73 protein-coding genes are annotated in these 81,414 nt (G+C 64.9%); 47 read left to right on the top strand and 26 right to left on the bottom strand.

Annotation, left to right across the window (positions count from 1 at the left end; all coding sequences use genetic code 11):
• Nucleotides 1-95: 95 nt before the first annotated feature.
• The 4 genes from NMG10_RS17760 to NMG10_RS17775 all read right to left on the bottom strand — a co-directional run bounded on the left by NMG10_RS17760 (nt 96) and on the right by NMG10_RS17775 (nt 2,721).
• Nucleotides 96-854, bottom strand: a complete 759-nt coding sequence (locus tag NMG10_RS17760; protein ID WP_254464829.1) for a collagen-like protein — start codon at nt 852-854, stop codon at nt 96-98.
• Nucleotides 847-1,122 carry a DUF1145 domain-containing protein gene (locus NMG10_RS17765; protein ID WP_050704046.1) on the bottom strand — a complete coding sequence of 92 codons (276 nt, stop codon included), beginning with the start codon at nt 1,120-1,122 and terminating at the stop codon, nt 847-849. Before NMG10_RS17765 ends, NMG10_RS17760 begins: the two co-directional genes overlap by 8 nt.
• 97 nt (nt 1,123-1,219) lie before the next feature.
• Entirely contained in the window at nt 1,220-1,939 is a 720-nt protein-coding gene (locus NMG10_RS17770; RefSeq protein WP_203647742.1) for an OmpA family protein, read from the bottom strand.
• An 89-nt stretch (nt 1,940-2,028) separates the two neighbouring features.
• On the bottom strand, nt 2,029-2,721 hold the full coding sequence (locus tag NMG10_RS17775; RefSeq protein WP_110738786.1) for an OmpA family protein: 693 nt from the start codon (nt 2,719-2,721) through the stop codon (nt 2,029-2,031).
• 160 nt (nt 2,722-2,881) lie between these two features.
• On the opposite strand from NMG10_RS17775, the gene NMG10_RS17780 reads away from it, so the two are divergent.
• The 5 genes from NMG10_RS17780 (at nt 2,882) to NMG10_RS17800 (ending at nt 7,176) form a co-directional block, all read left to right on the top strand.
• Nucleotides 2,882-3,376, top strand: coding sequence for a DUF6231 family protein (locus NMG10_RS17780; RefSeq protein ID WP_254464830.1), 495 nt, complete (start codon nt 2,882-2,884; stop codon nt 3,374-3,376).
• A 4-nt stretch (nt 3,377-3,380) separates the two neighbouring features.
• Nucleotides 3,381-3,857, top strand: a complete 477-nt coding sequence (locus NMG10_RS17785; protein WP_254464831.1) for a YchJ family protein — start codon at nt 3,381-3,383, stop codon at nt 3,855-3,857.
• A 2-nt stretch (nt 3,858-3,859) separates the two neighbouring features.
• Nucleotides 3,860-4,336: an LEA type 2 family protein gene (locus tag NMG10_RS17790; RefSeq protein ID WP_254464832.1), complete on the top strand. Its 477-nt coding sequence runs from the start codon at nt 3,860-3,862 to the stop codon at nt 4,334-4,336.
• A 7-nt stretch (nt 4,337-4,343) separates the two neighbouring features.
• On the top strand, nt 4,344-4,547 hold the full coding sequence (locus NMG10_RS17795; protein WP_012313055.1) for an SEC-C metal-binding domain-containing protein: 204 nt from the start codon (nt 4,344-4,346) through the stop codon (nt 4,545-4,547).
• A 193-nt stretch (nt 4,548-4,740) separates the two neighbouring features.
• Nucleotides 4,741-7,176, top strand: coding sequence for a penicillin acylase family protein (locus NMG10_RS17800; protein WP_254464833.1), 2,436 nt, complete (start codon nt 4,741-4,743; stop codon nt 7,174-7,176).
• 80 nt (nt 7,177-7,256) lie between these two features.
• On the opposite strand, the gene NMG10_RS17805 is transcribed toward NMG10_RS17800, so the two are convergent.
• A complete protein-coding gene (locus NMG10_RS17805; RefSeq protein WP_254464834.1) occupies nt 7,257-7,682 on the bottom strand; it encodes a type II toxin-antitoxin system HicB family antitoxin in 426 nt (141 codons plus the stop codon).
• Nucleotides 7,683-7,908: 226 nt separating this feature from the next.
• Here NMG10_RS17805 and NMG10_RS17810 point away from each other — a divergent pair, with 226 nt between their 5' ends.
• Nucleotides 7,909-9,024: a succinylglutamate desuccinylase/aspartoacylase family protein gene (locus NMG10_RS17810; protein WP_232855809.1), complete on the top strand. Its 1,116-nt coding sequence runs from the start codon at nt 7,909-7,911 to the stop codon at nt 9,022-9,024.
• A 6-nt stretch (nt 9,025-9,030) separates the two neighbouring features.
• On the opposite strand, the gene NMG10_RS17815 is transcribed toward NMG10_RS17810, so the two are convergent.
• Nucleotides 9,031-9,273, bottom strand: a complete 243-nt coding sequence (locus NMG10_RS17815) for a hypothetical protein (protein ID WP_203647748.1) — start codon at nt 9,271-9,273, stop codon at nt 9,031-9,033.
• Between the two features lie 97 nt (nt 9,274-9,370).
• The gene (gene dcd, locus NMG10_RS17820) at nt 9,371-9,937 is read right to left on the bottom strand and encodes a dCTP deaminase (protein ID WP_050704036.1); all 567 of its coding nucleotides are present in this window, start codon (nt 9,935-9,937) and stop codon (nt 9,371-9,373) included.
• Nucleotides 9,938-10,265: 328 nt separating this feature from the next.
• Here dcd and NMG10_RS17825 point away from each other — a divergent pair, with 328 nt between their 5' ends.
• Complete coding sequence (locus tag NMG10_RS17825) at nt 10,266-10,475, top strand: cold-shock protein (protein ID WP_003254922.1); 210 nt, start codon at nt 10,266-10,268, stop codon at nt 10,473-10,475.
• 193 nt (nt 10,476-10,668) lie between these two features.
• Here NMG10_RS17825 and apbC read toward each other — a convergent pair whose 3' ends face one another.
• Complete coding sequence (apbC, locus tag NMG10_RS17830; protein WP_232855808.1) at nt 10,669-11,763, bottom strand: iron-sulfur cluster carrier protein ApbC; 1,095 nt, start codon at nt 11,761-11,763, stop codon at nt 10,669-10,671.
• A 158-nt stretch (nt 11,764-11,921) separates the two neighbouring features.
• Between apbC and metG the strand changes: the two genes are divergently transcribed.
• The 7 genes from metG (at nt 11,922) to NMG10_RS17865 (ending at nt 17,705) form a co-directional block, all read left to right on the top strand.
• Nucleotides 11,922-13,964, top strand: coding sequence for a methionine--tRNA ligase (gene metG / locus NMG10_RS17835; RefSeq protein ID WP_254464835.1), 2,043 nt, complete (start codon nt 11,922-11,924; stop codon nt 13,962-13,964).
• Between the two features lie 89 nt (nt 13,965-14,053).
• On the top strand, nt 14,054-14,602 hold the full coding sequence (locus tag NMG10_RS17840) for an Rnf-Nqr domain containing protein (protein WP_254464836.1): 549 nt from the start codon (nt 14,054-14,056) through the stop codon (nt 14,600-14,602).
• 75 nt (nt 14,603-14,677) lie between these two features.
• Nucleotides 14,678-15,652, top strand: coding sequence for an RnfABCDGE type electron transport complex subunit D (locus NMG10_RS17845; protein WP_254464837.1), 975 nt, complete (start codon nt 14,678-14,680; stop codon nt 15,650-15,652).
• On the top strand, nt 15,649-16,260 hold the full coding sequence (locus tag NMG10_RS17850) for an RnfABCDGE type electron transport complex subunit G (protein ID WP_254464838.1): 612 nt from the start codon (nt 15,649-15,651) through the stop codon (nt 16,258-16,260). Before NMG10_RS17845 ends, NMG10_RS17850 begins: the two co-directional genes overlap by 4 nt.
• On the top strand, nt 16,257-16,781 hold the full coding sequence (locus NMG10_RS17855) for an Rnf-Nqr domain containing protein (RefSeq protein WP_254464839.1): 525 nt from the start codon (nt 16,257-16,259) through the stop codon (nt 16,779-16,781). The genes NMG10_RS17850 and NMG10_RS17855 overlap by 4 nt, the downstream gene beginning before the upstream one ends.
• A gap of 4 nt (nt 16,782-16,785) precedes the next feature.
• A complete protein-coding gene (gene nth, locus NMG10_RS17860; protein ID WP_232855802.1) occupies nt 16,786-17,424 on the top strand; it encodes an endonuclease III in 639 nt (212 codons plus the stop codon).
• A 104-nt stretch (nt 17,425-17,528) separates the two neighbouring features.
• Nucleotides 17,529-17,705, top strand: coding sequence for a PA3496 family putative envelope integrity protein (locus NMG10_RS17865; protein WP_203647754.1), 177 nt, complete (start codon nt 17,529-17,531; stop codon nt 17,703-17,705).
• Between the two features lie 46 nt (nt 17,706-17,751).
• On the opposite strand, the gene NMG10_RS17870 is transcribed toward NMG10_RS17865, so the two are convergent.
• Nucleotides 17,752-18,378, bottom strand: coding sequence for a response regulator transcription factor (locus NMG10_RS17870; protein ID WP_028690074.1), 627 nt, complete (start codon nt 18,376-18,378; stop codon nt 17,752-17,754).
• A 367-nt stretch (nt 18,379-18,745) separates the two neighbouring features.
• Here NMG10_RS17870 and NMG10_RS17875 point away from each other — a divergent pair, with 367 nt between their 5' ends.
• Entirely contained in the window at nt 18,746-19,201 is a 456-nt protein-coding gene (locus tag NMG10_RS17875) for a hypothetical protein (protein ID WP_232855801.1), read from the top strand.
• Nucleotides 19,202-19,243: 42 nt separating this feature from the next.
• On the opposite strand, the gene NMG10_RS17880 is transcribed toward NMG10_RS17875, so the two are convergent.
• The gene (locus NMG10_RS17880; protein ID WP_110738802.1) at nt 19,244-20,461 is read right to left on the bottom strand and encodes an argininosuccinate synthase; all 1,218 of its coding nucleotides are present in this window, start codon (nt 20,459-20,461) and stop codon (nt 19,244-19,246) included.
• 128 nt (nt 20,462-20,589) lie between these two features.
• Complete coding sequence (locus NMG10_RS17885; RefSeq protein ID WP_232855800.1) at nt 20,590-21,567, bottom strand: OmpA family protein; 978 nt, start codon at nt 21,565-21,567, stop codon at nt 20,590-20,592.
• Between the two features lie 130 nt (nt 21,568-21,697).
• Between NMG10_RS17885 and pyrC the strand changes: the two genes are divergently transcribed.
• Both pyrC and rnt read left to right on the top strand, forming a co-directional pair.
• The gene (pyrC, locus tag NMG10_RS17890; RefSeq protein WP_203647756.1) at nt 21,698-22,744 is read left to right on the top strand and encodes a dihydroorotase; all 1,047 of its coding nucleotides are present in this window, start codon (nt 21,698-21,700) and stop codon (nt 22,742-22,744) included.
• Nucleotides 22,741-23,415, top strand: coding sequence for a ribonuclease T (gene rnt / locus NMG10_RS17895; RefSeq protein WP_028690079.1), 675 nt, complete (start codon nt 22,741-22,743; stop codon nt 23,413-23,415). Before pyrC ends, rnt begins: the two co-directional genes overlap by 4 nt.
• 201 nt (nt 23,416-23,616) lie before the next feature.
• On the opposite strand, the gene NMG10_RS17900 is transcribed toward rnt, so the two are convergent.
• Nucleotides 23,617-24,219 (bottom strand): peroxiredoxin, encoded by a 603-nt coding sequence (locus NMG10_RS17900; protein ID WP_023629028.1) that lies wholly within the window; start codon nt 24,217-24,219, stop codon nt 23,617-23,619.
• A gap of 214 nt (nt 24,220-24,433) precedes the next feature.
• On the opposite strand from NMG10_RS17900, the gene NMG10_RS17905 reads away from it, so the two are divergent.
• Nucleotides 24,434-24,655, top strand: coding sequence for a bacterioferritin-associated ferredoxin (locus NMG10_RS17905; RefSeq protein ID WP_203647757.1), 222 nt, complete (start codon nt 24,434-24,436; stop codon nt 24,653-24,655).
• A gap of 201 nt (nt 24,656-24,856) precedes the next feature.
• Nucleotides 24,857-25,330: a bacterioferritin gene (gene bfr, locus NMG10_RS17910; RefSeq protein WP_203647758.1), complete on the top strand. Its 474-nt coding sequence runs from the start codon at nt 24,857-24,859 to the stop codon at nt 25,328-25,330.
• Between the two features lie 284 nt (nt 25,331-25,614).
• Here bfr and grxD read toward each other — a convergent pair whose 3' ends face one another.
• Both grxD and NMG10_RS17920 read right to left on the bottom strand, forming a co-directional pair.
• Nucleotides 25,615-25,950: a Grx4 family monothiol glutaredoxin gene (gene grxD, locus NMG10_RS17915; protein ID WP_103449407.1), complete on the bottom strand. Its 336-nt coding sequence runs from the start codon at nt 25,948-25,950 to the stop codon at nt 25,615-25,617.
• A gap of 91 nt (nt 25,951-26,041) precedes the next feature.
• Nucleotides 26,042-28,150, bottom strand: a complete 2,109-nt coding sequence (locus NMG10_RS17920) for a molybdopterin oxidoreductase family protein (protein WP_254464840.1) — start codon at nt 28,148-28,150, stop codon at nt 26,042-26,044.
• 364 nt (nt 28,151-28,514) lie between these two features.
• Here NMG10_RS17920 and argF point away from each other — a divergent pair, with 364 nt between their 5' ends.
• Both argF and NMG10_RS17930 read left to right on the top strand, forming a co-directional pair.
• The gene (gene argF / locus NMG10_RS17925) at nt 28,515-29,435 is read left to right on the top strand and encodes an ornithine carbamoyltransferase (RefSeq protein ID WP_254464841.1); all 921 of its coding nucleotides are present in this window, start codon (nt 28,515-28,517) and stop codon (nt 29,433-29,435) included.
• A complete protein-coding gene (locus NMG10_RS17930) occupies nt 29,432-30,541 on the top strand; it encodes an ABC transporter ATP-binding protein (protein ID WP_254464842.1) in 1,110 nt (369 codons plus the stop codon). Before argF ends, NMG10_RS17930 begins: the two co-directional genes overlap by 4 nt.
• A 132-nt stretch (nt 30,542-30,673) precedes the next feature.
• On the opposite strand, the gene NMG10_RS17935 is transcribed toward NMG10_RS17930, so the two are convergent.
• Together NMG10_RS17935 and ybaK are read right to left on the bottom strand one after the other, a co-directional pair.
• The gene (locus tag NMG10_RS17935) at nt 30,674-31,453 is read right to left on the bottom strand and encodes a PhzF family phenazine biosynthesis protein (RefSeq protein ID WP_203647760.1); all 780 of its coding nucleotides are present in this window, start codon (nt 31,451-31,453) and stop codon (nt 30,674-30,676) included.
• 99 nt (nt 31,454-31,552) lie between these two features.
• Nucleotides 31,553-32,023: a Cys-tRNA(Pro) deacylase gene (gene ybaK / locus NMG10_RS17940; protein ID WP_050704020.1), complete on the bottom strand. Its 471-nt coding sequence runs from the start codon at nt 32,021-32,023 to the stop codon at nt 31,553-31,555.
• 306 nt (nt 32,024-32,329) lie between these two features.
• Between ybaK and NMG10_RS17945 the strand changes: the two genes are divergently transcribed.
• From NMG10_RS17945 to glpD, 4 genes are all read left to right on the top strand, one after another.
• On the top strand, nt 32,330-33,181 hold the full coding sequence (locus NMG10_RS17945; RefSeq protein WP_050704019.1) for an MIP/aquaporin family protein: 852 nt from the start codon (nt 32,330-32,332) through the stop codon (nt 33,179-33,181).
• 79 nt (nt 33,182-33,260) lie between these two features.
• Nucleotides 33,261-34,760 carry a glycerol kinase GlpK gene (gene glpK, locus NMG10_RS17950; RefSeq protein ID WP_232855796.1) on the top strand — a complete coding sequence of 500 codons (1,500 nt, stop codon included), beginning with the start codon at nt 33,261-33,263 and terminating at the stop codon, nt 34,758-34,760.
• Between the two features lie 157 nt (nt 34,761-34,917).
• Nucleotides 34,918-35,673, top strand: coding sequence for a DeoR/GlpR family transcriptional regulator (gene glpR, locus NMG10_RS17955; RefSeq protein WP_203647763.1), 756 nt, complete (start codon nt 34,918-34,920; stop codon nt 35,671-35,673).
• Nucleotides 35,674-36,324: 651 nt separating this feature from the next.
• Entirely contained in the window at nt 36,325-37,854 is a 1,530-nt protein-coding gene (glpD, locus tag NMG10_RS17960) for a glycerol-3-phosphate dehydrogenase (protein ID WP_203647764.1), read from the top strand.
• Here glpD and NMG10_RS17965 read toward each other — a convergent pair whose 3' ends face one another.
• On the bottom strand, nt 37,855-41,985 hold the full coding sequence (locus NMG10_RS17965) for an NEL-type E3 ubiquitin ligase domain-containing protein (protein WP_254464843.1): 4,131 nt from the start codon (nt 41,983-41,985) through the stop codon (nt 37,855-37,857).
• 320 nt (nt 41,986-42,305) lie between these two features.
• Between NMG10_RS17965 and NMG10_RS17970 the strand changes: the two genes are divergently transcribed.
• The 7 genes from NMG10_RS17970 (at nt 42,306) to NMG10_RS18000 (ending at nt 49,181) form a co-directional block, all read left to right on the top strand.
• Nucleotides 42,306-43,223, top strand: a complete 918-nt coding sequence (locus NMG10_RS17970) for a glutamate/aspartate ABC transporter substrate-binding protein (RefSeq protein WP_203647766.1) — start codon at nt 42,306-42,308, stop codon at nt 43,221-43,223.
• A 147-nt stretch (nt 43,224-43,370) separates the two neighbouring features.
• The gene (locus NMG10_RS17975; RefSeq protein ID WP_203647767.1) at nt 43,371-44,117 is read left to right on the top strand and encodes an amino acid ABC transporter permease; all 747 of its coding nucleotides are present in this window, start codon (nt 43,371-43,373) and stop codon (nt 44,115-44,117) included.
• Nucleotides 44,118-44,789, top strand: a complete 672-nt coding sequence (locus tag NMG10_RS17980) for an amino acid ABC transporter permease (RefSeq protein ID WP_203647768.1) — start codon at nt 44,118-44,120, stop codon at nt 44,787-44,789.
• Entirely contained in the window at nt 44,786-45,520 is a 735-nt protein-coding gene (locus tag NMG10_RS17985) for an amino acid ABC transporter ATP-binding protein (RefSeq protein ID WP_203647769.1), read from the top strand. The genes NMG10_RS17980 and NMG10_RS17985 overlap by 4 nt, the downstream gene beginning before the upstream one ends.
• 68 nt (nt 45,521-45,588) lie before the next feature.
• Nucleotides 45,589-47,493, top strand: coding sequence for an ATP-binding protein (locus tag NMG10_RS17990; RefSeq protein ID WP_203647770.1), 1,905 nt, complete (start codon nt 45,589-45,591; stop codon nt 47,491-47,493).
• Nucleotides 47,490-48,818 (top strand): sigma-54 dependent transcriptional regulator, encoded by a 1,329-nt coding sequence (locus NMG10_RS17995; RefSeq protein ID WP_203647771.1) that lies wholly within the window; start codon nt 47,490-47,492, stop codon nt 48,816-48,818. Before NMG10_RS17990 ends, NMG10_RS17995 begins: the two co-directional genes overlap by 4 nt.
• A gap of 27 nt (nt 48,819-48,845) precedes the next feature.
• Nucleotides 48,846-49,181 (top strand): GlpM family protein, encoded by a 336-nt coding sequence (locus NMG10_RS18000; protein ID WP_050704011.1) that lies wholly within the window; start codon nt 48,846-48,848, stop codon nt 49,179-49,181.
• Nucleotides 49,182-49,258: 77 nt separating this feature from the next.
• Here the strand turns inward: NMG10_RS18000 and NMG10_RS18005 are convergent, their stop codons facing one another.
• On the bottom strand, nt 49,259-50,254 hold the full coding sequence (locus NMG10_RS18005) for an alpha/beta fold hydrolase (RefSeq protein WP_203647773.1): 996 nt from the start codon (nt 50,252-50,254) through the stop codon (nt 49,259-49,261).
• 197 nt (nt 50,255-50,451) lie between these two features.
• On the opposite strand from NMG10_RS18005, the gene metR reads away from it, so the two are divergent.
• Nucleotides 50,452-51,369: a transcriptional regulator MetR gene (gene metR / locus NMG10_RS18010; RefSeq protein WP_019097212.1), complete on the top strand. Its 918-nt coding sequence runs from the start codon at nt 50,452-50,454 to the stop codon at nt 51,367-51,369.
• Here the strand turns inward: metR and NMG10_RS18015 are convergent.
• Entirely contained in the window at nt 51,353-51,766 is a 414-nt protein-coding gene (locus NMG10_RS18015) for an NUDIX domain-containing protein (RefSeq protein ID WP_254464844.1), read from the bottom strand. The two genes, metR and NMG10_RS18015, sit on opposite strands and share 17 nt — an antisense overlap.
• A gap of 175 nt (nt 51,767-51,941) precedes the next feature.
• Here NMG10_RS18015 and NMG10_RS18020 point away from each other — a divergent pair, with 175 nt between their 5' ends.
• Nucleotides 51,942-56,228 carry a DEAD/DEAH box helicase gene (locus tag NMG10_RS18020; protein WP_254464845.1) on the top strand — a complete coding sequence of 1,429 codons (4,287 nt, stop codon included), beginning with the start codon at nt 51,942-51,944 and terminating at the stop codon, nt 56,226-56,228.
• 75 nt (nt 56,229-56,303) lie between these two features.
• Here the strand turns inward: NMG10_RS18020 and NMG10_RS18025 are convergent, their stop codons facing one another.
• Nucleotides 56,304-56,555 (bottom strand): type B 50S ribosomal protein L31, encoded by a 252-nt coding sequence (locus NMG10_RS18025; RefSeq protein ID WP_203647775.1) that lies wholly within the window; start codon nt 56,553-56,555, stop codon nt 56,304-56,306.
• 179 nt (nt 56,556-56,734) lie between these two features.
• On the opposite strand from NMG10_RS18025, the gene NMG10_RS18030 reads away from it, so the two are divergent.
• Nucleotides 56,735-58,354 (top strand): FMN-binding glutamate synthase family protein, encoded by a 1,620-nt coding sequence (locus tag NMG10_RS18030; RefSeq protein ID WP_203647776.1) that lies wholly within the window; start codon nt 56,735-56,737, stop codon nt 58,352-58,354.
• A 121-nt stretch (nt 58,355-58,475) separates the two neighbouring features.
• On the opposite strand, the gene NMG10_RS18035 is transcribed toward NMG10_RS18030, so the two are convergent.
• Complete coding sequence (locus NMG10_RS18035; protein WP_232855788.1) at nt 58,476-59,885, bottom strand: amino acid permease; 1,410 nt, start codon at nt 59,883-59,885, stop codon at nt 58,476-58,478.
• Nucleotides 59,886-60,310: 425 nt separating this feature from the next.
• Between NMG10_RS18035 and NMG10_RS18040 the strand changes: the two genes are divergently transcribed.
• The 3 genes from NMG10_RS18040 to NMG10_RS18050 all read left to right on the top strand — a co-directional run bounded on the left by NMG10_RS18040 (nt 60,311) and on the right by NMG10_RS18050 (nt 64,826).
• On the top strand, nt 60,311-63,430 hold the full coding sequence (locus tag NMG10_RS18040) for a transglycosylase domain-containing protein (RefSeq protein WP_254464846.1): 3,120 nt from the start codon (nt 60,311-60,313) through the stop codon (nt 63,428-63,430).
• A gap of 104 nt (nt 63,431-63,534) precedes the next feature.
• Nucleotides 63,535-64,068: a PadR family transcriptional regulator gene (locus NMG10_RS18045; protein ID WP_203647779.1), complete on the top strand. Its 534-nt coding sequence runs from the start codon at nt 63,535-63,537 to the stop codon at nt 64,066-64,068.
• Nucleotides 64,065-64,826 (top strand): siderophore-interacting protein, encoded by a 762-nt coding sequence (locus tag NMG10_RS18050; protein ID WP_254464847.1) that lies wholly within the window; start codon nt 64,065-64,067, stop codon nt 64,824-64,826. The genes NMG10_RS18045 and NMG10_RS18050 overlap by 4 nt, the downstream gene beginning before the upstream one ends.
• Before the next feature lie 161 nt (nt 64,827-64,987).
• On the opposite strand, the gene NMG10_RS18055 is transcribed toward NMG10_RS18050, so the two are convergent.
• Together NMG10_RS18055 and NMG10_RS18060 are read right to left on the bottom strand one after the other, a co-directional pair.
• A complete protein-coding gene (locus NMG10_RS18055; RefSeq protein WP_203647781.1) occupies nt 64,988-65,614 on the bottom strand; it encodes a Pr6Pr family membrane protein in 627 nt (208 codons plus the stop codon).
• A complete protein-coding gene (locus tag NMG10_RS18060) occupies nt 65,614-65,835 on the bottom strand; it encodes a VF530 family DNA-binding protein (RefSeq protein ID WP_028690109.1) in 222 nt (73 codons plus the stop codon). The genes NMG10_RS18055 and NMG10_RS18060 overlap by 1 nt, the downstream gene beginning before the upstream one ends.
• A gap of 293 nt (nt 65,836-66,128) precedes the next feature.
• On the opposite strand from NMG10_RS18060, the gene NMG10_RS18065 reads away from it, so the two are divergent.
• From NMG10_RS18065 to cmoB, 7 genes are all read left to right on the top strand, one after another.
• Nucleotides 66,129-68,174, top strand: a complete 2,046-nt coding sequence (locus tag NMG10_RS18065) for a TonB-dependent receptor (RefSeq protein ID WP_254464848.1) — start codon at nt 66,129-66,131, stop codon at nt 68,172-68,174.
• Between the two features lie 283 nt (nt 68,175-68,457).
• Nucleotides 68,458-69,804, top strand: a complete 1,347-nt coding sequence (locus NMG10_RS18070; protein ID WP_203647783.1) for a carbohydrate porin — start codon at nt 68,458-68,460, stop codon at nt 69,802-69,804.
• Nucleotides 69,805-69,835: 31 nt separating this feature from the next.
• Nucleotides 69,836-72,247: a glucose/quinate/shikimate family membrane-bound PQQ-dependent dehydrogenase gene (locus tag NMG10_RS18075; RefSeq protein ID WP_203647784.1), complete on the top strand. Its 2,412-nt coding sequence runs from the start codon at nt 69,836-69,838 to the stop codon at nt 72,245-72,247.
• A gap of 201 nt (nt 72,248-72,448) precedes the next feature.
• Nucleotides 72,449-74,869, top strand: coding sequence for an endopeptidase La (gene lon, locus NMG10_RS18080; protein WP_254464849.1), 2,421 nt, complete (start codon nt 72,449-72,451; stop codon nt 74,867-74,869).
• Between the two features lie 126 nt (nt 74,870-74,995).
• Nucleotides 74,996-75,388, top strand: coding sequence for a protease inhibitor I42 family protein (locus tag NMG10_RS18085; protein ID WP_203647786.1), 393 nt, complete (start codon nt 74,996-74,998; stop codon nt 75,386-75,388).
• Between the two features lie 90 nt (nt 75,389-75,478).
• On the top strand, nt 75,479-76,222 hold the full coding sequence (cmoA, locus tag NMG10_RS18090; RefSeq protein ID WP_050703993.1) for a carboxy-S-adenosyl-L-methionine synthase CmoA: 744 nt from the start codon (nt 75,479-75,481) through the stop codon (nt 76,220-76,222).
• Nucleotides 76,219-77,175, top strand: a complete 957-nt coding sequence (gene cmoB / locus NMG10_RS18095) for a tRNA 5-methoxyuridine(34)/uridine 5-oxyacetic acid(34) synthase CmoB (protein ID WP_203647787.1) — start codon at nt 76,219-76,221, stop codon at nt 77,173-77,175. Before cmoA ends, cmoB begins: the two co-directional genes overlap by 4 nt.
• Before the next feature lie 70 nt (nt 77,176-77,245).
• On the opposite strand, the gene NMG10_RS18100 is transcribed toward cmoB, so the two are convergent.
• Nucleotides 77,246-77,443 carry a hypothetical protein gene (locus NMG10_RS18100; RefSeq protein WP_203647788.1) on the bottom strand — a complete coding sequence of 66 codons (198 nt, stop codon included), beginning with the start codon at nt 77,441-77,443 and terminating at the stop codon, nt 77,246-77,248.
• Between the two features lie 269 nt (nt 77,444-77,712).
• On the opposite strand from NMG10_RS18100, the gene NMG10_RS18105 reads away from it, so the two are divergent.
• Together NMG10_RS18105 and NMG10_RS18110 are read left to right on the top strand one after the other, a co-directional pair.
• On the top strand, nt 77,713-78,387 hold the full coding sequence (locus NMG10_RS18105) for a heavy metal response regulator transcription factor (protein ID WP_050703990.1): 675 nt from the start codon (nt 77,713-77,715) through the stop codon (nt 78,385-78,387).
• Entirely contained in the window at nt 78,384-79,769 is a 1,386-nt protein-coding gene (locus tag NMG10_RS18110; RefSeq protein WP_232855783.1) for a heavy metal sensor histidine kinase, read from the top strand. Before NMG10_RS18105 ends, NMG10_RS18110 begins: the two co-directional genes overlap by 4 nt.
• A 126-nt stretch (nt 79,770-79,895) precedes the next feature.
• On the opposite strand, the gene pdxJ is transcribed toward NMG10_RS18110, so the two are convergent.
• Both pdxJ and recO read right to left on the bottom strand, forming a co-directional pair.
• A complete protein-coding gene (pdxJ, locus tag NMG10_RS18115) occupies nt 79,896-80,636 on the bottom strand; it encodes a pyridoxine 5'-phosphate synthase (protein ID WP_203647789.1) in 741 nt (246 codons plus the stop codon).
• 44 nt (nt 80,637-80,680) lie between these two features.
• Nucleotides 80,681-81,364 (bottom strand): DNA repair protein RecO, encoded by a 684-nt coding sequence (recO, locus tag NMG10_RS18120; protein ID WP_203647790.1) that lies wholly within the window; start codon nt 81,362-81,364, stop codon nt 80,681-80,683.
• Nucleotides 81,365-81,414: the final 50 nt, after the last annotated feature.

Here is an 81,414-nt window from a genome sequence, read left to right on the forward strand (position 1 = left end):
CTAAGCGTCGATATCACAAATGAATGCGCATACAACTCTCAACACCAACCAAAACAACCAAACAACCAAACAACCAAACAACCAAACAACCAAACTCAAAGCCGCTGAAGAATCAACTCCCCCGCCCCCCCAGCCAACCCAGGCTGCCCGGCCTGCCCAGGCCGCCCATTCCCCCCAGCATCAGTCCGATAAACCAGACACCCCTTACTGACCCCACCCAAACCAGCCTTCCCAGCAGCCCCCGCCTTCCCCGGCGCCCCACCATCAAGCCGCACCACAATCCGCTCCTGCGCAAACCCTTCAGGCACCGCCAGACGAACCCGCCCACCGGCAGCACCATCGTGCCCATTGCCACCATCATCACCATTGGCCCCCCGGCTGGCCTGCCCCCAGGTACACCCCCCGGGCTTGCCATTGGCCCCATCGAGCCCGACATACCCAGGCGCCCCAGCCCCACCCCGGGCATCGATCGACAGCCGATCCGCCTCCAGCGCCTGCAACCGCAGATCCAGGTTACGCCCCGGCCGCGCGGCACGTTCATAGGTCCCGGGCGCCCCGGGCGCGCTGAACTCGCTGCCTTCGCCCAGGTAGGCACTCAAAGCCTCGATACTCAGGTCCCGCTCGGCCGGCGCAATGGCGATCCGCGCATCACGCCCCAGCTCGAGCCGGTCGATCTTCAGTTCGGTAAGCGTGGCCGGCAGCAGCAACGTCGCCGAGTCGGCCACCCGCAACTGCTCCAGGTGCACGCTGGCCGCCTTGTTGGGCAGACGCAGCATCGAATGGGCGGCGACCTCCAGGCTTTCGGCCTGGACCAGGGGGCTGGCCAGTGCGGCCAGCAACATCAATTTACGCATGGCTCGACGCCTCCTGCGGACGGGGGATGGACATGACATGGAAGATACCGGTCAGCAGGATCTGCAGGCGGTCGAACCAGCGATGGCTGCGCCCGCGCAGGCTGCCATTGAAGAACAGCACCTCCAGCGCATGCAGCGACAGCAGGACGATACCCGCGGCATTGATCAGCAGATTGAGCGGCAACGGCTGCGGCATGAACAGGTTGAACAGCACCACGCCCCAGAACGCCACCGTCAGAGCCTTGCCCAGGCCCAGGATGAACTTCATGTCCGGCCCCCATGGATTGTTGTTATGTCGGCGCGGCCCGTTCGAGCGGACCGCGCCAACAACAGTAACCCTACTGCCGAGGTATGCGCCAGAGGGGTCAGTTCAGGTGCAGTTCCACCCGACGGTTGCGCGAGCGGCCCTCGTCGGTGTCGTTGTCGGCCACCGGCTCGCTCTCTCCGCGGCCCTGACTGGTCACCTTGTTCGGCGCCAGCCCCTGGCTGATCAGGTACTCGGCAACACCGCTGGCGCGGCGCTCGGACAAGCGCTGGTTGTAGGCGTCCGAACCCACACTGTCGGTGAAACCGAGAACCTTGACACTGGCCACGCCGGGCTCGTTGAGCTTGGGCAGCAAACCTTGCAGGCGCTGCTGGGCGCCCTGGGTCAGCTCGGCGGAGTCGAAGGCGAACAGCACCTGGCCCTGGTCATCGAGGGTGATCACCTCCGGGGTTGCCGCCGGCTCAGGTGGTGGCGCCGATGCCGGATACTGCGGCAACGGGCAGCCCATGTGATTGACCTGGGTGCCTGCCGGAGTATCCGGGCAGCGGTCGCGGCGGTCGAATACGCCATCGCCATCCTCGTCGCCATCCTGGGCATAGCAGATCAGGCCACCGGCAATCGCACCGGCAACACCGGCACCAGCCGCCCAGGTGGAACTCTCGATGGCGCCCAGGCCGCCGCCGACCAGTCCGCCAAGCAGGCTGCAGATGGGCCAGGTCCTTTGATTGAGGGGCGCGCTGCCATCGCTGTGGGTGGCGCAGCCTGTAAGCAGGCTTGTGGCCACCAGCAACGGCAGTGCCGCTTTCGACAAAACACGCATGGTGATTGCTCCTGTGTCACCGGCCGCTACCGGTCACACAGGAGTAAAGACGCGCCCGCGCCACTTCTCAAGGCGCGGGCGCACGGCACTCAACGCTGGATCTTGATCTCGGTGCGGCGGTTCATGGCACGGCCGTCGGCGGTGGCGTTATCGGCCACAGGCTGAGTCTCGCCAGCGCCCACCACCGAGACAAAGCTCGCACGCGGTACACCGCTTTCGACCAGGTAGTTGGTCACGGACTGGGCACGACGCTCGGACAGCTTCTGGTTGTAGCTGTCGGAACCGACACTGTCAGTGTGGCCGGAAACGCTCAGGCGGGCGCCCGGGGCTTCCTGCTTGAGGCGTGTCGCGATGGTGTTCAAGCGCTCCTTGTCAGTGGCAGTCAGGCGCGCCGAGTCGAACTCGAAACGCACGTCACGGATGACGATGACTTCTTCCTTCTGCACCACCACTTCCTCGACCACCGGCGCCGGCTCAGGCGGGCAACCGTTGGCATCGACCTGCACGCCTCGCGGGGTGCCAGGGCACTTGTCGCGGCTGTCCGGCACGCCATCGCCGTCCTCGTCGCCATCGCCGTGGGCCCAGCAATAGCCAGCCGCCAGGCCGCCACCGAGCAACGCGCCCCAGCCGGCCCAGCTGGAGCTTTCGATCGCGCCCAGGGCCGCGCCGCCCACGCCCCCGACGGCAGCACACTTCGGCCAGTCGGTTTTTTGCAAACCTGCACAACCAGTCAACACACTGGTGAGCAGAACCAGGGGTATCGCTGTGCGTACTATGCTCATCTTGTTGCTTCTCCTAGGGGGAATCGGTGCATTACCGATGCTCTGGGAGTAAAGACCGGCGATTACCGCTCTGCCAGCAATAAGCCACGACGTGGCGACGCGCCTCTTTGCCCGATCGCCCAGGACCGCTAGTCTTGAGCGACCTGAACGAGGAATGGCAATGACCGAGGTTTTCTCACAACGCACGCCGCAGCAGGCCCTGGCCGCCCTGCTCGATCGCTTCACCCCGCGCAACCTGCTGCTGGTGGGCAGCCGCTTCCCGGCCCTGGAGGCCTTCAGCGCCGCCCATCCCGAGACCCGGATCGAGGTCGCCGCACCCGGCCCGCTTCCCGCCGAACAAGCAGCCCGACGCTTCGATCTGGCGGTACTGGTCGACTGCCTGGAGCACCTGCCCAAACGCACCGGCCTGGAGCTGCTGGGCGGCATCCGCAACCTCAATGCCAGCCGCGTCGCGGTGCTGGCGGACCTGGCTGCCTGCGGCTGGCAGGACACCGACTTCTATTCGCTGGCGCTCTCGGCCAGCGAGAAATTCCAGCGCGACGAACAGGTGCTGAGCCTGTTCACCTATGATCTGCATGACTACAAGCAGGTCCCGGACTGGCTCAATGCGAAGTTCTGGGCCAACCCTGAAAACTTCGGCAAGTACTGGTGGTGACCGGATGAGTGTCTCGATCTGCCCCTGCGGCAGCGGCAACCTGCTCGACGCCTGCTGCGGGCATTATCACAGCGGCACCCCGGCGCCGGACGCCCAGGCCCTGATGCGTTCGCGCTACAGCGCCTACGTGCTGGGCCTGGTGGACTACCTGGTCGACACCACCCTGCCGGCCCAGCAGGCCGACCTTGATCGCACGGCCATGTCGGCGTGGAGCGCGCAGAGCACCTGGCTAGGGCTGGAGGTGGAAAGCGCCGAGGTACTGGGCGGGCAACCCGAACACGCCTTCGTCACCTTCACCGCGCGCTGGCACGACCTGGAAGGCGACCACCGGCACCGCGAGCGCTCGGCGTTCGTCCAGCATGCCGGACGCTGGTACTTCATCGACCCGACCGTGGCGCTCAAGGCCGGTCGCAACGACCCCTGCCCCTGCGCCAGCGGGCAGAAGTTCAAGAAATGCTGCGCCAGTTACCTCGGTAGTTGAACATGCGCCCCCTGGCCCGCCTGTTCACACTCGGCCTGCTGCTGGGCTGGCTGGCGGGCTGCGCCGGATGGGGCGGCGACACCTGGCGCGAGCCACAGCTGCACCTGCTTGAGGTGGAGCCTGTGAAGATGCGCCTGCATCAGCAGGAGTTTGTCCTGCACCTGCAGGTCGACAACCCCAACGACGGCCGCCTGTTCATCCGCCACCTGGCCTACTCGGTGCGCCTGGGCGACCTGCTCCTGGCCGAGGACGAGGCAAGCCTGTGGCGTAGCGTCGGCGGCCAGGCCCGGCGCACCTTCAAGATCACCGTGCGTACCAACCTCTGGCAGCACCTCAAGCCCCTGGCGAAGCTGCTCAAGAGCGGCCAGCCACTGCAATACCAGCTGCGCGGCGAGCTGGCCACCGGGCTGATCGTCCATCGGGACCTGCACTTGTCGCAAAGGGGTGAGATAATCCCCGGCGATCTACAACCGGAGTAACCCCGCAATGACCCAGCAACCCCATGTCCATGGCCCCGACTGCAACCACGGTCACGACCATCACCACGACCACGACCATGGCCATGTGCACGGCCCGCACTGCAACCACGGCCACCAGGAGCCGGTGCGCAACGCCCTGAAGGACGTCGGCCGCAACGACCCTTGCCCGTGCGGCAGCGAGAAGAAATTCAAGAAGTGCCACGGCGCCTGATCGACGTCAAATCAGGCCATCGCGGGTCAAGCCCGCTCCCATGCAAATCGTCATGGGAGTGGGCTTGACCCGCGATCTGCACCTACCAGCACTACCACTGGTAAATAAAGCTTCCCGGCACCTTGCACGGCGACTGCGCGCTCACTACCTTAGCGCCTTTCAGAACCCCGCCACGCCCTGCAGGAGCCTAGTCATGGCCGCCCCCGTCCTTCCGCCCTTCCCTCTCCGCCTCGGCAATGCTGCCGCGTTGCTTGGCCTGCTCGCGCTCGGCGGCTGCCAGATGGGTGGTCACCAGGACAGCGTACTGCCGACGACCGGCGTGCAACCGCTCAAGGGCCTGGCGCAGAACGTCTCGGTTCGGCGCAACGCGATGGGCGCGCCGCTGATCGAAAGCAGCAGCTTCCACGATGCGCTGTTCAGCCTGGGCTACCTGCATGCCGGGGATCGCATCGAGCAGATGGTCGCCATGCGCCTGCTGGCCCAGGGGCGCCTGGCCGAGCTGGCCGGGGCCGACGCCCTGGAGATGGATCGTCTGATGCGTGCGGCCAACCTCAAGCAGAGCGCCGGCCAGCTCTATGCCGACGCCTCGCCGCGCCTGAAGCGCTTCTTCGAGGTGTACGCCCGCGGGGTCAACGCCTACCTGTTCCGCTACCGCGACAAGCTGCCGGGCGAACTCGCCCGCAGCGGCTACCGTCCGGAATACTGGAAACCCGAGGACTCGGCGCTGATCTTCAGTCTCTACGCCTTCAGCCAGTCGGTGAACCTGCAGGAGGAACTGTCGGCCCTGACCCTGGCGCAGAAGGTCGGTGCCGACAAGCTCGCCTGGCTGCTGCCCGGCGCCCCCGACGAGCCACTGGCCGAAGGCGAGGTCGACAAACTCAAGGGCGTGAACCTGGCCAGCCAGCTGCCGGGGCTCGGCGCACTCACCGCCGCCGGCCAGCAACTGGCCGATCTCGGCCTGCTGGGCGCCCCCGGCTCGGCCAACCTGGCCCTGGCGCCCCAGCGCAGCCGCAGCGGCAATAGTCTGCTGGCCAGCGACAGCCGCGCCGCCTGGGCGCTGAGCCCGGTGCAGATCCACACCACCAAGTACCGGGTCGCCGGCCTGTCGCTGCCGGGCCTGCCGATCGTGCTGGCCGGCTACAACGGCAAGCTGGCCTGGAGCAGCAGCGCGGTGATGGCCGACAACCAGGACCTGTTCCTCGAGCAAGTACGCCGCCAGGGCAACCAGCTGAGCTACCTCGCCGACGGCAAGTGGCAGCAGGCCCGCGCACGCAACGAAACCTTCTTCGTCCGCGGCCAGCGCCCGCAGCGCGAGGTGATGTACGACACCCGTCACGGCACCCTGCTGCCGGGCCATGGCAGCCTGGCCCTGGCCCTGCACCTGCCGCAGCTCAAGGAGGATCGCAGCCTCGACGCGCTGTTCGACCTGACCCGCGCGCAGAACATAGAACGCGCCTTCGACAGCACCCGCGAGGTCACTGCGGCGGCGCTGAACTTCGTGTTCGCCGAGCCGCAGCACATCGGCTGGCAGGTCAGTGGCCGCTACCCCAACCGCCGCGAAGGCCAGGGCCTGCTGCCCTCGCCGGGCTGGGACGGGCGCTATGACTGGGACGGCTACGCCGACGCGATGCTGCACCCCTACGACCAGGATCCGCCCGCCGGCTTCATCGGTCACGCCAACCAGCGCAGCCTGCCCAAGGGCTATGGCATGCAGCTGTCGAGCAGTTGGTACTACCCCGAGCGCGCCGAGCGCATGGCCCAGCTGGCCGGCAACGGTCGTCATGACAGCCGCAGCCTGATGGCGCTGCAGAACGATCAGGTGACGCTGCTGGCCGACAAGCTCAAGCAGATGTTCGACGCCCCCGGCATGGCCCAGCCGCTCAAGCAGGCCATCGATGCCCTGCCCGCCGCGCAGCGCGACAAGGCCCGCGATGCCCTGGCCCGGCTCAAGGCCTTCGATGGCCGATTGAGCCAGGTGTCCGCCGATGCCGCGCTGTATGAACTGTTCCTGCAGGCGGTCACCCGGCAGACCTTCCTCGACGAGCTGGGCCCGGAATCCAGCCCGGCCTGGCAGGCCTTCGTCGGCAATGCCCAGCTGTCCTACTCCGCCCAGGTCGATCACCTGCTGGGGCGCGACGACAGTCCGTTCTGGGATGATCGCGGCACGCCGCAGAAAGAAGACAAGCCGACCATCCTCGCCCGCAGCCTGGCCGCCGCAGTAGATACCGGCACCGCCCAGCTCGGCGCCGATCGCCGCGCCTGGCAATGGGGCAAGCTGCACCAGTACCGCTGGCCGGCACCGGCCTACCACGGCCTGGGCGACAAGCTCGACCGCGCACCCCTGGCGGCGGGCGGCGACTTCAGCACCCTGGCCCTGACGCCCTTTGCCTGGGGGAGCAACTTCGACACCCAGCTACCGGCCTCGGCGCGGATGATCGTCGACTTCGGCCAGGCAGAACCGCTGCAGGTACTGACCAGCAACGGCCAGTCCGGCAACCCGGCCAGCCGCCACTACAGCGACGGGCTCGATGCCTGGTTCAAGGGTCGCTTCACTAGCCTGCCGCTGCAACCACAGAACTTTGCCCGTGCCTATGGCAGCCAGCGGTTGACGCTGGTGCCTGGCAAATAAGTCCTATTGCGGCCCATCCGCGGTAGCCCTGGATGGACCGCAATAGAAGCTTCGCCAGGAGGTAAGCTCCCGGAGCCCTCTCAGGCAGCCACCACTGCAAGTTCGATGCGCTGCCCCAACACATGCAAGGCATGCTCGACCTGTTCGATCTTGGAGCGATGCAGCAGGTCGACCAGGCGATCCACCTGCGGTCGGTTAACGCCAAGCCGTCGGACCATTTCAGTCTTGGTCACATTCTGGGCGATCATGGTGTTCCACAAGGCCGCCTTGGCTGCGGTCAGCGCCGGCAACCTGACAACGGCCTCGGCCGATTGCAATGACGTAGGCAACGGAATGGCGACCCGCCGCTCCACGTACAGTGAAAGCGCCGATTCCAGGCCATCCACGGCATCGAACAGCGCCTCATCGAGCGTATCCCCCGCACTGGCCATCTCGGGAATATCCGGGCAACTGATCCAGACACTGCCTGCATCACGGTGCACGTTCACCGGATAATCGAAATTCATTTAGTCACCTCGTTGCGTGGCCAATCGCGGACAACATATTTGTTGCGCATTACGATGAAGCCCCAGTAAACAACACCTGAAGGTTCAGCATTTCTTCATTTCAGGTAGTCCGTGTCTGTACCGTGCTCCTCGGTCCCGCGATCTGAATAGTGCGCCACTCCCGAAGTTATGCTTCTATCCTTGATCCCAGCCTTCGCCCTACAACGCTGACGACATCAGGACCACCATGCACCACTCGACCCACGACCTGCTCTCCCCTGTCCCGGGTATCGCCCGCCAGCTGCACAGCTTCCACTTCGGCCCGCGTGGCGCCGGCAAGGTGTACATCCAGGCCTCGCTGCACGCCGACGAGCTGCCGGGCATGCTGGTGGCCTGGCACTTGAAGCAGCGACTCGGGAAAATGGAGCAGCAGGGCCGGTTGCACAAGGAGATCATCCTGGTGCCGGTGGCCAACCCGGTGGGCCTGGAGCAGGTGCTGCTGGACGCGCCGCTGGGCCGTTTCGAACTGCAGAGCGGCGAGAACTTCAACCGCAGGTTCGTCGACCTGTCCGACAGCATTGGCGACCAGATCGAGGGGCACCTCACCCAGGATCCGGCGCACAACCTGGCGCTGATACGCGAATACCTGCGCCGGGGCCTGGATGCCCACCCCGCGCACACGCCGCTGCAGTCGCAGCGCCTGACCCTGCAACGCCTGGCCTGCGACGCCGACATGGTGCTCGACCTGCATTGCGACTTCGAGGCCGTCGAGCACCTGTACACCACGCCGGAGGCCTGGCCCCAGGTCGAGCCGCTGGCCCGTTACCTGGGCGTGCAGGCCAGCCTGCTGGCCACCGATTCGGGCGGACAGTCGTTCGATGAGTGTTTCAGCCTGGTGTGGTGGCAGCTGCAGCAGCGCTTCGGCAAACGCTTCCCGATCCCCCAGGGCAGTTTCTCGGTGACCATCGAGCTGCGCGGCCAGGCCGATGTCAGCCACCCGCTGGCGACCCGGGACTGCCAGGCGATCCTCGACTTCCTTACCCATGCCGGGGTCATCGAGGGCCAGCCGGCGCCGTTGCCCGCATTGGTTCACCCGGCAACGCCGCTGGCGGCGGTTGAGCCGGTCATGACGCCGCTCGGCGGGCTGCTGGTGTTCCACGCCACGCCCGGCCAGTACCTGCAAGCCGGTGAGCTGATCGCTGAGGTCATCGACCCGCTCAACGACCGGGTCACGCCCCTGCGCAATACCCAGGCCGGGCTGCTCTATGCGCGCAGCATCCGGCGCATGGCCACGGCGGGCATGGTGGTTGCCCATGTGGCCGGCGAGCAGGTCTGTCGCAGCGGCTACCTGTTGGGCAACTGAGAAAAATCAGGCCACTGGGGCTGGAGGCGGCTCATCGGGCAGGGTCGGCTCGCCCGGCTCCATCGGCGGGTGCTCGCCAGGTTCCGGCGGTTGCGGCGTATCGGGATCGGGCTGGTGCGGCACGCCACCGGCCTGCATCGGCAGCGGTGTGTGGATCGGCGGGTGGGCCATCAGCGACCAGGCCAGCAATCCGATCTGGTTCGGCTGCAGGACGGCCAGCTTGGCACTGATTGAGGGGTCGAGTTTCATCGGCGGCTCCTGACGAGGCCCGGCGCACGGCATGCGCGCCGAAACTGTATTCTCGTTGGAGTGCCGGGCGCGGAAACAATTCCCGCGCTTTGTCGGCTCAGGTGCGTGGCAGGGTAACGCCGCGCTGGCCCTGGTACTTGCCGCCACGATCCTTGTACGAGACTTCACATGCCTCGTCGGACTGCAGGAACAGCATCTGTGCCACGCCTTCGTTGGCGTAGATCTTCGCCGGCAGCGTCGTGGTGTTGGAGAACTCCAGGGTCACATGGCCTTCCCACTCGGGCTCGAGCGGCGTGACATTGACGATGATGCCGCAACGGGCATAGGTGCTCTTGCCCAGGCAGATGGTCAGCACGTCACGTGGGATGCGGAAGTACTCGACGGTGCGGGCCAGGGCGAAGGAGTTCGGCGGGATGATGCACACGTCACTCTTGATGTCAACGAAGCTGCCGGCATCGAAGTTCTTCGGATCGACGGTGGCCGAGTTGATGTTGGTGAAGACCTTGAATTCGTCGGCACAGCGCACGTCGTAGCCGTAGCTGGAGACACCGAAGGAAATGACCCGGCTGTCCTGCTCGCCGCGCACCTGGCGCTCGACGAACGGTTCGATCATGCCGTGTTCCTGCGCCATGCGGCGAATCCACTTGTCCGATTTGATGCTCATGGCGGGGTGTCCTGAAGAGTGCGGGGTAAAAAACGAGAGGTGCATCTTACCGGTCCCGGCGCCCGGGTTAAAGTTTCCTCGCCCTATCCCGCGCCGGACGGGGCCTGCACCGGCCGTCGATCCGAATTTCATCAAAGCGCTTCTTGGCCATTGGCAGGTTGTGGAAAGTGGGTTAAGGTGGCGCCACTGTGCTGCACGTGACACCGAGAATCTCTAGTTTGATGCACGATCCTGATCGGCCCATCGCTGAATTTTCTGCTCTCTTTGCGCTCAGTCCCGGTCAGGGTGTTTCCTGACCGTTATCAACTTTGTCCAAGGAGACAGAAAAATGTCCAACCGTCAATCCGGTGTTGTCAAGTGGTTCAACGATGAGAAGGGCTACGGCTTCATCACCCCTCAGTCGGGCGACGACCTGTTCGTGCACTTCAAAGCCATCCAAGCTGACGGCTTCAAAACCCTGAAAGAAGGCCAGGCTGTTACTTTCGTCGCTACCCGCGGCCAGAAAGGCATGCAGGCTGAAGAAGTTCAGATCGCCTAAGTCGATCTCGCTTCCTCGCTTTCAAAAAAAACCCGCCATTGGCGGGTTTTTTTGTGCCTGAAGATTGATGGTTTCGTAAACATATCTATTCGTGGGAGCGGGCTGGCCCCGCGATGGCGCCAGCGCAGGCAACCATCATCGCGGGGCAAGCCCGCTCCCACGCCCATCAGGTCCTGCTGCTACCCAGCCCGACTCAATCTTCGCTGATGGTAATGCTCGGCATCGCCGGCGCCGCCGCTTCCTGCAGCACGATCCGCGCCCCCACCTGCCGCGCCAGCTCCTGGTAGACCATGGCGATCTGGCTTTCCGGCTCGGCGATGGCGGTCGGCTTGCCGCTGTCGGCCTGTTCGCGAATCAGCATCGACAACGGCAGCGAGGCCAGCAGCTCGACACCGTACTGCGCCGCCAGCTTCTCGCCACCGCCTTCGCCGAACAGGTGCTCGGCATGGCCGCAGTTGGAGCAGATATGCACCGCCATGTTCTCGACCACGCCCAGCACCGGGATGTTGACCTTGCGGAACATCTCCACGCCTTTCTTCGCGTCCAGCAACGCCAGGTCCTGGGGCGTGGTGACGATCACCGAGCCTGCCACCGGCACCTTCTGCGCCAGGGTCAGCTGGATGTCGCCGGTGCCCGGCGGCATATCGATCACCAGGTAGTCGAGGTCGTCCCAGGCGGTCTGGGTCACCAGTTGCAGCAATGCGCCCGAGACCATCGGGCCACGCCAGACCATCGGCGTGTTGTCGTCGGTGAGAAACGCCATGGACATGACCTCGACGCCATGGGACTTGATCGGCACGAACCACTTCTGCTCGCGCACCTGCGGGCGGGTGCCTTCGGCGATGCCGAACATCACCCCCTGGCTCGGGCCATAGATGTCGGCATCGAGAATGCCCACCCTGGCACCTTCGCGGGCCAGGGCCAAGGCCAGGTTGGCGGCGGTGGTCGACTTGCCGACCCCGCCCTTGCCCGAGGCCACGGCGACGATGTTCTTCACGTTGGCCATCGCCGGCACCTGGGCCTGGGCCTTGTGAGTGGCGATCACGCAGTCGATGCTGACGCTGGCCGAAGTGACGCCATCAAGGTTGCCGATGGCGGTCTGCAGCACCTGCGCCCAGCCGCCCTTGAACAGGCCGGCGGCATACCCCAGCTGCAACTGCACGCTGACCTGCCCGCCCTGGATGTCGATGGCGCGCACGCAACCGGCGCTGACCGGATCCTGGTTCAGGTAGGGGTCGGTGTACTGGCGAAGCACGCCTTCGACGGCGGCACGGGTAACGGCACTCATGGAGGCTCCCATTGGCAAACTGGATACGGAACAGGCGCCTATGCTAACCCGTCAATCGTCAGCAGATGCGTCCTTGGGGTGAAATAAATTCGCCAGCCCTTTATAGTGGCCGATCACCCTCATTTTTACCCCGTAGCCAGATAAGTAGCCGAGCCACCATGTCCGAGCCACGTCAGATTCTCGTCACCAGCGCCCTGCCCTATGCCAATGGATCGATCCACCTTGGCCATATGCTGGAGTACATCCAGACGGACATGTGGGTGCGCTTCCAGAAGCTGCGCGGCAACCAGTGCATCTATGTCTGCGCCGACGACGCCCACGGTTCGGCCATCATGCTGCGCGCGGAAAAGGAAGGCATCACGCCGGAGCAGCTGATTGCCAACGTCCAGGCCGAGCACAGCGCCGACTTCGCCGACTTCCTGGTCGATTTCGACAACTACCACTCCACGCACAGCGAGGAGAACCGCGCACTGTCGAGCCTGATCTACACTCGCCTGCGCGACGCCGGGTACATCGCCACCCGTTCGGTCACCCAGTATTTCGATCCCGAGAAGGGCATGTTCCTCGCCGACCGTTTCATCAAGGGCACCTGCCCCAAGTGCGCGGCTGAGGACCAGTACGGCGACAACTGCGAGAAATGCGGCGCCACCTACGCCCCGACCGAACTGAAGAACCCCAAGTCGGCGATCTCCGGCGCCACCCCGGTGCTGCGCGACTCGCAGCATTTCTTCTTCAAGCTGCCTGACTTCCAGGCCATGCTGCAGCAGTGGACCCGCAGCGGCACCCTGCAGGACGCGGTGGCCAACAAGCTCGCCGAATGGCTGGACTCGGGCCTGCAGGAGTGGGATATCTCCCGTGACGCGCCGTACTTCGGCTTCGAGATCCCGGGCGAACCGGGCAAGTATTTCTACGTCTGGCTGGACGCGCCGATCGGCTACATGGCCAGCTTCAAGAACCTCTGCGACCGCCGTCCGGAGCTGGACTTCGACGCGTTCTGGAACGAAGGCTCCAAGGCCGAGCTGTACCACTTCATCGGCAAGGACATCGTCAACTTCCACGCCCTGTTCTGGCCGGCCATGCTCGAAGGCGCGGGCCTGCGCAAGCCGACCGCGGTCAACGTGCACGGCTACCTGACCGTCAACGGCGCGAAGATGTCGAAATCGCGCGGCACCTTCATCAAGGCGCGCACCTACCTCGACCACCTGCAGCCGGAATACCTGCGCTACTACTACGCCGCCAAGCTGGGTCGCGGCGTCGACGACCTCGACCTGAACCTCGAGGACTTCGTGCAGAAGGTCAACTCCGACCTGGTCGGCAAGGTGGTCAACATCGCCAGCCGCTGCGCCGGCTTCATCCACAAGGGCAACGACGGTGTGATGGTTGCCGGCGATGCCGCGCCCGAGCTGACCGAGGCCTTCCTCGCCGCCGCGCCGTCGATCGCCGAGGCCTATGAGGCTCGCGACTTCGGCCGCGCCATGCGCGAGATCATGGCCCTGGCCGACCGCGCCAACGCCTGGATCGCCGACAAGGCGCCGTGGTCGCTGGCCAAACAGGAAGGCAAGCAGGATGAAGTGCAGGCCATCTGCGCCCAGGGCGTCAACCTGTTCCGCCAGCTGGTGATCTTCCTCAAGCCGGTACTGCCACTGCTGGCAGCCGACGCCGAGGCGTTCCTCAACGTCGCCCCGCTGACCTGGAACGACCACCTGTCGCGCCTGGAAAACCACCAGCTCAACCCGTTCAAGGCCCTGATGAGCCGCATCGAGCCGGCCAAGGTCGAAGCCATGGTCGCCGCCAGCAAGGAAGACCTGCTGGCCGCCGAAGCCAAGGCTGCTCCGGCGGGCAATGGCGAACTGGCCAAGGACCCGCTGTCGGCCGAGATCGAGTTCGATACCTTCGCCGCAGTCGACCTGCGCGTGGCGCTGATCGTCAAGGCCGAAGCCGTGCCCGGCGCCGACAAGCTGCTGCAGCTGACCCTGGACATCGGTGACGAGCGCCGCAATGTGTTCTCGGGCATCAAGTCGGCCTACCCGGATCCTTCCCAGCTGGAAGGCCGCCTGACCATGATGGTGGCCAATCTCAAGCCGCGGAAGATGCGTTTCGGCGTTTCCGAAGGCATGGTCATGGCCGCCGGCCCCGGCGGTGAAGAGATCTACCTGCTCAGCCCCGACAGCGGCGCCAAGCCAGGCCAGCGTATCAAGTAAGCCCTCCTGCCCCGGCCAATTGGCCGGGGCAGTTGCATCTGCCGCCCGCTACCCGATAATGATGGCACCCTCCGGCTTTCGACATCGCCATGAGTGACTACGTCCTGATCCTGGTCAGCGCCGCGCTGGTCAATCACCTGGCCCTGCAGGCCGAGCCGGTCGAGCGTGCGCGCCTGCATGCATTGGGTCTGTGTTCGGCCCTGTTGATCCTCGTCGCACTACCTGTCGGCGTCTGGCTACACCGGCAATTTCTCCTGCCCATGGGGTTGCAGGACCTGCAATTGTTCATCTTCCTGCCCTTGCTGGCGGCATTGGCCTGGACACTGCCAAACCTGCTCCGACATTTTCGGCCAGGCTGGCCCCTGCACGATCTGCAACCTCTGCTGAGCGCAAACGCCGTGGTGCTAGGCTTGCTGTTACAGCTTGCCAACGGCGCCGTCGACGGCTGGGGTATTCTGGCGTGGGCCACTGTCGGCGCGCTGGGATTCTGGCTGGCCCTGGCGCTGTATGCAGACCTTGACGCCCGCTGCCGCCATGCCGAGATGCCCGCAGCCCTGCGCGGCCTGCCCGTCCAGCTGATCGGGGCTGGGGTGATGGCCATGGCGTTTTCTGGACTCAACGGACTCTTCACCCAATGAGCCCGGCTCCACGCATCGCCCTGCCCCTGGCAACGGAAGCCATCGCTGTGCAACACCTCGAGGAGCTGTAAAGCCATGCCGACCACTGATCCGCGCCTGCGCAGCACCATGCAGCTGGTTCTGCTGGCCTGCGCCCCTGGCCTGCTGGTGCTGTTCTGGCTGCATGGCTGGGGCGTGCTGACCAACCTGCTGTTGAGCGGTTGCGCGGCGCTGGCTACCGAGGCTGTGCTATTGCGCTGGCGGAGAATGCCGGTCGCCTGCGCCCTTGGCGACGGCAGTGCACTGGTCACCGCCGCGCTGCTGGCCGCAGCCCTGCCCAGCCTGGCGCCCTGGTGGCTGCCCGTGACGGCGGCCTGCGTCGCCATCGGCCTGGGGAAACAAGCTTTTGGCGGGGTCGGGCGCAACCTGTTCAACCCTGCCATGGTCGGCTATGCGTTCGTCCTGTTGAGCTTCCCGCTACAGATGAACCACTGGCCCGGTCAGGCACCTGGGCTCGTGGAAAGCCTTGGCCTGAGCTTGGGCGCCAGCGAACGGATCGACGCCTGGGCCAGCCCCACGGTGCTCGATGTGCTGCGCCACAACCGCAGCCTGACCATAGACGAACTGTTCGCCAACCACCTGGCGTTCGGCCATCTGGGCGGGCGTGGTAGCGAGTGGGTCAACCTCGCCTTCCTGCTCGGCGGGTTATTCCTGCTGCAGCGCAAGGTCTTCGGCTGGCAGGCCCCCGTCGGTCTGCTCGGCGCCTTGTTCCTGTCCGCCCTGCTGGGCTGGAATGGCGCAGGCTCCGATTCCAACGGCTCGCCACTGCTGCACCTGCTGTCCGGCTCGACCATGCTTGCCGCGTTTTTCATCGCCACCGAACCCGTGTCCGGCTGCAAGCAACCACTGGCCCGCCTGCTGTTCGGTATCGGCACCGGCCTGCTGATCTACCTGATCCGTACCTGGGGCAGCTTCGCCGATGGCACGGCGTTCGCCGTCCTGCTGATGAACCTCGCCGTCCCCACCCTTGATCGCTGGGCGGAACGCCGCCAGCAACGGGCCTGTCCATGACCGCCCGCTGGCACAGTGCCGCAGCGCTGCTCCTGGTGGCAGGGCTGGCGATTGCCGCGACGCTGGCCTGGCACCGCTTCACCGCCGGGCCGATTGCCGAGGCTTCGCGCCAATGGCAGGAACAGCAGTGGCTCAAGGTGCTGCCGCCGGGCAGCTACGACAACCGGCCATTGCAAACACCCGTGGCCCTCGAGGATCCCAGCCTGAGCCATAGCCATCTGCTGGCCGGCTACCGCGCCAGCCTGGCGGGCGTCACCAGCGCTATCCTGCTGCACAGCAGCGTCCAAGGCTATGGCGGTGCCATCGAACTGGTGATCGCCATCGCCCCCCAGGGCCGCCTGGTGGGCGTGCGCGTGCTCGAACAGCAGGAAAGCCCCGGCCTTGGCGATCAACTGGTCGACCCGGCGCGCCATTGGCTGGACCAGTTCATCGGTCGGACACTGCGCGATACGCCCGAGCAGGCCTGGGCAATCAAGCGTGACCAGGGTGCGTTCGACCAGCTGGCCGGGGCGACGGTAACCTCGCGGGCAGTCATCGAGGCGATCCAGGATGCACTGCGCTATTTTGACCAGCATCGTCCCGCATTGCTCGGTGAGACGCCTCCATGAACCGTTTCTGGCTCCTGCCAATCAGCCTGGCGCCATTGCTCGGCGCGACCAGCACCATCGTCCAGGCGCTTGCGATCAACCTTTGCACAATACTGCTGGTGGGCCTGCACCAGGCGTTGATGACTCCTCTGCGCCGTCACCTGGAACAAGCCCCCCGCCTGTGGATGAGCATTGTACTTGCCGCCGCCTTGGCGACCTGCCTGCACCTCGGCCTGCAAGCCTGGGCAATGCCCCTGACCAAACAGCTTGGCCTCTACCCACTGCTGCTGGCCTTGCCCTGCCTCGCCAGCGAGCAACTGCCAGCACAGCCTGGCCGATATCGCCACCTGGGGCTCGGACTGCTCGGCTTACTGGCGGCCGGGCTGGCCCTGGGCATCTGCCGCCAACTCCTGGCCGAAGGTCTCGGCCTGCACCTCGCCGCGCTGGCGCCTGGCGCGCTGATACTGCTCGGCTTGCTGCTGGGCCTGTACAATCACCTGCGCCCATCGAATACCGCCTCACGCCGTCAAGGAACCCGTTGACCCCATGAATGCCGCCAAACGCCTGGAGATCTTTCGCAGGCTGCATGAAGACAATCCCGAACCCAAGACCGAACTGGCCTACTCCACCCCTTTCGAACTGCTGATCGCCGTGATTCTCTCGGCCCAGTCGACGGATGTCGGCGTCAACAAGGCCACCGCCCGCCTGTTCCCGGTCGCCAATACCCCGCAAGCCATCCACGCCCTGGGCGTCGACGGCCTGAGCGAGTACATCAAGACCATCGGCCTGTACAACAGCAAGGCCAAGAACGTCATCGAAACCTGCCGCCTGCTGGTCGAGCAGCACGCCGGCGAAGTCCCGCAGACCCGCGAGGCCCTCGAAGCCCTGCCCGGCGTCGGCCGCAAGACCGCCAACGTGGTGCTCAACACTGCCTTTCGCCAGCTCACCATGGCCGTCGACACGCATATCTTCCGGGTCAGCAACCGCACAGGTATCGCACCGGGCAAGACCGTGCTGGAGGTGGAGAAGAAGCTGCTCAAGTTCGTCCCCAGGGACTATCTGCTCGATTCCCACCACTGGTTGATCCTGCATGGCCGTTACGTCTGCCAAGCCCGAAAACCGCGCTGTGGCAGTTGCCGGATCGAAGACCTGTGCGAATACAAGCACAAGACCTCCGACGATTGAGGCAATAGCTGAAACCTGCGCGAGGCAATTGAAAAAATCTTTTTTACCCGCTCTGCGATTCCCGATATAAGGACGGCCAATGGCCCTTTGGCTTGGAGTGACGCATGAGCACCGATAAAGAAGAGCTGGTAATCGACGACGATTTCCAGAGTGCGGACGACGATGTGGAGCCGCAGGCCGAACCGGCCAAGACCAACCTGAGCAAACGCCGCACCATCGACAACATGCTCGAGGAACGACGCCTGCAGAAGCAACTGGCCGACTTCGACTACGACTTGTAGAACAGGCACGCAAAAGCCTCCCGAACGGAGGCTTTTTCAATGAGGCTCAGGCGAGCCCATGACGCTGGGCAAGCTCGATCAGGTCCACCAGCGAGCGGGCATTCAGCTTGAGCAGCAGGCGCGTCTTGTAGGTACTGACCGTCTTGTTGCTGAGGAACATGCTGTCGGCGATCTCCTTGTTGCTCTTGCCCCGGGCAAGCTGCTGCAACACCATCATCTCCCGCCCGGAAAGCCGCTCGACCATCTCCATCTCCGTGGCGCCGCTCACGCCCGAGCGTCCCTTGTGCAGCGCCTGGTTGGGGAAGTAGCTGTAGCCGGACAGCACGGCCTTGATCGCGCTGAGCAGTTCGGTCAGCTCCTGCTGCTTGCACACATAACCCGCCGCCCCCGCCTGCATGCAGCGCATCGAGAAGTGCCCCGGCGCCTGAGAGGTCAGCACCAGCACCTTGGTCCCGGGACTTGCCAGGGTCATCCGGGCAATCACTTCAAGCCCATCCAGTTTGGGGATCCCGATATCCAGAATGACAATGTCCGGCAGATACTCCCGCGTCAGTTGCAAGGCATCCACACCATTGTCGCTCTCCGCCACTACCTCGTAGCCATGCCGTTCCATCAGCATGCGTACGGCCAGGCGAATGACCGGGTGATCATCCACGATCAGCACTTTATTCATGCGATTCCCATTGATACGTTATTTTTAGTTCGATAGACCACCACACCCGAGCATAACGATTATTTATGCAGCGGTTTCCCTGGCAAATTCACCGAAAGAAGTGGACTACTGTTAATAGAGATTCTTCCTACAAGCAGCTAATTAACAAAATGTAATAGATGCATGTTCGTCGCCCCCAAAAAGTAACAGTCGGCAGAATTGGATCCAAGTGCCGCCAGGTGACACTTCATGCAGGAAATTTCGACTGTACAGACTGGATAAAAAGCGCTGCCGTAGCCTGTGGCATCACCCGGCAGGGAAATGATCCACGCTTATCGCATTCGGAAAAACGAGCTACTGATGGGCAAAGCATGGCCAGGCACTCATCATGAATCGCGACCCTATCAGTCCGTTGACCCTTATCGCTGTATTTGCCGGTGTGATCGAGGCGTCCGCCCTGGCCTCGCTGCCGTTTCTCAGCGACGACAGCCAGATTGTCTACACTTGGTTTCTGGTGGGGTTTCCGTTCTTCCTTACCGTGCTGTTCTTCCTTACGCTCAACTTCAACAACGGCTCGCTGTTTGCCCCGGACAGACGCGCCACGGGGGCGGACAGGCCGCCTCGCCCACCTGCCGCACGGGACAAAGGGGCGATGATCATCGCCATCTCCGGCGCCGACAGTCGAAAGCTCATCGAAAACCATGTGCAGCGGATGATCGAGCGTCCCCACGGCCAACAGCGGCGCTGGATCCTGTACAACCTCGATACGCGAACCTGCATCCACCTGTCGGTATCGCCGATGCAGGAAGGCGAGGCCCCGCCTCCCCCTGAATCCCGGGCATGAAAAAACCCGGCCGAGGCCGGGTTTTTCGGGCACGCCAAAGGCTTACAGCAGCGAACGGCCCTTGTTGGCCGCGATGCGCATGCGCAGTGCGTTGAGCTTGATGAAGCCTGCGGCATCGGCCTGGTTGTAGGCGCCGCCGTCTTCCTCGAAGGTCGCGATATTGGCATCGAACAGCGAGTCGTCCGACTTGCGGCCAACGACCGTGACATTACCCTTGTACAGCTTCAGGCGCACGACGCCGTTCACGTTGACCTGGGAGGCGTCGATCATCTGCTGCAGCATCAGACGCTCCGGGCTCCACCAGTAGCCGGTGTAGATCAGGCTGGCGTACTTGGGCATCAGCTCATCCTTCAGGTGAGCGACTTCGCGGTCCAGGGTGATCGACTCGATGGCACGGTGAGCCTTGAGCATGATGGTGCCGCCCGGGGTCTCGTAGCAGCCGCGCGACTTCATGCCGACGTAGCGGTTCTCGACGATGTCCAGGCGACCGATGCCGTTGGCGCCGCCGATGCGGTTGAGGTCGGCCAGCACGGTGGCCGGGGTCTTCTCGACGCCGTCGATGGCGACGATGTCACCGTTGCGGTAGGTCAGCTCGAGGTAGGTGGCCTGGTCGGGGGCGTTCTCAGGCGAGACGCTCCATTTCCACATGTCTTCCTCGTGCTCGGTCCAGGTATCTTCCAGGACACCGCCTTCGTAGGAGATGTGCAGCAGGTTGGCGTCCATCGAGTACGGCGATTTCTTCTTGCCGTGGCGCTCGATCGGGATGCCGTGCTTCTCGGCGTAGTCCATCAGCTTCTCGCGGGACAGCAGGTCCCACTCGCGCCATGGAGCGATGACCTTGACGCCTGGCTTGAGCGCATAGGCGCCCAGTTCGAAGCGCACCTGGTCGTTGCCCTTGCCGGTGGCACCGTGGGAAATGGCGTCGGCGCCGGTTTCGTTGGCGATCTCGATCAGGCGCTTGGCGATCAGCGGGCGGGCGATGGAAGTACCCAGCAGGTACTCGCCTTCGTAGACGGTGTTGGCGCGGAACATCGGGAAGACGAAATCACGCACGAACTCTTCGCGCAGGTCGTCGATGTAGATTTCTTTCACGCCCATCGCCTGGGCCTTGGCGCGGGCCGGCTCGACCTCCTCGCCCTGGCCGAGGTCAGCGGTGAAGGTCACCACTTCACAGTTGTAGGTGTCCTGCAGCCACTTGAGAATCACCGAAGTATCAAGGCCGCCGGAATACGCCAATACGACCTTTTTTACGTCCGCCATGCCATCACTCCACGGGGTTGTACGGAAAGCGGATGATTCTACCGGCGTTGCTGAAAAATTTACAATGGGGCGACAGCTTGTGACGACAAAGCGACAGGAATTGTCGAGAGCGCGACCCGCTGTCGCACTCAGGATTTCGCTGGAGCGGACGGCGTGGCAGCGGCTGCAGGCGTCGTTGGCGCAGGCGTGGCGACGGGTGCCGGGGCCGACGGGGGCACCTGCGCTGCCGGTTTCTCCACCGGCTTCTCGACCGGCGTTACACGCTCGAGCTGGATGTTCACCCGACGGTTGCGCGCCCGGTTGGCGGCACTGTTGTTCTTGGCCAACGGATAGCGTTCGCCGTGGAAGCGTACGCTGATCTGCTCTTCCGGCACGCCATGGGCCTTGAGGTAGTCGGCCACCGCCAGGGCCCGTCGGCGGGAGGTGTCGCGGTTGGTCAGGCGATTGCCGCTGTTGTCGGAGTGGCCGTTGAGTTCGATGTGGTTGACCGTCGGATCGGCCTTCAGGTAGTCGAGCAGCACATCCAGACGGGCGCGCGCCGAGCTGTCCAGCTCGATCCCGCCGCCGGGGAAGCCGACCTGGGTCTGGCGGATCTGGTCGTAGTTCATCGGCAGCAGCTTGGCGGCGCACAGCTGGTAGTCGCTGTAGGCCTTGGCGAAGCTGACCGGCATCACATGCACTTCCATCGGCCGACCACCTTCGCCGCGGTAGTTGCGCACCACGGTGCTGCGACCATCGAGCAGGCCGTTGATCAGGCGGCTGGCCTGACCCTGGCTGGAGGTAAACAGCACGCCGGTACGGGCCATGTGCACCGCACCGAGGTTGATATCGCCGCGCCCGGGCTGCCAAGGGGCGGCGGCGGCCAGCAGGGTGGCGGAGCCGGCGCCCAGGACATTGCTGTCCGAACGCAGCTGGAAGGTCGGCTGCTCGCCGGCACGGCGCACGAACTCACCGCTGCCGAAACCGTCGATCGGCTGGATCAGGCGACATTCGAACTGGTCACCCTCGACTTTCCAGGCGACGTTCTCCACGCGGGTCTGGAAGGTCATTGCTCCGGCCGGCAGGCTGGCAACGAGGGTGAACAGGGCTAGGTAACGCTGGCGCACGGGCGGCTCCACAAATTCCGACGACTTACCTGAACGCTATCGGTCGCCCGTCGGAAAACTTGATAGCCGTGCTCGAACAGGGGTTTTCCGGTAGCATTGGCTTCTGAGTTCGACCCGCCTGGAATCTCCAATGTCCGATCGCCTGACCCTCCTGCGCCCCGACGACTGGCACATCCATCTGCGCGATGGTGCCGTCCTGCCCCACACCGTCGGTGACGTGGCGCGCACCTTCGCCCGTGCCATCATCATGCCTAACCTGGTTCCGCCGGTGCGCAACGCCGTCGAGGCCGCCGCCTACCGTGAGCGCATCCTTGCCGCACGCCCCGCCGGCAGCCGCTTCGAGCCACTGATGGTGCTCTATCTCACCGACCGCACCAGCGCCGACGATGTGCGTGCCGCCAAGGCCAGCGGGATCGTGTACGCCGCCAAGCTCTACCCGGCCGGCGCCACCACCAACTCCGATTCGGGCGTGACCAGCATCGACAATATCTTCCCGGCGATCGAGGCCCTGGCCGAAACCGGCATGCCCTTGCTGGTGCACGGTGAAGTCACGCGCAGCGAGATCGACGTGTTCGACCGCGAGAAACGCTTCATCGACGAGCACATGCGCCGCCTGGTCGAACGCTTCCCGACCCTGAAGGTGGTGTTCGAACACATCACCACCAGCGACGCCGCGCAGTTCGTCAGCGAAGCGCCGGCCAACGTCGGTGCGACCATCACCGCCCAGCACCTGCTGTACAACCGCAACCACATGCTGGTTGGCGGTATCCGCCCGCACTTCTACTGCCTGCCGATCCTCAAGCGCAACACCCATCAGGTGGCGCTGCTGGATGCCGCCACCAGCGGCAACCCGAAGTTCTTCCTCGGCACCGACTCGGCGCCCCACGCCAAGCATGCCAAGGAAGCCGCCTGCGGCTGCGCCGGCTGCTACACCGCTTATGCCGCCATCGAGATGTACGCCGAGGCATTCGAACAGCGCAACGCCCTGGACAAGCTCGAAGGCTTCGCCAGCAAGCACGGCCCGGACTTCTACGGCCTGGCGCGCAACACCGACACCATCACCCTGGTGCGTGAGGAGTGGACCGCGCCGGACAGCCTGCCGTTCGGCGACAACACCGTGATCCCCTTGCGCGCCGGTGAGAAGTTGCGCTGGCGCCTGCTGGAGGACAACGCGTGAGCGAAGATCTGTACGAAGACGACCAGGACAGCCAGGTCAGCAGCGGCTCGCGCCACCCGATGGCCGAGCGTTTCCGTGGCTACCTGCCCGTGGTGGTGGATGTCGAGACCGGCGGTTTCAACAGCGCCACCGACGCGCTGCTGGAGATCGCCGCCGTCACCATCGGCATGGACGAGAAGGGCTTCCTGTTCCCCGAGCACACCTACTTCCACCGGGTCGAACCGTTCGAAGGGGCCAATATCGAAGCGGCCGCGCTGGAGTTCACCGGTATCAAGCTGGACCACCCGCTGCGCATGGCGGTGAGCGAGGAAAGCGCGCTGACCGATATCTTCCGCGGCGTGCGCAAGGCGTTGAAGGCCAATGGCTGCAAGCGGGCGATCCTGGTCGGACACAACAGCAGCTTCGACCTGGGCTTCCTCAATGCCGCGGTGGCGCGCAACGACATCAAGCGCAACCCGTTCCATCCGTTCTCCAGCTTCGATACCGCCACCCTCGCCGGCCTCGCCTACGGCCAGACCGTGCTGGCCCGGGCCTGCCAGAGCGCGGACATCGACTTCGACGGGCGTGAGGCGCATTCGGCGCGCTACGACACCGAGAAGACCGCCGAGTTGTTCTGCGGCATCGTCAATCGCTGGAAAGAGATGGGCGGCTGGCGCGATTTCAACGATTAAGCCGACCGTTCCCTGTAGGAGCGGCCTTGCGCCGCGAAAGGGCTGCGCAGCAGCCCCAGGATCTCAGTGCCGAGGCGGATATCGCGGGACCGCTGCGCGGCCCTTTCGCGGCACAAGGCCGCTCCTACAGGGCGCCGAACGCACTAACCGCGGGCATAAAAAAACCGGCCACCAGGGCCGGTTTTTTTATGCGCATGGCAATTACAGCTTGCCAGCGTTCTCGCTCAGGTAAGCAGCAACGCCTTCCGGCGAAGCGTTCATGCCCTTGTCGCCTTTCTTCCAGTTGGCCGGGCAGACTTCGCCGTGCTCTTCGTGGAACTGCAGGGCGTCGACCAGGCGCAGCAGCTCGTCCATGTTACGGCCCAGTGGCAGGTCGTTGACGATCTGCGAACGAACGACACCGTTGGTGTCGATCAGGAAGGCGCCACGGAAGGCCACGCCGCCTTCGGACTCGACGTCGTAGGCCTTGCAGATTTCGTGGGTCATGTCGGCTGCCAGGGTGTACTTGACCTGACCGATACCGCCGTTGTTGACCGGGGTGTTGCGCCAGGCGTTGTGGGTGAAGTGCGAGTCGATCGACACGCCGATCACTTCCACGTTGCGCGCCTGGAAGTCAGGGATGCGGTTGTCCAGGGCGATCAGCTCGGACGGGCAGACGAAGGTGAAGTCCAGCGGGTAGAAGAATACCAGGCCGTACTTGCCCTTGATGGCCGAGGCCAGGTTGAAGCTGTCGACGATCTCGCCGTTGCCCAGCACGGCTGGAACGGTGAAGTCCGGGGCTTGTTTGCCAACGAGTACGCTCATTCGATCTCTCCTGATGAGGGGTGAAAAACCTTGCCCGGGCGGAACACCTTCCCCCGGATCCAGCAAAGGCCGACCATCATACACAGCTTTGCGTGACAGGCCGAATCTCGACCGCCGGTCGCTCTGGCGCGCACCTTACACAAAGTGTTTTGACAAGCATTCTCATTACCATTACTCTCCAACGCATCGACTCAACCCGCGACGGTCAGCCTTTATGTATGTGTGTCTCTGTGTCGGTGTCACCGATGGACAGATCCGCGATGCGATCTACGAAGGATGCTGCAGCTACAAGGAAGTGCGAGCTGCCACCAATGTGGCCAGCCAGTGCGGCAAGTGCGCCTGCCTCGCCAAGCAGGTGGTGCGCGAAACCCTCACCGAGCTGCAACTGAGCCAACAGGCCGCCCTGCCCTACCCCGCTGAATTCAACGCGGCGTAATTACCCCGAATTCGAAGAACCGGACCCAGAGTCCGGTTTTTTTATGCCTGCAATTCAATAAGTTAGCGCCCGAACGCAGTTCACAAACATTCTTATTCCGATTAATTTTCACTTATTATTCAATAACTTAGGTTTGACATAGATAGTTGAGGGGCTCAGACTTGTTTTCATTGGCTCAACATCTACAGGGCAGACCCCATCATGAAAGGCGACGTAAGCGTCATCCAGCATCTCAACAAGATCCTCGGAAACGAGCTGGTCGCAATCAACCAGTACTTCCTGCACGCGCGCATGTATGAAGATTGGGGCCTGAACAGGATCGGCAAGCTCGAGTACAAAGAGTCCATCCAGGCGATGAAGGACGCTGACAAGCTGATCAAGCGCATCCTCTTCCTCGAAGGCATCCCCAACGTCCAGGACCTGGGCAAGCTGATGATCGGCGAGCACACCAAGGAGATGCTCGACTGCGACCTGAAGCTTGAGAAAAAGGCCCATGCCGACCTCAAGGCCGCCATTGCCCACTGCGAAACCGCTGGCGACTTCGGCTCGCGCGACGTGCTCGAAGACATCCTCGAAGACCAGGAAGAGCACATCGATTGGCTGGAAACCCAGCTGGGCCTGATCGACAAGGTCACTCTCGAGAACTACCTGCAGTCGCAGATGGGCGAAGAATAAGTTTTACGTCGGTCAGACAAAGCATCTCCAGCAGGTGATCGCGTAACCCTGTAGGAGCGGCCTTGCCGAGGCGTCGGACCGGCCGGAAAGGGGCGCGTAGCGGCCCCAGATCTACGCATCAAGCTGATATTGCCGGGGCCGCTATGCGGCCCTTTCGCGACACAAGGCCGCTCCTACACAAGCCGCATGCAGTCGACGAATTGTGGCCTTGCAATTACTGACGATTACCCAACAAAAAGCCCCGCTATCGCGGGGCTTTTTGCGTGCAGGCGAGTAGACCTGAATCAGGCCTCGGAAGCCTTGGCCTTGGCGGCCGCGTCCTTGATCAGGGTCTGCAGTTCACCCTTCTCGAACATTTCCAGCATGATGTCGCTGCCGCCGACCAGCTCACCAGCCACCCACAGTTGCGGGAAAGTCGGCCAGTTGGCGTACTTGGGCAGGTTGGCGCGAATTTCCGGGTTCTGCAGGATGTCGACGTAGGCGAACTTCTCGCCGCAACCCATCACGGCCTGCGAAGCCTTGGCCGAGAAGCCACACTGTGGGGCATTCGGCGAACCTTTCATGTAAAGCAGAATGGTGTTGTTGGCAATCTGCTCTTTGATTGTATCGATGATATCCATGAAGCACCTCGGCTGAACTTTCCGACAGGGTCGTCGGCACGGTGACGCATTGTATCGGAAAGCCGAGCAGCGTGCTCGGCCTTGCCGTGCTTCATGCGGCCTCGACCTGTACCGGCACGCCATTGAGGGCGGCATTGCCGGAAACGCCATCGCGCAGGTGTTCGTCAGTCAGGTCATTGGCACTCGCCCCCGGCTGCACAGCGGCCACCTGCAAGCGCGCGCCCTGGCGCCCATGGCCGTAGCCATGGGGCAGGCTGACCACGCCCGGCATCATCTCCTCGCTGGCCTGTACCGCCACCTCGATCACCCCTGTGCGCGAGCGCACCCGCACCATCTGGCCGTCCTGCAACTGGCGCCGGCTCAAGTCGTCCGGGTGCATCAGCAACTGGTGGCGCGGCTTGCCTTTGACCAGGCGGTGGTAGTTGTGCATCCACGAGTTGTTGCTGCGCACATGGCGACGGCCGATGAGCAACAGCTGGTCATCCGTGGGCGCGGACACACTGGCAAGGCGCCGCAGGTCTTCGAGCAGCACCGCCGGTGCCGCCTCGACCTGCCCGCTCGCCGTGCGCAGGCGCGTTGCCAAGTTGGCATATAGCGGCCCGAGGTCGAGACCATGGGGATACGCGTCTAGCGCCTCCAGCGAGAGCTTCCAGGGCGTCCCGTCGCCATAAGGCCCCTTGCGCAGGGCGAAGTCGATCATCTGTGCCGGCGACAAGGTGGCCTTGAGCTCGACCTGCGCGCGCTCGGCAAAGGCCTTGGCCAGGCCCACGAAGATCTCCCAGTCGTGCAGCGCGCCATCGGGCTTGGGTAGGATCGCCCGGTTGAAGCGGGTGACGTTGCGCACCGCCAGCAGGTTGAAGGTGGAATCGTAGTGATCGTTCTCCAGCGCCGAGGTCGACGGCAGGATCAGGTCGGCATGGCGCGTGGTCTCGTTGATGTACAGATCGATGCTGAGCATGAAGTCGAGGCCGGCCAGGGCGTCGTCCAGGCGTCGCCCGTTAGGCGTGGACAGCACCGGGTTGCCTGCCACGGTCACCAGCGCCCGCACCTGCCCTTCGCCTGGTTCGAGGATCTCTTCGGCCAGGGCCGAGACCGGCAGCTCGCCGCCATACTCGGGCAAGCCCGAGACCCGGCTGCGCCATTGATCGAAATGCCCGCCGGAGGTGCTGGCGACCAGGTCGACCGCAGGCGCCGTGCACAGGGCGCCGCCTTCACGATCAAGATTGCCGGTGACCAGGTTGATCAACTGCACCAGCCAGTGGCACAGCGAACCGAAGGCCTGGGTCGATACGCCCATCCGGCCATAGCACACCGCCTTGTCGGCGGCGGCGAAATCCCGCGCCAGCTGGCGGATCGCCTCGGCCGGAATACCGCACAACGCGCTCATGGCAGACGCATCGAACGGCAGGATGGCTTCGCGCACCTGCTCCAGGCCCGCAACCGGCAGATGCGAGCCCCGGGCCAGGTTCTCGCTGAACAGCGTATGCAGCAAGCCACACAGCAGCGCCGCGTCGCCACCGGGGCGAATGAACAGGTGCTGGTCGGCCAGCGCAGCCGTCTCGCTGCGTCGCGGATCCACCACCACCAGTTGCCCGCCCCTGGCCTTGAGTGCCTTGAGGCGCTTTTCCACATCCGGGACGGTCATGATGCTGCCATTGGAGGCCAATGGATTGCCGCCGAGGATGAGCATGAACTGCGTATGGTCGATGTCCGGAATTGGCAGCAGCAGGCCATGGCCGTACATCAGGTGGCTGGTCAGGTGCTGCGGCAACTGGTCCACCGAGGTCGCCGAGAAGCGATTGCGGGTCTTGAGCAAGCCAAGGAAATAGTTGCTATGGGTCATCAGCCCATAGTTGTGCACGCTGGGGTTGCCCTGGTACACGGCGACCGCGTTGCGCCCGTGGGCCTGCTGGATCGCCCACAGCCGCTCGGCGGCCAGGGCGAAGGCTTCGTCCCAACTGATTGGCAGCCACTGGTCACCGATGCGCCGGTGGGGCTGGCGCAGGCGGTCGGGGTCCTCCTGGATGTCCTGCAGGGCGACCGCCTTGGGGCAGACATGGCCGCGGCTGAACGGATCCTGCGGGTCGCCCTTGATCGAGCTGATCCGCGCCGGGCCATCGGCTTCGTGGGTGACTTCGATGTTCAGGCCGCAGATGGCCTCGCACAGGTGACAGGCTCGGTGATGCAGGGTCTTGGTCATGGCCGCCTCTGCCTTGTTATTGTCGAGGTTCGACTATGCGCCTGCCGACCGGGGCTCGCCAGCGAGGTTCGCGGCGTGAATCGGACGACATCAGGCGGGCGATTCGCGACAACGGGTTTGCCAAATACGCTCCGAGCCGTGTACAACCGCTGTAGCAAATAAAAAACAGCTAGCCGGCAAGGGCTTACGACACCCTTTGACACAGTGGCGCTGTTTCCCCTCTTGGTTTTAGGCGACATTTAATTATAGTATTGCGCCTTTCCCTATTCCGTCCGCCCCGTGCGGCTTACGCCGCAGGTCACCCCCGTTGTCAACAAAACCCATACGGTCGACCTGCAGAACGTTGCAGATAAGGTAGTCAATCATGAGCGCAAGGCACTTTCTCTCCCTGATGGATTTCACCGCTGACGAATTGCTCGGTGTGATCCGTCGAGGCATCGAGCTGAAGGACCTGCGCAAACGAGGCGTGCTGTTCGAGCCGCTGAAGAACCGCGTGCTGGGCATGATCTTCGAGAAGTCCTCGACCCGCACCCGGGTGTCCTTCGAAGCCGGCATGATCCAGCTCGGCGGCCAGGCCATCTTCCTGTCGCCGCGCGACACCCAGCTGGGCCGCGGCGAGCCGATCGCCGACAGCGCCATCGTGCTCTCGAGCATGGTCGACGCGGTGATGATCCGCACCCACGCCCACAGCACCCTGACCGAGTTCGCCGCCAACTCGAAGGTGCCGGTCATCAACGGCCTGTCCGACGAGTCGCACCCCTGCCAACTGCTGGCCGACATGCAGACCTTCTTCGAGCACCGTGGCGCGATCCAGGGCAAGACCGTGGCCTGGGTCGGCGACGGCTTCAACATGTGCAACTCCTATATCGAAGCTGCCGTGCAGTTCGATTTCCAACTGCGCATCACTTGCCCTGAAGGCTACGAGCCTGATCAGCGCTTCCTGGCGCTGGGCGGTGACCGTGTACAGATCATCCGTGATCCGAAGGAAGCCGTGCGCGGCGCTCATCTGGTGACCACGGATGTCTGGACTTCCATGGGCCAGGAAGAGGAAACTGCACGGCGCCTGGCGCATTTCGCGCCTTACCAGGTCACCCGCGAACTGCTCGACCTGGCGGCACCCGATGCCCTGTTCATGCATTGCCTGCCCGCCCACCGTGGCGAGGAAATCAGCCAGGACCTGCTCGACGACGCCCGTTCGGTCGCCTGGGACGAAGCTGAAAACCGCTTGCATGCGCAGAAGGCCCTTCTGGAATTCCTTGTAGAACCGGCTTACCACCACGCATGAGTCAACAGCTACTGCTCAACCTGCGCAACCTCGCCTGCGGCTATGGCGAACAGCGCATCGTCCAGAACCTCAACCTGCACCTGAACGCAGGCGACATCGGTTGCCTGCTGGGGTCCTCCGGTTGCGGCAAGACCACCACGCTGCGCGCCATCGCCGGCTTCGAGCCGGTGCACGACGGCGAGATCCAGCTGGCCGGCGAAGTCATTTCCCGCGCCGGGTTCACCCTGGCCCCGGAAAAGCGCCGGATCGGCATGGTGTTCCAGGACTACGCCCTGTTCCCCCACCTCACCGTGGCACAGAACATCGCCTTCGGCATCGGCAAGCACCCGCGCCAGGCGGCGGTGGTCGACGAGATGCTCGAGCTGGTCAAGCTCGGCGGCCTGGGCGGGCGCTACCCGCACGAGCTGTCCGGCGGCCAGCAGCAGCGCGTGGCCCTGGCCCGGGCGCTGGCGCCCGAGCCGCAACTGCTGCTGCTTGACGAGCCGTTCTCCAACCTCGACGTGGAACTGCGTCGGCGCCTGAGCCATGAGGTCCGCGACATTCTCAAGGGCCGTGGCACCAGCGCCATCCTGGTCACCCACGACCAGGAAGAAGCCTTTGCCGTCAGCGACCATGTCGGCGTGTTCAAGGAGGGTCGCCTGGAACAGTGGGACACCCCCTACAACCTCTACCACGAGCCGCAGACCCCGTTTGTCGCAAGCTTCATCGGCCAGGGCTACTTCATTCGCGGCCAGATGAGCAGCCACGAGTCAGTAACCACCGAACTCGGCGAGCTGCGCGGCAACCGTGCCTACACCATGGCTCCTGGCAGTTCGGTGGATGTGCTGCTGCGTCCGGATGACATCATCCATGCCCCCGACAGCCCGTTGCGGGCGCAGGTCATCGGCAAGAGCTTCCTCGGCGCCTCGACCCTGTATCGCCTGCAACTGCCCACCGGCAGCCAGCTCGAGGCGATCTTCCCCAGCCACAACGACCATCAGGTCGGCCAGGACGTTGGTATCGCGGTAGCGGCGGACCACCTGGTGCTGTTCGCGGTACCCGGCAGCGTCGCAGCGCAGCTGGCCAGTCATGAGCAGGGCGTGCGACGCGTGAGCTCCGCGCATTGATGCAGGCGGCCTGACATCACTCTGTAGGAGCGGGCTTGTCCCGCGATTGCGCCAGATCTGGCTACAACTGTGCCGGATCGAACGCATTCGCGGGACAAGCCCGCTCCTACAGGGACACATGCCCATGCAGATTCACAACATCAGCGTACCGCTGGCCACCCGCCGAGCCATCCCGCCGATCTTCACCCGCTCCCCTTCCAGACGACAGAACAGCTCACCTCCCCTGGTCGAGCACTGGAAGGCCTGCAGCTCGGACTTGCCCAACCGCGCCGCCCAGTAAGGGATCAGCGAGCAATGGGTGGAACCGGTGACCGGGTCCTCCGGGATGCCGATGCCCGGAGCGAAATAGCGCGACACGAAATCATGCCGCTCGCCTGGAGCCGTCACGATCACCCCCAAGCCCGGCAGGCGAGCCAGCGCCGCCATGTCCGGCGCGCAATCGCGTACCGCCTGCTCCGAGTCGAGCACCACGAACAGCTCGCGGGTCTGGTAGACCTCGCGCACCTCGCATCCCAGCGCTTCGGCCACCGCCACAGGCTCGGTCAGCGGCTGCGGGTCGATGCGCGGGAAGTCCAACCACAGGCGGCCATGCTCACGGCTGACGCTGAGCAGGCCCGAACGGCTCTGGAAATCCAGGCGCGGCGCTTGCTCACCGTAGACGTCGAACAGGACATGGGCGCTGGCCAGGGTGGCGTGACCGCACAGGGGGACTTCGGTGCTCGGGGTGAACCAGCGGATCCGATAGCCATCACCTTCGGCCACCACGAAGGCGGTTTCGGCGAGGTTGTGTTCGGCGGCCACCTGCTGCATCAGGCCATCGTCGAGCCACTGTTCCAGGTGGTAGACCATGGCCGGGTTGCCAGCGAACGGGCGGTCGCTGAAGGCGTCCACCTGATGAAAATGCAACTGCATGCCACGACTCCTGTATCTGACGGGAAAGGTTCCGAGCATGCGGCATGCCGCCAGGGCCCGACAGTGACAGAGTCGTGGAATTTCAATCAGTACAGATGATCAGCCGCGACCGATCTCGGCGAACTGTCCCTGGGTATGGGTGGCCAGCACCACGGCGGCCAGCTCCACTTCCAACCCACGGCGGCCAGCACTCACATGAATCGTTTCATGTTGTTGCGCGGATTGATCGATAAAGGTGCGCAGGCGCTTCTTCTGCCCCAGCGGGCTGATCCCCCCGACCAGGTAACCCGTGGCGCGCTGGGCCGCCTGCGGATCGGCCATCTCGCATTTTTTTACCCCCGCCGCATGGGCCAGTGCCTTCAGGTCGAGGGTGCCGACCACCGGTACCACCGCTACCAGCAGCTCTCCCTTTTCGCTGCTGGCAAGCAGGGTCTTGAACACCCGCAGCGGGTCAAGGCCCAGCTTTTCCGCCGCCTCCAGGCCATACGAGGCGGTTTTCGGATCATGTTCGTAACTGTGCACGCGGTGCTCGGCGCGCGCCTTCTTCAAAAGGTCCAGGGCGGGGGTCATCAACGGCTCCAGTCGATCACAAGTCGCCCGGTACTTTAGGGCAATTCCACCGGTGCAGCCAGCGCAGGTCCCAGGCTAGAGCAGCGGCCATGGATTCACGACCCGGTGCGTCAGTCAGATTGTGGCCAAGCGTTCATTTTCGACCTTTGACATCAGCGTTTCTTGTCTATATTTTTTCGTTTATGAATACATGGTGCACCTATAAGGTGCACTTCCTGTACCCGCCCGGCGTCAATGGGGATCGACTCCGGGCTTTTTTGCTGTCGAGCGCCCAGCGCCTCACAACAACAAGAACCGAGGTCACACATGACAACTGCTCTACGCGAACCCACGTTATCCGCCCAATGCCTGGCCGAGTTTCTCGGCACCGCCCTGCTTATCTTCTTCGGCACCGGTTGTGTCGCCGCGCTCAAGGTCGCCGGCGCCAGCTTCGGCCTGTGGGAGATCAGCATCATCTGGGGGGTCGGCGTGAGCATGGCGATCTACCTGACCGCCGGCGTCTCCGGCGCGCACCTGAACCCGGCGGTCAGCATCGCCCTGGCCGTGTTCGCCGGCTTCGACAAGCGCAAGCTGCCGTTCTACATGCTGGCCCAGGTGTGCGGCGCGTTCTGCGGCGCCGCCCTGGTGTACTTCCTGTACAGCAACCTGTTCTTCGATTTCGAACAAAGCCACGCCATGGTGCGTGGCAGCCAGGCCAGCCTGGAGCTGGCCTCGGTGTTCTCCACCTATCCGCACCCGGCGCTGTCCACCGGCCAGGCCTTCCTGGTCGAGGTGATCATCACCGCCATCCTGATGGCCGTGATCATGGCCCTGACCGACGACAACAACGGTCTGCCACGCGGTGCCACCGCCCCCCTGCTGATCGGCCTGCTGATCGCCGTGATCGGCAGCGCCATGGGCCCGCTGACCGGCTTCGCGATGAACCCGGCGCGGGATTTCGGGCCTAAACTGATGACCTTCCTGGCCGGCTGGGGCGAAGTCGCCTTCACTGGCGGGCGCGATATTCCGTATTTCCTGGTGCCGGTGTTCGCGCCGATCCTCGGTGCCAGCCTGGGCGCGGCCCTGTACCGCGGGCTGATCGCCCGCAACTTGCCAGCCACCCAGGCCGCGGCCCAACAAACAGACGATAATCCTCAGGGCGACACCCAGGTTTCCTGATGCCCGCGCCGGGCCCGGACCGCAAGGCCGGCGCCCGCCACGCCCTGACCTACTCCCATATTCGTGCAAGGCCACCGACATGACCGATACCCTGGACAAGAACTACATCATCGCCCTGGACCAGGGCACCACCAGTTCGCGCGCCATCATCTTCGATCGCGACGCCAACGTGGTGGGCACCTCGCAGCGTGAATTCGCCCAGCATTACCCGCAGGCGGGCTGGGTCGAGCATGACCCGATGGAAATCTTCGCCACCCAGAGCGCGACCATGGTCGAGGCCCTGGCCCAGGCCGGCATCAGCCACGCCCAGGTCGCCGCCATCGGCATCACCAACCAGCGCGAGACCACCGTGGTCTGGGACAAGGAAACCGGGCGTCCGGTGTACAACGCCATCGTCTGGCAGTGCCGCCGCAGCACCGAAATCTGCGCCCAGCTCAAGCGCGACGGCCACGAGCAGTACATCCGCGAGGCCACCGGCCTGGTCACCGACCCGTACTTCTCTGGCACCAAGCTCAAGTGGATCCTCGACAATGTCGAAGGCGCCCGCGAACGCGCCGAGCGTGGCGAACTGCTGTTCGGCACCATCGATACCTGGCTGATCTGGAAGTTCTCCGGCGGCAAGGTGCATGTCACCGACTACACCAACGCCTCGCGCACGCTGATGTTCAACATCCACAGCCTGCAATGGGACGACAAGCTCCTCGATATCCTTGGCATTCCGCGCCAGATGCTGCCTGAGGTACGCCCATCGTCCGAAGTCTATGGCAAGACCAAGAGCGGTATCGACATCGCCGGTATCGCCGGCGACCAGCAATCGGCGCTGTTCGGCCAGATGTGCGTGGAGCCCGGCCAGGCCAAGAACACCTACGGCACCGGCTGCTTCCTGCTGATGAACACCGGCGACAAGGCGGTCCAGTCGTCCCACGGCCTGCTCACCACCATCGCCTGCGGCCCCCGCGGCGAGGTGGCCTACGCCCTCGAAGGCGCGGTGTTCAACGGCGGCTCCACCGTGCAGTGGCTGCGCGATGAACTGAAGATCGTCAACGACGCCTACGACACCGAATACTTCGCCAGCAAGGTCAAGGACAGCAACGGCGTCTACCTGGTGCCGGCCTTCACCGGCCTGGGCGCGCCCTACTGGGATCCGTATGCCCGTGGCGCGCTGTTCGGCCTGACCCGTGGCGTCAAGGTCGACCACATCATCCGCGCCGCCCTGGAGTCGATCGCCTACCAGACCCGCGACGTGCTCGACGCCATGCAGCAGGACTGCGGCCAGCGCCTGAGCGAACTGCGGGTGGATGGTGGCGCGGTGGCCAACAACTTCCTCATGCAGTTCCAGGCCGACATTCTTGGCACCTGCGTCGAACGTCCGAAGATGCGCGAGACCACGGCCCTGGGCGCGGCCTACCTGGCAGGCCTTGCCTGCGGTTTCTGGAGCGGCCTGGACGAGCTGCGCGACAAGGCGATCATCGAGCGCGAGTTCAGCCCGCAGCTGGATGAAGCGGCGAAAGAGAAGCTGTACAAGGGCTGGCGCAAGGCTGTCGATCGCACCCGCGACTGGGAAGATCACGACGCCTGATCCCTGAAGCATCGCGGGGCAAGCCCGCTCCCACAAGTGGTTGTGCGTGGGAGCGGGCTTGCCCCGCGATGGCTATTTACGCGATAACCAGACTGGTCCTACACCACGACCTACGGCATCATTGCAGAATTTGTCCGGCAGCCCCAAAGGACCGCCCATGAATCTGCCCCCACGCCAACAACAAATCCTCGAGCTGGTCCGCGAACGCGGCTACGTGAGCATCGAGGAGATGGCGCAGCTGTTCGTCGTCACCCCGCAGACCATCCGCCGCGATATCAACCAGCTCGCCGAGGGCAACCTGCTGCGCCGTTATCACGGTGGCGCGGCCTACGACTCGAGCATCGAGAACACCGCCTACGCCATGCGCGCCGACCAGATGCGCGACGAGAAGCAGCGCATCGCCGAAGCCGTGGCCCGACAGATTCCCGACCATGCCTCGCTGTTCATCAATATCGGCACCACCACCGAATCCATTGCCCGCGCCCTGCTCAACCATAATCACCTGAAGGTCATCACCAACAACCTGCACGTGGCGGCGATCCTCGCGGCCAAGGACGATTTCGAGGTGCTGGTGGCCGGCGGCACGGTGCGTCGCGACGGCGGCGTGGTCGGCCAGGCGAGCGTCGACTTCATCAACCAGTTCAAGGTCGACTTCGCCGTGGTCGGCATCAGCGGCATCGATGAGGACGGCAGCCTGCTGGACTTCGACTACCAGGAAGTGCGGGTATCCCAGGCGATCATCGCCAACGCCCGCCAGGTGCTGCTGGCGGCGGACTCGAGCAAGTTCGGCCGCAATGCCATGGTCCGCCTCGGTTCGATCAGCCTGATCGACTGCCTGGTGACCGACCAGGCGCCCACTCCTGCCCTGACCCAGTTGCTCAACCAGTACAAGATTCGTCTTGAGGTGGTTTGAGGCAGAGGGCGTGGGAGGGCAAAGGGCGCAGGCCTCACCCCTTGTATTGCCTGTGAGATCGAGCGCCGCCCGCGCGGCGTATCGCGGGACAAGCCCGCTCCCACATCTGTTTCGGGCCAGTCTGTCCTGTGACGTTATAGCTGTTCGCCTTGGTGCACATCTTGAGACAGGTGGAGCGGCAGTGGTGCCCACGCTGAAACCGCGTCGTACAAACTAGGCATACAGCCGCGGCGGCGCAGACATAACTGGCCCGAAACAGATGTGGGAGCAACTGTCTTGCTCAATTTTTAGAATCTGGCGCGATCCCTGTGGGAGCGGGTTTACCCGCGAAGCAGGCGACGCGGTGCCTGGCACCGGCTATGCCGGTGTTCGCGGCTGAAGCCGCTCCCACAGCGACCGTGCGGCCCTCAAGCCACGCGCTACGCCTGTGGGCTTGTCCCGCGATGCGCCGCCCGGGCGGCGCTCGATCTGGACACCCCTGAAAATCTCCAACCGTTCACCCCACCTTTTTCACAAATGTTCATGTCCCTGTCATCCGATCAGTTTTTTCTATAAAGACTGACTGGCAGCCGCCTGTTCATTGCGCTAGTATTTTCGAAAACGAACATCAATGTTCATATTCGATGTGAACAGCCCCAGGAGGCCTTGCCCGTGTCCCAGCCCGTTTCGTCCCAGCCACCACTCCAGGACTGCTACGACCTCGCCGTGATCGGCGGTGGCATCAATGGCGTCGGTATCGCTGCCGATGCCGCCGGGCGCGGCCTGAAGGTGTTCCTTTGCGAAAAGGACGACCTGGCACAGCACACCTCCTCGGCCAGCAGCAAGCTGATCCACGGTGGCCTGCGCTACCTGGAGCACTACGAGTTCCGCCTGGTGCGCGAAGCACTGGCCGAACGCGAAGTGTTGCTGGCCAAGGCGCCGCACATCGTCAAGCCCATGCGCTTCGTGCTGCCCCATCGCCCGCACCTGCGCCCGGCGTGGATGATCCGCGCCGGCCTGTTCCTCTATGACCACCTGGGCAAGCGCAAGCGTCTGGGCGCCTCGCGCGGCCTGCGCTTCGGCCCGGGCTACCCGCTCAAGCCGGCCATTACCCGCGGCTTCGAATACGCCGACTGTGCGGTGGACGATGCCCGCCTGGTGGTAGTCAACGCCATGGCCGCCCGGGAAAAGGGCGCGCACATCCACACCCGCACCCGCTGCCTGCGCGCCGAGCGCGTCGATGGCCTGTGGCAGGTGGAACTGCAGCATGCCGACGGCAGCCTGCAGAGCATCCGCGCCCGGGCACTGGTGAACGCGGCCGGCCCCTGGGTCGCCAGCTTCATCAAGGACGACCTCAAGCTCGACGCGCCGTACGGCATCCGCCTGATCCAGGGCAGCCACCTGATCGTGCCGCGCCTGTACGAAGGCGAGCACGCCTACATCCTGCAGAACGAAGACCAGCGCATCGTCTTCTGCATCCCTTACCTGGACCGCTTCACCCTGATCGGCACCACCGATCGCGAGTACAGCGGCGACCCGGCCAAAGTGGCGATCACCGAGCAGGAAACCGACTACCTGCTCAAGGTGGTCAACGAGCACTTCAACCACCAGCTCAGCCACGCCGATATCCTGCACACCTATTCCGGCGTACGTCCGCTGTGCAACGACGAGTCGGACAACCCGTCGGCCGTCACCCGCGACTACACCCTCGCGTTGTCCGCTGCCCAAGGCGAGGCGCCGCTACTGTCGGTGTTCGGCGGCAAGCTGACCACCTACCGCAAGCTGGCCGAGTCGGCCATGGCCGAACTGCAACCGTTCTTCACCCAGATGCGTGGCAGCTGGACCGCCGGCGCACCGCTGCCGGGCGGCGAGAGCATGACCACCGTACAGGCGCTGGTCGATGCCGTGCTGGCACGCCATGACTGGTTGCCGGTGGACATCGCCAAGCGTTGGGCCGTCACCTACGGCAGCCGTGTATGGCGCCTGCTCGAGGGCGTGGAAGGTCCAGAAGGCCTGGGGCAATCCATTGGCGGCGGGCTGTTCAGCCGTGAAGTGGACTACTTGCGCGAACAGGAATGGGCGGTCGATGCCGCCGACATCCTCTGGCGCCGGACCAAACTCGGCCTGTTCACCTCTGCCGCCGAGCAGCAGGCACTCGAGGAGTACCTGCTACAGAACCAGGCTCGCGTCCAGGCTGCCTGATCACGCCTCGGCGACAGGCACAGCCGGCAGGAGGCGGGCGTACGCCTCCTGCGCCAGACTCAGGCGCAGCGCCTGCAGCGAGGCTTCGTACTTCACCCTCAGGGCCTCGGATCGAACCAGGTACATCTGCTCGGACAGCGACGCGGCCTGTGTCAATTGCTCATCGAGGGCAGAGACCAAGGCATCGACCCTCTCCGGGTAGCGCACATGCACAAAGCTGTCCCAAAACGGGCGTTGTGCCAGCGCCTCGCTCAGCCGTTGCGGCGTCTCCTCCCGCAGGACCTGAAGCCTGGCCGTGATCAGGTCACCCGGCGACACCCTGGCATCCATCAGGTAGTACATGCCGTCAGGCTGGGCAGGAAGGCCCAGCGGCTCGGCCAGATGCGTCCGATAGGCCATATAGACTTCGATCGGGTCCACCTCCCCACCTCTACGCTCGAGCTCCTGCACCTTGCGCGCAGCCAGCGTATTGACCTCATCCAGCCGATACAACGCCCGGCCGGCCTTCAGCAAGGCCTCCTCACGCTCGACCAGGCGCGTTCCCGCCGAAGCACGCTCCACGTACAACGTGACCTCCAGTTCGCTGAGGATCAGCAACAATCGATCCTCGCAGGCACGCTCCCCGCCAGCCTGGGCGAACATCACTGCACGCAGCTCGGTGTTCTGCTCGCACGCCTCGATCATTCGCCAGATGCGCCTGCGATAGAAATCGTCATGCTCGCGAAAATCCTCGGTCCGGGCAAAATCGGCAAAGAACTGGAACAGCGCCGTTGATTCAGGTTCCTCGCGCAATCTCAGCCACTGGGCTTCACGCCGACTACGCAGCTTGCCCGAGCTGCCGGCCAACCACAGCTCCCGAGCCGCCTGATCGATCAGCTGGTGCTCGATGGGGTTGCGATTGATCGGCTCACGGGACGCCAGGTTCACCAACGCCTGGCTGGCTTCATCCAGCGGATTGTCGTGCAGGACCATCCGCTGCAGGCGCAGCTGCAGGTTGTGCAAATCCTGACGCACATGCTGGATGCTGTTGTTGCGCAGGTCGACCACCCCCTGCCAGGGCAACTGCTGAACCCGCTCGGGCAACCTGGCGATCTCGCCCGAATGCAGCGATAACCGACGCAGGTGTCGCAGCCCATTCACATCCGGAGCCCAACCGAGCGGGTTATGGCCCAGGTCGAGTTCCCGTAGATTGACCAGGGCCAGCAGGCGCTGGTTGCCGGCACTGTCCATGGCGATCTGGTTGTACCCAAGGCGCAGGTAGCGCAGCGAAGTAAGGCGCTCGATGCCTGCCGGCACCTGGGTCAGCCTGTTTTCCCGCAGGTCGAGTTCCACCAGCCCGGTGAAACGTGACAGGAAGTCCGCATCGACGTTGGCAAGGTCCATGTCGCGCAGGGTCAGACGGGTCACATGACCATAGCTGATGCCCGCGGGCAGGCTCGGCAGGCTGCCGACCTGCTCGCCACGGACCATCAGCCAATGGCCACCATCGCCCAGGACTCGGCTCTTGCGGCGCCAGCAACGGCGCATGGCGGTGGCTACACGCCGGCGCCTGAGCTTGGCGAGTATGCCGCCGCCTGCGCTGCACCAGCTCTGCAAGCCTTCGCGCAGGCGGCTCAACTGATGTTTCAACTGGTTGTAGTGCACCCATGGATCGACATGCCTGGAGACCAGGTCCAGCAGATAGTTTTCCAGCTCATCCTCGCCGAGGGTCGGATAGATCTGATGAATCCCCCGTCGACTCGCCTGTCGGCCACCTGGAGTACGGCCACATAATGGATATCCCAGGCGGCCGTCGGCGAAACGGGCCAGTGGACGGATACCCTCTCCGACCGGCGCCTGCCTGATCAATGTAGCCACCTGCTCGCGCTGGGTGGCAGCCAATGCTGCCAACTTGTCGGTCAACGCCTTTTCGTCCAGCGAAGCATCACCCAACAACAGTTTCTGCGACGGTTGCAGATGCAGGCATATCGCCTGGATCAGACTGTCCTGCTCCGTTGCCTGCGGTAACGGGATGCCGTTGCCATCCCGGGCCTGATAACCCTGGGTGCCGCGAACGATATAGCGAATATCCGCGGCTTCCTCACTGCCTACCTGTGTGCGCAACGTGCCTGCATGAGAACCGTCACGCAATTCAAGACGCAGGTTCTCAGCCCACGGCGCTTGCTGGTCGATCAACCCTAGGGCCAGACGCTCACTGTCAAGATTCACCGCGCTTGCCTGGCGCAAGCCAGCGCAAGCCCGATCCAACCGACTGTCACGCAGAAACCAGTGCGCGTGCTCGGCAAGCTCCAGCGGAATGCGCTGCTTATCGAGCATCTCTGCGAGCTGCCGCCCATTGGCCTGTTCGATGATTTCCCGCGCGCCCCGATGGCTCAATCCCGGGAAATCCCGCCTCAGCAGCAACGCTTCTGGTGTCTCGGTGCCTTGCCTGGATCGCACCTCGGCCTCAAAGGCTTCGCCACGCAACGCAGGAAACTGCTCGTGCAGCTGGTAGCGCTCCCAGGCATCGAGCAACCGGGCTGGGGGCGACGCCTGCTGTACATGCAATCGACGCAGGTGCTCCTCGCCAAAACCGGTACCTTCGGCCAGCCACAGGGCCTGCTCATCGGTCATGTTACTCAGTTCTCGGCCAAGCCGACGCATCAACAGGCCTGCGCCGGACCATTCATGTGGTTCCATTGAGTTCCTGAACAGCTTGGTCTGCCCTGCGTCATCGACTATCGGTACCAGGTTGTCTACCGCCAGCGAACGCTCCAGCACCTTCCCGGTCGCCATTCCCCCCGTGGCGAGGATGGCAGCCACCGCAAGGTTCTCTGCCACCCCGAACATATGCTGCAAGGCGGACTGACGATCACCTATTGCCCAGTCCTCGTAGCCCTCGTAGACCTCATTGGCAATCTGGACGGCGGCCACCCCCAGCATGACCTCGCCAAGCAGTGGCACGAAGAAGGCCGCCAGATTGAGCAGGGTAAGCCCGGCTTCCAGGTAACGGTCGAATCGCTCGCGACACGCGTCGGCATCTGCTTCAGCGGTGGGCACCGCAAGCACACGCGCGTCATCCAGGATTTTCTCGATACGCAACTTACCCAGGTAGGCAATCAACGTGCCTTCGAAGTCCAGATGACGTCCATCCAGTTCGATATCCCGGGAGCTGTCCGTCTCCTTGAGCAGCTTTTTCAGGACAGTGGCGAACACCGGCCTGTCCCGCTCACGGACGAAACGCATGAAAAAGTCGACATAAGGTGATTGCCGCATGCGCCTGGCCAGCGTCTGGTACAACGCAGACCAGGAGGCATGATGCTGGACGGGCTGGATCGGATCGCCCGGAATCCAGCTGAGAATGCCCGTGACAGCCCCCAAGGCGTGCTCCCGGACTTCCACGGTCACCACGCCCTCCACGCGCTTGCCCAGCAGGTGCAACTGACGGCAGGTCAATACGGCCGGATCGCCCGGAACGATCGGCGCAGGCGCACACAATGGCAGCAGTTGCAGGTAGGCGCGCTCATCGATATGCCCTTCGAGAATGGCCCGGCGCACGGCAACCTCCATGCGTGCCCGAAGGTCCTCTTTGACCTGCGCATGAACGGCCTCCTTCTCCAGCAAATCGCTCGGTCGCAGGTGCGCCCTGAGCAATGTCTGATACTGACCGCCCAGGTCGAGACTGCGGCAAAGTTTCGCGAACTGAGTAAAACCGATATTCAGCCGTTTTTTATCGGCATCCAGCACCGTAGCCACGGTCAGTTCGCCAGGCGTGGTTTCATCCTCGGTGTAGTTATGCAGTGCCGCAGTCAACAGCTCCCTGCTGGACGTGCGCCGGTCCCATAGCTTCGGCGCCGAGTTCAGCGGCACCGGATGATAGATCTCCTGCACGATCTTCACAGTGCTGTTGCGCACGTCAACGTCGAGCTTGAACTGCTGGTGCAGTGCCTGCCTGAGCAAGGGCTCGGCAAAAGCATCAAGTGCCGACACAGGTGCCAGCAGTTCACGCATCTTCTCGGCACTTTTCTGCTGTGCCTTGAGCGCACGGTGTAGCGCCTGCAAGCGGTCGACCGCGGCGGTTTGCAACCAAGCCGGCAAACGCTTGGCAATCAGCGCATCGATGGAATCGGGGGCAATCTCGTGAAAACTCATCCAGCTTCTCCTGATGGGAAAAGCCACAGTTGACCCGCGACACGCCAAGCCCTGTCGGTAGATAGTTACGCGCCACTCATTCGGATTTCCGAACACAACAACGTAACGCGTTCGGTTTGACGGACATCAAATGACATCCAAAAACCTTCAACAAAGAGTCATCCCCAGCATTTTCACGGCGTTATGATCAAGGTTGGGGCTTGGCACGACTCATGCTCTACACTTGAACGCCGAATGCACCACGCTTCATGCTGTATTCGTTGAACGAAAGAGTCCGCCAACGGCTCCATAAAAAAAACAAACACGTCGAGGAAAATTTGATGCGCATCGTTCGTCAATTGCTGGGCGCCGCCATCGCGGCCGCTGTTATCGCATCGCCGGTCATGGCCGAAGAGCTCACCGGTACTCTGAAGAAGATCAAGGACTCCGGCACCATCACCCTGGGCCATCGCGACTCCTCCATCCCGTTCTCCTACCTGGCCGGCAAACCGGAACCGGTGGGCTACTCCCATGACATCCAGCTAGCCGTTGTCGAAGCTCTGAAGAAGCAACTGGGCACCGACATCAAGGTCAAGTACAACCTGGTTACCTCGCAGACCCGCATCCCGCTGGTGCAGAACGGCACCGTGGACCTGGAGTGCGGCTCCACCACCAACAACGTCGAGCGCCAGCAGCAGGTCGGCTTCTCGGTGGGCATCTTCGAAGTCGGCACCCGCCTGCTGACCAAGGTCAAGGATGGCCAGCCCTCCTATAAAGACTTTGCCGACCTGGCCGGCAAGAACGTGGTGACCACCGCCGGCACCACCTCCGAGCGCATCCTCAAGGCGATGAACGCCGACAAGCAGATGAAGATGAACGTGATCTCCGCCAAGGACCACGGTGAAGCCTTCAACATGCTCGAAAGCGGCCGCGCCGTGGCCTTCATGATGGACGACGCCCTGCTGGCCGGTGAAATGGCCAAGGCCAAGAAGCCTGCCGACTGGGTCATCACCGGCACGCCACAGTCTTACGAAATCTACGGCTGCATGGTGCGCAAGGACGATCCGGCCTTCAAGAAAGCGGTCGACGAAGCCATCGTCGCCTACTTCAAGTCGGGTGAAGTCAACAAGAGCTACGACAAGTGGTTCCAGCAGCCGATTCCGCCAAAGGGCCTGAACCTGCAGTTCCCGATGAGCGACGAGCTGAAGAAGCTGATCAATGAGCCGACCGACAAGGCGGCGGACGAGAAGAAGTCCTGACCTCCGGCAAATAGTGGCCTGAAGCGCATCCGCGCGAATCCATCCAACAGGCCACTTAGTTAGTGTCTAACCTTTACATCCGAGGGCGTCGAACGCCCCCGGATGTATCGAGGTGCCCGTGAAACAACCGTCTGAGGGGAAATCCCGATGAATTACAACTGGGACTGGGGCGTGTTCTTCAAGTCCACCGGCGTGGGCAGCGAAACCTATCTGGACTGGTACGTCACCGGTCTGGGCTGGACCATCGCCATCGCCATTTCCGCCTGGATCATCGCCTTGCTGCTGGGCTCGCTGCTCGGCGTGATGCGTACCGTGCCAAACCGCCTGGTGTCGGGGATTGCCACCGCCTACGTCGAGCTGTTCCGCAACGTGCCGCTGCTGGTGCAGCTGTTCATCTGGTACTTCCTGGTACCGGACCTGCTGCCCGAAGGCCTGCAGGAGTGGTTCAAGCAGGACCTCAACCCGACCACCTCGGCGCTGATCAGCGTGGTCATATGCCTGGGCCTGTTCACCGCCGCCCGTGTCTGCGAGCAGGTGCGCACCGGCATCCAGGCGCTGCCCCGCGGCCAGGAGTCGGCCGGGCGCGCGATGGGCTTCAGCCTGTCGCAGATCTACATGAACGTGCTGCTGCCCCAGGCCTACCGGATCATCATTCCGCCGCTCACCTCGGAATTCTTGAACGTGTTCAAGAACTCCTCGGTGGCCTCGCTGATCGGCTTGATGGAGCTGCTGGCGCAGACCAAGCAGACCGCCGAGTTCTCCGCGAACCTGTTCGAAGCATTCACCCTGGCCACCCTGATCTACTTCACCCTGAACATGGGCCTGATGCTGCTCATGCGCATGGTCGAGAAGAAAGTCGCGGTACCGGGCCTGATTTCCGTGGGAGGCAAGTAAATGGACATGGATTTCAGTGAAATCATCCCGGCCCTGCCCGCCCTCTGGGACGGCATGGTCCTGACCCTGCAACTGATGGTCATGGGCGTGGTCGGCGGCATTGCCCTGGGTACCATCCTCGCCCTGATGCGCCTGTCGTCGAACAAGCTGCTGGCCAATGTCGCCGGCGCCTACGTCAACTACTTCCGCTCCATCCCGCTGCTGCTGGTGATCACCTGGTTCTACCTGGCGGTGCCGTTCGTGCTGCGCTGGATCACCGGTGAAGACACCCCGGTGGGTGCGTTCACCTCCTGCGTCGTGGCGTTCATGATGTTCGAGGCGGCCTACTTCTGCGAAATCGTCCGCGCCGGCGTGCAGTCGATCTCCAAGGGCCAGATGGGCGCCGCGCAAGCGCTGGGCATGAGCTACGGCCAGTGCATGCGCCTGATCATCCTGCCCCAGGCGTTTCGCAAGATGACCCCGCTGCTGCTGCAACAGAGCATCATCCTGTTCCAGGACACCTCGCTGGTCTACACCGTCGGCCTGATCGACTTCCTCAACTCGGCCCGCTCCAACGGCGACATCATCGGACGCTCCCACGAGTTCCTGATCTTCGCCGGTGTCGTCTACTTCCTCATCAGCTTCTCCGCTTCGTGGCTGGTCAAGCGCCTGCAAAAAAGGATCACCGTATGATTTCCATCAAGAACGTCAACAAGTGGTACGGCGACTTCCAGGTACTGACCGACTGCAGCACCGAGGTCAAGAAGGGTGAAGTGGTGGTGGTCTGCGGCCCGTCCGGCTCGGGCAAGTCGACCCTGATCAAGTGCGTCAACGCCCTGGAACCGTTCCAGAAAGGCGACATCGTGGTCGACGGCACCTCCATCGCCGACCCGAAGACCAACCTGCCCAAGCTTCGCTCGCGGGTCGGCATGGTGTTCCAGCACTTCGAGCTGTTCCCGCACCTGACCATCACCGAGAACCTGACCATCGCCCAGATCAAGGTGCTCGGCCGCAGCAAGGAAGAAGCCACCAAGAAAGGCCTGGCACTGCTTGAGCGCGTGGGACTGTCGGCCCATGCCCACAAACACCCCGGCCAGCTCTCCGGCGGCCAGCAGCAGCGCGTGGCCATCGCCCGTGCCCTGTCGATGGACCCGATCGTCATGCTGTTCGACGAACCCACCTCGGCACTGGACCCGGAAATGGTCAGCGAAGTGCTCGATGTAATGGTGCAACTGGCCCACGAAGGCATGACCATGATGTGCGTGACCCACGAAATGGGCTTTGCGCGCAAGGTGGCCAACCGGGTCATCTTCATGGACAAGGGCAGCATCATCGAAGACTGCACCAAGGAAGAGTTCTTCGGCGACCAGGGCGCCCGCGACCAACGCACCCAGCACTTCCTCAGCAAGATCCTGCAACACTAAGTCCGCCTCAGTGACGCTGCCCGGCCCTTCGCCGGGCAGCGGAAGCTGGTCGTGACAAGGCCACTGTGATGAAATGCGACCCCTCGCTCCTTCGCCCTGCCCAGCCTGCCGTGAAATCCCGTCTGATCCGCCAACTGCTCGTCCCACCCCTGGTCATCCTGCTGATGGTCGGGCTGGGCTTTGCCGGCTTCCTGATCAGCGAGAGCAACGGCATCCGCACCCTCAGCGAGAACGGCGAGCGCCAGCTGGAACTGCACGCGCGTACCGTCGAGAGCGAAATCAGCAAGTACACCTACCTGCCCAGCCTGCTGGAGCTGGAAGACAGCGTCTCGCGCCTGCTCACCGACCCCGAGGCTGGTGATCGCCAGGCCGTCAACGAATACCTCGAAGGCCTGAACCGACGCAGCCGCAGCCGGGCGATCTTCGTCCTCGACACCAACGGCCGGGTCCAGGCCACCAGCAACTGGCGCGACGCCGACTCTTTCCTCGGCGAGGACCTGGCGTTTCGCGCCTACTTCCAGGTCGCCGTGCGCGGCGAGCCGGGGCGCTTCTACGGCATCGGCAGCACCACCGGCGAGGCCGGCTACTACCTGGCCCACGGGCTGGAGGAACACGGCAAGATCATCGGCGTGGCGGTGATCAAGGTGCGCCTGGACACCCTCGAGGAGCGCTGGCAGCGCGCCCGCCTGGAGGCCTTCGTCAGTGATGAGAACGGCATCATCATCCTCTCCAGCGATCCGGCCCGGCGCCTGAAATCGGTACGCCCGTTGACGCCGCAGATCAAGGAACGCCTGGCGCGCAGCCTGCAGTACTACTGGTGGCCGCTCAACGAACTGCAACCGCTGGCCCGCGAAACCCTGGCCGACGGCGTAGAGAAACTCACCTTCCCGGCCAACAGCGAGACCGATCAGGGCAAGCAGCGAGAGGTGTCCTACCTGGCCCAGACCCGCCGCCTGGTCGACACCCCCTGGCATTTCACCCTGCTCACCCCGCTGCAGGACCTGCGCCGCGAATCGATGATGCAGGGCATCCTGGTGGGCGTGGCCTTCGCCCTGCTGGCGATCCTGGCCATCGCCTGGAACGAGCGGCGCAAGGTGATCGCCACCCGCCTGGCCGCCCGCGAGGCGCTGGAAGAAGCCAACAGCCAGCTGGAACGCAAGATCACCGAGCGCACCGCCGACCTGCGCGCCAGCAACGAACGGCTCAAGGGCCAGATCCGCGAACGGCGCCACGCCGAGCAGACCCTGCGCCACGCCCAGGACGAACTGGTCCAGGCCGGCAAGCTGGCGGCCATCGGGCAGATGTCCACCAGCATCGCCCATGAACTCAATCAACCCTTGGCGGCCCTGCGCACCCTGTCCGGCAACACCGTGCGCTTCCTTGAGCGCGGCGCGCTGGAAACCGCCAGCGCCAACCTGCGCACCATGAACGACCTGATCGACCGCATGGGCCGCATCACCGCCAGCCTGCGCTCGTTTGCCCGTCGTGGCGACGACAGCGGCCAGGCTTCGCTGGAAAAGGCCGTCGAAGCCACTCTGCAGGTGCTGGCCAACCGCATCAGCGCCTGTCACCTGCAACTGCACCGGCAGTTCGACGACCAGCTGCTGGCCATCGACCAGACCCGTCTGGAACAGATCCTGGTCAACCTGATCGGCAACGCCCTCGACGCGATGGCCACCCAACCCCTGCCGCAACTGTGGCTGGAAGGCGAAGTCCAGGGCGACAAGTACCGCCTGCGGGTGCTCGACAACGGCCACGGCATCGATGCCGAGGCACGCAAGCACCTGTTCGAACCCTTCTTCACCACCAAACCGGGCGAGCATGGCCTGGGCCTGGGCCTGACCCTGTCGGCGAGCCTGGCCACCGCTGCCAAGGGTACACTGAGCGTCGAACATCCCGCCGGTGGCGGCACCGCGTTCGTGCTTGCCCTGCCCCTGGTCACGCCCCCTAGCGAATTGGCTGAGCCTCTATGAAACAAGCACCTCTCACCGTCCTGATCGTCGAAGACGACCCGCACGTGCTGCTCGGCTGCCAGCAGGCGCTGGCCCTGGAAGACATTGCCTGCGAAGGCGTCGGCAGCGCCGAGCAGGCCCTGGAACGCATCGGCGACGACTTTGCCGGTATCGTCGTCAGCGATATCCGCCTGCCGGGCATCGATGGCCTGGAACTGCTCAACCGCCTCAAGGCCCGCGATCGCAGCCTGCCGGTGGTGCTGATCACCGGCCACGGCGACATCGACATGGCAGTCGGCGCCATGCGCAACGGCGCCTACGACTTCATGGAAAAACCCTTCTCGCCGGAGCGCCTGGTCGAGGTGGTGCGCCGGGCACTGGAACAGCGCGGCCTGTCCCGCGAGGTGTTCGCCCTGCGCCGCCAGCTGGCCGAGCAGAGCAGTCTTGAAGGGCGCATCATCGGCCGTTCGCCGGCCATGGAGCAGCTGCGCGAACTGATCGCCAACGTCGCTGACACCTCGGCCAACGTACTGATCGAAGGCGAGACCGGCACCGGCAAGGAACTGGTGGCCCGCTGCCTGCACGACTTCAGCCGACGCCAGGGCCAGCCGTTCGTGGCGCTGAACTGCGGCGGCCTGCCGGAGAACCTGTTCGAAAGCGAGATCTTCGGCCATGAGGCCAATGCCTTCACCGGCGCCGGCAAGCGGCGCATCGGCAAGATCGAGCACGCCAACGGCGGCACGCTGTTCCTCGACGAGGTCGAGAGCATGCCGCTCAACCTGCAGATCAAGCTGCTGCGCGTGCTGCAGGAGCGCACCCTGGAACGCCTGGGCTCGAACCAGAGCATCCCGGTGGACTGCCGGGTGATCGCCGCGACCAAGTCCGACCTTGCCACCCTGGGCCAGAGCGGCCAGTTCCGCAGCGACCTGTACTACCGCCTCAATGTGGTCACCCTGGAGCTGCCGCCGCTGCGCGAGCGCCGCGAAGACATCCTGCAACTGTTCGAGCATTTCCTGCAGCAATCGGCCCTGCGCTTCGACCGCGAGGCGCCGGAGCTGGACAGCCAGACCCTGTCGCGGCTGATGGCCCACGACTGGCCGGGCAACGTGCGCGAGCTGCGCAACGTCGCCGAGCGCCATGCCCTGGGCCTGCCCGCGTTCAAGAAGGGCCCCAGTGGTGGCGCCAGCCAGGGCCTGGGTTTTGCCGAGGCGGTCGAAGCATTCGAACGCAACCTGCTCAGCGACGCTTTGCAGCGCACCGGCGGCAACCTCAGCCAGGCCAGCCAGGAGCTGGGCATGGCCAAGACCACGCTGTTCGACAAAGTGAAGAAGTACGGCCTCGGCTGATCGGCAACCTGACCCTGGAAGTTCAACGTGGACCTGGTATTCAAAGCGGCCCTGGGCGCCGGCGTGGTGGTGCTCCTGGCGATCCTGTCGAAGACCCGCAACTATTACATTGCCGGCCTGGTGCCGCTGTTTCCCACCTTTGCCCTGATCGCCCACTACATCGTCGGCAAGGGGCGATCGCTGGAAGACCTGAAGACCACCATCCTGTTCGGGATGTGGTCGATCATTCCGTACTTCGTGTACCTGGCAACCTTGTACGTGCTGGTCGACCGCCTGCGCCTGGAAGCGTCGCTGGCACTGGCCACGGTGGCCTGGCTGGTGGCGGCGACGGTGCTGGTAAGCGTTTGGGTGCGGATGCATTGAACGAATCGCGGGGCAAGCCCGCTCCCACGAATGGTGCGCAGGGCTATCGTGGGAGCGGGCTTGCCCCGCGATGGGTTCTAGAGCCGGGCGATATGCGTGACATCCTGCCGATGCGCCTGCAGGTAGGGTAGGACCGCCCCCAGCAACGGCGCCTTGAACGGCTCCTGGAAACGATGCGCCAGCCCCGGAATCAGCCGCAACTGGCTGCCCTGGATATGCGCCGCCAGATGCACCCCGTGCATCACCGGCAGCAACGGATCGGCGGTGCCATGCACCACCAGCGTCGGCACCCGCAGCTGGTTGAGCAACTCGACCCGACTGGGTTCGGCAAGGATCGCCATGATCTGGCGCTTGACCCCTTCCGGATTGAACGCCCGGTCATAAGCCACGGCGGCTTGTTCGAGCAGCACAGCCCGGTCGTCCCGCACCTCGGGGCTGCCCAGCGCTGCCAGCAGGTCGGCCTGCTGCTCGATGGCCACCTCGCGACTCGGCGCGCTGCGCCGCGCCAGCAACTGCACCAGCGCCGGATCCGGCGCCGGCAGGCCGACAGCGCCCGAGCTGGACATCACCAGGGTCAGGCTACTCACCCGCTCCGGGGCCATGGCCGCCAGGTGCTGGGCAATCATGCCGCCCATGCTCACACCCAGCACATGGAACTGGCGGATGCCCAGGGCATCCATCAGTCGCAGACCGTCACCGGCCATGTCGGTGAGGGAATAAGGCGCCGACACCGGCAGGCCCAGCTTGTAGCGCAGCAGTTCGACGGTCAGGTTGGCCGAGGCCGGCAGCTGGTTCCAGCGCGACAGGCCGACATCGCGGTTGTCGTAGCGGATCACCCTGAAACCTTGGCGGCACAGGGCCTCGACCACGTCGTCCGGCCAGTGAATCAGCTGCCCGCCCAGGCCCATGACCAGCAACAGCGCCGGATCGCGGGGCGCACCGACACTCTGGTAGACCAGGCTCAGCTCACCCAGCTCGGCCCGTTGCACCGGCACATGGACGTCGCAGCGACCCTCGGCGAAACTCGCCGGCACGCTGACCAGCAGCAAGAAGAAAAGTAGTAAAGCCCGCATGAAAGAAACACCAGAATGCAGATCCCCAGTAGAGCGCGAGTCTGATGAAATCCGTTCGGGCGCGCTGCCACAAAACCGTGACAGTTTCGTGAACCTTGCCGAGCGGTCGTGTGCATCCTGTTATCGACAGCACATGGCAACATGAGGGAAACTCAACGCAATCTCGTTTTAGCTCAAAGAATGCTCACGGAGCCGTCGTGCTGGAAATCCGCCACCTGAAAACCCTTCATGCCCTACGCGAAGCCGACAGCCTGGTGGAGGCCGCCGAGCGCCTGCACCTGACCCAGTCGGCGCTGTCGCACCAGTTCAAGGAGCTGGAGGAGCGCCTGGGCCTGCCGCTGTTCGTGCGCAAGACCAAGCCCATCCGCTTCACCAGCGCCGGCCTGCGCCTGCTGCAACTGGCCGATGCCACCCTGCCGCTGCTGCGCGGCGCCGAGCGCGACATTGCCCGCCTGGCCGGCGGTACCGCCGGACGCCTGCACATGGCCATCGAGTGCCACAGCTGCTTCCAGTGGCTGATGCCGACCATCGATCAGTTCCGCGATGCCTGGCCGGAAGTGGAGCTGGACCTGGCCTCGGGCTTCGCCTTCGCCCCGCTGCCGGCCCTGGCCCGCGGCGACCTGGACCTGGTGGTGACCTCCGACCCGGTGGACCTGGCCGGCATCACCTATGTACCGCTGTTCACCTACGAGGCCATGCTCGCCGTGGCCAACCAGCATGCGCTGGCGAGCAAGCCCTATATCGTGCCCCAGGATCTGCTCGACCAGACCCTGATCACCTACCCGGTGGAACGCGACCGCCTGGACATCTTCACCCGCTTCCTGGAGCCGGCCGACATCGAGCCGGCGGCGGTGCGCACCTCGGAGCTGACGGTGATGATGATGCAACTGGTAGCCAGCGGTCGCGGTGTGTGCGGCATGCCGCACTGGGCGCTGCACGAATACAGCTCGCGGGGCTACGTGAAGGGCAAGCGCCTGGGCGAGAAAGGGCTGTTCGCCACGCTCTACGCCGCGGTGCGCACCGACATGCTCGATGCACCGTACATGCGCGACTTCCTGCTGACCGCCAAGGACACCTCGTTCGCCACCCTGGACGGGGTCAGCGCGGTGCGTTGAGGCCTTCGCGCCACAGCGGCAGGATCAGGTCGCGAGTCAGGGGGGCCAGATCCAGGTCCGGCGCCTGGTCGGCGGACAGCCAGGTCACCTCTTCGATTTCCGCCGCCGGGTTTACCGTCGCGGTGCATTGGACGCGAAACAACTCGGCCTGCACCTCGAAGCCCGGTTCGTTGGCGGCCGGGGCGCTGAAACGGCCCAGGTGAATGGCCTGGACCGGGTCGACGCGCAGGTCCAACTCCTCGTGCAGCTCGCGTACCAGCGCCTGGGCCGGCGATTCGCCTGCATCGATCTTGCCGCCAGGCTGCATGAACGCCTGGGTGCCGCGCTTGCGTACCAGCAGGGTGCGGCCTTGCGCGTCGATGAGCAGGGCGGCGGCGATGCGGATAATGTTGGGCATGGTGGACTCACGAGCGAATGAAGGGGCGCAGGATACCTGACAAGGCCCTATCGCGGGGCAAGCCCGCTCCCACCAGAGCCCTGCCGAGTACGCGTGGGAGCGGGCTTGCCCCGCAATAGGCCTCCCGGACGAACGGCCCCTTGCCAATCCGCTGGCAACCCGCCATAACCAACCCATGAACCTCCCCGCCCACCAACACCCGGTGCTCGGCCTGTTCCACCCCGCCGTCGCCACCTGGTTCCGCCAGCGTTTCGCCACGGTCACCGAGGCCCAGGCCGGCGCCTGGCCGCTGATCCACGCTGGCCAGTCGATGCTGCTGGCCGCGCCGACTGGCTCGGGCAAGACCCTCAGCGCCTTCCTCGCCGTGCTCGATGAGCTGTTCCGCCAGGGCCTGGCGCAGGGCGGCGAACTGCCAGCACAGACCCAGGTCGTCTACGTCTCGCCACTCAAGGCACTGTCCAACGACATCCGCCTGAACCTCGACGCGCCGCTCGAAGGCATCGGCCGGCAGCTCGAACAGCTTGGCCTGAAGGCCCCGCGCATCACAACCGCCGTACGTACCGGCGACACCCCGCAGAAGGAGCGCGCGGCCATGCGCAAGCTGGCGCCGCATATCCTGGTGACCACGCCGGAATCGCTCTACGTGCTGATGGGCTCGGCCTCGGGCCGCGAGGGGTTGGCCAACGTGCACACGGTCATCGTGGACGAGATCCACGCGCTGGCCGGCAACAAGCGCGGCTGCCACCTGGCGCTGACCCTCGAGCGTCTGCAGGCCCTGGCCGGCCGACCGCTGCGACGCATCGGCCTGTCCGCCACCCAGCGCCCGGTAGAGCGGGTGGCGCGGTTCCTGGTCGGGCATGAACGCCCCTGCGCCATCGTCGATATCGGCCATGCCCGCCATCGTGACCTGGCCCTGGAAGTGCCACCCGTGCCGCTGGGCGCGGTGATGGCCACGGATGTCTGGGAGCTGGTCTACGACCGCCTCGCCAGCCTCGCCCGCGAGCACCGCACCACCCTGGTATTCGTCAACACCCGGCGCCTGGCCGAGCGCCTGACCCGCCACCTTGGCGAGCGCCTGGGCAACCACGCAGTGGCCGCGCACCACGGCAGCCTAGCCAAGGAGCATCGCCTGACCGCCGAGCAGCGCCTCAAGGGCGGCGAACTGCAGGTGCTGGTGGCCACCGCCTCACTGGAGCTGGGCATCGATATCGGTGAGGTCGACCTGGTCTGCCAGATCGCCTCGCCGGGCTCGATCGCCGCCTTGCTGCAACGGGTCGGGCGTTCCGGCCACCAGGTCGACGGCGTGCCCAAGGGGCGCCTGTTCCCCACCTCGCGGGACGATTTGATCGAATGTGTCGCCCTGCTCGACTGCGTGCGCCAAGGCGAGCTGGACGAATTGCACATCCCCGAGGCGCCACTGGATGTATTGGCCCAGCAGATCGTCGCCGAAGTCAGCAACCAGCCCTGGGACGAACGGGCGCTGCTCGACCTGTTGCGCCAGGCCAGTCCCTACGGCCAGCTCGACGAAGGCCACTACCAGGCCTTGCTGCGCATGCTCGCCGAGGGTTTCAACGGCCGCCAGGGCATCCGCAGCGCCTACCTGCATCGTGATGCGCTAAACCACACCCTGCGCGGGCGGCGCGGCAGCCAGCTGACCGCCCTGACCAGCGGCGGCACCATCCCGGAGACCGCCGACTATGCGGTGCTGCTCGAACCCCAGGCGCTGAACATCGGCAGCGTCAACGAAGACTTCGCCGTGGAGAGCATCGCCGGCGATATCTTCCAGCTGGGCAACGCCTCCTATCGCATACTACGGGTCGAACCTGGCCGGGTACGGGTCGAGGACGCCCACGGCCTGCCGCCGACCATCCCGTTCTGGCTGGGCGAGGCGCCAGGTCGCAGTGACGAACTGTCCGCCGCAGTGGCCCGCCTGCAGCAGCGGATCGACCAGCAATTGCAGGCCGGCGACAGCCAACAGGTGCGCGCCTGGCTGCAAACGGCCTACGCCCTGGATGAAGGCTGCGCAGAGCAACTGCTCGACTACCTGGGGCGCACCTGGCAGGTACTGGGCGCCCTGCCCTCGCAGCAGACGCTGGTGATGGAGCGCTTCTTCGACGAGTCCGGCGGCACCCAGCTGATTATCCACTCGCCCTACGGCAGCCGGATCAACCGTGCCTGGGGCCTGGCCCTGCGCAAGCGCTTCTGCCGCACGTTCAATTTCGAGTTGCAGGCGGCGGCCAGCGAGGACGCCATCGTGCTGTCGCTATCCACCAGCCACAGCTTCGCGCTGGACGAGGTATGGCGTTACCTGCACAGCCGCACCGCAGAGCCGATCCTGGTCCAGGCCCTGCTCGATGCGCCGCTGTTCGGCGTGCGCTGGCGCTGGAACGCGGCGGTAGCGTTGGCCTTGCCGCGCTATGTGGGCGGACGCAAGGTGGCGCCGCAGATCCAGCGCATGAAGAGCGAGGACCTGGTGGCCGCCGTGTTCCCCGACCAGATCGCCTGCCTGGAGAATATCGTCGGCGAGCGGCAGATCCCCGACCACCCGCTGGTGCAACAGACCCTCGACGACTGCCTGCACGAGGCCATGGACAGCGAGGGCTGGCTGGCGTTGCTGCGGCGCATGGAAAATGGCGAGGTACGCCGGCTAAGTCGCGACCTGCCGGCCCCTTCGCCGCTGGCTTCGGCCATCCTCAACGCCCGGCCCTACACCTTCCTCGACGACGCGCCGCTTGAAGAGCGGCGTACCCAGGCCGTGCTCAACCGACGCTGGAACGACGTGCACAGCGCCGACGACCTGGGTGCACTGGACGGCGACGCCATCGCCGCAGTGCAGGCCGAGGCCTGGCCGCAGGCGGACAACGCCGACGAAATGCATGAGGCGCTGATGAGCCTGGGCGCCATTACCCAACCTGAAGTAGAGGGCAATCCCGGCTGGCCGCAACTGCTGCTGCAACTGGCCAAGGCAGGTCGCGCCTGTCATCTGGATGCCGGGGAGCGACGCCTGTGGTTCGCCCGCGAGCGCCTGCAGGCAATGCTGATCCTGTATCCCGACGCACGCCCGCACCCGGACGTTGCGGTGTTGCCGGGCTTCGCCGACCCGCCCGACCTCGACACGGCCCTGGTCGAGTTGCTGCGCGCACGGCTCAGTGGCTTCGGTCCATTGACCCTGACCGAGATCGTCAACCCGCTTGCACAGCCGGCGGGTAATGCCGAACAGCCCCTGGCCCGCCTGGAAGGCGAAGGCTATGTGATGCGTGGCCACTTCAGCCCAGGCCAGACTGGCCTGCAGTGGTGCGAGCGGCACCTGCTGGCACGTATCCACCGCTACACGGTCAAGCGCCTGCGCCAGGAAATCGAGCCGGTCAGCCTGCAGGACTTCATGAGGTTTTTGTTCGACTGGCAGCACCTGGGTGGCGAAGCACGCCTGCGCGGGCCGCAGGCGCTGGGCGAAGTGCTCGCCCAACTGCAAGGTTTCCCCGCCGCCGCCGGTACCTGGGAAGGCGACCTGCTGCCGGCTCGTATCAAGGACTACAGCCCACACTGGCTGGACGATGCCTGTCGCAGCGGCCAGTGGGCCTGGAGCCGGCTGGCCTCGACACAGTCAGCCAGCACCCTGGCCAGCACGCCCCTGGTGCTGCTGCCCCGCGAGCACCAGGGGCTGTGGCGCAGCCTGGCGCCCACAGCCGACCTCGAACAACTGGGCGCACGCGCACGGCGGGTCATGCAGACGCTGCAGGAACAAGGCGCCTTGTTCTTCGATGAACTGGCCCATGAGGCCCACCTGCTACCCAGCGAGCTGGAGACAGCCCTGCAGGAACTGGTAGGTTCCGGCCTGGCCAGCGCCGATGGTTTCAGCGGCCTGCGCAGCCTGATCACACCCGCGGCCAAGCGCACTTCACGCAACAGCCGCCGCGGCCATCCTGCGCTGTCGAGCAGCATGGTCCACGCCGGACGCTGGGCGCTGTTGCGTCGTTCGAGCATTGCAGTGGACGCAGACCTGCGCCTGGAACATGTGGCCCGCAGCCTGCTGCGCCGCTATGGCGTCATGTGCTGGCGCCTGCTGGAACGCGAAAGCGACGTGCTGCCGTCGTGGCGGGACCTGTTGCGCTGCTACCACCGCCTCGAGGCCCGCGGCGAAATCCGTGGCGGGCGCTTTATCGCCGGGCTGGCGGGTGAGCAGTTCGCCTTACCTGAAGCCGTGGGGCTGTTGCGCCAGGTGCGCAGACGCACGCCACAGGGCGAGCTGGTGGTGGTCAGCGGCTGCGATCCGTTGAACCTGGTGGGTACCTTGTTGCCGGGGGCCAAGGTACCGGCGGTGGCGGGTAACCGCGTGCTGTACCGGGAGGGTGTCGCGGTGGCCACTCGGGTGGCGGGGCGATACCAGTTTCTGATCGAGGCGTCGGCGACCGAGCAGGAGCAGTGGCATCAACAGCTGTTGCGCCAGACGCCGCCCCTGTAGGAGCGGCTTCAGCCGCGATCACCCGCAAAGCGGGTGCCACACTCAGCGCAGCCTGCTTCGCGGCTAAAGCCGCTCCTACACCTGGAAACCGGCGAAGCGCTTGTTGAACCCGGCCACCCGCCCTTCGACCGTGGTCTTGCGCTGCTGCCCGGTGTACACCGGATGCGAGGCACTGGACACATCCAGCGCCACATAGGGGTAGGTCTGACCGTCGCTGTGCATCTGGGAGCGATCTGTCTCGACGGTCGAGCCGATCAGGAAGAACACATCGGCGGCAGTGTCGTGAAACAGCACGGGGCGATAGGCGGGGTGGATACCAGCTTTCATGGGGCAATCTCCTGCGAGTTATGGTTACTTTATAACATACCCCATTGCGAATGATTTTCGATACCCCAATTTTCATTTTTCCCGCCCGCCTCACGCTGGCAAAGCGGCGCCCAACCGGGCTATGGTCGGCCTTTGCCCCAGGCCCCTGAGCCTGACCGAGCCATTCGCAAGGACACCGTATGAGCCTGTCACTCCTCAGCCGTTACGCCTTCTTCGCCGCCTGCGTGCTGTTCACCCTCGCCAGCCTGCCGTTCCTCACCCACGACTGGTTGTGGCCGTTCACCCTGACCACCGGGGTGCTCAGCCTGATCGGCGTGTTCGACCTGCTGCAGCAACGCCACGCGGTCCGCCGCAACTACCCGATCCTGGGCAACATCCGCTACCTGGTCGAGGGCATCCGCCCAGAGATCCGCCAGTACCTGCTGGAATCCGACAGCGACGCCCTGCCCTTCTCCCGCGCCCAGCGCTCGCTGGTCTACGCCCGGGCCAAGAACGAAGCCTCGGACAAACCCTTCGGCACCCTGATCGACGTCTACGAGTCGGGCTTCGAGTTCATCGGCCACTCCATGCGCCCGGCGCCGTTGGCCGACCCGGCGAGCTTTCGCGTCAGCGTCGGCGGCCCGCAGTGCACCCAGCCGTACTCGGCATCGATCTTCAACATCTCGGCCATGAGCTTCGGCTCGCTCAGCGCCAACGCCATCCGTGCCCTCAACCAGGGCGCCAAGCTGGGCAACTTCCACCACGACACCGGCGAGGGCAGCATCAGCCCCTACCACCGCGAACACGGCGGCGACCTGGTCTGGGAACTGGGCAGTGGCTACTTCGGCTGCCGCACCGCGGACGGCCGCTTCGACCCCGAGCGTTTCGCCGCCCAGGCGCAGAACCCGCAGGTGCGGATGATCGAGATCAAGATGAGCCAGGGCGCCAAGCCCGGCCATGGCGGCATCCTGCCCAAGCACAAGGTGACCCGGGAAATCGCCGAGACCCGTGGCGTCATGATGGGCGAGGACTGTATCTCGCCCTCACGCCACAGCGCCTTCTCGACCCCGATCGAGATGATGCAGTTCATCGCCCAGTTGCGTGAACTGTCCGGCGGCAAGCCGGTGGGCTTCAAGTTCTGCCTGGGCCACCCGTGGGAATTCATGGGCATCGCCAAGGCCATGCTGGAAACCGGCATCCTGCCCGACTTCATCGTCGTCGACGGCAAGGAAGGCGGCACCGGCGCCGCCCCGGTGGAGTTCACCGACCATATCGGCGTGCCGCTGCGCGAAGGCCTGCTGTTCGTGCACAACACCCTGGTCGGCCTGAACCTGCGCGACAAGATCAAGCTCGGCGCCAGCGGCAAGATCGTCAGCGCCTTCGACATCGCCAGCGTGCTGGCCATCGGCGCCGACTGGGCCAACTCGGCGCGTGGCTTCATGTTCGCCATCGGCTGCATCCAGTCGCAGAGCTGCCACACCAACAAGTGCCCGACCGGCGTGGCCACCCAGGATGCCCTGCGCCAGCGTGCGCTGGTGGTGCCGGACAAGGCCCAGCGAGTGCTCAACTTCCACCACAACACCCTGCGCGCCCTGGCCGAAATGCTCGCCGCCGCGGGCCTGGAGCATCCGGCGCAACTGGAGGCCAAGCACCTGGTGCGGCGGATCTCGGCCACCGAGATCAAGCTGTTCTCGCAGATGCACGTGTTCCTCAAGCCGGGCGAGTTGCTGACTGGCGAGGTCAATGGGCAGTTCTATTCGCGGATGTGGCAGCTGGCCCGGGCCGATAGTTTCGAGCCGCATAGCGAGGTGGCGGCCTGATCGATCACAGGGGCCGCTTTGCGGCCCTTTCGCGGCACAAGGCCGCTCCTACAGGGGGACGCATAATCCCTGTAGGAGCGGCCTTGTGCCGCGAAAGGGCTGCGCAGCAGCCCCCGCTATTTCAGCTTGTCAGCGCCTGCGCCTCTTTCGGCGCCAGACGGAAGCTGTAGTACAACGCCGTCAGCAGCACCAGGAACGCCGGGCCGATATACAGGGCCACGCGGGTATCCTCGAAGTACGCCATCAGCCCCACCACCAGCACCAGGAACGCCAGCGCCAGGTACGAGCTCAGCGGCCACAGCCACATGCGGTACTTCAGCGCGTTGCGCTCGGCAGTGCTCAGCCCGGCGCGGAACTTCAGCTGCGCCAAGAGGATCATCACCCAGGTCCAGATCGCGCCGAAGGTGGCGATCGAGGTCACCCAGACGAACACCTTCTCCGGCACCAGGTAGTTGGCCAGCACACCCAGCAGCAGCGCGGCGATCGACAGCAGCAGCGCGTTGCGCGGCACGCCGCTTTTCGAGGTGCGGGCGAAGGTGGCCGGGGCCTGGCCGTTCTGCGCCAGGCTGTAGAGCATGCGCCCGGTGCTGAAGATGCCGCCGTTGCACGACGACAGCGCGGCGGTGATCACCACGAAGTTGATGATGCCGGCGGCGGTCTTGATGCCCAGGCGCTCGAAGGTCATCACGAACGGGCTGCCCTGGCTGCCGATCTCGTTCCACGGGTAGATCGACAGGATCACGAACAGCGCGCCCACGTAGAACAGCAGGATGCGCCAGAACACCGAGCCGATGGCCTGGGGGATGGTCTTCTGCGGGTTGCGCGCTTCGCCGGCGGTCAGGCCGATCATTTCCACGCCCAGGTAGGCGAACATCACCATCTGCAGCGACATCAGCACGCCGGTCACGCCGTTGGGCATGAAGCCGCCGTTGCTCCACAGGTTGGAGATGCCCATGGCCACGCCGTCGTTACCGAAGCCGAAGGCGATGATGCCGATACCGCCGAGCACCATGGCAATGATGGTGACGATCTTGATCAGGGCGAACCAGAACTCGAACTCGCCGAATGCCTTGACCGCGATCAGGTTGATCGCGCCCATGCTGCCCAGGGCCATCAACGCCCAGATCCAGCGCGGCACGTCGGGGAACCAGATGCCCATGTAGATGGCCACCGCGGTGATCTCGGCGACACAGGTCACCAGCCACAGGAACCAGTAGTTCCAGCCCGTGAGGAAGCCCGCCAGGGGGCCTAGGTAGTCCTGCGCGTAGCGGCTGAAGGAACCTGCCACCGGGTTGTGCACGGCCATCTCGCCGAGGGCGCGCATGATCACCAGGATGGCCAGGCCACCGATAATGTAGGAGAGCATGATGGCGGGGCCGGCCATTTCGATGGCCTTGGCCGAACCCAGGAACAGGCCGACGCCGATACAGGCGCCAAGGGCCATCAGACGGATGTGCCGTTCGCCCAGCTCGCGCTTGAGCGGGCCGCCCTGGACGGACTCGTCGTGGGCAGGATGGTTGCCGACTGGCATAGCAATACAACCTCATTTTGTTATTGGATTTGACCTTCGTGCAGCACCGGCCGCGCCGATAGGCGGGGCGTCGTCTCGCCAGGCCGCCTTGTGGGCGGGCCTGTCCACCGGGCGCGGGGCGTCGGCGGGTCGAAGGGGGCGAGCAGTATAGGAAGCCACTTGCAGGGCTTTTCACTATATACAGTGGGATATTTGGCGAGAATTCTCGGCAAAAAGCCCTTTACCGGAGGGGCATTCTGGCCTCGCTCCGCCCATGCACAGGAATGGGGCAGCTACATTAACAACATTGCCGAAGAATGGAAGTCGCACCAAAGGCGCATGTTCATACGCGATTGCTCGAAGCTTCTTACAAATTTTTCACCAAACTGGGCCAGCGTCTAAGCTTCAGACAAGTAACGCGAAAACACCTGGCCGGACTCAAGACTATGGGCGCACTGTGGCAATCGGAACCAACCGGAACGGAAGCACCCAAAGCACCTCAGGCTGAAGCCCCCTTGCCCAAGACCCCACGTCAGCGCCGCCTGTGGTGGCGCCTGATCCTGCTCATCCTGTTGATCGGGCTGGTCGCGGTGGGCCTTGCCGCTTATGACGAGTTCCAGACCTCACGCCTGCAATCGCGCGAGTTCAGCCGTCTGGCCGGCACCCTCACCTACGCCCTCGAGCCCGGCCCGAGCGATGCCATCGTCTACCCGGGCGAGGGTCCCTTCGACAGGCGCCTGGGCTACAGCGCCCTGGGCGAGTTCCTGCCACGGCTGCTCAAGCGCGACTACCTGATCAACCAGCAGGTGCGTTTCTCCCCGGCGCTGATGAACTACGTCGATCACGGCCTGTTCGTGCCCTACGTGGAGAAGATCCAGGCCGGCCTGTCGATCACCGACTGCCGCGGTGACATGCTCTATCAGTACAACTACCCGCAGCACCTGTACCCGAACTTCGCGGCGATCCCACCGGTGATGGTCAACAGCCTGCTGTTCATCGAGAACCGCGACCTGCTCGACCCGAAAGACCCGCAGAACAACCCGGCGGTGGACTGGCCGCGCTTCGCCAAGGCCGCCTATAGCCAGGTGGCCAAGTACCTGGCCCTGCCCGGCCAGTCGGCCGGCGGCAGCACCCTGGCCACCCAACTTGAGAAGTACCGGCATTCGCCGGACGGGCTGACCGTCTCCGGCGCCGAGAAGATCCGCCAGATGGTTTCCGCCAGCGTGCGCGCCTACCAGGGCGGCCCCGACACCACCGAGGCCCGCGAACGCATCGTGCGCGACTACCTCAACAGCGTGCCACTGTCGGCGGTACCCGGCCACGGCGAGGTGCACGGCATGGCCGAAGGCCTGCGGGTGTGGTACGGCGCCGACTTCGACCAGGTCAACCAGGCCCTCACCTCAACGGCCAGCGACGAGAAGAGCATGGCCGAGCGCGGCCTGGCCCTGCGCCAGGTGCTGTCGCTGATGATCGCCCAGCGCCGCCCTTCGCACTACCTGTCCAAGGGCCGCATCGAGCTGGCCGATCTCACTGACTCGCACATCCGCGTACTCGCCGCCAACGGCGTCATCGAGCCTGCCCTGGCCGACGCCGCCCTGGCCAGCAAGGCGGTGTACCGCGACTGGGTGGCGCAGCCGACCATCGTGCCGATCATCACCAACAAGGGCATCAGCCTGGCTCGCAACCGCCTGGCGGCCATGCTCAACCGGCCGCTGTACGACCTCGACCGCCTCGACCTGTCGGCCACCAGCACCCTGCAGGCCGACCTGCAAGTGCAGGTCAGCCAGTACCTGAAAAACCTCGCCGACCCGGAGTTCGCCGCACAGATCGGCCTGATCGGCGAACGCCTGCTCACCGCCAAGACCACCGACCAGGTGAGCTACAGCTTCACCCTGTTCGAACGCACCGCCGACGGCTCGCGGGTGCGGGTGCAGACCGACAGCACCAACCAACCCTTCGACATCAACGAAGGCAGCAAGCTAGAACTGGGCTCCACCGCCAAGCTGCGGGTGCTGACCACCTACCTGGAGATCATCGCCGAGCTGCACGACAAGTACGCCGGCAAGCCGGCGGCCGAGCTGAAGAACGTCCCGGTGGCCGAACTCGACCGCATCACCCAGTGGTCGCTGGAATGGCTGATGCAGAACAGCAAGAACCAGAGCCTGGACGCCATGCTCGACGCCGCGCTCGAACGCAAGTACTCGGCCAACACCGGCGAGGCCTTCTTCACCGGTGGCGGCATGCATGTGTTCAACAACTTCCGCAAGGAAGACAACAACCGCAATCCGACCCTCAAGGATGCCCTGCGCGAGTCGATCAACCTGCCGTTCATTCGCCTGATGCGCGACATCGTGCGCTACGTCACCTACCAGCAGCCGTTCAACCGCGAACCGCTGCTCAGGGACGACAGCGACCCGCGCCGCCAGGAATACCTGGCGCGCTTCGCTGACCGCGAAGGCTCCAACTACACCATGCGCTTCTGGAAGAAATACCAGCGCAAGACCTCGCAGCAGCGCCTGGACACCTTCCTCGACAGCCTGCGCGTAACCCCGCAGCGCCTGGCTGCGGTGCACCGCTACCTGTTCCCCGAGGCCGGCCAGGAGACCTTCAACGCCTTCGTCCGCGCCCACAGCAAGGAAGACAAGAAGGCCATGGCCAAGCTCACCGACGGCCGCCTGGTGGAGATGTACGAAGCCTACGGCCCGGGCAAGTACGACCTGCCCGACCAGGGCTACATCGCCAAGGTCCACCCGCTGGACCTGTGGCTGCTCGGCTACCTGCTGAAGAACCCCGGCGCCTCGCTCAAGGACGCGCTCAACGCCAGCCGTTTCGAGCGTCAGGAGGTCTACAGCTGGCTATTCAAGAGCCGCCACCAGGGCGCCCGCGACAGCCGTATCCGCACCATGGTCGAGATCGAGGCGTTCACCGACATCCACCAGCGCTGGAAGCGCGTCGGCTACCCATTCGACCACCTGGTGCCGTCGCTGGCCACCGCCATCGGCAGCTCCGGCGACCGCCCGGCGGCGCTGTCCGAACTGGTCGGGATCATCCAGAACGACGGCGTGCGCCTGCCCACGCTGCGCATCGACACCCTGCACTTCGCCCAGAACACCCCCTACGAGACCCAGCTGATCAGCGACCCCGACCGTGGCCAGCGGATCCTCCCGGTGGAAGTCGCCCGGGCGCTCAAGGGCGCCATGTCGCAGGTGGTCGACGCCGGTACCGCGCGGCGCATCTCCGGCAGCTTCAAGCTGCACGACGGCACCCCGCTGGTGATGGGCGGCAAGACCGGCACCGGCGACAACCGCATCGAAAGCTTCGGCGCCGGCGGCCGGCTGATCGGCTCGCGTTCGCTGAACCGCACCGCGACCTTCGTATTCTTCCTCGGCGACAACCACTTCGGCACCCTCACCGCGTTTGTCCCGGGGCGCTCGGCCGAAGCGTTCAAGTTCACCTCGGCATTGCCGGTGCAGGTGCTCAAGGGCATGGCGCCGATCCTCATGCCGTACCTGGAGCCGGGCAACCCCACCGCCTGCAAGGCGCCGCAGGTGGCGGGCCAGTCCTGAACTATCAAAAAATTAGATGATAATCATCTGCATTTGAAGGCTTGTCTTTAGATATATCTTGAGTAATATCTTGAGATATATCTTAACAGACGGAGCCCTTCCCCATGCGCGACCACGACCCCTTCGAACGCCGCCCCGGCCGCGGCGAACGTGGCCCGCGGGTGTTCGCCCCGGGCGACCTGAAGCTGCTGATGCTGTCGATGCTGGCCGAGCAACCCGGCCACGGCTACGACCTGATCCGTCAGATCGAGACCCTCTTCGACGGCAGCTACAGCCCCAGCCCCGGGGTGATCTACCCCACCCTCAGCTACCTCGAGGAAGCCGAGCTGGTCACCGGCGCCATCCAGGGCAGCAAACGCCTCTATGCCATCACCGCTGCCGGCCGCAGTGCCTTGCAGGAACAGGCCGTCGCCCTCGACGGCGTGCGCATGCGCATCGAGGTGAGCAAGCGCGCCCTGCGCGGCCACGACCGCCCGCCGGAAATCCACGAAGCCGTCGGCAACCTGCGCCACGCGCTGCACATGCACAGCGGCCGCTGGACCAGCGAAGAGATCGAGCGGGTGCGCAACCTGCTCAACGACACCGCCAAGGCCATCGCCTCCGGGCCGGCCACCCCCGTTACGGAGAACACCCCATGAGCGACACTATTCATCGCGTCAATCACGAGATCCGCCAGCGCCGTCTTGAAGTGCTGCGGGTCACCGACCTCACCCCGCGCATGCGCCGCATCACCCTCGGTGGCGCGGAGCTGGCCGGTTTCACCAGTGTCGGCACGGACGACCACATCAAGCTGCTGTTTGCCTGCAGCCCCGAGGAACAACAGGCCATCGACGCGCGCAACCTGGGTCGCGACGGCGGCGCCCGGCCGACCATGCGCGAGTACACACCACGGCGCATCGACCTGGTGAACAACCAGCTGGATATCGATTTCGTCCTGCATGGCGACGGCCCCGCCTCTACCTGGGCAGCCCAGGCCTCGCCCGGCCAGACCTTGGACATCGCCGGCCCGCGGGCCTCGATGGTGGTGCCGGATATCTTCGACAGCTACCTGCTGATCGGCGACGAGACGGCAATCCCGGCCATAGCCCGGCGCCTGGAGGAACTGCCGGCGGGCCGCCAGGTGCTGGCGGTGATCCAGATCGAGGACGAGCAGGAGCGCCAAACGCTGACAAGCAAGGCCCAGGTCGAGGTGATCTGGGTGCGCCGGCACCAGGAGGATGTGTTGGTGCGAGTGAAACACCTGGCGCTGCCTCAAGGCCGGTTGTATGGCTGGGTGGCGCTGGAGAAGGCACTGACCCGCCAGGCCAAGGCGCTGCTGCTGGAGAAAGGCGTGCCCGAGGATGTCCTCAAGGCTGCGGCTTACTGGCGAGCTGACGGTACCGCCGACGACGAATGATCGGGATCTGCACACCCCGGTGTAGGAGCGGCCTTGTGCCGCGAAAGGGCCGCGCAGCGGCCCCCGGGGTCTCAAATTGCTGGGGCCGCTGCGCGGCCCTTTCGCGGCACAAGGCCGCTCCTACAGGGCTGCGCATGATCTGAATGGCGAGGTCGGCAATCTCATGAAGGCCTGCGCCAGCGATCCAACCCCAGCAGTACCAACCCGATCCCCCAGAACCCCGCCAGCACCATCAGGGCATTGCCCAGCACCTGCCCATATCCCAACCGTGCCACATCGATGAACGGATAGGGATAGACCCCGATCTCATGCCCGCGCAACAGCACGAAGGCGAAATACAACGCCGGGTACAACGTCCAGGCCGCCAGGTGCCAGAGCCGCAATCGCCCCTTGGGCACCTCCAGCCACCAGTACAGGAGGAACACCAGCGGCATCACATCGTGCAGCAGTTCGTCCGCCAGCCACTGCCAGCCCTGGGGCTGCCACAGGTGGCGCAGCAACAAGCTGTAGGCCAGCGCCACCAGCAGGATGCTCGCGGCGATGCACGAGCTCACCGCCGGCGACAGGAACCAGCGCCTGGCCGCCGACTCGCGGCCGAACGCGGCCTGGCTGAGCACGGTGGCCACCAGCGTGTTGCTCAACACGGTGAAAAAACAGAACAGGTTGACCAGCCCGCCGATCAGGCTGGCCTGCTCCTGCCAGCGCGCCAGCAGCACCAGGTACAACTGGATCGCCAGGCCGGTCCAGCCGAGGACGGCTGCCAGGGTCAGCCAGGGGCGGCGCGGCATCAGCCTTTGCGCTGCAGCTTCACGTACAGCTGCTCGACCTTTTCCCGTGCCCACGGGGTCTTGCGCAGGAAGGTCAGGCTCGACTTGATGCTTGGATCGCTCTTGAAGCAGCGGATGTCGACGCGCTCGGCCAGGCCCTGCCATTGGTAGTGCGCCACCAGCTCGGTGAGGATCTGCTCGAGGGTCTTGCCGTGCAGCGCGTTGTGATTGGCCGTGCTCATGCCAGTGCTCCAGGTTCGGGAAGGTGCGCACCTTACACGAGTGTAGTGGCATCTACAGCCTCTACCGCTGTGCCCTGTAGGAGCGGCCTTGTGCCGCGAAGGGCTGCAAAGCAGCCCCGACGACATAGGTCATGGCCAAGATCCTGGGGCCGCTTTGCGGCCCTTTCGCGGCGCAAGGCCGCTCCTACTGGGTAAACGCGTCACCACATAAAGTGCTGGCCAGTGGCAAACAGCTTGTGATGAAATGTTATAAAGTAACCACTAACAATTCTGCCAAGGAACGCCACATCCCCATGCGTCACATGCCGCTGCACCTCTCCCCCCTTGCCGTCGCGCTCTGGCTGGCCTCCACCTCCAGCCAGGCCGTGGAGCTGCAACCCCAGGTGATCACCGCCAACCCGCTGGGCAACGCCCAGCTGGCCGCACCCAGCACCGTCCTCGAGGGCGACGACCTGCTGCAGCAGCAACACGGCAGCCTCGGGGAAACCCTCAACAAACAGCCCGGCGTTGCCTCCACCTGGTTTGGCCCCGGTGCCAGCCGCCCGGTGATCCGCGGCCTGGACGGCGACCGTATTCGAATCCTGCGCAACGGCGTCGGCGCCCTGGACGCCTCGTCGCTGTCCTATGACCACGCCGTGCCACTGGACCCGGTGACCGTCGAACGGGTCGAGATCGTCCGCGGCCCTGCCGCGCTGCTGTATGGCGGCAACGCCATCGGCGGCGTGGTCAACACCTTCGACAATCGCATCCCCGACTCGCCCATCGACGGCATCCATGGCGCGGGCGAGCTGCGCTACGGCGGCGCCGACACCACCCGCAGCAGTGCCGGCAAGCTTGAGGCCGGCAACGGCGCCTTCGCCCTGCACCTGGACGCCAACAGCCGCCAGTTCAACGACCTGCGCATCCCCGGCTACGCCCGCAGTTCGAAAGTCCGCGATGCCGACGAGCCCGGCAGCAAGCATCGCCTGAAAAACAGCGACGGCCGTCAGGACGGCGGTGCGATCGGCGGCTCCTACCACTGGGACCACGGCTATACCGGCCTGTCCTACAGCCGCTACGACAGCAACTACGGCTCGGTGGCCGAGCCCGGCGTGCGCCTGGACATGCAGCAGGACCACTACGGCTTCGCCTCGGAACTGCGCGACCTCGACGGGCCGTTCAGTTCGGTCAAGGTCGATGCCGGCTACACCGACTACCAGCACCGCGAAATCGAAAGCGGCGAGGTGCACACCACCTTCAAGAACAAGGGCTACGAGGCGCGCATCGAGGCCCGTCACCAGCCGCTGGGCCCGGTCGAGGGCGTGATCGGCGCCCAGGTCAGCCGCAACGAGTTCTCCGCGCTGGGCGAGGAAGCCTTTGTCCCGCACACCGACACCGACAGCCTGGCGCTGTTCCTGCTCGAACAATGGCAGGCCAGCGAACGGCTCAACCTGAGTCTGGGCGCGCGCCTGGAGCACACCCGGGTCGATCCGGACGCCAAGGGCAACGAGAACTTCGCCGGGGCCGACAGCGCCAGCAGCTTCAACGCCTTCAGCCTGTCCTCGGGCGCGGTGTACCAGCTCGACCCGATCTGGTCGCTGGCCGCCAACCTCGGCTATACCGAGCGCGCGCCGACCTTCTACGAGCTGTACGCCAACGGTGCCCACGTGGCCACCGGCGCCTACGAGATCGGCGATCCGAACCTGAACAAGGAAAAGGCCATCTCCACCGACCTGGCCCTGCGCTTTGACAACGGCACCCACAAGGGCAGCGTCGGCGTGTTCTACAGCCACTTTCGCAACTACATCGGCCTGATCGGCACCGGCAACCTGCGTGAAGGCCATGATCACGGCCACGACGATCATGACCACGATCACGACCATGATCACGGCGATATCCCCGAGTATGCCTACCAGGGCGTGCGAGCACGCTTCTACGGCATCGAGGCCCAGGATCGCTGGCAACTGCTGGAAAACCGCTACGGCAGCTTCGCCCTGGAACTGTCCGGCGACTACACCCGGGCCAAGAACCTCGACAGCGGCGAGCCGCTGCCGCGCATCGCGCCGCTGCGCCTGAACAGTGGCCTGGTCTGGGAGCTGGACCACTGGCAGGCGCGGGTCGATGTGCAGCACGCCGCGTCACAGCACCGCAAGCCGGCCAACGAAACCAGCACCGATGGATACACCACCCTCGGCGCCAGCCTGGGCTATCGCTTCGACATCGGCCAGAGTGAATGGCTGGCCTTCGTGCGCGGCGAGAACCTCACCGACCAGACCGTGCGCTATGCCAGCTCGATCCTGCGCGATATCGCGCCGGCGCCGGGGCGCAGTGTGCAGGTGGGACTGCGCACTTCCTTCTAAGGCTCCTCTGTGGGAGCGGGTTTACCCGCGAATGCGTTAGTGGATTCAACATTGCATTCGCGGGTAAACCCGCTCCCACAGTGGCCCCTGTACCTCGAACTGTTACCTAGTGAGCAACAATCCCCTGCGACATTTTGTCTTTTTTTCTTACAACTTCCCCTATATCCTCCCTGCCGCAAGCTGAATCGCTTCACTCGATCCCCAACGCAGTCATTTCCCTTCGAAGATCTCGCACTTCGTTGCGCTTGCCGTTTCCTCAACAATCAAAAGATAGCGCTATCTCATGCTCCAGCTGCCCAATACCCGCTACTCCGGCCTCGCCCTCGCCACCCTGCTCGGCGCCCTGTCCCCCACCACCAGCGCCAGCGAGATGTTCGCCAAGGACTCGCCGTGGATGCTCGGCGACTGGGGCGGCACCCGCAGCGAGCTGCTGGAAAAAGGCTATGACTTCACCCTCGGCTACACCGGCGAGATGGGCAGCAACCTGCACGGCGGCTACAGCCACGACCGCGCTGCGCGCTACAGCGACCAGTTCACCTTCGGCGTGAACATGGACCTGCAAAAGATCCTTGGCTGGCACGACACCGAGTTCCAGCTGACCGTCACCGAGCGCCATGGCGACAACATCAGCAACGATCGCATCAACGACCCGCGTGTCGGTGGCTTCACCTCGGCGCAGGAAGTCTGGGGCCGTGGCGAGACCTGGCGACTGACCCAGATGTGGATCAAGCAGAAGTACTTCGATGGCGCGCTGGACGTGAAATTCGGCCGCTTCGGCGAAGGCGAGGACTTCAACAGCTTCCCCTGCGACTTCCAGAACCTGGCGTTCTGCGGCTCGCAGGTGGGCAACTGGGTCGGTGGCATCTGGTACAACTGGCCGGTCAGCCAGTGGGCCCTGCGCGTGCGCTACAACCTGAACGACGAACTCTACGCCCAGGTCGGCGTGTTCGAGCAGAACCCCTCCAACCTCGAGAGCGGCAACGGCTTCAAGCTCAGCGGCAGCGGCACCCAAGGCGCGGTGATGCCGGTCGAACTGGTCTGGAGCCCGCGGGTCAATGGCCTGAAAGGGGAATATCGCGCCGGCTACTACTACAGTAATGCCAAGGCACAGGATGTACTCAAGGACAGCAACGGCACGCCAGCCGCCATCAGCGGCGCCGCCTACCGCAGCAGCTCGAGCAAGCATGGCCTGTGGCTGGGCGCCCAGCAGCAGGTGACCGCGCTGGCCTCGGACCAGTCGCGCGGCCTGAGCCTGTTCGCCAATGCCACGGTGCACGACAAGAAGACCAATGCCATCGACAACTATGTGCAGGCAGGTGTGGTTTACAAGGGGCCCTTCGATGCCCGCGCCAAGGACGACATCGGATTCGCCCTGGCCCGCGTGCACGTCAATCCCGGCTACCGCAAGAACGCCCGCCTCATCAACCAGGCCAACGGCCTGGACGACTACGACAACCCCGGCTTCCTGCCCGTGCAGGACACCGAGTACAGCGCCGAACTCTATTACGGCATCCACCTGGCCGACTGGCTCACCGTGCGCCCGAACCTGCAGTACATCCGCCATCCGGGCGGAGTGTCGCGGGTCGACGACGCCCTGATCGGCGGCCTGAAGATCCAGAGCAGTTTCTAACCCGACCCTTTCACACTACGGAGAACAGACGATGAGCACTGACGGTGCCAAGAATGGAACCCGCTGGCTACCGCGCCTGATGGGCGTATTGCTGCTGCTGATGGGCCTGGCCCTGCTGGCCGGCGGCATCAAGCTGAGCCAGCTGGGTGGCTCGCTTTACTACCTGATTGCCGGCATCGGCTTCGCCTTGTCCGGCATCCTGCTGCTGGCCAAGCGCCGTATCGCCTTGGGCCTGTATGGCCTGGTGCTGCTGGGCAGCACCGCCTGGGCGCTGCTGGAAGTCGGTCTGGACTGGTGGCAACTGGTGCCGCGCCTGGCCATCTGGTTCGCCATCGGCGTGGTCCTGCTGCTGCCGTGGGCGCGCCGCCCGCTGGTCGGCCCCGCGTCGAAGGTCAACACCGCCCTGCTCAGCGTCGCCGTGGTCGCCTCCGGCGCCACCGCCGTGGCCAGTCAGTTCACCCACCCGGGCGAGATCCGTGGCGAGTTCACCCGCGACAACAGCGAGATGGGCAGCGCCGCCCCGGCCATGCCGGACGGTGAATGGCAGGCCTACGGCCGCACCGAACACGGCGACCGCTACTCGCCGCTGCGCCAGATCACCCCGCAGAACGCCTACCGCCTGGAAGAGGCCTGGCGCATCCGCACCGGTGACCTGCCGAGCGAAAACGACCCGGTGGAGCTGACCAACCAGAACACCCCGCTGAAGGTCAACGGCATGCTCTATGCGTGCACCGCCCACAGCCGCCTGCTGGCCCTGGACCCGGACACCGGCGCCGAGATCTGGCGCTACGACCCGCAGGTCAAGAGCCCCACCGGCACCTTCAAGGGCTTCGCCCACATGACCTGCCGCGGCGTCTCGTACTACGACGAGAACAGCTACGTCAGCCGTGACGGCAGCCCCGCGCCGAAGATCACCGACGCAGGCCAGGCCGTGGCCCAGGCCTGCCCGCGCCGCCTCTACCTGCCCACCGCCGACGCCCGCCTGATCGCCATCAACGCCGACACCGGCAAGGTCTGCGAAGGCTTCGCCAACCAGGGCGTGATCGACCTGACCCGCGGCATCGGCCCGTTCACCGCCGGTGGCTACTACTCCACCTCGCCGGCGGCGATCACCCGTAGCCTGGTGATCATCGGTGGCCACGTCACCGACAACGAGTCGACCAACGAGCCGTCCGGCGTGATCCGCGCCTACGACGTGCACGACGGCCACCTGGTGTGGAACTGGGACAGCAACAACCCGGACGACACCAAGCCCCTGGCCGACGGGAAAATGTACAGCCGCAACTCGGCCAACATGTGGTCGATCGCCAGCGTCGATGAAGACCTCGGCATGATCTACCTGCCGCTGGGCAACCAGACCCCCGACCAGTGGGGCGCCGACCGCACTCCCGGCGCCGAGAAATACAGCGCCGGCATCGTCGCCCTGGACCTGGCCACCGGCAAGGCGCGCTGGAACTACCAGTTCACCCACCACGACCTGTGGGACATGGACGTTGGCAGCCAGCCGACCCTGGTTCACCTGAAGACCGACGACGGCGTCAAGCCGGCGGTCATCGTGCCGACCAAGCAAGGCAGCCTGTACGTGCTCGACCGCCGCGACGGCACGCCGATCGTGCCGATCCGCGAGATCCCGGTACCGCAGGGCGCCGTGAAAGGCGACCACACCGCGCCGACCCAGGCCCGCTCCGACCTCAACCTGCTCGGCCCCGAGCTGACCGAACAGGCCATGTGGGGCGCCACGCCGTTCGACCAGATGCTCTGCCGCATCCAGTTCCGCAGCCTGCGCTACGAAGGCCAGTACACCCCGCCGTCCGAGCAGGGCAGCCTGGTCTACCCGGGCAACGTCGGCGTGTTCAACTGGGGCAGCGTGTCGGTCGACCCGGTGCGCCAGATCCTCTTCACCTCGCCGAACTACATGGCCTTCGTGTCGAAGATGATCCCGCGTGAGCAGGTAGCCGAAGGCAGCAAGCGCGAAAGCGAGACCAGCGGCGTGCAGCCGAACGCCGGCGCGCCATACGCGGTAACCATGCACCCGTTCATGTCGCCGCTGGGCATCCCGTGCCAGGCGCCAGCCTGGGGCTATGTGGCGGCCATCGACCTGTTCACCAACAAGGTGGTGTGGAAGCACAAGAACGGCACCACCCGCGACAGCACCCCGGTGCCGATCGGTATGCCGGTGGGCGTGCCGAGCATGGGTGGCTCGATCGTCACCGCCGGTGGCGTGGGCTTCCTCAGCGGCACCCTGGACCAGTACCTGCGCGCCTATGACGTGAAGAACGGCCAGGAGCTGTGGAAGGGCCGCCTGCCGGCAGGCGGCCAGGCCACGCCGATGACCTACACCGGCAAGGACGGCAAGCAGTACGTGCTGGTGACCGCCGGCGGCCATGGCTCGCTGGGCACCCGCATGGGTGATTACATCATCGCTTACAAATTGGCTGAGTAAGCCAGCCCCGTCTGGCAAGCAGCCCTGTAGGAGCGGCCTTGTGCCGCGAAAGGCCGCAGAGCGGCCCCGGTTATCAACGCAGATGCAAAGATTGCCGGGGCCGCTCTGCGGCCCTTTCGCGGCACAAGGCCGCTCCTACACCATTGAAACCCATCCTCCCCTGCCCCATCTAAGCACCATAGCCATTCACGCAGGTGCCCCATGAGCGACCAGCAGGATTTCCCGGAACATCCCGACGAACACAGCGAAGTCGAACACCTCGATACCTCGGCCACCCCCGGCCACCACCTCGCCCTGCCCGGCCAGCAGCTGCCGGACAAGGTCTACGTGATCCCGATCCACAACCGCCCGTTCTTCCCCGCGCAAGTGCTGCCGGTGATCGTCAACGAAGAACCCTGGGCCGAAACCCTCGACCTGGTCGCCAAGACCCCGCACCACTCCCTGGCGCTGTTCTTCATGGACACCCCGCCGGAAGACCACCGCCACTTCGACACCAAGGCCCTGCCCGAGTACGGCACGCTGGTGAAGGTGCACCACGCCAGCCGCGAAGGCGGCAAGCTGCAGTTCGTCGCCCAGGGCCTGACCCGGGTGCGCATCCGCACCTGGCTCAAGCACCATCGCCCGCCCTACCTGGTGGAAGTCGACTACCCACGCCAGCCGGCCGAGCCCACCGACGAGGTCAAGGCCTACGGCATGGCCCTGATCAACGCGATCAAGGAGCTGCTGCCGCTCAACCCGCTGTACAGCGAAGAGCTGAAGAACTACCTCAACCGCTTCAGCCCCAACGACCCGTCGCCACTGACCGACTTTGCCGCCGCCCTCACCTCGGCCACCGGCAACCAGCTGCAGGAAGTGCTCGACTGCGTGCCCATGCTCAAGCGCATGGAAAAGGTCCTGCCGATGCTGCGCAAGGAAGTCGAGGTGGCCCGGCTGCAGAACGAGATCTCCGCCGAGGTGAACCGGCAGATCGGCGAGCACCAGCGCGAGTTCTTCCTCAAGGAGCAGCTCAAGGTCATCCAGCAGGAGCTGGGCCTGACCAAGGACGACCGCAGCGCCGACCTGGAGCAGTTCCAGCAGCGCCTGGAGGGCAAGACCCTGCCTGACCAGGCGAAAAAACGCATCGACGAAGAGATGGGCAAGCTGGCCATCCTCGAGACCGGCTCGCCGGAGTACGCCGTTACCCGCAACTACCTGGAATGGGCCACGGCCCTGCCCTGGGGCATGTACGGCAAGGACAAGCTCGACCTCAAGCACGCGCGCAAGGTGCTCGACCGCCACCACGCGGGCCTGGACGACATCAAGGAACGTATCCTCGAGTTCCTCGCCGTGGGCGCCTGGAAGGGTGAGATCAGCGGCTCCATCGTGCTGCTGGTGGGCCCGCCGGGCGTGGGCAAGACCAGCATCGGCAAGTCCATCGCCGAATCCCTGGGCCGGCCGTTCTACCGCTTCAGTGTCGGCGGTATGCGCGACGAGGCCGAGATCAAGGGCCACCGCCGCACCTATATCGGCGCCCAGCCGGGCAAGCTGGTGCAGGCGCTGAAGGAAGTCGAGGTGATGAACCCGGTGATCATGCTCGACGAGATCGACAAGATGGGCCAGAGCTACCAGGGCGACCCGGCCTCGGCGCTGCTGGAGACCCTCGACCCCGAGCAGAACGTCGACTTCCTCGACCATTACCTGGACCTGCGCCTGGACCTGTCCAAGGTGCTGTTCGTCTGCACCGCCAACACCCTCGACTCGATCCCCGGCCCCTTGCTCGACCGCATGGAAGTGATCCGCCTGTCCGGCTACATCACCGAAGAGAAGCTGGCCATCGCCAAGCGTCACCTGTGGCCCAAGCAACTGGAGAAGGCCGGCGTGTCCAAGGCCAGCCTGGGCATCAACGACGCCGCCCTGCGCGCGGTGATCGAAGGCTACGCCCGCGAAGCCGGGGTGCGGCAGCTGGAAAAACAGCTGGGCAAGCTGGTGCGCAAGTCGGTGGTCAAGCTGCTCGAGGACCCCGAGGCCAAGATCAGGATTGCCGCCAAGGACCTGGAGCCCGCCCTGGGCATGCCGGTGTTCCGCAGCGAACAGGTGCTGGCCGGCAAGGGCGTGATCACCGGCCTGGCCTGGACCAGCATGGGCGGTGCGACCCTGCCCATCGAAGCCACCCCCATCCATACCCTCAGTCGTGGCCTCAAGCTCACCGGACAGCTGGGCGAGGTGATGAAGGAGTCGGCGGAGATCGCCTACAGCTACGTCAGCTCGAACCTGAAGCAGTTCGGCGGTACGCCGGGTTATTTCAACGAGGCCTTCATCCACCTGCATGTCCCTGAAGGCGCCACGCCGAAGGACGGCCCCAGCGCCGGCGTGACCATGGCCAGCGCCCTGCTGTCGCTGGCCCGTGACCAGGCGCCGAAAAAGGGCGTGGCGATGACCGGCGAGCTGACCCTGACCGGCCAGGTGCTGCCGATCGGCGGGGTGCGCGAGAAGGTGATCGCGGCGCGCCGGCAGAAGATCTTCGAACTGATCCTGCCGGAGGCCAACCGTGGCGATTTCGAGGAATTGCCCGAATACCTGAAGGAAGGCTTGACCGTGCATTTCGCCAAGCGCTTCGCCGACGTGGCGAAAGTGCTGTTCTAAAAAGCCCAAGCCCGCTCCTGCAGGAACCTGTAGGAGCGGGCTTGCCCCGCGATCTGGCCCGCACAGACCACACAAACTTCCGACAGCTTCGGTTATCCTCAGGCAACTTCAGCCTCAGGAGCCAACATGATCGCCCCTCGTCTGCTCGTCCCCCTGGGCCTGGCCCTGCTCACCGCCTGCGCCCAGCACCCGCAACACACCGTCGAACTGGACGGCGATAGCGAGTGCCCCAAGCGTCTGGTCGTCGGCCAGACCATGACCCTCACGCTGCCCAGCAACCCCACCACCGGCTACCGCTGGCTGCTGCAGAACCCGGCCCCGGAGATCCTGCGCAGCCTCGGCCCCGAGGTATACAACTCACCGGAACAAGCCGGCATCGTCGGCAGCGGCGGGCTTTCCACCTGGCGTTTCCAGGCCAAGGCCGCCGGCGAGGGTCACCTGATCCTGGTCTACCAGCAGCCGTGGGCCCCGGAAGTGCGCCCGGTGCAGACCTTCGATTGCGCCATCCGGGTCAAGTAAGCGGGCGGCGCCGGTCAGCGAATCATGCAAGCTTGCCGTGGTTTGGCTAGAATGCCGCCCCTGTAGATTGCCAGCCGCCTGGACCCACCCGTGAGCAAACAACCCGACCGCCTATTCGCCCAACCCCTGGAGCAGGTGCCCGACTTCGTCTTCAACGAAGACGTGGTGCAGGTGTTCCCGGACATGATCAAGCGCTCGGTGCCCGGTTACCCGACCATCGTCGAGAACCTCGGCGTGCTGGCCGCGCGCTTCGCCCAGCCGAACTCCGCGCTGTACGACCTCGGCGCCTCGCTGGGCGCGGTGACCCAGGCGCTGCGTCGCCATGTGCGCACGGACGGCTGCCGGGTCATCGCGGTGGACAACTCCGCGGCCATGGTCGAGCGCTGCCGCCAGTACCTCACCGCCCAGGACTCGATGTTCCAGGAGCTGCTGCCGGTGCAGGTGCTGGAGGCCGACATCCTCGCCCTGCCCTTCGAGCCCGCCTCGGTGGTGGCGATGAACTTCACCCTGCAGTTCGTCGCCCCCGAGCAGCGCCTGGAGCTGCTGGGCCGCATCCGCCAGGCCCTGTTGCCGGGCGGTGCGCTGATCCTCTCGGAAAAACTGCGCTTCACCGACGCGCAGGAGCAGGACCTGCTCAACGAACTGCACCTGGACTTCAAGCGTGCCAATGGCTACAGCGAACTGGAAATCGCCCAGAAGCGCAGTGCCATCGAGAACGTGATGAAGCCCGACACCCTGGAGACCCATGAACAGCGCCTGCGCGCTGCCGGTTTCTCCAAGGTCGTGCCCTGGTTCCAATGCCTCAACTTCGCCTCGCTGATAGCCCTGCCATGATCGATCTGTCCCCCCTCGTCCGCCGCCTGGCGGGCACGCCCCTTGCCACCTGGTCCCAGGGCCTGCAGGCGCAACTCGAAGCCAAGCTGGAAAAGGGCCACGGCGACCTCGACCGCTGGCGTGGCGCCCTCGAGGCACTGCCGCAGCTGACCCCGAGCGAGATCGACCTGGTCGACGGCCTGCGCCTGGACTGCACCTGCGACGACGCCACCCGGGCGCAGATGCGCCAGGCGCTGATGGGCCTGTCGCCCTGGCGCAAGGGCCCGTTCGACCTGTTCGGCGTGCATGTCGACACCGAATGGCGCTCGGACTGGAAATGGTCGCGGGTCGGCCCGCACCTGGACCTCAAGGGCAAGCGTGTGCTCGACGTCGGCTGCGGCAACGGCTACTACCAGTGGCGTATGCTCGGCGCCGGCGCCGACATGGTCATCGGCGTGGACCCCAACTGGCTGTTCTTCTGCCAGTTCCAGGCCGTGCAGCAGTACCTGCCTGAACTGCCGGCCTGGCACCTGCCGTTCGCCCTCGAAGAGCTGCCGGCCAACCTCGAAGGCTTCGACACCGTGTTCTCCATGGGCGTGTTCTACCACCGCCGCTCGCCCATCGAGCACCTGCTGGCGCTCAAGGACTGCCTGGTCAAGGGCGGTGAACTGGTGCTGGAAACCCTGGTGATCGAGGGTGACGAAAACCAGGTGCTGGTACCCGAGGATCGCTACGCGCAGATGCGCAACGTCTGGTTCCTGCCGTCGGTGCCGGCCCTGGAGCGCTGGCTGCGCCGCGCCGGCTTCAGCGATGTGCGCTGCGTCGATGTCAGCGTCACCAGCATCGAGGAGCAGCGCAGCACCGAGTGGATGCGCTACCAGTCGCTGGGCGACTTCCTCGACCCGAACGACCACGGCAAGACCGTCGAAGGCCTGCCGGCCCCGCGTCGCGCCACATTGCTGGCACGCAAATAAAAAAAGGCGCCCGTTCGGGCGCCCAGGGTCACCTGCGCCGAGGAGCTGTCGCGGTGCAGGTGTGTGGTACTCAGTCCTTGGCCAGTTCGCGGGCCTTTTCCTCGGCCTCGCGCTCGGCCAGCGCCTGCTGCTTGTCGCCGTGCAGGCGAGCCTGGTCGTCGCGGAACGCTTGCCAGAATTGCTTCGAACGTTCCGCGCCACCCTCGGCGAAAACACTGGTGCTGCCCAAGGCGAGAATCGCCAGCAGCAGGTACTTGGTCAGGTTCATCGTGCTTGCCTCGTGTTAACCGTTTCGACAGGGCCATCATCGCAAGCGGCAGCTAACGCCAAGGTGAGGCGGACATTACAGTCCTGCAAGACAACCGCATCGCGGGGCAAGCCCGCTCGCACAGGATCGCCCTGTCAGGCACATGACCCGCGTATTACAAATCCGTTATTCCCGCCGCTTGCCCATTCGCATCCAGTAACATCCTCGCCGCTTGACCCTGATGTCACTACAGGGTCGAGAATCGCCCCCTTTCCACACAGAGCCCGACCATGCGCCTACTGATCATCGAGGACGAACCCCGCACCGCCGACTACCTGCAACAGGGCCTGCGCGAGAACGGCTACGTGGTCGATTGCGCCCACACCGGCACCGACGGCCTGCACCTGGCCCGCCAGCAGGCGTACGACCTGGTGATCCTCGATGTCAACCTGCCCGGGCTCGATGGCTGGGGCGTGCTGCAGCGCCTGCGCGCCGAATCCTCGACGCGGATCATGATGCTCACCGCCCATGGCCGCCTGGCCGACCGGGTCAAGGGGCTGGACCTGGGCGCTGACGACTATCTGCTCAAGCCCTTCGAGTTCCCCGAACTGCTGGCGCGCATCCGCAGCCTGTTGCGGCGCAACGACCAGCATCTGCAGCCAAGCACGCTGAAGGTCGCCGACCTCGAACTCGACCCCGGCCGCCACCGGGCCTGGCGCGGCGGCCAGCGCATCGACCTGACCGCCAAGGAATTCGCCCTGTTGCACCTGCTGATGCGCCAGAGCGGCGAGGTGCTGTCGCGCACGCAGATCATCTCGCTGGTGTGGGACATGAACTTCGACTGCGACACCAACGTGGTGGAGGTGTCGATCCGCCGCCTGCGGGCAAAGATCGACGACCCGTTCGAGGACAAGCTGATCCACACCCTGCGCGGCGTCGGCTACGTGCTCGAGGCACGGACGTGAAGCGCTCCAGCCTGTCGCTGCGCCTGGGCCTGACCGTCACCTTGCTGGGCGCGGCGCTGGTCTTGCTGCTGGCGTGCCTGGCGGTGTTCGCCCTCGACCACGAGCTGGACAGCCGGGCGCGTAAGGACCTGGCGCGCAAGATGCAACAGGTCGAACACAACCTGCGCGTCGATCTGCGCAGCGACGATCTGGGTGCCCGCGCCCACCCCCTGCTCGACCTGGTCATGGGGCACGACAACCTCAGCCTCAGCGTGCTGGCCGTCAACGGCCGCCACCCCGCCCTGCTCAGCCTGGGGCCGGCGCTGCAGTCGCAGCACCTGCTGAACCAGGAGGCCGACAACCAGCTGACCTTCCATACCTGGCGCGACGATGATGGTAATCAGATCCTCACTGCCAGCCGCCTGATGCGCCTGCGCGACGACACCCCGGTCAAGGTGCTGATGTCGCTCAACCGCAGCGATGACAACAGCCTGTTGCAGGCCTACCTGAACTCGACCCTGCTGGCCCTGCCGCTGCTGCTGGTGCTGATCGGCATCGCCGCGTGGAAGCTGGTGCAGCGCGGCCTGCGCCCGCTGCGGCACTTTCGCCGGATCGCCGGGCAGGTCTCGACCCAGGACCTGGCGCATCGCCTGCCGGACGAGGGCCTGCCTGCCGAGCTGGCCGACCTGGCCCGTGCCATCAACGTCATGCTCGACCGGCTCGACCAGGGCGTGCGCCAGCTGTCGCAGTTTTCCGACGACCTGGCCCACGAACTGCGCACGCCGATCGGCAACCTGATGGGCAAGGCCCAGGTGACCCTGGCCCGCGAGCGTGATGGCGACAAGTATCGCGAGGCGCTGGAGGACAGCGTCGAAGAGCTGACCCGGCTCAACCGCATCATCAACGACATGCTGTTCCTGGCCCAGGTCAGCCAGCCGCAGACCCAGGTGGCACTGACCCCTGTGGCGCTGGCAGACGAAGTGGCGCGGGTGAGTGAGCTGTTCACCTTCAGCGCCGAGCTCAAGGGCATCTCCCTGCACTTGCAAGGCTGGGGTACCGCGATGGCGGACAAGCTGATGTTCCAGCGGGCGCTGTCGAACCTGCTGAGCAATGCGATTCGCCATGGCCCTGAAGGCCAGCCGGTGGCCGTGGGGATTGAGCGAGTCGGTGACCAGGTCTGCGTGTGGGTGGAAAATCGCGGGCCGGGGATTGGCGAGGCGCATTTGCCGCACCTGTTCGAGCGGTTCTACAGGGCCGGGGCCGGGCGTTCGCGATTGGAAGGCGGGACGGGGTTGGGGCTGGCGATCGTCAAGTCGATCATGCAGTTGCATGGGGGGCGGGTGGAGGTTCAGAGCCAACCAGCGGGCCCGACTCGCTTCACCCTGGTGTTCCAGGCCGAGTGATCCACCGCCAGCGCCGGCCTCTTCGCGGGTAAACCCGCTCCCACAGGGATCTCACCAGCCCTGGGGCTTGCCCAGTACCTGTGGGACCGGTTTACCCGCGAAAGGGCCGGTACTGAAGAGCGCTGATCAGCGCGAAGCGGCGACGATCAGTGCCTTCATCTCTGCTACCGCCGCCTTGAAACCGACAAACAGCGCATGGGCCACCAGCGCGTGGCCGATGTTCAGTTCGTTGATGCCCTTGATCGCGGCCACGGCCTCGACGTTGTGGTAGTGCAGGCCATGGCCGGCATTGACGATCAGGCCCTGGCTAACGCCAAATGCCACGCCATCGACAATACGCTTGAGCTCCTCTGCCACCTCGGTCGGTGTCTCGGCGTCCGCATAGCGGCCGGTGTGCAGCTCGATGGCCGGCGCGCCGACACGGCGCGAAGCCTCGATCTGCCGCTCGTCGGCATCGATGAACAGCGACACCTCGGCGCCAGTGCGCGACAGGCGCTCGACCGCCGCCTTGATCCGCGCTTCCTGGCCGGCCACATCGAGGCCGCCTTCGGTAGTCAGTTCCTGGCGGGTTTCCGGCACCAGACAGATATGCGCCGGGCGGATCTTCTCGGCGAAGGCCATCATCTCTTCGGTGACGCCCATCTCGAAGTTCATGCGGGTCTGCAGCACGTCCTTGAGCAGCAGCACGTCGCGCTCCTGGATATGCCGGCGGTCTTCGCGCAGGTGCACGGTGATGCCGTCGGCACCCGCTTCCTCGGCGTCCAGGGCGGCCTTGACCGGGTCCGGATAGCGGGTGCCCCGGGCCTGGCGCAAGGTCGCCACGTGGTCGATGTTGACGCCGAGAAGCATGCGGTTGCTGTGAGTCACGAAGGGGCACTCCTGAAGGTTGAGGGCCACAGCATACGTGCTGATCAGCGCTTGCGAAACAGTTCCCGGCTGACCAGCGGCTTGGGCCCCAGGTGCACCGCCAGGGCCTGGCGCATCAGGCGCTTGGCGGCGAGCAAGGCGCCGGGCGCCTCCCAATCGGCCTGGGCCAGGGCCAGCAGCTCGCTGCCCTTGAACAGCCCGGGCTGGAACAGCTCGACCCGCTCAAGGCCAGCGTCCACCTGCAGGCGATAGAGCCCCTCGGCGACGACGGCGCTGTCGTTGACGTCATGATCCAAAGCGAAGGCATAACCCAGCTCGTCCAGCAGGCGCCATTCGAAGGAGCGCAGCAACGGCTCCAGCGGCCGCCCGGCGGCCAGGGCCTGCAAGGTCAGGGTGTAGTGTTCGAACAACGCCGGGTGCGGCGCCTCGGCGGGCAACAGGCGCATCAGCAGCTCATTGAGGTAGAGTCCGCTGAACAGCGCGTCGCCATGCAGCCAGGCGGCAATGCCGGAGCTGTCCAGGCGGCCGACGTTCTTCAGTTCGCCGCGCCCGCGCAGTTCGACTTCCAGCGGCACGAACGGCCGCACCAGGCTGCCACCCTTGCCCCGCGCCCGGCGCAGCACCGCCCGCACCCGCCCCTGGGGGGTGAGGAAGTCCACCAGCGCGCTGGTTTCCTTGTAGGGGCGGCTGTGCAGCACGTAGGCGGGTTGGGGGGCTGGTTGTTCCATGACGATCTCTGAACCCAGGTTTGACGCAACCCATGTAGGAGCGGCCTTGT

This window comes from Pseudomonas sp. DVZ6, assembly GCF_024259445.1.
Lineage (GTDB): Bacteria > Pseudomonadota > Gammaproteobacteria > Pseudomonadales > Pseudomonadaceae > Aquipseudomonas > Aquipseudomonas peradeniyensis.

Coding starts and splice junctions, on each gene's coding strand:
- NMG10_RS18100 (WP_203647788.1), bottom strand. CDS start 77,443: ATGAACCTGACCAAGTACCTGCTGCTGGCGATTCTCGCCTTGGGCAGC.
- NMG10_RS18045 (WP_203647779.1), top strand. CDS start 63,535: ATGCGCGACCACGACCCCTTCGAACGCCGCCCCGGCCGCGGCGAACGT.
- NMG10_RS17760 (WP_254464829.1), bottom strand. CDS start 854: ATGCGTAAATTGATGTTGCTGGCCGCACTGGCCAGCCCCCTGGTCCAG.
- NMG10_RS17990 (WP_203647770.1), top strand. CDS start 45,589: ATGAAATGCGACCCCTCGCTCCTTCGCCCTGCCCAGCCTGCCGTGAAA.
- bfr (WP_203647758.1), top strand. CDS start 24,857: ATGAAAGGCGACGTAAGCGTCATCCAGCATCTCAACAAGATCCTCGGA.
- argF (WP_254464841.1), top strand. CDS start 28,515: ATGAGCGCAAGGCACTTTCTCTCCCTGATGGATTTCACCGCTGACGAA.
- ybaK (WP_050704020.1), bottom strand. CDS start 32,023: ATGACCCCCGCCCTGGACCTTTTGAAGAAGGCGCGCGCCGAGCACCGC.
- NMG10_RS17965 (WP_254464843.1), bottom strand. CDS start 41,985: ATGAGTTTTCACGAGATTGCCCCCGATTCCATCGATGCGCTGATTGCC.
- NMG10_RS17985 (WP_203647769.1), top strand. CDS start 44,786: ATGATTTCCATCAAGAACGTCAACAAGTGGTACGGCGACTTCCAGGTA.
- NMG10_RS17870 (WP_028690074.1), bottom strand. CDS start 18,378: ATGAATAAAGTGCTGATCGTGGATGATCACCCGGTCATTCGCCTGGCC.
- NMG10_RS18030 (WP_203647776.1), top strand. CDS start 56,735: ATGAGCCTGTCACTCCTCAGCCGTTACGCCTTCTTCGCCGCCTGCGTG.
- NMG10_RS17800 (WP_254464833.1), top strand. CDS start 4,741: ATGGCCGCCCCCGTCCTTCCGCCCTTCCCTCTCCGCCTCGGCAATGCT.
- NMG10_RS18005 (WP_203647773.1), bottom strand. CDS start 50,254: ATGCGGGCTTTACTACTTTTCTTCTTGCTGCTGGTCAGCGTGCCGGCG.
- NMG10_RS17875 (WP_232855801.1), top strand. CDS start 18,746: ATGAATCGCGACCCTATCAGTCCGTTGACCCTTATCGCTGTATTTGCC.
- apbC (WP_232855808.1), bottom strand. CDS start 11,763: ATGAGTGCCGTTACCCGTGCCGCCGTCGAAGGCGTGCTTCGCCAGTAC.
- NMG10_RS18015 (WP_254464844.1), bottom strand. CDS start 51,766: ATGCCCAACATTATCCGCATCGCCGCCGCCCTGCTCATCGACGCGCAA.
- NMG10_RS17945 (WP_050704019.1), top strand. CDS start 32,330: ATGACAACTGCTCTACGCGAACCCACGTTATCCGCCCAATGCCTGGCC.
- NMG10_RS17840 (WP_254464836.1), top strand. CDS start 14,054: ATGAGTGACTACGTCCTGATCCTGGTCAGCGCCGCGCTGGTCAATCAC.
- NMG10_RS17785 (WP_254464831.1), top strand. CDS start 3,381: ATGAGTGTCTCGATCTGCCCCTGCGGCAGCGGCAACCTGCTCGACGCC.
- NMG10_RS17780 (WP_254464830.1), top strand. CDS start 2,882: ATGACCGAGGTTTTCTCACAACGCACGCCGCAGCAGGCCCTGGCCGCC.
- cmoB (WP_203647787.1), top strand. CDS start 76,219: ATGATCGATCTGTCCCCCCTCGTCCGCCGCCTGGCGGGCACGCCCCTT.
- NMG10_RS17935 (WP_203647760.1), bottom strand. CDS start 31,453: ATGCAGTTGCATTTTCATCAGGTGGACGCCTTCAGCGACCGCCCGTTC.
- nth (WP_232855802.1), top strand. CDS start 16,786: ATGAATGCCGCCAAACGCCTGGAGATCTTTCGCAGGCTGCATGAAGAC.
- glpR (WP_203647763.1), top strand. CDS start 34,918: ATGAATCTGCCCCCACGCCAACAACAAATCCTCGAGCTGGTCCGCGAA.
- grxD (WP_103449407.1), bottom strand. CDS start 25,950: ATGGATATCATCGATACAATCAAAGAGCAGATTGCCAACAACACCATT.
- NMG10_RS18070 (WP_203647783.1), top strand. CDS start 68,458: ATGCTCCAGCTGCCCAATACCCGCTACTCCGGCCTCGCCCTCGCCACC.
- lon (WP_254464849.1), top strand. CDS start 72,449: ATGAGCGACCAGCAGGATTTCCCGGAACATCCCGACGAACACAGCGAA.
- pyrC (WP_203647756.1), top strand. CDS start 21,698: ATGTCCGATCGCCTGACCCTCCTGCGCCCCGACGACTGGCACATCCAT.
- glpK (WP_232855796.1), top strand. CDS start 33,261: ATGACCGATACCCTGGACAAGAACTACATCATCGCCCTGGACCAGGGC.
- dcd (WP_050704036.1), bottom strand. CDS start 9,937: ATGAGCATCAAATCGGACAAGTGGATTCGCCGCATGGCGCAGGAACAC.
- NMG10_RS17775 (WP_110738786.1), bottom strand. CDS start 2,721: ATGAGCATAGTACGCACAGCGATACCCCTGGTTCTGCTCACCAGTGTG.
- NMG10_RS17865 (WP_203647754.1), top strand. CDS start 17,529: ATGAGCACCGATAAAGAAGAGCTGGTAATCGACGACGATTTCCAGAGT.
- NMG10_RS18060 (WP_028690109.1), bottom strand. CDS start 65,835: ATGAGCACGGCCAATCACAACGCGCTGCACGGCAAGACCCTCGAGCAG.
- NMG10_RS17765 (WP_050704046.1), bottom strand. CDS start 1,122: ATGAAGTTCATCCTGGGCCTGGGCAAGGCTCTGACGGTGGCGTTCTGG.
- NMG10_RS18040 (WP_254464846.1), top strand. CDS start 60,311: ATGGGCGCACTGTGGCAATCGGAACCAACCGGAACGGAAGCACCCAAA.
- NMG10_RS17900 (WP_023629028.1), bottom strand. CDS start 24,219: ATGAGCGTACTCGTTGGCAAACAAGCCCCGGACTTCACCGTTCCAGCC.
- NMG10_RS17920 (WP_254464840.1), bottom strand. CDS start 28,150: ATGACCAAGACCCTGCATCACCGAGCCTGTCACCTGTGCGAGGCCATC.
- NMG10_RS17815 (WP_203647748.1), bottom strand. CDS start 9,273: ATGAAACTCGACCCCTCAATCAGTGCCAAGCTGGCCGTCCTGCAGCCG.
- NMG10_RS17975 (WP_203647767.1), top strand. CDS start 43,371: ATGAATTACAACTGGGACTGGGGCGTGTTCTTCAAGTCCACCGGCGTG.
- NMG10_RS18025 (WP_203647775.1), bottom strand. CDS start 56,555: ATGAAAGCTGGTATCCACCCCGCCTATCGCCCCGTGCTGTTTCACGAC.
- NMG10_RS18085 (WP_203647786.1), top strand. CDS start 74,996: ATGATCGCCCCTCGTCTGCTCGTCCCCCTGGGCCTGGCCCTGCTCACC.
- NMG10_RS17905 (WP_203647757.1), top strand. CDS start 24,434: ATGTATGTGTGTCTCTGTGTCGGTGTCACCGATGGACAGATCCGCGAT.
- NMG10_RS17855 (WP_254464839.1), top strand. CDS start 16,257: ATGAACCGTTTCTGGCTCCTGCCAATCAGCCTGGCGCCATTGCTCGGC.
- NMG10_RS17880 (WP_110738802.1), bottom strand. CDS start 20,461: ATGGCGGACGTAAAAAAGGTCGTATTGGCGTATTCCGGCGGCCTTGAT.
- NMG10_RS18050 (WP_254464847.1), top strand. CDS start 64,065: ATGAGCGACACTATTCATCGCGTCAATCACGAGATCCGCCAGCGCCGT.
- NMG10_RS17995 (WP_203647771.1), top strand. CDS start 47,490: ATGAAACAAGCACCTCTCACCGTCCTGATCGTCGAAGACGACCCGCAC.
- NMG10_RS17825 (WP_003254922.1), top strand. CDS start 10,266: ATGTCCAACCGTCAATCCGGTGTTGTCAAGTGGTTCAACGATGAGAAG.
- NMG10_RS17795 (WP_012313055.1), top strand. CDS start 4,344: ATGACCCAGCAACCCCATGTCCATGGCCCCGACTGCAACCACGGTCAC.
- NMG10_RS18020 (WP_254464845.1), top strand. CDS start 51,942: ATGAACCTCCCCGCCCACCAACACCCGGTGCTCGGCCTGTTCCACCCC.
- NMG10_RS17770 (WP_203647742.1), bottom strand. CDS start 1,939: ATGCGTGTTTTGTCGAAAGCGGCACTGCCGTTGCTGGTGGCCACAAGC.
- NMG10_RS18075 (WP_203647784.1), top strand. CDS start 69,836: ATGAGCACTGACGGTGCCAAGAATGGAACCCGCTGGCTACCGCGCCTG.
- NMG10_RS17845 (WP_254464837.1), top strand. CDS start 14,678: ATGCCGACCACTGATCCGCGCCTGCGCAGCACCATGCAGCTGGTTCTG.
- NMG10_RS18105 (WP_050703990.1), top strand. CDS start 77,713: ATGCGCCTACTGATCATCGAGGACGAACCCCGCACCGCCGACTACCTG.
- NMG10_RS17805 (WP_254464834.1), bottom strand. CDS start 7,682: ATGAATTTCGATTATCCGGTGAACGTGCACCGTGATGCAGGCAGTGTC.
- NMG10_RS17810 (WP_232855809.1), top strand. CDS start 7,909: ATGCACCACTCGACCCACGACCTGCTCTCCCCTGTCCCGGGTATCGCC.
- recO (WP_203647790.1), bottom strand. CDS start 81,364: ATGGAACAACCAGCCCCCCAACCCGCCTACGTGCTGCACAGCCGCCCC.
- NMG10_RS18065 (WP_254464848.1), top strand. CDS start 66,129: ATGCGTCACATGCCGCTGCACCTCTCCCCCCTTGCCGTCGCGCTCTGG.
- NMG10_RS17790 (WP_254464832.1), top strand. CDS start 3,860: ATGCGCCCCCTGGCCCGCCTGTTCACACTCGGCCTGCTGCTGGGCTGG.
- NMG10_RS17850 (WP_254464838.1), top strand. CDS start 15,649: ATGACCGCCCGCTGGCACAGTGCCGCAGCGCTGCTCCTGGTGGCAGGG.
- NMG10_RS17980 (WP_203647768.1), top strand. CDS start 44,118: ATGGACATGGATTTCAGTGAAATCATCCCGGCCCTGCCCGCCCTCTGG.
- NMG10_RS18055 (WP_203647781.1), bottom strand. CDS start 65,614: ATGCCGCGCCGCCCCTGGCTGACCCTGGCAGCCGTCCTCGGCTGGACC.
- NMG10_RS17970 (WP_203647766.1), top strand. CDS start 42,306: ATGCGCATCGTTCGTCAATTGCTGGGCGCCGCCATCGCGGCCGCTGTT.
- NMG10_RS17930 (WP_254464842.1), top strand. CDS start 29,432: ATGAGTCAACAGCTACTGCTCAACCTGCGCAACCTCGCCTGCGGCTAT.
- NMG10_RS18035 (WP_232855788.1), bottom strand. CDS start 59,885: ATGCCAGTCGGCAACCATCCTGCCCACGACGAGTCCGTCCAGGGCGGC.
- metG (WP_254464835.1), top strand. CDS start 11,922: ATGTCCGAGCCACGTCAGATTCTCGTCACCAGCGCCCTGCCCTATGCC.